The following is a 115,343-nucleotide window of genomic DNA, read 5'->3' as shown; positions in this document are numbered from 1 at the left end:
ACCTAAGCTATCGTTCACTTGTTTGAAACCATCTAGATCAATGAAAAGTAACGCAAGTGTATTTTCAAGGGCGCGGGTAGTGTCAATTAGGTTGTTTAAGTGCTTAAGAAAACCGTTGCGATTTAACAGGTTTGTGAGGGGGTCTTTATTTGAAAGACGGTATAAGTCGGCTGTCCTTCGCTCTACTTCAGCTTCCAAGTTAGCGTTAGACGCATCTAACTTTTCGTTTGATGCAATAAGCAACTTGTTCACTTTTTCGGTTTCTATACGCTCAATTTTCATCTGTTCCATAAGGCTGTTGTTCTTAGCCTTGAGATGAAGAGTACTCACAAAAAAACGGTGATAGCGAAATGCACTGATAAATATACCAAACCAAAACACTATGCCAAGTATTCCTAAAATGAAAAACTTTCCGCTGTTATCGGTTATTGCGCATAGCGACATGGGAACGAGTAGGGCTGTGCAGTAAAAACTGACTAGATGTTTATTGGGTGATAATACAGTACCTGCACCACCAGCCATTGCAGCTAGCACTATCATTGTTGCTGCTAGTTCGACGGTAGCCATCGATGAATAAAATAGCACAGCATACAACGCCCAAATACTTCCAGTGATATATAGCCCAGCAGAAAATCTTATCAGCGCGGGGCGAGGGTTGTAAGGCTTACCTGAGAGGTTTATGCGCCAATATAGAGCATCTACAAGCCGAATTAATGAAACGCAAACCATCGCAGCCCAAACTTGAAGCTTTAGTGTAAATGTTGAAGGGGTATCGTTTCCAAAGAAAAAAACAAGACCAGAAAAAGCGAAAACAGTCATCAAAAAGCCGACAAAACTGTTGCCGATTAGCATATCTGTTGTATCTCTTTCGACTTCTGTCTGTGATATCGATTCTTGTTGAATGTTCAAATGTACAAAGCCTATGTAACAGGTTCATTCAATAGCATTGAGCTGCTTAAAAACACTGCGGTAATCGTATTGGATTATGCATTTTTATATAAACATTAACGCACTAACTGATTGTAGTATAGGTTAAATACTGTACTTTTGATGCGAACGCCTCTAAAGCGCGAGAAAGGTCATGGTTTAAATGTATTTAATAATCAGTAAAACACCTTAGCGCATACTCATCGTGTAAGGCGTTGCATATGCCTTCTGTTACGTTTGGGCTATGGATAAACCCCTTGCTATGCAAAGCGGCTTGAAAGGTTTACCAAGCGTAAGAGGTTTAACCACTGTCACGCGCGTCGATATTGGAACTCTTCGCTTTTATTTATCCAATGAGCTTTGCAAGTTTAATTGCTTCGCGATTGCGGCAGACAAGCTCTGCATTAAGTAAGCATGTTTTTTATTGATAACGTGAACCAATCTATGTTCAACAAGTGGAACAACCTCTACTCCTGATTGCTTGAAAATTGATTCTTCGGAATGGTCACTGGGCAAAATGGCATAGTCGAAGCGGCCGCTTAGCAATAAATATACGACATGATGAAAATCATCAAACTCAAAGATATTGGCATTTAGCTCAGCGGGCTTGGCGCCCATGTTAAAAAAGAATCGCGTGGTAACCGCAATGGCTTTGTCAGGATTGTTGATAACTTCTCTACCACATTCTGCGCCTCTAATGCAAAGCAGGTATGAGGCCCCTTGTGACAGTGCGGGGGGCACAATAATTATATTGCTGCCGTCCTCGGCAACAACATCATAGCGAATAACGTCTGCGTCGGTCATTCCCTCGTTTAGCAATCGTAAACCTTTTTCACCGCCAACCGACTCAAATTTTATGTCTTTACCTATATCACGATACGCTCGCTCAATGAGTGGTCTATAGTAACTGATAACTCTGGGGTGATTAACATATCCGACAACGTAAAGGTCATTATTGCCAGCCTCGGCGATGTCTCCATCACACGCTTGAACAGAAAGAGAATAAAAAGAAATCAGAAAAAAGAGAAGCAAAGCGTTTTTTGTGAGTAAAACAGACGCTGTCTCCACAACATTAATCCTTGTTTAAGAAACCTTTGAAGTCCTAATGGTAGAGCACAATTTGAACAATGGGAAGAGGGTAGATGAACACAAATAAAAAAGCCCTGTCGCGATGAAGACAGGGCTTTTGGCACAACTTTGTAAAGCGTTGCGATTAATTAAGCAGCGCTTTGACCACCGTCGATTGCTTTAAGCGTTTGCGATGCTGGAACAAGTTCTAAATCGAACGTGTACTCGTCAACGCGAACGGCAAGCTTACGTTTTTCGTTGTAGTCGTGAAGCTTAGCTGCTTCATCCGCTGTTACCACACCTTTTTCTTGTAGCTTATTCAGTGCATGTTCAAAAGAGATGAACGGTACAACTGGCTCTTTGCGCAGCGCTTTTTGCACTTTGCCAAGTAGGTGAGCTACTGCGTGCTTCGCTTTAAACGCTTGCTCGTTAATGTCGTTACCGTCTCCTGGTGTAACACGAACAAGGTGAGTAAGCTGATCTTTCACGCTGTTGTCTTGCATAGACGCAATAGATAGCTCGCGTACTAGGTCGTCACTGATACCCGCAACACTGTTGGTGTAAGTGTTGGTAAGTAGGCGCATCAGACCACGAGTCGCTGTGTTCGGGAAATTGTTGATAAAGTTAACAATTGCCTGATCAGCTTGTTGTAGCGACCACTGCATTGCATACTCAAAGTATGGCAGTGCAAGCTTTCTGTCTTCAATACGCTGCTCGTAGAAACGAATGGCTGCCATTGCACCGTATAGATAGCTCATTACGTCGCCTAGACGTGCTGATAGAAGCTCAGCTTTCTTAAGGTCACCACCTAGTACCGCAAGCGACAAGTCAGCAAGTGGCGCTAGTTTTGCAGAGATGCTGTTTACACGCTTCTCATACTTACGAACTTCTGGCAATGCAGATTCGCTTTCACGTAGGAAAGGAAGGTAACCTTTACCTAAGCTGCGGAACGCATTCTTAACGCTGAAGCCAACTGTCTTACGAAGTACTTTGTTGAACTCAGCATCCGCAGAACTTTCGTTGCTGTGAATTAGGTCAACCATGTCTTTCAAGTAAGGGTGACAACGCATTGCACCTTGACCAAAGATCATAAGGTTACGAGTAAGAATGTTTGCACCTTCTACCGTAATTGCGATAGGAAGCGCAGCATAACCGCCCGCTAGTGTGTTCTGAGGACCGCGCTGAATCGCTTTACCTGCTTGGATATCCATAGCAGAGTTCATAACGTCGCGACCAAGTTCAGTCATATGGTACTTGGCAATTGCCGTTACTACCGATGGTTTAACACCTAAGCCTAAACCTTCAGTCGTAAGAACACGCATTGCTTCAAGTAAGAACGTCTTACCTGCGATGTCTGCCATCTTCTCTTGAATACCTTCGAAGCGGCCAATTGGAAGACCAAATTGCTCACGTACGAATGAATATTCTACTGTTCCTTTGAACGCAGACTGTGCTGTAGCCACACCCATTGCCGGAAGTGAAATACCACGACCCGCACCTAGGCAGCTAACTAGCATCTGCCAGCCGCGACCAATATTCTTTTGCCCACCAATGATGAAGTCCATTGGGATGAACACGTCTTGACCACGAGTAGTACCGTTGTAGAAACGAACGCCCATAGGGTCATGACGATTACCAAGCTCAACACCTGGGTGAGACTTAGGTAGTAGGGCACATGTGATGCCTAGCTCTAGCTTGTCGCCAAGAAGTTGGTCTGGATCGAATACTTTGAACGCAAGGCCAAGTACTGTCGCAATTGGTGCAAGCGTAATGTAGCGCTTATCCCAGCTTACACGTAGGCCAAGAACTTCTTCACCGTTGAATTCGCCTTTAGTCACAATTGCTGCATCAGGAATTGCGCCCGCGTCTGAACCCGCTTCTGGGCTAGTAAGTGCGAAACAAGGAATATCACGACCGTCGGCCAAGCGTGGCAGCCAGTAATCTTGCTGTTCGGTAGTGCCGTAGTGCATTAGAAGTTCACCTGGGCCTAACGAGTTAGGAACCATTACGGTTACTGCAATTGCGCCACTTTTCGCTGCAATCGTTGCAACAATAGTTGAGTTTGCATATGGGCTGAACTCAAGACCACCAAATTTCTTTGGAATGATCATAGAGAAGAAACGGTTTTTACCAAGGAAATCTAAGATTTCTTGTGGGATGTGTTTGCCATTGCCCAACTCAAAATCGTCAACCATGTTCAGTAACTCTGTTACTGGACCGTCCATAAATGCTTGTTCTTCCGCGCTCAGTTTTGCCTGAGGGATATCGCGTAGTGCCTGCATGTCAGGCTTACCCTGATAAATAGAAGATTCAATCCACACATCACCCGCATCTAGGGCTTCTTGTTCTGTGATTGAAATTGGGGGTAATACTTTCTTTAAGCTAGTTCTGATACTCATAATAACTCATCCGCTCATCTGACCAGTTGTATAGGTTAATACTACACCTTATTTTAAAAAGATCAAATTTTGTAAAAATACACTTATTTTCAAGTGTTTAAAGTGTGTTTTCCTACATATATATACGTATTTGATAAACAAATGATTAACATTGCGGATATTTAATGATTAAAAAGCGTTCGATTCGTCTGTTTTTATTTCGTTTGGTCCCGACTCAGCGGTATTACATTTACCTTATTTATCAAGTACGTTTAAATTAGGGGTAGGTTCTTTTATAGTTAGCGCTCTTTAACAAGGAGATGTAATTAAAATGCGCAGTCTTTCTGACACTTTCACTAAGTTTGTTATCGGCAGTACAGCCATTGCGGGTTTGTTATTTTCTGGGCTCGCGTCTGCCAACGGGTATGCAGTGGTTAATATCGGTTATGGAAATGTTGATACCGAAATAGATAATGAAGCGGATGTCAGTTATTCAGCTGCGTTGGCGTATCAATTTCATCGTCAATGGTATGTAGAAGGCGGATATATTTCTTTGATAGACACAGATACAGATCAGCAATCAGTGTCGAGCAAAGGGCCATATGTGGCATTACTAGGTAAGGCAAGCAGCCAAAAAGGCGAGCTTTATTACAAACTAGGTGTTGCAAACATCGATATTGAGCACGTAACAAACAATAGCGCCGTGTGTGGGCCTGACGTGCTTGTGTGTGGCTACGACGACGCGGTTATTGCAGGCATAGCAGGCTTAGGGTTTGACTACTATTTAGGATTAAAGTCGATGGTACGCGTGGAATATACCTACTTCGGCGGTAAAGATGATTTTTCAGCCCACATAGTAAATTTAGGTTTTCGATATAATTTCTAACCCCCTTGTGTTGTTGGTAATTACTAGGCTTACAGTGAATAAGTTATGGCCTTGAAGAAGAGATAAATCCAAATTTCGTTTGAGTATGTAAAAATAGGAAAATTCACAACAACGGATTTACAATGAAAAACGAATTAGACAGCAAGTTTTTACTTCAAGTTTTCGATAAGATTCGTCAACACGGGGCGAAAGAGAACGAGCAGTATAAATTGAATGGAATTACTGCGTTCACCGATCACGATGGTTATACGCTTTTTATTGAAGACGTAAACGTGAAGCTACAGTTCGGTTTTCACAATCAATATCACTTTGACTACGACTCAAAAGAACAATATGAGTCGTTTGAGAAAAAGTTAAAACAAATCGACAAAGACTATTAGTCGTTTACTCGAAGCCAATGTTCTAGGAGGGGTGTAACAACAGCACCTCTCGTTTCTTATAAATCTACCGGGGTAAGCAGTCGCAATTAGCCCCAGAAATAACCTTCTGTTACAATGCTGCCCACTTCATTTCAAAGGAAATAGACATTGGCGGCGGCAATTAAAGCTCCTAAGTTTAAACTGGCATTTTTAGGACCAAAGTTTTGGCCCGTGTGGCTGGGTGTTTTCGTACTTTATATTATTACTTGGTTGCCTCTTCCCGTGATTCGTGCAATAGGGGGCGGGGTTGGAAAACTTATCGCGGTTTTAGTACCTAAACGTGCGAAAGTAGCCAAACGTAACCTGGCATTGTGGAACCCATCGCTCTCAACATCTGAAATTGAAACGCTTTATAAGGAAAACGTGCGTCGAACAGGTATGGCGTTATTTGAAACCGCCATGGGATGGTGGTGGCCTAGCTGGCGAGTGAAGCGAGCAATTGAGATTGAAGGGACTGAACATGTTGAAGCAGCGCTTGCCAGTGGCAAGGGCGTGTTTGGCATGGCGCTTCACAATATGAACTTAGAGTTTGCCTGTAGAGGTATTGGCTTCTATCGACCTAGCATCGCGTTTTACCGAAAGCACAATAACCCGCTGGTGGATTATCTTCAGTATCATGGGCGTAATCGCTCCAACAAATACATGATTGATAAGCGCAACGCCAAGGCGCTGCTTGCGGCTTTGGATGACAAAGAGCTTTGCCTATACCTACCTGATCAAGATTATGGGCCTAAACAAAGTATATTTGTGCCGTTTGGTGGAGTAAAAGATACAGCCACCACAACAGCAACGCTCATGTTTATTAGACGTAGCCATTCAGAGCCAATGATAATTACTTCGCAATATACTAAACGCGGTTATAAGATAAAAATTTATCCACCCCTTTCCCAGTTAGGGGAAATGGACGATGCAGAGGCATTGACGTTATTAAACCAGCATGTAGACGCAGCTGTTAAAGAACAGCCAGAAAGTTATTTATGGATGCATAAGCGATTTAAAACTCGACCTGCGTATAACCCAGAGTCTCTGTACAAAACGCTGTAGACAAGGTCTTAACGGTGGTTGCTAAATGAAAAGCAATCGGGAATATTAGATAAATAGAATAATAGATTTCTAGAATTAAGGTAGTCTAAAATAATAGAGGTAGCGTTAGTAAAAATACCGTTGGGTTATTTTCTAAGTATTAGCTCACATAGGTTATTTCCGGCTAGATAGTGGTAGGTTATGGGACAAACGAGTTATTCAAGTACATCATTTTGGGCAAAGCAAATAGGTATAGCTGCTGTACTTGTAATTGTTGCTGGCGTGCTTATTTTCGTGCTTCAAACCCAAGAGCAAGAGCCCGTGCCGGAAGCGCAAACAGAAGAGAAGTCGGTGTCTCGCGGATTGAGCGAGTTCTACAGAGATTTTCGCATGTCTTCAACCGACCCGTTAGAAGAAGAGCAGGGCGACTTCGTGCTTGACGTTGCGGGTGTTGATCCGAATTTAGACAATAAGCTTGCTCAAATGTCGAGCCAAACCCGTCCGGTTGAAAAAAATTGGACGGGGGAACATAAGTTTCGCACTTTCAATGAAGGCAATACGTTACGAGAAGCTATATCTCAGTATGCCCAAGCGGAAGGAATGCAGCTTATCTGGAATCTAGAGCAAGACTTTGTGATTAAACATCAGTTTCAGTTAGATAACACCGTGTCTGGTTCGCTGGCAAAGATTGCCAGCGCTATTGACAGTAGCTTCGAAGGTGAAGTTAAAGCCTACTTATGTGCAGAACAACGTTCGCTAGTTGTCACTGCCGAAGAAACTGAGTTTCTCACCAATCGATGTCGCCTTGTAAGAGGGTAGGCGTTCTCACCTAGGCATCATTACTCGTTGGTCTCTTTTGATTACTTCATGAGTTGAAAAGCGCATTCCAGTGGCGCGTAACTTGCTCGCGTATGGCATCTAATTCCTCACTTTGGTCTGCGTATTTCGTATCGGCCAGCGTCAGGTGATGGTACTGCTCCCGAAGCCTTAAATAGGCTTTTTGTAATTTATGGGCGGTATCCGAGTTCATAATGTTGCCCTTCACAGCTGCGTCGAAGATACGAAGGTTGTCAGGGAATGTGGTCATCTCGGTAACATACTGCGCATTAGCAAGTACTAAGTATTGCGCCATAAACTCAATGTCTGTGATACCGCCTTCACACTGCTTCAGGTCGACCTTGTCGTTGTTTTTGGTAAGTAGATGCTCGCGCATTTTGACGCGCATTTTGCATACATCCTCAGCAAGCGAACCCACGTCCCTTGCTTTGCTTAAAATAGTATTTCTGACTTTCTCGAAGTTTTCTAAAAGTTGGGTGTCTCCGCAGATAGCGCGTGCACGCACAAGGGCTTGATGCTCCCACGTCCACGCTTCCTCTGTTTGGTATTTTTCAAAACCATCAATATGACAACAAAGTAAGCCTGCATTGCCTGACGGGCGAAGGCGTAGGTCTGTTTCGTAAAGCTGTCCAAACAACGTTTTTGTGTTGAGAAGATGCATAATGCGCTGTGCTAATTTAATGTAAAACTGCTGTGCTTCTATTACTTTCTTCCCGTCTGTGCTGATGCCGTGAGGCGCATTATGTAAGAACACTAAGTCTAAATCGGAACCATAGCCCAATTCATAGCCACCTAGTTTGCCATACCCAATGACAGCAAAGCCCTTGTCATCGCCCTCAAGATGTGAGGGTACGCCATAGCGTTGTTGCATTTGTACCCATGCCGCATTTACTACATCTTCAAGAATAACTTCTGCTAACACAGTGAGTTTGTCGCTCACGTTATTAATGGGTAAAGACTCACTAATATCACTTGCAGCAATGCGAAGTTGTTGGCATAGCTTAAATTGGCGCCACCCATCCATGACCATTTCTACATCATCTTGTTCAATTCGAAGCATGGCTTCACGAAGCTCTAGCTGATATCCCTGCTTACTGGTTTGAATATCGGTATTTTGCTGCCCCAAGTACAATGGCGTCAGTAGTTCATCTAATAAAAGCGGGAAGCGTCTAATTTCTTGAGCAATCCAATCACTACGCTCACATAACCTAACCAACTGTTTCAGAACATCGGGGTTTTCTAAAAGAAGGTCAAGGTAGGTTGTACGGCCGGTAATGGCTTCAATTACACCCAACAACCGCTCGAGTACCTGTGCGGTATGATTGGGGTGTTGATTGATTAGCACATACAGGATCTCGGGAAGCAATTTGTTTAATGTGTCTTCACCTTTTTGACCAATGCGATAATTGCGCTGCTTTTCCTTGAATGCAGTAAGAATGTTGTAAATACCTGCAATGTCACTAGATGACAGGTAATTTCTGAATGTATCGGCAAATTCATCACTTTGCAGCGGCAGACGCCAAGCATCTTGGCATGCAATGAAAAGCTGATCTTCGTCTGAGTGCGTATCGTGTGACTCTTCTACCAGTTCATTGAAATGAGCATGAATACGCGACATTACTTTTTCAAGGTGCTCTAGAAAGTCACTGTATGTTGCAAACCCCATCACATCAGCAAGTGCTGCTTGTTGCCACGGAAGGTCTGGTAGCGTTTGGGTTTGACGATCTTGGCTCTGTTGTAGTGTATGCTCTGTTTTTCGAAGAAAAAGGTAGTCTTGTTTTAGCTGTTGAGTCACATCAGCCTCAACAATATCCAATTCGGTAAGTGCATCTAATGTGCGAAGCAATGATTTACTTTGCAGTGCAGGTTCTCGTCCACCGTGGATCAGTTGAAAGCTTTGTGCAAAAAACTCGACCTCTCGAATGCCGCCTGCCCCTAACTTAATGTTGTTGCTTAATTGTCGTCGACGAATCTCGGTCGCAATTAGCTTTTTCATATTGCGAAGTGCATCTAATGTGGTGAAATCGAGGTAACGCCTGAACGTAAACGGATGTAGGACACTGGTAAGCCATTTCACATCTTGTGAGTTATCATTATTAATCACTCTCGCTTTGATCATTGCGAAACGCTCCCAGTGCCTACCTTGGTCTTGATAGTAGTCTTCCAGTGCTGCAAGGTGCATCACAAGCGGACCGGAGTCACCAAAGGGGCGTAGACGCATATCGACGCGATAAACTTGGCCATCGTTAGTAATTTTGTTTAATGCTTGAATGAGTTTTTGCGCAAGCTTCGTGAAGAACTGTTGATGTTCAACACTTTTTCTATCGCCTTGCGTTTCGCCTTTCTCAGGGTAAGTGAAAATTAAATCGATATCGGAAGAAAAGTTAAGCTCTTTCCCGCCCAATTTTCCCATGCCTAAAATATACATATGCATATCTTTGCCGCTGCTTTGCGGCCTGCCATAACGAGTGGCTAAATGTTGATAAATCCAATGATATGCACCAGTAATAAGTGCATCTGCCAGTGAGGAAACGCAAAGCAGGGAGGTTTCAATTGACTGTTTATTTAACACGTCGAGAAACGTGATTCGCGCCATTTCCTGGTTTCTGTATTCACGCAGCACTTTTAACAAATCATCTTCGCTTTTAACGCTGTCGAGTAGCTCAGATAACGACGCTTTATAATCTGAGAAGATATTTGTTGATTCATCATTGCCGCTTAGCTGAGGCTCAGCACCAGTGGATTTTGAGGAGAAAGCCTCCACAATTCTGGATACAAACGACGGTTTTTGAATAAGCGTTTCAGCTAAAAAACTAGAGCGCGCAAATGCCTTCATAAGCGCGTCGCGATGTTGCTCTATAATATGCTTCTCAGGTTCGGAAATTACCGATGCCGTTAACAACTGCTGCCAGTATTTTTCTGCTTGTTCTACGTTTGTCATGCTATTTTCGTCGTCTGTTGGCATAATGGTTGCTGATTTCATGATTTTAATTTTTCAAATAACCATAAAAGAACTTTGGGTGTTCAAGGAGCAAAGATAACGTGGAAGCCTTGGTAAAACTAGTACCTCTAACGCAAGAATTACTGATTTATCTCGCTATGGATGTGGCGATAGCGTTAGTGCTGCTAATGATTATGAAGTGGCTAACAGGCGCATTTAGGAAGTATTCGGTTGCAGAAGAATTAGGTGTTAAAGATAACTTTGCTTTCGGAATAAGTATTGCCGGGGGGATGTTATCTCTTTGCATTGTGTTGAGCTCGGTTGTTGGCCGCCACATAGGCGTTGGCTATGAAGAAGCGGCATTAGGCATGGTGACATTCGGCATAGTGGGTATTATTTTGGTGAAGTTTGGTCGCTTTGCTCACGATAAACTGGTACTCGACAAGGTAGATACCCACGCGATGATAGCCGAGCGCAGTGTAAGTGTGGCACTAGTGGACGCCGCCAGCCTGGTGGCGAGCGCTATTGTTTTACGTAACATCATGGTTTGGGTAGATGGTAGCGACATGAACGCACTGATTGCCATTGTGACAGGTTTTACGGTGGTGCTTACTATGCTGCTTGTGATGACTCGCATATTGGAATTTAGATACGCACGAGACAATCAAAACGACTCGTTTCAAGGTGCGCTAGAAAAAGGGCAGTTAGCACTCGCGATAGAGCACTCTGGCAACTTACTTGGTACTGCAATGATAGTGTCAGCGGCGAAAAACCTTCTTATTTATAACCCTTCTGGGTATGTAAGCAACGTGACTGGCTGGTTGATCGTGAGTGTGGGTCTAGCAATTGCGCTTCATTTACTTGTTCTTGCTAGTAAAAAAATTATATTGTTCGGCATGAACTTTCGACAAGAAGTTGATCAACAGCATAACGTGGGTGTGGCTGCATTAGGGTTTACGTTGAGTATTGGTAACGCTATGATTATTAACGGAATTCTGGGCGGTTAATGGGTTAAAGGCTAGATGTTCAATCTGCAAATTGCGCTTTAACGCATGTCATTGCATCAAGTTGCCCTTCAGAGATTATGCGGTCTTTTTGAGGGCGGCTCATTCTTTTAACAGCGTACTCAAGCTTTGCCGCGTTTGATTTGCAGTCGACCTCAAATATTGCCCTAAACCCTAATGGCGACTTTCCTTTAAGGGATTTTGCCCCGCCTTTAAGCTCTCCTCTATGCTGCGCAATACGTCGTTTTGGGTCGGTGGTAATTCCTGTGTAGATTTGGCCAAGCTTATTTTCAATCAAATAGAGGTACCAAGTCTTGGTGGTATCATTCTGATTTTGGGGACGTTGTTCGGCGGTAGTAAGCTCAGTCAAGGTTATCTGTTTCTGTTTTGTGTTGTGCTGTTCGAAATAGTTTATCAGATTTGTAACCGTAATTAGGGCTGAAATTATACGGCAAAACGTTTTGGGAGTTAGATAAGGACTAACTTAAAAGATAATACTTCGATAATGGCGTTTTGTTCGTTACCATAAGGGAAGTGTCTGTGCGCCGTTTCGAATACATTCTCAACTCTCGTATTCGAATGCACATTTTTCAATGGAACAACGGTAAATTGCATGTACGAAAGTTACTACGGACTTAACTCGAAACCGTTTCAGTTAACCCCAGACCCAGAATTTTTCTTTGCCAGTAAATGGCATAAACGCGCTATGTCTTATTTACAATATGGCCTTTCACAAGCAGAAGGCTTTATTGTTATTACCGGTGGGATAGGTACGGGAAAAACCACGGTCGCTAACAGTCTGTTAGAAGAGATTGAGGATGACATTGCCGCAGCTCAAATTGTAACGCCTAAACTGTCTCCAGACGAACTCGTGAAAATGGTTGCGTCGAAGTTTGATATTCCAACTGAAGGCCGCTCAAAAGCTGATATTCTCAAAGCCCTTGAGATTTTCCTATATGACCTTAATAAAGCCGGGCGACGAGCACTACTGCTTGTAGATGAAGCACAGAACCTTCCGCTCGAAACTATTGAAGAGCTTAGAATGCTAAGCAACTTTCAGTTAAACGGTAAGCCGCTAATTCAAAGCTTTCTTTTGGGTCAGGAAGAGCTTCAACCAATTCTACGTGCACCAAACATGGAGCAATTTCGACAGCGTATTGTCGCGTCGTGCCATTTGGCAGCGCTTAGCATTGAAGAGTGTAAAGAATACATTGAATATCGTTTGCACCATGCAGGCTGGAACGGCTCGCAGCTATTCAACGATGAAGCGTATGAGCGTATTCACATGTTTTCTCGCGGTATTCCTCGGAAAATTAACACCTTAATGGATAGGGTAATGCTTTACGGCTTCTTGGAAGAACTGGAAAGTTTTGACGCCAATGCTGTTAACGAAGTGATTGATGAAGTAAAAGCTGAAATGTTCGAGCCAGACAAGACAGGTGCTGAAGTTACAGAACACATGGGCTTTGCAGACCACCCAGAAAGCCAAACTATTATGACACCGAAAGGTAATGTTATTCGCGACACCAAATACTACTTGGACATGCTCGCTGAGTTGGTAGATGCGTTGGACGATGCGATATCTCAGAAAGTAAAAATGACGCAGTATGTAGATAAACTTATGAAGAAGAAGTTTAAGACCTACGTACGACTTAAGAGTGACGATAAGAAAGAGTGATGGCCTTCGTTAAAAAAACGCGCTTCAGTGTATTTGAAGCGCGTTTTTTTACGTTATTGCATTAGTGATAGCGTTTTTATTGGTACGTGTAAGTAATACCTAGTGAGACCTGCTTATCCGTGAAGTTTGCACCGAAAAAGCCGTTGCCGCCCCCACCGCCGTTAATTAGGTCTCCGCTTCTGTCGATATAGTTCAAATTAGCAGTGACCGTGAGTGTTCGCCCAAAAGTACGCTCTATCCCTAACTTAGCATTCCAGTTATCACTTTCGCCATCTTGAAATTGCTCAGAACGCTGTGTCACGTTCGCAAAATTTATACTTGTGTTAATGTTAGTGTAACTGCCAATACGATAAGACAGTGTTGAACCGATAGAGTAAGTGCGTGTAAGCCTATCTTGGTCAAGCGCGTCGTCTTCAAAATAACGCCAAGACATGCCAAGTGTAACTCTAGAAAAGTCGTATCCCATCTGAAAATTCGAGCTTTTACGTACAATAATGTCATCGTTAAACTCAACATTTTGTGTGGTAAATTGTACGAATTGCTCATCGGCACTTGGCACATAGTTTAAGCTATTAGGCTGGAAGCAATTGGCTATCGACCCTGCATTTACTGGACATACGAATACGCCCAAATTTTCAGGGTTAGATAATAACCTAGAAGTATTTGTTACGTCTTCCGAATACCCAAATGCCGTTCTAAAGTACTTTGAATTGTAACTGATATTTGCGCCTGCGGTTTCACCAAAGAAGCGCCTTCCATAGTTAGCACTGATACTTGTTCTCGTACTTAAAGCCCATTGCATGTCGAGCCCAATAAAAGACTCCCCATCATCGCTTTCTATATCAGAATCAGTTGTATTAGCAGTAATCGAGACATACCTATTTTCACCTTGTCGGTAGGTAAGGCCAGCGCCGTAAGAGTTGAATTTACGAACTAGGCTTGCAGTGTCGTTTCTGTTTGAAATTTGGTTGCCTTCATGCGCACCTGTTATGCGCACTGCCCAATTCTTAAGAAAGTGCATGTCGACATACCCAGACGCATTGCGTGAAATAAAGTCGCCCTGGTCCGCTTGCGCTCTTTCAGTGTTCTGAAATGAGCCCGTTAACTGCCAAATGAAGTATTCCGCTCTATCACCGTTGTAAACGCTCCCTGACATTTGATACGTATCATTGTCTAAGGCAAAGCCATTGTTAAGGGCATTACGTTCAGACGCAACATCGGAGTAAGATGCCTGTGCATTGCCCCGAATCCAGTCTCCTTGCGATAAGGTAGATGTCACACCAAGACGGTTTGAGCGGGTCTTTGCAAGGGCGTCAGCATTGGTAAAGAAGTCAGAAACCAAAAAGTTTCCAGCTTGAGCATTCTGGTAGGTAAGTGAACCTGCTGCTTGAAACCCAAGCGCTTCATCAAAGGGCGTCCAATTAGCTGAATAAGTGTATTCAGAGTAGGTATCCTCACGACTTAAATCGTCATTATCCCTCTCTAAATGCGTGAGCTTTCCCTGCCAAAGGCCATTAAATTTTCGCGACTGATAAGCAGCAGTAATACTTGGTGACAACGAAAGCGTGGTAAAAGAAAAATCTCCGTTTTCTTCAGAGTCAACGTCTTGGAAAATACTCTCAGCTTCTGCCTTTGCCGTAATATCCAAATTTGCATAGGCTACGTTGCTGCCGCTTAACAACATAGAGACTGCAATACAGAGTGGCTTCTTCGCGAAGCAATGCTTAGTTGCTTCTTTCTGAGTAATAGTAACCATAATATCCGCTTCCGTCGGTGTCATTATGTACAGATTTGTTCACCACAAATCCAATGGCCATGTCTGGATTGAGTCTTTCAACAGACATTTTTATGTCGCCTATTTTTGCTTTGCCTTCTTCAACAACAACTACCGCCTGACCGGCAAAATTTGCCAAGATAGCACTTTCATTTATACCGATAAGCGGCGGAGTATCGAAAATAACAATTCGGTCAGGATACCTATTCGCAAACTCATTTACCGTGTCATGCATCTTCTGGCTGGCAAGTAACTCGGTAGACAAATGGTGAGATTTGCCCGCAGGTATAATTTTTAACTTGTCGATATTCGTCGGGTACAACACTTCAGCAATGTCGTCTACGTCCCCTGTCAAATATTCCATTAACCCTTTGCGTCGTTCCAGCCCTAAGGTGTTGAGTACGTTAGGCTTTAACACGTCAGCATCTACAAGAAGCACTGTTTTATCTTGTTCAGAGGCAATACTCATTGCCAAGTTTGTTGCAGTAAATGTTTTACCTTCAGAAGGGCGGCTGCTAGTAACCATTATGATATTAGGATTGTGCAGTGTCTTTGAAAGCGAACCAAACGCATTGGCTAAAAGCTTACGCTTTATCTCTCGATACTCTTCATTGATTTGCTTTCGCTCACCGTTAAGTGAAATATGTCCATTCTTGTCTAGCCGCTCTAAATCAATTGTAAATTCATCAAGCTGCGATCTTGTGTTCTTGAATTCTTTTTCATTGGTAAACAACTTTGTCGCCGATGACGGAGTCGAAGGCGTTGCCTCAATAGCAACTTGTTGAGCATCATTTTCACGTTCAGTTTGCGATTTGCTCAACTGCTCGTTTGACGTGTCTTTTTGTTCAGCTGCTTTCGCTGCTTTTTGTTTTTGAAGCGCTTTCTCAATAGTGTTTTTCATTAAAGAAGGCCTCCAAACAAATCGATATTCATAATTTCAGCAGCAACTAACGAACCATACATAGCTAAAACAGTGCCGCTGGAAAGTAAAAACACTAAAAGACGTAGCCTATTTTTCTTGTTGATTTGCTCAATGTTTAAGTGTGTTACCGTACCCCATATTGGATAATCAGATACGTTAAGTAGTTGCTTTGGTCTAATGAGTATTGGGTTAAGTTGGCTAATTAAAAACGCAACTCCAATTCCTACCCCAAACCCTATAATTAAAACAACCGTGTAAAAAATAATCCTATTCGGTCCTGACGGACGCTTAGGCAACAGCGGTGGTTCAATTATTCTAAATTGAAGGTCTTCAGCTGAAACATCAGCGCGTCTTGAAAGGTCAGCCGATTCTTTTCTTGAAAGAAGCTCTTCATATTTACGTTGTGTGACATCATAGTCTCGGTTCAACGCTGAAGATTCTGCTTCTATTTGCGGAATAAGGTCAACTTTGCTTTCTAGTTCAGCAATTTTTCTTTGTAAATCGCTGTCCTTAACACGAAGTGAAGCAATTTGACTTTCTAGTCTGCTCGCTTCTAGCTTAATTTCACGGTTTAATTCTGACAACGGCTGAGAAGTATCTTCGGAATCTGCATTTAAGAATGCTTCTATCTCTTTGTCTCTTGAACTCTCTAGACTTTCTAATAACGCCTTCGTTTCAATAACATCAGGGTGAAGGTCAGTAAAGCGCAGTGAAAGGTTATCTAGCGTTTCCTCTAGAGATTTTATCCTAGCATCGTACCTGGTTTGCAAAACCGGCTCATCTTGATTTGTAACGCTAAAGCTATCGCTACGCTTTACGTTGCCTATTTGCTTATTGAGTGAGTCAACCTGTTGCTGTGTTTGCTTAATTTGCAATCGCGTTGCTTCTAACTCGTTGTTCAACGTTTGAAGGTTTGAATAGTACGTGCCAGCAAGCGGTAAAATATCGTTATACTGACGTTTGAAATTAGCGAGTCTTTGCTCTGCTTCTGAAAGCCTAGATTCGTATTCTGCAATTTGCTCATCCAAAAAGCGGCCAGCGGTATCAGTGTCTTTACGGTTATTGCCTAAAGCCCCTTCAACAAACAGGTCTAGTGTTTCCTGCACTACACGCTGAGCAGTGTTTGGTGACTGGTTTGAATACGAAATATTGTAGATATTATCTCGTCCAGTTTTTGTTAGTTTGATATTGCTTGAAAGCCTATTTACTAGGTCATCAAATTGGTCTTCATTTTGTGTAGTGATATCTAAATCGCTCTCTCGAGCGATTTTTTCAACATTACTTCTACTCAGCAAGGTTTTTGCCATCATCTGAATTTCTTGATCAGGATTAGTCTGAATTGCAAGCCCTTTCAATAGGGGCTGCAATACTGATCGAGTATCAACAAATACTTGTGCTTTAGATGAATAAATATCTGGAAGACTTGCTACATATAAAAAGCCAATTGGGCAAAGTAACCATGAAAAAATTATTACGTACCGCTTTTTAATCCAAACTCCTTTTACGTAATCAAGAATTTGGGTAAGCGTTTGCTGTAAGTCCTGCATTTTATTATTTGTTCCGTTTACTTCTTTATAACTAGAACCAAGCTTCTGGAATAATTACGATATCACCCGGTAGCATGTCGACGTTCTGTGAGATGTCACCATCTCGAATCAAATCGTCGATATTTATCTCGTAAGTTTTTTGTTTACCGTTTATAACCCGAACCAACTTTGCGTCGTTTCCATTAGCAAATTCAGTAAGGCCACCAACAGCAATCATCAGGTCAAGCAAAGTCATGTGCTCTGTATAATTGACGGCGCTTGGGTTAGTTGCTTCACCTATCACTCGCACTTGTTCACTAAGCGGACCAGTAAAGTTATTAACACTAACCGTTACTCTAGGGTTGTTGATGTAAGTAGACAGCTGTTCTTCTATCTGTCGTGCGAGCATAGTGGGAGTTCGACCCGCAACATCAATGTCTTCAACCAAAGATGTGGTGACTTTACCATCTGGACGAACAGTGAAGTTGCCCGATACTTCGGGGTTTCGCCAAACGAATATCGTCAGTGAATCTCCAGGACCTATGAGATATTGATAGTCGTTTACATCAGTTGTAAGTGAAGGTCGAGTGGTCGCCTCGGGCAGAGCCCCAGTGTTACTGCAACCGTTTAGACCTAAAAGCAAAAGTGGAGCACAGCAAGTTACTAGTGTTTTAAAGCGGAACATAAGAGATCATCCTACACTCATTATGGTTAATTTATGGCTTTTGACGTTTACCCTACGGGAAATGTCACTATAATGCCAATAACAATTGTAGTCTATTGGAATAAATCCCTTTATGATGGGAAAAACGCCGCAGTTTTAGGGGGCCAGGGGTGGCAGTAAACAAGCGCAATCAAAATAAACGCTCAAATATACTAGTAATAACAGAAGCGTTGCTCATTTCTTATATGGGCTATATTTCTCATTTTATCCTTACTCAAATTGGAATGTCGCCGAATGTCTCGGTTGAAAAACTGATAATAAACGTTGGGATGCTCACTGTTTCAATTTTACTTTGCTCATTGTCCGTTGGATTGTATGAAGCGAAACTTCGAGAAACATTTCGGGGAATAATACGCCGAATTTTTGTGAGTGTCGGATTAAGCTATTTTCTGGTTGAAGTGTTAAGCCGAGCTTTTTTCGACGATTTGGTGATGGACTCCTATTTCCTTCCAGCAGCAGTAAGTTCGACAATTATAACGCTGGTAGTGTTTAGATACTTCACAAACCGACTGGGCCTGTTAGGTTTGGGGAAAGTACGTATTTTAGTGCTAGGAGCCGGAGAAAGAGCATCTATTATTGAAAAGCGTATGCGCCGAGATGTAGACAGAATTGGGTTTGAACTTGTTGGGTTTATTCCTATTCCTGGCGATAATCGCGAAGACGGTATTAGAAAAGAAAAAATCATCCACCTTAAAGTCGACGAGAGTTTTCAACAGTTTATTGCTGATAACGAAATTGAGGAAATCGTCATAGCTTGCGACCAAAGACGTGGAACTTTACCTGTCGAGGTATTGTTTGATTGTAGGCTTCGAGGCATTGAAGTCACTGAACTTCTCGATTTTATGGAACGTGAGACAGGGCAAATTGTTGTAAACCTTATGTATCCAAGTTGGGTTATTTATTCCAACGGATTCCAAAGCCAGAATTATTTAAGAGACGCATTAGATTATACACTCAACGCGATATTAGCGTTTGTTATCTTTCTTTTTGTTTGGCCAATAATGCTCGCAACGGCCTTAATTATCTATATCGACGATGGTCGAAGAACTGGCGTGTCGGTTTTCTATAAACAAGAACGCGTGGGTCTTAACGGAAAACTTTTTAAAATAATCAAATTCAGAAGCATGCGACCTGACGCTGAAAAAGACGGGGCAAAATGGGCAAGTAAGAACGATGATCGCGTCACGCGTATTGGTCATTTTATTAGAAAGTATCGCGTAGATGAATTACCCCAGCTTTTAAACGTGTTTAAAGGTGAGATGGCTTTTATTGGGCCTCGTCCTGAGCGCCCACAATTTGTTGAGCAGTTGGTTAGAGAAGTGCCTTACTACAATCAACGACACAATGTGAAGCCTGGTTTAGCAGGTTGGGCGCAATTAAATTACCCTTATGGTGCAAGCGTTGAAGACTCAATGGAAAAACTTAAGTTTGATTTGTATTACGTCAAACACCAAAGCTTGCTTTTAGACATTCTGATTTTGATTCGTACAGTCGAAGTCGTATTGTTTGGCAAAGGGCGATAATAATGAAACTTGATAATCGCCTTAATGCAATGACAGTGGACGTAGAAGATTACTTTCAGGTATCGGCATTTGAGGATGTGGTAAAAAAAAGCGATTGGGATTCAATTGGCCTTAGAGTAGGCGATAACACTCATCGCCTTTTAGACTTGTTCGCTGAAAATAACGTTAAATCGACGTTTTTTACTCTTGGTTGGGTGGCGCAGCGTTGTCCAGACGTAATTAAACGAATTGTGAGCGAAGGGCATGAGTTAGCAAGTCATGGCTTAGCACATCAGCGCGCCACGACAATGAGCGAAAAAGAGCTTTACGACGACATTAAGCAAAGTAAAGATATTCTTGAAGATATCGGCGGTGTGGCTTTAAAAGGGTATAGAGCGCCTAGTTTCTCCATCAACGATTCGAACACGTGGGCTTACGATATCTTAAAAGATCTTGGCTTCGTTTATTCGTCTAGTACTTACCCAATCAATCACGATCTCTATGGAGTACCGGAATGGCCGCGCTTCAAGTACGAGCGTGACAATGGCCTTATAGAGATTCCTATTCCAACAGTCCGCAAAAAAGGTACAAACATTGGGATAGGTGGGGGCGGCTATTTCCGTCTTTATCCTTACTGGTTGTCTAGGCGTCGCATTACTGAATTCATGAAATCTGAAAATGCGCCATATAGCTTCTATTTTCACCCTTGGGAGATAGATGCGGAGCAACCTAAGTTTTCATCGGCACCATGGAAGTCGAAAGTTCGTCACTATATCAACCTGTCAAAAATGGAAGGTAAAGTGGAGAAACTGCTTAAAGACTTTAATTGGGTAAGCATGTGCGATGCTTACAACATAAAATAAGCCTGTAGCTATCAAAATAAGAATAAAAGGGCAGGGAAATGCATCTAGGAAATACTGACGCGAGAGACAATAATCAGCAGGAAGCGATAAACCTATCTTTTGCGAAGAACAAAGCGTTCTTTGTTTCAGGTTTTGCAATGCTTTGCTTGTGGATAATATTTTGTTGGCGCGGATTAAGTAGCGTAGTTCAAATATGGTATGGAAACGAAATATTTAACCACGGCTTTTTTATCGTTCCAGGTGCTGTCTACCTAATTTATTTGAAGCGCAATTCGCTATTTGCGCAACCGATAAAAACAACTCCTTTAGCATTAATCGTAATTGTTCCCGCAGTGCTACTTTATGTGGTGGGTATTGCAGGCGACATTCAATTGTTCTTGCATACAGCCACTTTTACATTATTACCGGCAATCATCTGGTTAATGGTGGGCACAAGGGCAGCTAAAACCATTTTATTTCCGCTGGTTTTCATGCTTTTTAGTATTCCAGTGGGCGAACAACTTATTCCTTATCTTCAAGAAATTGCAGCCGATGGTTCGGTTGCTCTACTGCGCTTAACTGGCGTGCCACTATTTCGAAGTGGTTTGTATATAGAAATTCCTCAAGGGCGCTTTTTAGTGGCAGAAGCTTGTTCTGGCGTGAGTTTTTTCATCGCAAGCTTCGTAATTGGTAGTCTTTATGCTTATTTGAATTTGGTATCTGCTAAGCGCAGACTGGCCTTTGTTGCAATATCGCTAATATTTCCCATTCTGGCTAATGTTGTTCGCGTGTATGGCATTATCCTTATCGCTTACTGGACAGACATGGAACATGCCGCCGGTGCCGACCACCTTATCTATGGTTGGTTCTTCTTTGCATTTGTTATTGTTTGCTTGTTAGGTATTGGGGAGCTGATCAGAGATAGCGAGGCCACGCCTTCCGATTATCAAGGTGCCGCTGTGCCAAAGCCTATTTTGTCTGTCGCAACCGTTGCCTCATGCTCTTTGGTATTGGTAATAGGTTACTTCGTGTATACCAACGTTGAAAAACACACTGCAATCGATTCAAGTAGTATGGTTGACCTTTCACCGTTCGCTGACAACTCGTGTGCGCCTTTTATTAAGTTTCCGGTTGTAGATAGTCCTAATTACGAAATGCAGGTAACGTTACACGGGACACAATGTAATGCCAGCGCGTTTATTGCCTTTTTCGACGAGGTTAATGGAGAGTTAGCAAGTTACCAAAATCGCGACTTCGATCCTTCCTACTTTTCGTTAGAGACGTCGCGTAATATCGAATTAAATGGTCACGATTTGTTGATGTCGGAGGTTGTGACTCCCTCGGGAGAGCAGCTGTTTATTTATAAATGGTATGTCATTGATTCAGAAGTTTATGCTTCCAAGGAAAACGTGAAAATTAACCAAGTCATAAATAAACTTCTTTCAAAACCTTATAGAGGGCACATTTGGTTGGTAGCGACCAAGCAACAAGAACTTGGGGTAAATAAGAAGCTGCGAGAGCTCGTAGAATTTTCGAAAGTTGAACCTGACTAGAATGGATGTTGTACGGAAGTTTGCGTTAGGTTTTAGGCGTCGAGCAATCTAAATTCGTTTTTCTCATAACTATGTTCTTGCTTTTCATAAGAAAATTAAAAGAAAGGTATATTATAGTTTCCCATTTTTTTAATTTGTTGCGGGCAGGAGAATACAAAACGAATGGGTTTTTGATCCACTTTTCTTCTAGAACAAATTTCATAGCTCTAATGTTTAAAAGCAGTGCTCAATATCGGGCAAGAGTAAAACACTTGCCCATTAGATTTTAAAAATGGAATCTCAACTTGATGCATTAATAGAGGTCATGTTTTTCAACAGTTTTTACTTAGATAATACAATGCTAACAATGCATAAAAAGGTTTGGCTAAAAAGTCTTTACACTCTCTACGACTCTGTCGAAGAGCTTGGGGGTAAATCAGTAAAGATTTTAGTTGTTTTTGATTTTAAGTGATGGGGTAAAAGGTTTATGGACATAGGTGTAGATTCAGGCGCTCTCCTTATACACGTATTTATAATTCTTTTCGTTATTAAAAGTTTTTTTGCGGACTCGGAAAACAACGAATGATAACAGATATATTTTATTCGTTTATTATTATTACTTTTATGGTGTTTGGATTTTCTAGGCCGTATGTCGCGTTAGCTGCAGTGCTCTGGATTGATACAGTTAAACCGCAAAATACCTCTTTTTCTTTTTTGTCAGGTAAGCCGTTATCGTTAATTTTAACCGCTTTTTTCTTATTAACTCTGTTGGTTAATGCTAAGAAGCTTAGAAAAGTAAATAATGGTGCGTTTTATTTTTTATTTTTTGGGTTTATGTTATGGATAACGCTTTCTCATTTAAACGCTGAATTTCCACTGTATTCTGCGATAAAATACGACACAGCAATAAAAACTCTGTTTATATTGTTTTTTATTCCATTTACTATTTCCACCAAAAAAGACTTTGATTTTGTCCTTTCAATTTTATACGCGGCATCTTCGCTGTTTATCACAATAGGCGGAATAAAGTCTGCCATGGGGGGTGGCGGATATGGTGTATCTCTAATTGGCCTCCAAGGCTCAGGCTTTATGTACTCAGAAGGTAGTATGCTGGCGACACTTGCTGTTTGCTTGATACCACTTTCGTTGTACTTGGCTCACTATAGCTTTCTCTCAAATAAAAAAATATTCAGGTATTATTGTTATTTGGTTGTTTTTTGTGCGCTAACAACTCAGGTCGGCACACAGGCCAGAACCGGGATAGTTGTTTTGGGCGTGTATGTTTTATTGCACCTTTATTACTCGAAGAAAAAGCTAAAAGGCGTTGCATTTTTAATGGTGCTTGCCGTGATTGGTAGCCAATTCGTCACAGATGGTTGGTTAAAAAGAATGGAAACAATAGACCAAGGAACAACAACAGAAAAGTCGGCAGTAGGAAGAATTGTTGTTTGGAGGTGGGCATTTGACTATGTTGCTGATCGACCTATCTTGGGCGGTGGATTTTATGCTTATCTAGCAAATGCAGGAAAACTAGACCAGTATGGTCAGGAAGGAGAGGTAGTCATATCTCAAGGTGGGGCAAAAGCATACCATAATATATATATAGAAGTGTTAGCCGAGACAGGCTATGGAGGGCTATTAATTTTCTTGGGCATTATAGTTCACACACTGTTATTAAATTCTAAAAAGCCGAATCCTAATGACCCTTGGAGTACAGAATCATCAAAAGCGATAAAAACTTTCACGCTATTATACTGTGCGGGCGGAATGTTTATTAATGTTGCCTTTTACCCTTGGATTTATATACTCTATACCCTCTCTGTCGCCAAAAACTCCATAAGTAGCAAGCAAGTTAATGAAGAAAAAGAAAGTCGCTATTGATGCTAGATTCGTATTGCGAAAACAAAGAGGAATGCCTCTATACACCTTCATGTTATGCAAGCTAATTCCGAAGATTCTGTCTCAGCATCAGTTTGTTTTGTTTATTAATAAAGGGTTTGAGCACAACGATTCAGCAGAAAAATATCAACCAAGACTCGATGAGCTCTGTAAGTTAGATAATGTCGAAATTGTAAATGCAGATGCTGAGGACGAAATTAGTTGGGAACAGTTAATTCTTCCGAAATTGTTGAAAATTCATAAAGTCGACCTTCTGCATATGCCGGGAAATAGAGTTTGTTTATTCACTCGAGTTAAACAAATAACAACAACCCATGATTTAATGGAGTGGCACTCACTCAAGATATTTCGGTATTATAAAAACCGCAGTTTAAAAGAGAATTTTTATTTCTTTAGACAAAAAGCTTATTTGTGGGCAGTATATCGACTTGGTCTTTCATTTTCAGACCACGTCTTAACAATATCGCAATATTCAAAGCGTGATATAACGCAGAGCTTTCCAAAATTAAAGCATAAGAGTTCGTACGTTTATCATGGTATCCCCCGGGGGTTTAAACCTCCGCTAAACAACACACCTAAACAAGGCGTTCTCATGCTTGGTGGCGACAGTCATCAGAAGAATCCAGAGAACATGTTGAAAGCATGGGCGCAGTTGCCTAAAGAGTTGAAGAAAGCACATCCTCTCACTATTTTAGGGTTTGTTGGAGGGGAAGACTCTATCATTTCCAAAACCATTCAAGCATTGGGAATTGAAAATGATATTGTTATAAAAGGCTGGGTTACCGAAGACGAGCTTATTCAAGCAATGCAAACCTCAAAGGTGTTTATTTTTGCATCGCGCGAAGAAGGCTTTGGGTTTCCTCTTGTGCAATCAATGGCTTCTGGAACACCAGTAGTAACTTCTGAAGCTGACGTGCTTATAGAAATTGGACAAGATGCGGTTTGCAGCGCAAAAGCTGAAGACTTTCTTGCGTTGAGTAGTGCTTTACGCAGCCTCCTTACAGACGAACAGCTCTACAATGAAAAAGTACAAAAAGGCCTAACGATTTCATCCAAGTTTACTTGGGAGCATACCGCCGAACATATTGCGTCTACATATTTGACACTATTGAAATGAAAATAAAAAAAGGAATGTATTTCTTGATTTCCAAGTTGGTGGAACCTTTGCGGTGGCGTTTTGAACTGTATTTTGCTGAAAAATTTGATCTTTATGGCTCACTTTCATTCTACTTAAAGCAAAAGTTCACAAGGAAAAAATACTTAAAAACCGCTCCTGTCGTTTACATTTATGCAAACAAAAGAAACGTTGGGGACTATATTTCCCATCTTGGTTTAAAAGAAATAGTGGGTAAAGACGGCCCCGACCTCTTTTGTTCTCCTGTATGGTTAAAGGAGTTCAAAGCGCACATTGACTACTTAAAACAGCATAATCCAAATGTGCTGCTGGTAATTGGCGGAGGAGGCCTTTTACAGCCAGTCTTTGAACCTTTTTGGCACGTTGTGCTTCAAAGTGGATTACGTTTCACCGCGCATGGTATTGGCATTAATAAGATGTCTGGAAGAGGGGAAATGAAAGGCGATTTGTTTCCTAAAATCGCGAAAGGCGCCGACCACTTAGGTGTGAGAGATGAATATACCTTTAACTTTTTAGAGCAATTTGCACCCAAAAAGCTAGCTCTTACCGCTTGCCCCTCAATAAACTATCTGGTTCCACGTTACTGGCAATCACAAGCACGCTCTTCAAATGTTCTTTTGCATCTAATCCATCCGTCAGATGTAAGGTTGGCAGGCGCTGACCTAGATACAATATCTAAAAATCTGATGGCTGTAGCTGAAGCTTTGGGGTTGGAATATCAAGAGCATACTAATATGGATTCTTCTCATGTTCGAATGTTGAAAAAGGTAAGTAATGCTCGCGTTATTGTGAGTAGTCGTCTGCACGGCTGTATAATGGGTTTCGGTATGGGGATTCCTTTCTTGCCGTTACTGTGCGATGACAAAATGAAGGCATTCTTGACATCACATACGGAAGTTGACGGGGTTGATGTTAAGCAAGCAGAAGACGCATCTGTTTTGAAACATAGAGTTGAGTTGCTTCTAGCGGAATATAGCAGCGATCGAAGTAAGCTTGATGTGAAGCTTGCCGAAAATGCAGAAGCGGGCAGTTACATAAAGAGCCTAGCGACAAACACCGCCAAAGATTAACCATAAATGCAATAAAGCAGCAAGCCATAGTGTTAATGCAAAAAAATAATTTGTGGAATTGCGCGCATTGAACAACATAAGGGATAGGTATGAATGTTACCTTTAGTGGCTTCTACGGCATGAAAAATACAGGCGACGATTGCTTTTGCAAAGTCGCAGAGTGGGGAGCGCAGCATTACTGGGGCGCTGATACCAGTTATTTCTTTTCTAAAAAAATTCCTAAGCTATCCAACAATGCAGAGCCGATTATGAAAACATTGCCATATCGTCTGCAGTTCATTAACGAGTTATTGTTAGATAGGCATTTTAAGAAAAATAAGCATCTTGTGTATTCTGGTGGTTCCATTTTCCACGGCAAAGACTGGTGGGAAATGGAATATGCCAATAAAAACTTTGAAAAATATGACTTAAAGATTGGGGCTATTGGGGTATCTGTAGGTCCCTTTGATTCGGTGGCTCATGAAAAGAAAGTTATCGAGTTTATGAAACGCATGTCTTTTCTTTGTGTTAGAGACCTTAAGTCTTATGAATTGGTGCAGAGTTACAATTTAGACTTACCTTGCACACATGCCTTCGATCTTGCTGGGCTGTTGCCAAAGGTTGACAAGTCAGATTTAAAAGCAAAGCAGGAGAGCACTAAATCAACCATCGGGTTAGCACTGTGTTCGTTCAGTGGGAAAACAGGAAAAGTGCGTCACGAAAATAGCGAACGACTGAAAATTCTGGCCTCCGCAATTAATACGTTGAATGCTAAAAGGGGCGGTGATGTTACGCTTAGACTCTTTGTGTTCAACGGCCATGAATTGCACGGTGACATGGCTGCAACGCAGGAATTTGTTCGACTTCTTGACCCGACTGTGAGCGTTGAGCTGTTCGACTATGTCACCGATCCTATGAGTATGTGGCATCAGATTGGCGAGTGTGACGCATTTTTAAGCTTTAGACTACATGGCGCGATTTACGCGTTTATGGCTCACGTTCCTTTTTTATTAGCCGAAGTGCATGAAAAAGCCAGCAACTTTCTTAAAGATATTGATTGGCCAGAGAAATTTCGGGTAGGGGATTTTGAGGTATCGCCTGATAGCTTGGTTGGTATTGTTGAGAAAATGCTGGAAGGGCACGACTTTTCACAAAGCGTAAAGCGTTGCGAGAATGACGCTGAAAAAAACTTCACGCATGCCGTGTTTGACTGAATATTTCACCGACTCAAGGAATGTTGATAAATGAAAACTGTTGTGCGTTCTACATCAAGGCTTCTTGATGTGTGCTTTGTGTGGAACACAGTCGATAAGGATTTAAAAGTTTGAACTTAGCGAGAAAAGTGGCCAGCAGTACGTCGCTGATCCTTATTGTTCGATTATTCCAACGCGGCATAGGTATTATTAGCCTGCTGATTCTTGCGCGTTTATTAACGCCCCAAGATTTTGGCGTAGTAGCAATAGCTACAATGCTTGTCTTTCTTTTCGATACATTGTCTGAGGGGGGCACTCAGCAATATATCATTCAGAAGAAGACACTGGATGATAGCGATATTGTAACGGCATGGACGATTTCAATATTGTCTAAACTCGTGCTGTTCGTTGCGCTGCTTGCACTTACGCCTGTATTGGCCAACTTTTTGAACGCACCAGAAGCTGAATCTGCGATACGCGCTATGGCACTTGTGTTACCAATCTCTGCCTTTGCGAGCCCCCAACTCTTTATGCATAGAAGAGATTTGGAATACGGCATCATTTCTAAAATACTTTTAATTGAGAGAGTTGTGAGTTTCTTGGTCACAGTGGTACTGGCTTTCATTTTAGAGAACTATTGGGCCATGATAATAGGCGTGCTGGCAGCATACACCAGCAAAACACTGCTCTCTCATTGGTATGCGCCTTATCCTTTGAAGTTTTCATTAAGCCGCATAAAGCAGCAAATGAGTTTTTCACTGTGGATGCTTATGCGTTCTATTTTGGGGTACGTACGCGCCGAGTTCGACGTGATCTTCATTAGTAAAATGTACGGTGCAGATCAGCTTGGTGGTTTTAGCTTAATGAGAAACCTTTCATTCTTACCAAGTAGAGAAATAATCGCGCCTGTATCTAATGTATTCCTAGCAAGCTTTTCTGAAATAAAAAGAAGAGGCGATCCAATTGGAGAGCACATAGTGGTAGTGCTTACCATATTGCTGTGTGCGATTTTTCCGGTTATTGGCTATTTACACGTTTTTAATCAGGAGCTTGTTTCGCTGTTTTTAGGACAGCAGTGGCTGCCCTTTGCGCACTTATTACCGCTATTAGCCGTGTTCACAATTACATTTGCCGTATCCACTTTTGTTCAGCAAGGGCTTATTGCAAATGGTGATGTAAAGCTATTGTCGGTTTATGAAATGGTAACGTTGAGCTTATTATTAGGCCTGTTTACGTTTTTCTTCTCAGGCAGTATGGAAGAATTTATTATCGCAAGGCTAGTATTCGCTTTCACTGTGCTGGGCATCTTGCTGGTGTTTTGTTCTATGCGGTTTGGGCTACCCGTAGTTAGCTTACTGTTTATGTGTGCGCTGTTGGCCACGGCGTGTTTTGGCGCTGTCTTATCTGCACAAATGTTGACGGGGCAGGGAATACTCTATCTTGTATTAGGGAGTGCTCTATACTTTGGAGTCTATCTTGTAGCGTGTTTATTTTTTCTGTTTTTATTTAAAAGGCACAGAATACTTGAAGAAGTTAGTTCGTTAGGCTTGCGCTTTATTCGCTCTAGGCGGGCAAGTTGATTTAATGAAGAGTTATTGAGTTGTTAAATCGAATGAGTTGCAGCGTTCCTATTGCTGAGCATACTTAAAGTATGGTCAGCAATAGATAGCTTAATGAATATTGCGCTTATTCTTTCCACACTACATTTGCGTATTTTCCTTTAAGTGAATACTCGTAAATAGCGCGTATTTTAAAGTAGTTATTACCGTATAGATTTACTTTTTTACCTAACTTGGCAGCCGCAATGGCTACGTGCAGCCTGTTGGTGTTCACCGTTTCAAAGGCGTTAATGTGAGATAAAAAACGAAATGTAGACAGCTTGGCGAGCTTAGGTTCGCATGAACTCAACTCATACAGTGCCGAAACATCAACGTTGTCTGAGGGAATGGGAATGTCGGTTTTTTCAACGTCTATTCTAAAAGCATTGAGTTCACCGCTTTGAGGTTTGCTCGGGTAGGGATGACCAAACAGTGATTTTAAAGTGTAGGCAAGGTAGTGCTTCAGCGATATACCAAAATCTTCATTTTTAAGAAGTACGCGGCGCTTCAATTCTGAACCAACACTATCCAACGCCGATTGGCTGGCAGGTTTTGATAGCATCTTTTCCACATCTGCGCTCAACACCATGTCATCGTGAAGGTATACGTTGGCTCTTGTTACCATTTTGCTAGCAAATTCAAAAGAAACTCGTTCACGGCAAAAGAGATGAACGGTTTCAGGAAGCGATTGCAATAACTCTTCTGCACCAAAAAGCGTGTGAGGTAACAATATAAAGGCTTTCACGCGAGAAGCGTATTTTTTGATGTAATAACCAACACGGCTATTTTCACCACCAAAATTGCCGCCTCCACCATAAACAAGAATATCATTGTCTGAGATATCTTTTTCTGACTGACAGCACTTGAACTCTATATTGTTTCTTTCAAAAAATTGATACGTTGCACATGCGATAAGTGAGTCGCCTGCATTGCCAGGATTGGGAAGGTAGTTTATCTTTCCACCAAGCTGTCGGATTAACACTACCAACTCATCATCTTTCTCTTTATTCATTTTAGTTTCTTTTCAATCCAGCTATAACAATCGTCAAATGCATTCTGCTCTTCATAAAGGTAATGCATGCCATGTAAGTCATTCACTTTTACTGCGAGGTTTGAGTGCCATTTTACGTCGCTATTTTGTTCTAACTCGTAGTCTCTTATCACGTCTTGCATCATTTGAGTGGCTACGTCGCAATTCCTATTGGTTAAAATATACTCTCTTGGAGAGAAGGTTCCCTCATTGTTTAATAAACTCAATACCTTAGATTCAAGATCTTGCTCGTTTGCAAAGTAACCTGTTTGTGCATTTATAAAATCGTATTTTTCACCGTAATTATGGTTTTCTCTCATTATTACCGGTGTATCACACAGCATTCCTTCAATAATCGCCCTGTTGTTACCCTCAAACTTTGACCATAAGACGTTTATTTTTGCCCGTTTATATAATTCAGCGACTTCTTGAGGTGTTATCCATTCGTAAATCTTAACATTATCAGCAAGTCCCATTTCCTCTGCATACGAGAGGATATCAGACTGTGATATATCGCCAGGGTATCCGACTAATACAATCTTGAAGTCAGGCTTTTTTGACACTACGCCCTTCAAAGCTTGGAAAAGTGCTCTGTGACGCTTGTACTTCGCCCATGCAGCGACAACAATTAAATCTATATCTCTTTCTTTATCTTTAAGAGGGGGAGCGAAATTCTTATAATTTATAAACCAGCTTGGGCCGACCTTAATTGGAATAAGATTTGAATTGAGTGCTTTAACGAAGTTGTAGTCTCTTTCTTCATAGGTTTGAATGAAAATTGGAAACTTTAGCTGCGTGTAAATAAGAATATTCGACTCGCAAAATCCTGCCCAACTAGGCTCTAGAATGAGATGATAATTTTCTAAAATTTCTTCTGCTTTGAAAAAGCGTAGGAACAAAGGGAAGTAGTAACTATAGTTAATAATAATTACGCCTTTCTCAGACCCATTTGGCTTTTTCAGTACGGTGATAATTCCATTTAGCATCTTTTCAGGTGCGGTAAAGAATTCCGCCGTATTTGATAGAGGCTCAACGGCATTAATAAATGCGTCCTGTATTTCGTTTTCATATTGCTGACCGTCAACGAAATACCGTTTAGCGTATTCTACACCTAGTGAGTAACTGCCAGACCACCCCGTTCTGAAAACTGCTGAAACCAGAGCGAACGCCTTACTCCTAGAACCAAGTTTCCATAGTACAAATGCACCTAATCTTACACACGCAACAAGTAGCCCTTTTTTGCTGTTGTGATCGAACTTAATAAATTCTATCAATCGATCCTTACTATGTCCCAACTTCATATTTATCACTTCTTTTTGGTGATTAAGTTAACAAAAGTTCGCAATATGCGCTTAACGCTCATAGCATTCCCTTTGCATAGAAAAAGATTTAACGAACATTGCAAAGAGAAAAGGTGATCGTTTTTCTCTTCAGCGATATAAGAAAAAATAAGATAAGCACGGCATTTAGCTTCTTTTTTTAACGTGCTGTTTCTCAATTCTTCGTCGTTGAAGGTTTCATCAAGAATTTCGAGATGTACAGGTAATAATGAGCGTGCATTGCGAGACGTAGATTGTGGTTGAACCCTATAATCTAAAAGCACTTCGTCACATAGAACAATTGGATGTTCTTTAGCAATTTGAAGCCATAGTTTCCAGTCTTCCAGCGCCACTAAAGACTCATCAAAGCCGTCGTATTTTTCATACACGCTTTTTCTGATTATTAAAGAAGACGTTGTGAGAAAGTTTTCAATCGCGAGCTGTTTGAATATTAAACCACTAAATAAACGGCTGTATGTAGAACGGTAAACGGTTTTATCGTCAAAGCCGATTCCTACGTAGCGAGAGTCGCAGTGAGACCAATCGGCCTCTCCAAGCGAAATGAGTTGCTTTTCTAGCTTTTTGGGATACCAGACGTCGTCCGAGTCACAAAAGGCTAATATCTCTCCTGTGGCTTTTGATATCGCTGTATTTCGCGCTGCCGAAACACCTTTGTTTTTCTGAGATAATACAACAATACGATTGTCTGTCTCAGCCCATTTTTTCGCAATACTGAGTGTTTCATCAGTCGAGCCATCATCAATTATAATAAGCTCAAGATTTTCAAACGTTTGATCCAAAATACTGCTAATAGATTCCTCTATAAAAGACGAAGAATTATAAGCGGGCATAATGACACTAACTTTTTTGTTATTTTGATTCAGCATTTTCTGTAGTTGCTTTGAGTTTATAAGTCAGAAAAAGAGGAGGCCTTGCATATTTCCCCAAAGTGTCCCCTTTTGTTAGTGAAATGTACAACTTTCTTTGTTCTTCATCGTAATCAGCTCCGCCAATTGCTAGCCCTTTGAAGCTTGTGGGCAACGGAAATTTACCATGTTCATATGGTTGCAGCGAATGAGGCAGTGCTAAACCGCGCTTCACCTTAAGTAGGTCTGCAATATCCCATGCCCAGTAATAGCTGTAGTAGTCGTCCGCGTCGAATGGGCAAGGTCCGCCGCATTGATGGCCATTGCTTTGCTTTATTTTATAGCCTATTCCGCTCTCGTGGCCTGCCGATTTCCCAAGCGTCAGGTAGGTACGCGTTCCAGGCACGATGAAACCAAATGAAGCTCCAGATGACAGGGTCCACATTTTGTTACGCCCATCGCTGTTGAGGCTCAAGGAGCGATAGTCAGGTTGAAGTTTATAAACACTGTGATCATAGAGAGGCTGTCTCATAGAAAAGTCTAGTAAGGCCTTAGTCTCCACCGAACCAGATGGACCATAAACGACGTTTTTTCTTGGGTTAAATGCAAACGCAGTGGGTCCAATGGATAGCCGAGAAGCTATCGAAGCATTTGATTGAGAGCCAGTTATGTGAGTAGCTTCAAAAAGTGCCTGTAACTCTTGCGGTATTTCACTTAACCACCCTGCAGCGTGAGCGGCGCCTTCCAATTGGTATGGGCCGTACATTTTGCTGCTCGCTAGGTTGTTTGCCTGCCAAATCATTATGCTGGTATCTGTTTCGGTGCCATTAGCGTCATACCAATTTATGTAGTTGACCATAAGAGCATCATCAATCTGCTTGATACCGGTAATGCGAAAGTAACCGGCAATTCCCGTCGAAACACGGGGCGTATTATTGATAGATTGAAAACCCTGTAAAACGGATGTTCCAACCTCAAAGTCTTCTATATCTTTGGAGGCAACTATTGGAGGGATTGATATTTCACCAATACCGCCAAACTGAGGGTGACTGGCGACAAATATTGACTTTTTCGAAGCGCTTAAACTAAATATACCAAGAGAGAAGTCGATCGTTGCTTTCGCGTTATCGCTCGTGGCTTTTGTTGTTAATCTGAATCCTCCTTCATATTCCCAGGCAGAAATAGGAATTCTAGGGGACTTGAGCATTGTGAAAGCGTCGCGTATCCAACTACAATCAAGCAATTGTGGTTTACTTTTGCTGTCCTTTAATCCAAGTTCTTGAAATACAATTCGCTTTTTTTCTGTACAGTCTTCTTCGGCAAAAGTTGGTGCGCCAAAAGACAACATAGCAATCAAAATGAATGAATTTAAAAAGCGATGTGATGAAGCCATTGTTAGTTTTCCATCGTCTCAAAATAAATTGAAGAGTAGTGCGAGACCATAGTGTTAGCGGAGAACTTCTCACAAAAAATATTATAGCCGTTTTCACCCATCGCCTTTAGTTTTGCGGGTGAAGAGCTCAGTGTTTCAATTGCATGTGAGAAAGAAGAGCAGCATCCGTTAGGCGTCACCAACCCATTCTGTTGGTCTATTATAATTTCAGGGTTGCCGCCTGCATCTGTAACAATACACGGTTTAGAGAGTGACATTGCCTCCAGCAGCGTCATCGATGTTCCCTCACTAAGCGAGGAAAGCAGAAAAACATCCATTAAATCTATAAATTGTGAAGGGTCTTTAATATAACCGGTAAATCGAACGTTGTTAGAAATGCCTTCTTCTTTAACGATTGTCTCAAGAGTAGGCCGTAACTCACCATCACCTACAAGTAAAAGTATCAGGTTGTTTCTTTCACGTAGCGTCTTTGAAAACGCTTTTATCATCATTTCCTGGTTTTTAATTGGATCAAAGCGCGCAACAGTGCCAAGAACGATACAGTCGTCTGGTAGTTTCAAACGCTCCTTCAAGGCGTTCTTCGCCTCATTATCCCTGTCCAAAGGCTTAATCCCGTTGTAAATCACCTTTACATCGTTTTTTGGAATAGCTTCAAATTCTTCAAGTGCACCTTTCGTTGCTTCTGAAATTGCCGTAACGGCTGACGTAAACTTATTTAGAACAGGATTTACTAGCTTTCGTTTCCAGCTTGAGGAATCTGGGTAAAACCTGCCATGCTCGGTGAATATGACCTTAGTTTTTGTAAATGCCGCGGCTAAGGTGCCATAAACCCAAGGCGTATACTGATGACAGTGTAAAATATCGATATCATTGTCTTTGATATGTTTTCTTATTTTGCTTATCAGCGATTTGTCAAAACCAGGTTGACGTTCTTCAACCGTTATCGGCGTGCCAGATGCTTTTAAGTCTTCGCCCCAAGGGCCCAATGGCGCTTCAATGCAATAAATCGACATTTCGATATTTACATCAGTGTTGCCCTCAATGATGTTTTTTATCACCATTTCAGTACCACCAATGCGCATGTCAAAAGTTACGTGCATGACTTTCATTGCTGCGTAACCTCTTGTGCTACTACATATCGATCAAACCACATTTGATACATCAACATACTCCACAGCACTATGCCGTGATCGGCTTTGCGCGTTTGATGCTCGTGCCAAAGTTTGTTTATAACAGGGCTCTCGAATACGTCGCTAAGCCCGCGCTGTGAACCAATAATTAGAGATTCAGACAGTGATTTCAATTCACCTCTAAACCACTCATCCAACGGCGTGCTGAAGCCCATTTTCTTTCTATACAGCAGTGAATCGGGAATAAAGGGCTTAAAGACCTCTTTGAGTAAGTATTTTTTCTCACCGTCGCGATATTTCTGTGAAGAGGGTAGGGTAGCGGCGAACTCTGCAACTTGGTAGTCGAGAATGGGCGCCCTTACTTCTAACGAATTTGCCATACTCATACGGTCGACTTTTACCAAGATGTCGCCTGTCATGTAGGTCTTAATATCAGTGTAAAGAATTTTGCTTAAATGGTCCGGGCCGTCGGCTTTGTTATACATGTCTAAGGTATATTGACTAGGGTGGTAATCGGCGAGCTGCTGTGCAACCTCAGGCTTAACTAAGCTTTGCCACATTTCGTCAGTCATCATACTGTTAGTGATGTAAAAGCCCATAGCAGGCTCGTGAGATAAGCTTGTGAGTAATGATTTCGCTTTTTTACCGACTGTGCCCGGCACTTTTCCAGCCATTTTAGCCAAATGCGGAAAAACAGACTTTCGAACCGTTTCGGGAAACTTACTTCTTAGTTTATTTTCAACGTCGTCAACTGAGTACTTTTCGTAGCCAGCAAACATTTCATCACCACCATCTCCCGCAAGGGCGACGGTTACCGCTTTCCTTGCCAGTTCCGAAACAAAGAAGGTCGGCACTAGCGAGGGGTCAGCAAAAGGCTCATCAAAAAAGCTCACGATATGTTCTAGTCTGTCGCTAACGTTTTGGTGAACGGTAAATTCATGATGTTCTGTTTCGTATTTTTCAGCTATTTCACGAGCGAAATCTGCTTCGTTAAATGCTTTATTATCAAACCCTATGGTACAGGTTTTTACGGGTGTTTCGCTGGCTTGCGCCATCATAGCCACAACGCCTGAGCTATCTACACCGCCACTTAAGAATGCACCAAGCGGTACATCACTAATCATTCTTTGTTTGGTTACTTTTTCAAGTAAGGTCTTTAACTGTGCTTTATTAGCATCTTCGCTGGCACTTGAGGTGTTTTTAAAGCTCAAATCCCAGTATTCGTGAATGCTGAAACCGTCATTATTAAGAATTAAATAGTGAGCAGGTGGTAACTTGTGAATGTGTTTAAAAATACTTTTTGGGTCGGGAACGTATTGGTACGCAAAGAAATCATAAACCGCATCTAAGCGAATTTCTCTTGGTATATTTTCCAATGCCAATATCGCTTTAATTTCAGAACCAAACGCAAATCGTTTATTGTCACTAAAGTAATAGAGTGGTTTTTTACCCAGCCGATCTCGCGCAATGAAAAGTTCTTGCTTATTTTTGTCCCACAGAGCAAAGGCAAACATACCGTTTAGTTTATTTAAACACTTGGTTCCTTCGCGCGCATACAGCTCTAAAATAACTTCGGTATCGGTATGGCTTTTAAATTTAACACCTTCGTTTTCGAGCTCGGCACGCAATTCAAGGAAGTTGTAAATCTCGCCATTAAATACAATAACCAAGTCACCATCTTTCGAATACATAGGCTGATTGCCCGCTTCGGAAAGGTCGAGAATACTCAGTCGCCTGTGACATAAACCGATATGTTCATCGATATAGATACCGCTGGCGTCTGGTCCTCTGTGATGAATAGCCTTGTGCATAGCCTCTAATGATGCTTCACCGCCTTCGTCGAAATTAAAAAGGCTAAATCCTGCAATGCCACACATGAATGGTTATCCCTACAAACTGATATAAGGTCGAAGAATTGACCCAGTTACTATGGTTAATTTTAAAGGAAGCTCGCGCCAAATGTTCTCGGCTAATTCTCTTACTTTGCTTGTGTCTGAGGCAGCGTCATTTTTTGCCTCAATAGGTTTATTATTGCAATCAAAACTTTGCCAATTAAGCAGCTGAGGCTCTGCCCCCCATTGCTTTTTAAATTTGTATGTACCTTCTTCGAACGTTGAACGACCAAAATCGAAGACGCTCACGCCATTGTCGGCACAATGGGAAAGCAGCGACCAATACAGCAGCATGTTAGGGGCAAGGCGATTGAATTCACGAAGTGTCGACGCCCATGGAATAGACGCCTTGTCTCCGGATTTAATGATAATGCCCCCGCCAATTGGCTTGCCTTCGTGATAAACAATACTGACCAAGCTATTAGGGCCGTAGCTTTTTACAATTGCTCTAAACCATTTTTTTGCATGAACGGGAGAACCGAGATCTCGCATGTTTTGAGCATATACGTCGTAAAAATCGCCTACTAAGTCGTTCGATGTGCCTAATTCAAATGTGAGCCCATTTTTCTCTGCCTTCCGTATCTGGCTTCGCAATTTAGATTTAAAACTTGATAACAGTGTTTCACTAGACTCAGGTAGAGGCAAAAGCATACGTACTTTCTTGTTCTCAAACTGCGCTTTGTCTAAAGGAGCTTGCTCTACACCTCTAATTTCTAGTTTTTTTCCTGTCACGTTTCGCATCTGCGCAGCAAGAAACTCACGCATCTCACTTAGCACTTTGTCGTTGTCGGCTAAGCCATAGCCTACGTCGCAATAAGGTAAAGAGCATATACGCTTGCCTAGCATAGGTATTTTCATTAGAACAGCGGGAAAAACACCTACAACTTGCCCCGAATCGGTACATCTGGCAAGCACACCAATCATGGTATGGCCGTAGGCTTCTTTTACTGCTTCTAGCCATGCAAATTGGTGATAAGCGGAAGCCTCGTCGTGCTGTAAAACATAGGCATCCCAAAGAGGCTTGTCGCTAGGAGATGCAATACTTAACGTTATTTTTTGTTGTGCCGTCATTAAGATTGCCTGCCTTTAATAATACCATTGTTGTCACCAAGATTACTCAAATGCACCTTAGCTTCCGAAATAGTGCAAAACTTTACATTGGCACTTTTGGCTAAGTGTTGAGTTACTACCTCGATGCGCTGGCAAATGGTCTTAAATGCATTTGGGGTGTCTAATAGTCCTGTCGCTCCATCAATTAAACTCGAGCTGTGTAAGTACATATGAATAACAGGCTGCTTTTTATGGATGCTTTGGTCGACTAGCGCAAGCATGTCTTCAGTTTCGGTAAGCTCTGGGCTTAGATAAATTTTCCTTAAAAGTTTACTGTGCCACAGTAAACCAACTGACTTAAACCAGTTAAAAGGCGGTCTAGATAGGCGATTGTGAATGCGTTCACCTAGCGAGAAGTTTTGAATGTTAAACCCTGCGGTAACAGGAATCTCAAGCAGTTGACGCTGTTCTCCAGGAGCCAGTGCGTTTTTAAACGAAGGCCAATAAGGCGATTCTGGCGCACCTAGGCAGCTAAAGTAGTCATTCTTATAAAAGGGATAAACGCTTGAATCAACGACATAGCCTTTTGATACGAGCAACCTAAGCATTTTGGCACTCACGCCCCATCGCCCGCTTCTGAAAGACTGCGGACGTATGCCTATTTCGTTGAATAGAAGCGCGTTCAATGCATCAAGTTTTTGTTCCACTTGCTCCAATGGGAGGTTGATTACATGTGATTCAGCTTCGGTTGTTTTACCGAAAAAAGGAGGATTACACCAGGGGTGTAAATGCGCGCCAATTTCGGCGCTATTAGCATTAGCAAAGGCGCGCAACGTTTCACTACCAGTTTTGTTACTGGCAACTGCATAATCAACAAAGTAGGTAGGACGTATTCCAAGACTTTCACAAAAATCTTGGAATTCAGGAAGTTTTTCAACATTTTCTACAGAGCAATCATGTTGTGGAAACTCTTCGTCCCACTGCCATTCTTCTTCTGTATCTATAGTTAAAACAAACAAGACATCCTGTTTAGGCATTTGCTCTCTCTTTTAGCATGTCATCAAACAGGGCAAGGTATTCGTCGGCCATGCGTTTGGCAGAGAAGTTTGCTTCTACAAACGACTTTGAATTTTTAGCTAACGACGAAGCGAGTTCTTTATCATCAAGCAGCTTCTCCCAATCTTGCTCAAGCTGTTTGATATCGTGAAGAGGGGCTAATAAACCCGACTCGTTGTGTGTAATTAACTGATCGATTCCAGCAATATCATAAGCAGACACTGGGATTTCCATAGCGCAAGCTTCCATTAAACAACGAGGGATGCCTTCTAAAGTAGAGGTCATCACAAACAAGTCAAAGTCGCGTAGCAGCTGTAACCTGTCATTCCTAAAGCCTAAAAAGTGAATTTCTTTAGCACTATTTAGCGTTTTTGAGTAGGCTTCTAAACTAGGTCGGTCCTCGCCGTCACCCAGCAATACCAATTCAATATCTTGACGCTTTTTATACAAAGACTCGAAGCAATCTAAAATAGCTTTTATATTTTTACGACTAATCATTTGACCTACAAAGCCAATGGTCTTTTTGTCTTTTTGCTTGTTGGTTTTTGTTTGCCTTACTGCCTCTACTTCAGACAAGTCTACGCCATTTTGAATATACTCAAGCTTTTCACGAGATATATTGAATTTCTCAACATCACTCATTAATTGCTTTGAAAGCGGCACGACTTTGTCGGCAAAGCGCATCGACTGACAGCCTAACCAAATGAAAAGGCGAAGCTTCAAGTCTGCAGCGTTTTCAAATCCATGTGGAGTTACAACACAGGGAATTCCCGCTTTTCTGGCAGCCATTACACCAAGAATATCTGATTTATAACCATGAGTATGGATGATATCGATATCTTGTTCTTGAATTAAATCTGCAAGTTTTGATACGGCACGTAAGTCAAAGCGGCCCTGCATAGGAATGTGGTGAGTTTTTCCAATCGCTTTGAACTGTTTTACAAGCTCTAGCTCTTCCGTACCTGGCTCTAAGGTAACAACAAGCTCACTAGAAACATTGTCTGGTAAATGTTTCGACAAGGCTAACACCCATCTTTCTGCACCGTAAAAGCCGGTTGAACAAATAAACTGTAAAACTTTCATTGTTATTTATGCGAGCTGGTACTTACAGCGCCGCGTACTCCTATTAGTGTTCCAATTGCTCTAGCCGGAAAATAAAGTAGATAAAAAAGTGAACAACGCCACCACGTTACTTGCTGCTTAACAAGTCTCTTTAATCGCAGTGTGTAGGCTGCAAAAGGCAGTAGAGCCCCTAGCAACATAACCATAGCAATAACAGGTTGCGAGAATATTATCGCGAGAACAGCAATTAAAAGACCGCCTGAAAATGCAAAAGGAACGATAAAACTTGGCCATTCCCTTAGTGGAATATGCCGACCTCTTAACGACGCAATATTAGACTGGCCGCGCCATATCTCTTTTTTATACATTGGCAAGTAAGCTTTATCTTCGCCAATGTGAACATACTGGGTTTGCGAGGTGTAAAATAACTCGCCTAATTTGTTTACCTTATCAGTAAAGAAATAGTCTTCACAAGTTAGAAGGTGTTCGGGAAACCTGCCTGCCGCTTCAAAGGTGCTCTTCAAAAGAAACAAGTTTCGTCCAGGCAGGAAGTTAACGGGGACATCAAGCTCAGCATTACTTAATGCCGTTCTAATTCTCTCTAGAGGGGGAGCGTTAGGGCTGTTAACCTGCATTGCACTCACTAAAACCGTGTTGTCACGAGTATTGATAGTATCAATCATCACGTTTAACCAATTTGAAGCAAGTGATATATCAGCGTCTAAAAACGCTAAGTATTTGCCCGCTGCCAAGTCAGCGCCTAAATTTCTTGAATGCGAAATTGTGTTGTTATCGTCGCTGTGAACAACTCGCAAATTTACTGTTTCTTTAAATTCACTAAGTGCTGTCGAAATTTCTTTGTTTTGGCTAACCAAGATAACTTCATATTGCTCTTGCGGTGTTTGAAGGTTCGCGATGCTCGTTAATGTCTCAATAAGCATGTCTTCACGCCCCTTATGAGGAATAATAAAAGACGTATTGATACTCATGGTTTACCCAACCATTTCTGAAGCTGAGGGAAACGTTTCACTAATTGTTGCTTCTCTCTAGAGGGCGACAATTCAGCAAGGTGTGATAAAAGATAGCTCAACGAACTGGATGGCTCAGTTGAGGCATAGGTTTTATGGCCACTATTTGCCAAAAGAGGGCTTGCTGCGCGCTGGAAACCAGAGTAATGAGCGTTCTGCATCATAAGACAGAGTATGCGTGTAGAACTTGTTTCATTACTTGTACTAAGGCGCTGATAAATTATTTCTGCTAGTTGCTCTACTTTTTGTAAAGCAAGTGTACGCTCTTCATCGGTTAGGTAGTTAGAAGCAAAGTTAAGCACGCACAGCTTTCTTAAGTCTTGTCCACTCCATGTTTGATTTGGAAACTCAAGGATCTCTGGTTTATCTAAATAGGCGTATTCGTTAGATGTCATCCAATTTGCATAATGAGTAAGTGAATCGACGGCATACTGATAGCCTGAATCGTATTCGCTGCGCTGTTCTTTTAATGAGATGAATCGGCAGACGGCTTGCAAAAAGACCGTGTAAAACCAAGTGGCTTCGACATTATCTAATTGCAATTGGCTGAAGTCATCAAAGGGAGAAACAGTATGCGCTATAACATAAGACACAGCGTCAATATCGCTCTCGCAACCTTGTAGTTCGTACCTATCTAGCCTAGCTTGCAAATAGTTGCCAGTTCCTCTGTCTAGTGGGTATTTTCCAGTTTTTACATTCTTTACCCCGGGAATTTCGCTATTTTTGAGCGCAAGCAACGCACCCACAAAGGTGTTGTCACCTTCATAGTAATTGGTTACCCATTGCGCGATAGATAGCGCAGCATCACGAGATGGAGCGTAGCCAGTCAGCAGGTAGTGCAAGGTAAGACCGTTAGTATAGCAATGTTGTCCACCCGGGCCGCCGCCACCAGCATGGTCATCATATACGCCGGTTGGTTGATGTTTAGAATACGTCCTATGAGAGGCGGTATATGCCTGAACATAATGATCGGTATGCCAGAACAACCCACCGCTATATTCGGGTTTATCTTCATTAGTATGATAAACGTCAATATCTGCAACGTGTTTAGCAAGATCATCAGCTAATTCAAACCAACGAGAATCGGCGCTTAATAACCATTGAGTTAGCATACCGAATATTGGGTCGTATTGATTGTTGTAGTGCGATACGAAAAACGGTTCGTCGGGGGCGAGTGCTTTTTCATGATCAGCATAAAGCTCACCAAAATGTCGCCATCCAAATTCGTCGATATCAAGTCGTTTTTGATAAAAGGAAGATGGCCCTTCGATACCACGCTTAATGAGCGTATCAAACTTACACGGAGCAGAGGGAAGAAAGGGCAGTACAGATGCGTTTCTTAACCAAGAGCTATCAATCACTACTTGTAGCGATTGTATTTCAAAAGGTGCGATTGAAATACTTCGTGTTTTTTGCTCTCCAGGTTGCAGCTCAGTTTTTTCACTATGCCTTGAACCTAGTATGCTAACGCTTAGCGTGTTGGCTTCTAGTTCTGCTGAAGATGGAAAGTTCTGCCAAAACTTATCAACCTGAACGCTGTAAGTGTTCTCACTGTCATAGAAGTTTATACGCGGCTCTGCTTGCTCTCCTGAAAGTAATAAGTGTTCTGATTGATAGAGCTTAAAGCCGCGAAAAGGTAGCGAATTAACATTGTCTTTAGTTACATGTACTGGGCTTTGCCAGTTTTCAAACCCGCTAGACGCTTGATGGAGTGTTAGCTCTGTATGTTCAGATGAACTAAAAACTTCAGAATTCAGCGAAAGCGACGACTCGAGCGTTTTACCTGTGAGCGAGATACAGCATTCATTTAAATAAATACTATTTGGATCACCTAAGTCCCACTTCCCATGAGGGTGTGATGCTGCGCTTGGATTACGCACAGTAACGTGGCCTGAGATTGCCCCATTACTGATAAAGATTGTAGCTTTAGCTTCAACGACGAGCTTTTTATCGTCATCAAGGTTTATCTTGTATTTTTGTTCAACAGTTGCGGCGGTGTACTCATCGTTACTGCAATGAAGGGTGTAAGAGAACCCAATGGGTGTTACTGATTGAGAGTTGATACCAAGGACATCGAAAGAACTGGAAAAGTGATTATCAGTTGCAAACGCAAAAGGCTTCGTCTTATTAATGGTGATCTGTTTACCATTATTCAGCGACAATGAAATGGTGTCACTGTTGTTGCTAATAGGGGATACGAGTGTTTTTGATGATGCACTGCTTTTAACAGCGTCTAGCGTGAGGACTATTTCATCACTTTCTGCATGACTTTGTAGATCAATCAAGCCTTCGCATAATAACCACTTAACAGAACCATCAGGCCATAACTGCGAGATTTGGTTAAAAGCATCAGACAACACTGTCCCGTTTGCGGCGAGCCGAAATTGAGTGACGGCGGGCCACATTCCTATAGGGCAGGGTATTCCAATTTTAAAATGTCCGCGCTTCTCTTTGACTAAAGAGGCAATCTGGATAGTTCCAACCGTTTGTGTCATTACTGCTTTCTTTGTTTCTTCCGTGAGCAATGTTCTTGATGAACATATGCATAATGGCTCTAGTATGCCAATGGAAGTGTCGCTTGTGTAGCCTTCATCACTAATTTGTTGCTTTGACCTTATATTTGCTTCGAAGTAGTATGACTGCAGGATAAATAAAAACACTAATATTAGCTTGGAAGGCACTGATGTCGAAAGTTTGCGTGCTGTCGCAACGAGTTCCGTATCCCCCGAATAAGGGCGAAAAACTTAGAACATATCATCAAATTGAATTTCTAAACCGCTTAGGATACGAAGTCGAAGTTTTTTCTCTGATAGAAACCGCAGAAGATAAAAAAAATGCTGAAGCGTTAGCCAAGCATCTTGATATTTCGGTTAACTCCTATCAGTTAGGTAGTAAATTTACGCGCTACGCTTCGGCTTTACTTAAAGGTCTGCCCATAAGTGTGGGGGCGTTCTACTCAAAAGCACTTCAACATGTCATAGATGAAAAATTGAAAGAGGGAAGCGTCGCACTGCTTTTAACCGCCTCTAGTTTAAGTTATTACATTTTCAATTCGCCGTATTTCAATAATACTCGTTGTCGTTTGTTTATGGACTTTATGGACGTCGACTCAGATAAGTGGGCGCAATATGCAGATTCTTCTTCATTGCCAATGCGCTACGTGTATAAGCGCGAGAGTAAGGGAATTAAAAAGCTAGAAGCCAAAACAAACCAGCGGTTTGACAAGTGCTTTTTAATAGCAGAGGAAGAGGCACAGCTATTTAGTACTTCAGTAGACACAACGAAACCTATAACGGTGCTTGGAAACGGATTAGACTTTAATGCGTTTTACCCAGCTAAAGTGCAGCCTTGTGCTACAACGATAAGCACGGCCCCACATTTCTTGTTCACAGGCGTTATGGATTACAAACCTAATGTGGATGCGGTCCTTTGGTTTGTTAGAAATTGCTGGCCACTCATTCGAGAGAAGGTACCGAATGCAAAATTCACTGTTGGCGGAATGAACCCAATTGAAGAAATAAAAGCGCTAGCGGGCAGTGACGGCATAGACGTCACAGGCTTTGTTGACGATATACTGCCTTATTTTCATCAAGCCCATGCTTTTGTAGCACCTTTTAGGTTGGCAAGAGGGGTGCAAAACAAGGTGCTTCAAGCGGCAGCATGCAAGCTTCCAATAATAACCACTTCAATGGGGGCTGAAGGGATCTCATTTGCCAACGCCGAGAGCATGTGGATAGTTGATGACGTAGACAGTTTTGTAACAGCATGCATTGAAAGTATTGAAAACTTTGAGCTATCACAGCGAAAGGCGGTACGCAGCTATCAAGCGATAGTTAGCGAATATAGCTGGGAACAACAACTCAGTCCGTTGAAAGAGGCTATGGCGAAAACATGAAATCAATAATCAAAAAAAGTTTTTTTGCCCTTTGTGCACTTGTGATGCTCCCTTTCACACTCACATATTTAGTGTTGTCTTTTGTTACGAACAAAGATTCGCTGTTCACCTCTTTTAGCCAGTTACTATCACTTATTCCCGGTAAGCTAGGGTGTTACCTGCGTTCAGGCTTTTATCGCTTCGTAATGACCTCATGTGCGCCCAACGCTCTCATTGGTTTTGCTACGTTGTTTTCGCAACAAGACACCGAAATTGAAGATGGGGTATACATAGGACCGCAATGTAATATTGGTAAGTGCGCTATTGGCAAAAATACCTTATTGGGCAGTGGTGTGCATATTATGAGTGGAAAAGGACAGCATAATTTTTCTGACCCAGAAAAGCCGATAAAAGACCAGGGTGGCGTTTTTACTAAAGTGTCTGTAGGAGAAAACTGTTGGTTAGGCAACGGTGCGCTGGTAATGGCAAATATTGGCAAAGGAAGCGTGGTAGCCGCAGGTTCGGTAGTTGTTAATGATGTGCCTGACGGGGTTATTGTGGGCGGGAATCCTGCGAAGGTTTTACGCGCTTTGAGAGAATAACTGCTACATTCGCCAAATAATTTTTCAAACGTGTAAGAACACCTTTGAATGTCATTGTTGGAATTTGTATCGAGTGAAATACAACGGTGTCATTGGATAAAGTTTGTTTGTATTGACTTGCGCCCCCCATAAAGTCGTACCAACTTAACCCACGTTGTGCGTAGTGTTCCATTAAAACAAGATGCAGAACGTAACCGGGCTTAATATGCTTCGACACAAATTCAAGGTTTACTCCAGAGCAGTAAAAAAAGACCGTGTCTTTTTGTATCAAATTCAACGTGTACCCTAGCAGGGCGTCTCCTGCTGTAACCTTTGCTATTTCACAAAGCTTGCCTTCACTTCTTAAAAGGCCCTTTAGCGTGCCTTTGAACACCTCGTTTTCAAACCCGCTGCCAAAATCAGAGTCTCCCCATCGCTTGATGTGAAGCTTTTCTAGTTGCTCTAGAAATGAAAGTTTTTGCTCCAAATCTTCAGCAATGGCCACTTTAATTGGGCCGAACTGAAGGTGCAGCTCTTTTATACTTCGTCTTAATTTGCTTCTACTATTTGCAGAAAGGCTAGAGATCAACTGATCGACAGAAAGCTCTTGTGACAAACTACGCCGAAAGCCGTGTGAAATATCGGCGTTGTTGCACAAACCGTTCAAATACTTTTTGGGGAAAAGAAACTCACATGTCATTGAGACATGCAGAATATCGAAATGTTGGCGCTCTAATTCTTTTAGAAGCAAAAAAAAGAAACGGTTTTGGTGTTCTTGGAAACCAAACGACGTGTTGTACTCTATCCACACTTGGTCGTTACGAGGGCAACCGGTTTGGTTAATATGAGCTAACTTAAAAGTCAGCCCATATTTCTTTTTAAAACTTTCACCAATAAACGCAAAGTGGCTAACAGTACCTTGTTTATAAAGTAAAAACAGATGAACTGGTAATGTCTTTTGGGAAAACCACGCTTCAAGAAACTCCTCATTCAAAAATGGCGAAAAGTTTTCACAGTTTAGTTCGTGTAAAACAGTGGAGAGCTGCTCCCAAGTTACATCTGTTAGCCATTGTGTTTCTTCCATGTACTAATTTTTTACGTCTTTTGAAACACGCTCGTACAAAGATAAATCTTCTTCACTCAAACTCGACTTTTCGACAGAAGCTAAAGCCTTTTGAGCTTGGGCTTGTTCGTCAAGATGCATGTGTGCGTTTGCTAATAAAAGCGTATTGGTGTCAGAACTCGCATTATTTGAAAACGCGGTTATCTCATTATAACGCTTTGAAGAAGTTAAAATGCGAAATAACGTATCTAAATAGTCTTGGTTTGACGCATTTAATTCGACCACTCGCTTAGCAATTTCAAAAGCTTTGTCGTTTTTACCTTCAAGGTGAAGTACCCATGCATAGTTGTTTAATACATCAGTGTTACCACTTGTTTGACTAACAATCTCTTCAAAAAGAGCTATCGACTGAGCATTGTCTTGTCCTATTAATGACTCAGCTAATAGTGCTTTTATTGATAGGTCGTTAGGATATTGCTCAAGGTGCGCTTTCAGAATGCCATTATCGACATTGCCACGCCTTAGGTTTAGTGCATGAAGTAATTTAAGCGTATGGGAATTACTCGACTCGCTATAAGCTTTTGTAAGTAATGATGCCGCTTCATCTAAATTATTTTGCTTAACAGCGTAGGTACCGTTTAGGTAATCTAATAGCCCTGGTGGAAGGTTAGACTTTTTCTCAAGCTGTCCAATTTTATACTTCGCTTTAGATAAGTTACCCTGATGAATGTAAAGTGACACTAGCTTTGAATCTAGCGCAAGGCTTTCTTTTGGTCGGTCAAGAGAGTGCGGGACTTGTTCTAGTACTGAAATCGCTTCTTTTAATTGGCCTGCGTTCTCAAGGTATGTTGCGAATGCAACATTTGGGCGTGTGCTGTCTGGGAACTGTTTATTCCATGCCTTGACTATATCTCTTGCTTGATTTGCGTTATTCGAACGGCTCGCTAGGTAAAATTGTAACTCCCAGTACTGATTGATTAGTTTTGCCTTTTCGGCATCTACAGTGTTTAGAACTCTTTGAGCAAGCTCATTTGCGCCTTGAGTAGCGAAAATACCCGCTTTCATTAATTTAAAAAGAACATTATCGTCAAATTCTGAAATAGCGTCATCAATATAGCTATGTAATTTCGATTCGTATTTTTCACTTTTAGAGAGCTTTTGGAAGGCAAGGTATAACTTTAATACAACAATATCGTTGAGATTGTTTTCTAGTATTTTATCAAGAGAATTCAGTGCACTCTCGTAATCTTTATTCTTTGCAGCAGACTGAGCCATGAACATGTGAGCGGCTCTATTTGTAGGCAAAAGCTCCAAAGATTCCTGATAAACTGACTTTGCGCTGTCTCGGTCACCTTTAGCAATAAGGATGGCTGCTTTATAGTTCATGACTTTTACTTTGTCATTTGTTCTTTCTAGCCACTTGTTTACATAATTTAGCGCATCGTCAAATTGAGCCTTGTTCATCATCATCGCAACTTGAATGAGATTATAAGTGCTATCTGAAGTGTCGCCTGGTTTACTTAATGTTTCAGAACTGCCTTCACGTGCTAACTCGATAAGCCCGCTAAGCACTCTTGCTCTAGGTGATTCGCTTTGAGCTAGCTTTGATTGAAGGGTAACCCACTCTCTGGCATGGCTTTCTGTGCCTATAAGTTGTCCAATGGTAGACACATCCAGCTCTGAGAAGCTTTCTTGAGTTGCTAGAGTTTCTAGTGCGTCGTCGGTAATACCCAGTTTGACTTTGGTAGCAACAAGCATGGTATTGGCCAGTTCATTGTCTGGGGCCATATTTGTTGCTTTTTCAAAGCTACTTAGTGCTGATTCATAATTTTGAGAATTGAACTCTAAAAGCCCTTTTGTTAACGAAACAGAAGGCATATCTATTCCGTAGGTATCAGCTAAAGATATAGCGTTATATGCTTCATCTTGTTTATTTTCGCTCAACAGAATTAAGCTGTTAAGATAATTAGCCATTGGGTTTTTAGCGAATTTTGCAAGGACAGGGTTAACAAGTTCTTTGGCTCTTTTAAAATCATCCTTAATCAGCATGGCTTGAGCCAACGGCAAATTAATATTCAATACGTTAGGATTATTTTTCTTATACGCATCATAAACCGTAATCATTCCGTCGAGATTATTCGACCGTCTTAATAAATCGCCCATAACAAGCAGTTCAATATCGGACGTAGAACTGTCAATTAATGATGAAATATCTAAACTTGAGAGAGTTTTGTTATCAAATGCCTCAAAAACTTTATATGCGACCGTGTCACTTTCTATTTTCTGTAAATCTACGGAATTTGACGACGCGACGCTAGACCACGCTTCCGCCAACCGACATGCTTGGCAATTGGTTTCGCTATCTAAAAGTCTTTGGTAGTTGCTATCAAAGCTAAGAATAGCTAATTGCGCATTTAAGCTCTCAGCTTTGCTCTGTTCAGGTGGGGTGAGCGTTTCAATATCTACTTTTTCGAGCTGCTGTGTGGCGCCAATAATGTTGCCGTTTAACAAGTAAACCTCTGTAAGCAATAATCTAAGGCTAGACGTTGGCTTCTCACTCATGGCTTGTTTAATTAATATTTCAGCCTCTCTTGTTTGCCCGTTTTCAAGCGCTGTTTTGGTTTCTTGAATATAATCCTGTTGAGCTTTTGGAGAGCATCCAACACAAGTTAATAAAGCTAGAGCAGCAGCAATTCGAATATTATTTTTTAGCATGTTAACACTTCTAACGTCCGTGAATTTACCTTAATAAAGGTATCGCGCTTTTTGTTTAGTCACAAGAAGTATTAACATTGAATAAACAAAAAAAGCCGGATTAAAATCCGGCTTTTTCAAAGTAAAGTAATGATTACTTCTGTTTTCTGCGACGAGCTGTTAAGCCTAAGCCTAGTAACCCGAATGCCGCCATTGCTAGCGTAGCTGGAGCAGGGACAAGCGTGGTTTGTACAGTTGAAGATTGAGTAATTGTCAACTGATAAGTACCAGCGGTAACGTTAGCCCAGCCAGACGTAAAGTCTACATCGTTGCCTGAACGAACAATCAAATTACCTAGTCCAGGCTGGTCAATAGCGATATCGTTGAATGTTACACCTGAATCACCATCAATATCTACAGTATCACCAGTGTCAAAGCTAACTAGCTCGATGCCAAACGTTGCTTTAGCAGTTGATGTAGCTCCACGAGTTCCATCAGCAGCGATGTCTGGTGAGATGAATGCATCAACCAAGTAATCCATCAAAGCACTGAATCGAACGTTGATGTCTGTCAACATACCAAGTGTAAAGGTAGTAAGAATATCGTTCGCGATGTTACTGTTCGCGCCCGCGCTTTCATCGTTACCAGCCGGGATGCCCGCATCTGCGTAGGTAAAACCTGTTGCGCCAGCACCAATCGCGCTACCTGTAACTTGTGCGTCAGCTACAGAGTAGTAGAAAGCGTCGCTTGCAACTAAATTTCCGCCGTCAACAGACTGGCCGTTGTTAGTAAGACCCAACACTCCGCAAGATGCACCAAGACAAAGTAAATCAGCGTCAGAATCTGCAGTTGCAGAAGGCTGTGAATCTAGGTCTGAGTCAGAAGCACCGTTGTTATCAACAAACGTACTTGTTGAACGAGTACCGCCTGGAAGAATGCTAATGAAGTCTAGAGGATTAACTGGATCAGGAATCAAGTCACCGTTTGTGTCAATTTCAACAACAAGATCATTTAATTCTAAATAAGCTGTTGCGGATACACCTGCAGTCGCATTCGAAGCTGTAACAAGAGCTCCCGCAATCGCTGCATATTTGATAGTTGTTGCTAATTTCATTTTCCACGCTCCGTTGGTTTGAACAGTAGGTCTGTTATACACTGTTAACATAAGCATGCAGCGTGCCATTTTTTAAATTGTTGAATTTATTGAATTTTCTAAATTAGTCATTATTGGTTGTAAAATTTTTAGACACTAAATCATATTTTGATGGAGAGATTACGTTGCACGGATCTAAATATAATTTTAGATTCAAAAGCGATTGCGGCATTGGTAAATGATGTTGATCGAAGAATTGATTGGAAAAGGTCGACATTCTGTATTGCAGAAAACCCATGTTAGCACATTTAAGCATGATTTCTTTATAACAAGCCAGCGCACGCTCGTCCTCATTTTCCTCTTCTCTATTCCAAGAAAGAGATAGCACGCACTCCATTGTTCTCTCATTTATTAAGGTTACTGAGATTGGGCTTTCGAATTTATACTTCTTACACGTATCATCCATGATAGAAGTAATTACGTTAAAGTCTTTGCTAGAAATCTCTGAGCAAGGAGCTCCCCACAACAGGCCAACCTTATCCTTACTTGGATTTGGAACTGAATCTGTCAATTTATGGAGGTTTCTCCAATAAATAGTTCGCAGAAATTCATTGCTAGGCGTTCCTTGCTTTATCTTACAAAGCTCAAGCAGGCTTTTTCTAAGGGCAAGTTTGGCGCCTATTTTTCTTAAAGCTCCGCTATCACTGGAAATCAGTTTTTTAACCAAAGCCTTGTTATATTTAGGGGGTAAAGACAAGGTTTTCTTTATAAAGCCAAGCTTTTTTTCATCAATGAATAAGGGCTTTACACCTAGCTTCTTCATTGCGGCCTTCAAATCTTTGATATGTGCTTTAACTTGATGTGGTGTTCCGTACATGCCCCCAGATAGCGTCCAGTCATCTAGGCTGAACATGTCGATTAACTTTTTTAATTCGTCAAAATCATAAGATGTAATTAACTCCGGAAACTGTACAGCCAGTAGCTGTAGCGTCTTCATATTGTTTCCTATGTGTGCAGCGCTGTGAATAGTATTTTGCTTTCTTAGCATTGCACAGGTGTCGATCACTTGTTCGGTATCTTCTTTCTTAAACGGGATGAAGTAGGCGACGAAACACTCAGGTTTTTTTAACAGCTTTATTGTGAGACTTGTTACTATTGAAATATTGTTTTGAATAATAAGCCCTGTCATATCAGGACCTATGCTGTAGGTTCTATGCACTTTTTTCTCGTCAATCTCAAATGCTGTTCCATCTGTCGACGTTACATGATGCGTTGGCAATTGGCCTTTACTATTGGGGACGATAAATTCCGCATGGAGTATATTTTTAGCATGCTCAGCTAAGGGGGTGTGACCAAAGCCGCGCTCAAGATAATTACCAACAACACTGGCAAACTTAGGCGCTCCTGTTGTGTCATGTATGTGAACATCGCCGTTTTGTTTCAGAAATGCACTAATTGCTTCTTGCGATACGCCAGGTTCAACAGTGATATGCCCACTCGTTTTATGATAGTTACTGATTCTATCAAATGCACTTAAATCCAGAGCTAAACAATTCGGGCCGTATGGCTCTTTTCCACCATATCCCAAATTAGCACCTTTACTGTAAGGGTGAATGGCAAAACCATTATCTTTCGCAAGTTGAATTAGTGTAACTACTTCATTATATCTTGAAGCTCCGCTCGATTGAGAAGGTGACGGTTTAACAACTAATAAAGCTGGGTTGCTGTCGGGGTACGTGATATTGGCATCGTTAGTGTCAACAGACGAAATTTGCGATGATTGAAAGCCAGATTCGAGTAAAAGGTCTCTCAGTTTTTCATAACCAAGGTCTAGTGTTCTCATAAAGGTTACCTAGTGCGCCTGAAATCAGATTGCGTAACTGAATTTTAGTGTATTTTGAGAAGAGCGATGAGGCTCGACTTAGCGATAAGCGTGATAAAAGTATATCTTTAGTCTCGAGGATACTTCTCAACTTGTTGCTGAATGTTTTTTAACATTAACTTGAAGCTGGGTCGCAAGTTCGCATAAAGTAAACTTGGATTAATATAGTAAGGCGCTCTCTTACCATGGTAGTCAATTACGGGGCCGACCTGCTCAAATTGAATGCCTACAAACCTCATACTGCGTGCTAGACGAGGCTCCATCATCACATAGGTGTGCTTGATTTCGTTGTGCATAACTAATGCAGCGGCAGAAAAATAAAGGCCTATCGCTATAAACGGAAAGCATCGCAGCTCATTTTCAGAGTACGTGTGCTCGTTAATGACACCGGTAGCAGCACCAGCAAAGCGGTCCATTTGACGTTTGCGGAATTCCAAAGGAACTGCAAGGCGTGAAATCTCACAGATATCTTTTCTCGCGAATTTGCTAGGGTTAAGTGTTTCGTGAGTAATGGAGTTGAGGCAGTATTTCTCTATGGGAAGCTGCTGCCCTTCAACCTGCGGCCTTACCAAGCGAACAGTACCTGCGTAGTGACCAGAACTTTTGTGTTTAATTAGACAAGGGCTTGAAAAAGTATCGAACTCATCGGTTTCTAAACTGTTATCCCGAAGAGGTTCAAAACCTAACTCCTCGCAATATACTTTGTGTCTTATGTTGTAGCTTTGCTGTCGAGATGTCGGAGACTGCGCAACCACAGGCTCTAGAAACTCAGAAAAGTGTTTAGAAATGAACTTAGCCTCTTGAAGTTTCTCTAACCCTCCAAGTGCTTTTCCTAATTTGCTATCACGGCCGACAATTGACTTCACTCGCCCTATTATTGTTTTTTTAGCCACTAATCTTTGATCCACACATAAAACGTCCTTTGAAACAGTCTAGCAAATCTTTTTCGAAATTTGCTTAATCCTTTTCTACTAATTTTCAAAAAATTGATATTTAGCTATTGCTAAGTATTCATAAAGTGCTCTTCTTGTCCTTTCTAGCGCGAGAATTGAAGGATAAGAGATGAAAGGGGTTAACTCTCCCGAACTTTGAAAATCTACGCTAATAATCACTGATTCGACTTCAGATTGGCTGAGCATTTGTTTAATGCGAATCCTATGAGTAGCACTTGTCACAGTGATTAATTTTTTCTTTCTATATAGTTTGCTGAGCGCTTCTACTTCTGACAGAGAGTCTGCACCTTCAGGTATCGATACAATATTTTCTGGTGCAATTCCGAGTAAAGTAAGAAAAGATTCGGCTTTTTCAGAATATTTAACGCTTTTATCAGATAAAAAATTACCGCCCGTGACAATAATGGGTAGCTTGTGTTCATCAGAGAGCATTTTGGCTTGAATAAGTCGCTGTAATGAACATTCGTGCCATCTAGAAATTTCCGGTAACTCAAAATTGGTTTGATAATAGCAGGCGGGAACAAAGATAGCGTCGTACTTTACGTCGTCCAGTGAATCTTGTGCATCGTGATTATATTCCAACGGATGGAGCAACGCATTTGCTACCCAAGGCTGTGAAAATACAAGTAAAACGAAAACGCTGGAGAATAGTAACCATTTTGCAGTCTTAGTTTTTTTTAATTTGTTTGCAATCACAGACAAAATAATCAAAAAAACACTTATTATAAGTGGAGAGATCAACAAAAGAATGATTTGTTTAAAAAGTAACATTATATTCTGCAGAATCTTAAAATTAGAATACTAAGCTAACGCGCTATTAATGGGAAATATATGAAAATTTCAATTGTTTGTTTTTTTCTCTCGCTTTGTTTCTTTACAGCACAGCTCAATGCAGCACCCGACACACAAAAAGACTTTACTTCAATTGTGAAATTGGTGTCTGAGGGAACAGTTGCTGTAGCGATAGATGCACCTATAAAACATTCAACACCAAGAGTGTTGGGAACCGGCTTTGTTGTTAAAGACGGTCGCTATGCTATTACAAACTACCATGTTGTTTCGGAAGAGCTCGATCCTACCATCGTTGAAAACTATGTAGTGCTTAGTGGAGAAGGCACTACAGTCAAAAAAGTGAAAGCAGAGGTTGTTAAAATAGACCCCAAACATGATTTAGCGTTATTACGATTAGATGCGTCGTTGCCAGCTCTTGAGTTGGGAGGTGAAGAGTTGTTGTTACCCGGTTCGGAAATAGCGCTAACTGGTTTCCCAATTGGCGCTATTTTGGGGTTATACCCTGCAACACATAGGGGCTATATCTCAGCCATTACGCCAGACGCAATCCCTGCTTTTAACAGTAACCAATTAACGAATGCTATGGTGACGCGCTTAAATAATGTTAGCCTTATATACCAACTTGACGCAATTGCATATCCTGGTAACAGTGGAAGCCCTCTATACGACCCTCGCACCGGAGAAGTGATAGGAGTCATTAATAAAGTGTTGGTAAAAGATACAAAGGAAAGCGCCTTGGCGTCACCCACTGGAATTTCTTACGCTATTCCAGTGAAATTCGTAAATAAACTATTGAAAAAGTTGTGACCAATAAAATAAGACAGAATTGCCTCACTACCCAGCTCTGTTGTGGCGTACTATTTGCTTGGTTTTTGCCTTGATAGTCGTGGAATAAGCACTACTGCATAACAACGGTTTTCGTACACTGGCAGTTTATAAAATCGCGCGCTTTGATGTGGCTATCGGTCAGGCCCTTTACATTTTTGTTTGTATATAGGTCAATTAACTAGGTACTCTATTTATGCAGTACGATTGATATCGCGAAAAATATGGAAATGCGCTAAGACCGCATAGGGCTTGAGCGCGTGAGTTAACTTTAATTGAATGCACGATACCCAAGGGATTTATAAATGAAAATCTTAGTCACCGGAGCAGCTGGTTTTATTGGTGCAGCTGTATCGAAATATCTCATCAATCGTGGTGACCAAGTTGTCGGCATTGACAACATTAACGATTATTACGATGTTAATCTAAAACATGCTCGTTTAAACGAGCTCACATCTTCATCTGCCGCTAACTTGTTTTCATTCGTTGAAATGGGCGTAGAAGAACGCGAAAAAATGGCTGCACTTTTTGAAGAGCATAAGTTCGACAGAGTGGTGCATTTGGCTGCTCAGGCTGGTGTGCGTTATTCACTAGAAAACCCAAATGCTTATGTCGACTCAAACATTGTCGGTTTTGTGAATATTCTTGAGGGGTGTCGCCATAATAAGGTTGAACATTTGGTTTATGCTTCCTCTAGTTCAGTCTATGGTGCAAACGAAACTATGCCGTTTTCAGAACAGCACAACGTAGACCATCAGGTTAGCTTGTATGCCGCCTCTAAAAAAGCTAACGAGTTAATGGCACATACCTATAGCCACCTATACAACTTGCCAACGACTGGGTTGCGATTCTTCACTGTTTACGGCCCGTGGGGGCGCCCTGACATGGCGCTATTTAAGTTCACGAAAGCCATTTTAGAAGGTAAAACAATTCAGGTTTACAACTACGGCAACCATCGTCGAGATTTCACTTACATAGACGACATTGTTGAAGGGGTAATTCGTTCACTAGATAACGTAGCGAAACCAAACGAAAGCTGGGATGGAAATAATCCTGACCCGAGCACAAGTAAAGCGCCTTATAAGGTTTATAATATTGGAGCCCAAACTCCAGTTCACTTGTTAAAGTTTATAGAAACGCTAGAAAGTGCTTTGGGAGTAGAAGCGAAGAAAGAGCTACTACCAATCCAGCCAGGGGATGTGCCAGACACATACGCAGACGTTTCATCTTTAGTTGCCGATACAGGCTATCAACCGTCTACTGACGTTGAAACGGGGGTTAAAGCATTTGTCGATTGGTACAGAGACTTTTACAGCGTGTAAAAAACTTTGTTGCCTTTGCCTATGACACTTCAAGCGCACTGCTTTTCATGAACCCCGCCCGCTTTTTGGGCATTTTCTTTTGGTTGTGGATAGCAAAGGTTATAAACCGTCTAGAAAGAAAATCGTATGATGCTTGCAATGTAGTTGCGCGTAATTACAGCAAGTCTTTGTGTTTATGGTGGGTTCAGATTGAATGATTGAGGTTCATGGTCGCTCGGCGTCTTTTGCTGCTTATTGATGGACCAATATGCACGTCAGGTATTAGAGTGCTGTTCGCTTGTTGACGTGCAAGACACTCGTAAGCTGACTTTTTACTCATTAAAAAGATGTGATATAAGCCCTTTTTAAATTTAGTGATTGGCGCAAAGGTGACTGAACAATGAGTTTCGTTCTCCAACCTACTAGGAAAGTATTAAGGTTAACCTGAGAGTGTTATAGCCTAGCACTTTAAGTAACAGATTCTTTGTATGAAGTAACCTGTCGATTTTTTTTACAACCTTCTGATCTTAAGTGATTGCTCGCACGCTAATAAATTGATATGTTGTAGGTTTTTTTGTGGCGCGGTTTAAGCATATATAGATAATGCACGGTTTTATTGGATAAGACCATGAGTAGCGGTTGTGGAATTCTATCAGAATAATGACGGAGAATAATAATGATAAGGTTCATCGTAATCATGAGTTTTTTAATGAGCTCAATTTCAGCTTCAGCAGCAACTATCGAATGCGACGGAAATTTAAGCGATATAGTAATTACATCTGCAGTTAATACGCAGACCAATATGGAAATGGTGCCCACGAATGAGAGCATCAACGCTTCGGCATGTGCAGGCTTTTTTGAAGGTAATGATCAACCTTTACCCACTTTTAATACGGGTATATGGGGAGATGGATTACTCAACGGAGAAAAACACAAAAAAGGTGCCACTTGGTTCGGAGCACCAGGAGCGTTTATTACTGAAGACGATCTTCAAGATCTTGATGGGGATGGTTTGGTAAATGATCCAGGTTGGATATTTTTAGGTAAGGACGACGGCAAAGGCTTTGAAACAACAAACCTTACACAATGGTTCATGGATGGTTCATCATTTGATTTAGACCGATATCTCAACATTAATTTTAGCTGTGCCGAAGAATGTAAAAGTGGCGATTGGTCGTTATTTTTTCCTGAGCCTGAGAGAATGCTGGCAGAGTTGGCATCATCAATTTTTGGCGACAGGTTTTTCGATCACCTTGCATTTAGCTTCAAGGTGGGAAAGAACACGATAATTTACGACTTTAATTTCAATATGATCAATGAAGGGTTGAATGACTCTTTTGATTTGGCCATTCCGCACAACTTTGAAGGTGAATTTGATCTTTCGGGTTTTGCACATGACATTTCTCATATTTCAGTTTGGGCAAGAGATCCTATAGGTGTCACGTCAGTTGATGAGCCTCTAAGCTTGTATTTATTCATTTGTAGCCTATTGGCGCTTGGATTAATTAGAGTTACAAGAAAGAAAGAAAGTAAGCTAGAGCTATGGCAGAGGTGGGGAGCGAGAAAGGCCGCTTTCAAAAGTTTTTTAATTAAAAACGGCCACGAGTGAACGGACTGTGATAGTACGCGTCACAGTAATCTCGCAGCATGATTAGCGGCCTCACTGCTTTTCATGAACCCCGCACACTTTTTGGGCAAGAATTCTTTAGTAGTAGAGTAACCAAGCTCAAAAAGTGTGTTCTTTATATCGGGCGTAAGTGAAAAGTCTACGGCGGATATTTCGCCTGTATTTACCACAACCGTATTGTGCCAATACTTTGCATTTACGTACTCACGCGAAATGGCGGTCATAAATGTTCGAATAAGCATGCTTACGTATTGAGGGAGCTGTAGCAGATTTTTCTTAATGGCTTTGCGCTTTTGCTCCGTACTTTGTAGACGGAAACAAACCGATGGAGTGCCGTCACCTCGCCAGTCTTCAAATAGCGCATCCTCAGATAAAATGGCACCATCGACTAGCAAATGTTCTTTAAAGGGCTTAAATGAAAAAATTAGAGGAATGGACATAGAATAGCGAATTGCTTCAGATACCTTCATTTCAGGCGCGGTTTTTTTGTTAAACAATACTGGCCCACCTCCATTTACGTCTGTAGCAAGTATGTTTAAATCAAGGGGTAAATCAGCAAACACTGCGCCCTCTAGTTGATTATCCATCCATTTTTGAAATACGTCCCCAGATGATAGCCCGCCCTCTCGTAACAGTCTTACCAATGAGAATTCAGTAAACTGTTTGAAGTCAGTAATTAAAGCGAGCTCCCGCATTTGTTCAATGCTGAATCCTTTCGCATAAAGCGAAGCCACAATAGAGCCCCCTGACACGCCCACCAAAGTGTCGAAACCAATACCCATATCCTGCAAGGCCTTAATAATGCCAATATGAGCGCTTAATCTCGTACCTCCTCCTGAAAAAATAGGAACAATTTGCGTTAAATTTGTTTCTGACAAATGGTTAGGCGTTGCTGCCGAAGCTATCTGCATATGCATACTCCATACTAGTGGGCTTTGCGCATGCTGCTCGACAATAAGGCGTGCAAGCGCAATCCCTTTTCTAAGAAGCTTAGTTGACACATACGAAGTCGGCAAAAAAGAGAGCGTTAAATAGGCGTTATCTTTAGTCTAGGTGTTACCTTTTGGGGACACAGTTTGTGCTATTAAGAAGGAAAACTAAAAAAAGCCCAACTTCCTGTAAGAGAAGATGAGCTTTTTTATGACTTATTTTGTCTGAAGGTTTAGCAAATCGCCTGAATCCATTGCTGATAGTAGTTCGCTTTACTTTGAAACCTTTTGAGACTCAAAAACTATTTGCCACTTAGCTTGGCTTTCATCTCTCGACGGCGGGCGTGCAAAAGAGGTTCAGTATAACCACTAGGTTGCTCTTTACCTTTGAAGATGAGATCGCTAGCAGCTAAAAAGCCAATTGAGCTTTCTATATCAGGTGTCATTGGAATATATTCAGGGTCGTCAGCATTTTGTTCGTCTACGAGAACCGCCATGCGTGCAAGCGACTCTTTCACTTGGTCAACGCTTACAATGCCATGCTCGAGCCAATTCGCAATATGCTGCGATGATATTCGAAGCGTAGCACGGTCCTCCATTAGGCCTACGTTATTGATGTCTGGAACCTTTGAACACCCCACGCCTTGATGGACCCAGCGTACTACGTAGCCTAAAATACCCTGAACATTGTTATCAATTTCACGTTTAATGCTTTCACGTGTGAGCGTAGAAGCTTCTTCTAGCAATGGAATAGTAAGGATATCAGCAAGGCCGTCAAAGCTATCATCGAGAGACTTCTGCACGTCAAATACATTCACATCGTGATAGTGCAATGCATGTAGCGTAGCGGCAGTAGGAGAGGGCACCCACGCAGTATTCGCACCTGATTTTGGGTGGCCTATTTTAGCGTCCATCATATTCTGCATTTCATCTGGTATTGGCCACATGCCCTTACCAATTTGCGCTTTGCCAGATAGACCGCAGCGAAGACCTATAGCAACGTTTGCCGTTTCATAAGCCTTAATCCACGGCATAGATTTAAGCTTGGCTTTTTCAGCAAATGGCCCTGCAAGCATAGACGTATGAATTTCATCACCCGTTCTGTCTAAAAACCCAGTGTTAATGAATACAACGCGTGAAGTCGCCTCAGCGATACAGGCCTGAAGGTTAATGCTGGTGCGACGTTCCTCATCCATAATACCCATTTTAAGCGTGTTTTGTGGTACATCGATGATGGTTTCGATTTCGCCAAATAGCGCGTTAGAAAAAGCAACTTCTTCAGGCCCGTGCATTTTGGGTTTAACAATATAAATGCTGCCTTTACGACTATTTTTAAATTTACTGTTTCCCGACAGGTCGTGTTTGGCTATAAGCGAGGTGACTAAGCCATCCATAATCCCTTCAGGCACTTCTTCCCCGTCGAAAAGCATGGCATTGTTGGTCATAAGGTGACCTACATTTCTTACAAACATTAGGCTTCGGCCAGAAAGTACAAGCTCGCCGTCTCTTAACGCCTCTTTCGAGGTGTGTTTAGAAGGCTGATATGCTCTGTCTTCATGCATGGCGCGAACAAGTTGCTTGCCGCCTTTGGTCATTTCAATACTTAGCGTGCCTTTCATAAGGCCTAGCCAATTGCTGTACACCAACGTTTTATCTTCAGCATCAACAGCGGCCACAGAGTCTTCGCAGTCCATAATGGTAGTAAGCGCGGCTTCAACGAGCACATCTTTTACATTTGCAGCGTCGCTCTCGCCAATAGGGTGAGTTGGGTCTAATTGAATTTCAAAGTGTAGGCCGTTATGTGAAAAAAGTAGGCTTGAGGGCGCGCTAACGTTGCCTTGGTATCCTTGCCATTGCTCGGTGTTTGCTAAGGTAGTTTCATCGCCATCGGCAAGGGTAATAGCCAATTTTCCAGATTCAATTTTGTATTCAGTTACTTCAGCGTGGTTGCCTTTAGCTAGCGGTATCATACTATCTAAGTATGCCTTGGCTTTCGCGACAACTTTTTCTCCGCGTACAGGGTTATAGCTTTTTCCCGCTTCTGCGCCGCCCTCATCACTTATTACGTCTGTGCCATAAAGTGCGTCGTAAAGGCTTCCCCAACGAGCATTAACAGCGTTCAGCGCGTAGCGTGCATTGTTAATAGGCACAACTAATTGTGGACCAGCCATTGTCGCAATTTCTTCATCGACATTTTGCGTTTCTGCACTCACTTGAGTCGGCTGCTCTACAAGGTAGCCAATGCTTTTTAGAAAGTCAGTGTATTCGTTTGTGTTTACTGGGTTTCCAGCTTTGTGGTAGTCATCGATAGCGCGTTGAAGCTGCTCACGCTTTTCCAACAATGCGCGGTTTTGAGGGATGAATTTTTCGAAGAGGGTTTCTGCACCTTGCCAAAAGGTGTCTTTATCTACGCTGGTACCAGGAAGTGCCTGTTCATTGATAAATTTATCGAGCTGTTCGGCAACCTGAAGTCGGCCTCTAGTAATATATCCTTGCATAACTACCTCTATACATTTATTTGTTAACCCAGTGTAGTGTGTATAGAGATAGTTTTTTAATTTATGGTTTGTATTTTTGCCATATATTTTGTGAATGTTTAGCCCGCATTCATCTCGCTGGCCACGTCACTGATCAATCTGCGTAACCAAATATGGCCTGCATCGTGGTGAAGAAGGGCACTCCACGCCATTTTTAATGCTATAGGCGGAATATCAAATGGGGGTTCTTTAATAACCACATCTGGATCGTGTTTGAATAAACGTGCCGCTTTGCTTGGTAAAGTAGCAATTAGCTTTTGCTTTTTGGCAATTTGGAGGGCTGCATGGTAATGGCGTGTAAACACGCGAATTGCGCGCTGTTTGCCAATTTTCGTTAACTCGGCGTCAACCCATCCCAGTTTCTGTACTTCGTTAGGGTCGATACCGACGCCTACGCCAAACCCAGTTTTACTTACCCAAATGTGTTGGGCGCTTAGGTAACCTTCTAAGTCGCATTTTTCCACTAGCGGATGGTCGGCACTCATCACACAGCTGAACGTGTCGTACCAAATAACTTTTTGGTGGAATGATAAAGGTAACTCATCAAAGCGGTTGACAGCCATGTCGACTTTTCCTTGCTCTACGTCGTGGAAGGTCACGTCGCTAGGGGTGATAAGGTCAAGCGTAATATTAGGCGCTAAATCAGCAAGTCTTCCAACTAATTCAAGTAATAAGGTACTCTCCGCATAATCACTGGTCATAATGCGAAACGTTCTATCGCTAGTTAGCGGATCAAAATCAGTTTCTGGTTGGATAGAGCTTTCTAACCGGCTAAGTACATCGCGAATTATAGGCTGTAATTCTAGTGCGCGTTTGGTTGGCGTCATGCCGTCGCTGGTGCGAACTAATAACGGGTCTTTGAATAAATCTCGAAGGCGTTTTAAGCCGTTGCTCATTGCGGGTTGGGTGATACTTAGTTGGTTTGCTGCTTTTGTTACACTGCCTTCGCGCAACAGCACGTCCAAATAAACCAGTAAATTCAGGTCGACCTTCGCTATATTCATTATTCTAATGCTCTTTTTAAACTTAATTAAACACAGCTATTATAAAGCTTTTTTATTTCAATGTCAGATAAGCGTTTAGTCTTAATATAATCAAATAAAATTACATAAATTATTGAAAATTAAGATTTATATGATGTTTTTATGGTTTCTGTAAAAATATTGGTGAGATTGTTTTTTCATAAAAGCATAAATTCAGTGAATGCGTAAAGCAAAAAAGGGCACCCGAAGGTGCCCTGCTGGAAAGGTTGGGATGCTTTCCGTTTAACTTATTACTCGTTTGCGTTATACGTCAAACTGATTCATGGTGTTGTCTTCACCAGAAGCTTTTAGTGCGCCCTCGCCAGAGAAGTACTCTTTGTGCGTGTCGCCTAGGTCTGAACCTGCCATGGCTTGGTGCTTAACACACGCAAGGCCTTGACGGATTTCCTGACGCTGTACACCGCGAACGTAAGCAAGCATACCTTCTTCACCAAAGTAACCTTTAGCAAGATTATCAGTAGACAATGCTGCAGTGTGGTACGTAGGTAGCGTGATAAGGTGGTGGAAAATACCCGCTTCACGCGCTGCATCAGCCTGGAAGCTCTTGATTTTCTCATCTGCAGCGGCCGCAAGTTCGCTGTCATCGTAGTCAGCTGACATAAGCTTCGCACGGTCGTAACCAGAAACGTCTTTACCTTCTTCAGTCCACGCATCGAATACTTGCTGACGGAAGTTAAGCGTCCAGTTAAACGATGGAGAGTTGTTGTATACCAGTTTAGCGTTAGGCACCTGCTCGCGGATAGCGTTAACCATCTCTGCAATTTGACCTACGTGAGGCTTCTCAGTCTCAATCCAAAGTAGGTCTGCACCGTGTTGAAGAGACGTTACGCAGTCTAGAACAACGCGGTCGAAGCCAGTATTGTCTTTAAAACGGAATAAACCATTAGGTAGACGCTCAGGTTTTACAAGTTTACCGCCTTGCTTAAGTACTAAATCACCCTCTGCTAGGTCGTCTGCGCCCGCTACTTCAGTAGTTTTAAGGAACGCGTTGTACTGAGCAGCCAAGTCGCTTTCTGATGTAGATACAGGGATCTTCTGAGTAAGGCCCGCACCTAGTGAGTCAGTACGCGCAACAATTACACCTTCCTCTACGCCAAGCTCAAGGAACGCATAGCGAACCGCGTTGATTTTCGCAAGGAAATCTTCGTGTGGAACCGTTACTTTACCATCTTGGTGACCACACTGCTTAGCGTCAGATACTTGGTTTTCAATTTGAATACAGCACGCACCAGCTTCAATCATTTGCTTTGCAAGTAGATACGTAGCTTCTTCGTTACCGAAACCAGCGTCGATATCAGCAATAATTGGCACTACATGAGTTTCGTAGTTGTCGATTTCTGCTTGAATTGCCGCTACGTCGCCGCCATTTTTCTTAGCGTCGTCTAGTTTGTGGAAAAGGTCGCCTAGTTCGCGAGCGTCTGCTTGACGTAGGAACGTGTAAAGCTCTTCTATAAGTGCTGATACAGACGTTTTCTCGTGCATTGATTGGTCAGGAAGTGGACCGAACTCTGAGCGAAGTGCTGCTACCATCCAACCTGAAAGGTATAGGTAGCTCTTGTTTGTAGTGCCTTGGTGCTTTTTAACAGACAACATTTTTTGTTGGCCTACAAAGCCATGCCAGCAACCTAATGATTGTGTGTACTGAGACGAGTCTGCGTCGTATTCAGCCATGTCTTTGCGCATGATACCTGCTGTATAACGAGCAATATCCAAACCTGTTTTAAAACGGTTTTGAACCTTCATGCGTGCAGCGAATTCTGGGTTGATACCTTCCCAAGTTCCGTTTTGTGCTGCCTTTAATGTGGCGAAGTTATCAATGTCTTGTTGATATTGCGACATGAGCGTCTCTCCCGACTATAATTAAAATACTTAACGTTGTTTATGTTTACGCTGTAGGGCGTTTCCGTTGATTCCATTTCATCCTAGTGTGGTAATCGGAATAAGAGAAATATATAATTCGCATTGCGGTCATTTATTTTGTGAATGCCAGTGCCCTGTGGTTTCGATTAAGTGTGATGCTAGAATTGAACTAAGGTTAGAATGTAGCTGTTATTGAGTTGGTTATTTCGCCAGTCTATTAGCTTAAAGGGTAATAGCTTTGCCGTGTTGGGCGAGGTAAATTTGCCACGAAAAGATCAGGCTAGAAAGTACGCGTTAAGCCATTTACAAATTTCTTCCTAGCGAATTGATTAATAAATTAAAAGTGGGTTTTATGAGTAGCAGTGTATTGTCGTCGGTCGATCAAAGAACCAAGCTTGTTGGTGAAAACAGGCTTGAACTTTTGATGTTTCAACTTGGAACGCGACACATCTTTGCGATGAATGTTTTTAAAATTAAAGAAGTAATTAATGTACCTAAGCTAAACATCATGCCGGGATCACATCAAAACTTGAAAGGTGTGATGAACTACAGAGGCAGTTCTATACCCATTATAGATCTGCGTCAAGCCATTAAAATGCGTAATGCGGCAACGGAAACAATAGCTAAAAACGTGATCATTACCGAATATAACAGAAGTGTTCAGGGCTTCATCATTGGGGAAGTGAAGAACATTGTGAATACGTCCTGGGGAACTATCCAACCCCCTCCAAGTGGTATAGGTAAATCAAACTATTTGACCGCTATAACTCAGGTGAATGTTGACGGTAAGCAAGAGCTTGTGGAGATTATTGATGTCGAAAAAGTGCTCGCAGAAATCATTGATTACGATACGTCTATTTCAGAAGAAGTGTTAGATAAAGAAATAGTGAATCACTTTTCAGGTAAAAAGGTACTAATCGTAGATGATTCAAGTACAGCACGAAAACAAATTAGAGACACGTTAGAGCAACTTGGCATTAGTATCATTGAGCGTAAAAATGGCGCTGAAGCATTAGCGTTGTTAAAAAAGTGGGCTGACGAGGGTAAAAAGCCAACTGACGAAATTCTGCTAATGTTTACCGATGCAGAAATGCCCGAAATGGATGGGTATAGGCTGACGTCTGAAGTTCGCAACGACCCAAGAATGAGCAACCTGTTTATTGCGTTAAATACCTCGCTAAGTGGGAGCTTTAATGACGCGATGGTAGAGAAAGTCGGCTGCGATAGGTTTATCTCTAAATTCCAACCAGACATGCTTGTTGATGTGGCTCAACAACGTATGCGCCAGTACCTCGCAACGCAAAGTAAGTAACTCTTTTCAATCTATATTAGCCTAGTTTAAATAGATGACCACTTGGTCATCTATTGGCGCTATTTTCTGCTCAAAAACTTTGAGCATATTGCCCGCCTGCTTTACACTAGTAGCCCTTATCGCAAACATACATCAATCAAACATTCGCGATAGTATCGATTTTTGTATCTGGCTGTGAGTATACAACGCAGGTACCACTACTTACTCAGGGAAGTTTAAATGATTAAACAACTTATTCGCACATCTTTGCTGAGCTGTGCGACTTTTGCAGTTCTTTCAGGGTGCAGTGTTACTGAGCCTGTATCAGAAACTGCTAACCTCAAAAGCAAACCGTCACAAAATGTGCCGAAAAATATCATAATGGTGGTCGCTGATGGAATGGGGCCCGCTTATACAACGGCATATCGTAACTTTATGGACAACCCGTCAACGCCAGAAATGGAGTCTGTTGTTTTCGACGACATCTTAGTGGGAAATGCTTCGACATACCCTGCTCAAGTGTCTGGTTATGTCACTGACTCTGCCGCTGCGGCAACTGCTTTGGCTACTGGCGTAAAATCTTACAATGGTGCAATTGGTGTTGATGTAGATAAGCAACCTGTCAACTCTGTCATGTACCACGCAAAACGCATGGGTATGCGTACCGGGTTGGCTGTGACCTCTCAAATTGTTCATGCTACGCCTGCCTCTTATATTGCGCATAATGAAAGTCGAAAAAACTACAACGAGATTGCTGAAGATTTTTTCGATATTCGTGTGAACGACAACTTCATTGCTGACGTTATGCTAGGCGGCGGAACGACGTATTTCAAACGCGAAGACAGAGACATATTGGCTCAGTTTGTTGAAGCTGGTTACGAATATGCCGATTCATACAGCGATTTGGATGCGATTCCAGTAGGCAGCAACGTGTTGGGACTATTTGCGCCAGTCGCACTTCCAGCGGTACTAGATGAACAACGTAAAAACCGCCTTGAATACTTAACTAAAAACGCAATCAAACATTTGGAAAACGAAAATGGTTTTTTCCTTTTGGTTGAAGCAAGCCAAGTGGACTGGGCAGGGCACGCTAACGATATCGGTTCAGCCATGGCTGAAATGCATGATTTAGCATTAACCATGACCTACTTGCGTGAATATGTAGAGGCAAATCCAGATACTTTAGTTGTGTTAACGGCTGATCATAGCACGGGCGGTCTAACCATAGGTGCGAATGGGGATTACCGCTGGAGCCCAGAGCATCTAAAAGCAATGTCAGCTTCTGTACTTACCATTGCGCTTGAAATGGCAAGTGAAGAAAACCCAGGTGAGTTTGTGGCAAGTAAGCTAGGTTTCTCGCTTAGCGAGGAAGAACTGGCTACATTGGATAGTGTTTCTAACCAAGATGACGAAACGCGTTTTAATGCAGTAAAGGCGTTCCTCGATACGAAAACCAATACAGGTTGGACAACTGGCGGACATACTGGAGTAGATGTTGAAGTGTTTGCATTTGGCGCCGGTTACCAGTCGTTTATTGGCCAAATTGACAATACAGACATTGCGAAAAAGATCTTTCAATTCATTGAAAAAAAAGAGTGAATGCAAATCGAATTATTGCTTAAGAAAGTATCCATGTATAACAAACTGACATTTGTTAATTATAAATACGTGTATTAAAACTTTTTTAAATCTGGTGCCGCTTTAGTGCACTAGCTTATGCGTAATTCGAATTCATGTTTTGCAACGCAAGTGTGAAGCCAACGAGCTATGAAAATGAGAGTAAAGCGCCAGCGTTTTGTCAAACAGGCGCTTTATTTTTTTCCGAATTAAATAAGGAATAGGGGACAATGAAAAGCGAAATGCTAGCGCTACTTCAGGATATTTATGATGAAGTTGAACCCATGTTAGGCATGGGGAAAGTTGCAGACTACATTCCTGCTCTGGCATCGGTTAACCCACGGCAATTCGGTATTTCAATATGTGACACTCAAGGGCAAATAACGTCTATTGGTGACGCCAGCGTTCCTTTTTCAATTCAAAGCATTTCAAAAGTCTTTAATTTGGTGCTGGCTATCAATCACTACGGTGAAACCATGTGGGAGCGAGTGGGTTGTGAACCCTCTGGCTTACCGTTCAACTCACTAGTCCAGCTTGAGTACGAAAATGGCATTCCCCGCAACCCCTTTATTAACGCTGGGGCGCTGGTGGTCAGTGACATGGTTCAATCTCGGTTTGCCTCGCCTCACATCGCAATGCGAGATTTTGTTAGGCGATTAAGTTGCAATGGCGAAATAGTCGTTAATAAAGTAGTGGCAGAGTCGGAATACGAGTATCGCTCTCGTAATGCTGCCATGGCTTATCTTATGAGGGCATACGGTAATTTTGAAAACGAAGTAGAAGATGTGCTTCGCAACTATTTTCATAACTGTGCGTTGGAAATGAGCTGTGAGGACTTGGCTCGCTGTACCAGCTTTCTCGCCAATGGGGGCTTTTCGACCTGCGCGAACGAGCAGGTGCTAACCGCTTATCAAACCAAACAAGTTAATGCGCTTTTAGCAACCAGTGGCATGTACGATGAAGCGGGAAGCTTTGCCTTTAAAGTGGGATTGCCTGGCAAAAGTGGAGTGGGTGGTGGCATTGTGGCTGTTGTGCCTGGCAGGTTTTCCATTTGTGTATTTTCACCAGCACTTAACAGTGTGGGCAACTCACAGTTAGGTGTAGCCGCGCTTACTTCTTTGAGCGAGAGGATAAACTGGTCTATTTATTAATAGCCTGTCAGCTCCATAAATCCATCTCCGTCGTGAGTGCCAGTTACCTTTACTCTTCCCTCGTAGTACGGGAATAGGCTTTCGTTCCACTGGCCCAATTTAAACGGCGAGATAGTCACGTCGATATTTTTTTCCGGTATTTGAATTTGCCAATGGGTTGGCACAATTAGTTTTGTTTCACCGTGCTCAATAACTTCATTTTTAAATGAGTTGATAGCAATATCGTCTTGTCCAAGGTTTTCCTTAACACCTTCTTCAGTAATATAGCTTGCGGTAGTAAAAATTTCGGTTGTCTCGTTACTATCGTCTTGCTGGGTGGCGTGCATACGAAACGCCATCAGCTTACTGCCATTATTTAAGTGCAGTGAAAACCAATCCCAACCCATGGCTTGATTATTCGCTAAGTGACTTGTCCATTCGTGATCGAACCAGCCTTTACCTTTAACCGCGAATTCATTTCCCTCGATGTTTATAGTGCCTTGCGTATCAATGAAGGGCTGGCTGTAATAGTACGAGCGCAACCGTCCGTCTTCAGTCTTTTTACTGAAGCCATTGTCACCTTGCTTTATAAAAGGGTTCACTGCATTAAGGTTAAGTGAAACGTTCACTGCACGGTCAACGGGAGTAGTTTTGTTTAAGGGAAGCGCATCTATATCGTCTGTTTCATTAACGCTTATCTCATCATTATCGCGCTTTTTCGGTTGCCCAAAAGACAGCGACAGCGAAGAAGGAAATATGCTCGCGAAGCTGTTACCAGCATGTTCATTGGAGTCACTTGTTAAGGCCTCGCTGTTACTCGCTCCATCTTCATTAATATCGTTATTTACTGTTTGCCAAACCCAATCGTCGATAACGGCTTTAAAGTTCAGTTGGTTATGAACAACTTGGGCATTACCCACTCCTCCTGCGGCAAAACGTTCCTCGAAGTAATGTTTACTTACCGTGTGTAGCGAGGCATGTACCATCCACTGCTGAGAGTCTGACCAATGACTGTCTATCGTTTGTCTGTCGTTTCTATTGTTAAAGCGAAACAGCGTATATTGCAGGCCAAATTCGTTGCCACGAGTGTCGGCTAAAACAAAGGTGAGATACCACCATTCTAATTGAAACTCTGGATGGCTTTTATGATCATAAGGCAGTGTTATAGGTGAGCCTATTTCAACTGAAGCGAAGTCTGCATTTGTTCTTATGTCGCCAAAAAAGCGGTTTGGTATAGCCTTTTTTTGTTCGTCATTGCTTTCAAAAGTGGACCCATCACAAGCGCTTATCATTCCACACACGAAAAGCAGCAACAGCAAATAGCGCATTGCATCTCTTAACGAAAAGCGGCTGGATTGATTTGCATATGACTTACTAAAGCCAAGCTTCATGCGTAAGCCTTTGTCATAACAATTTGCTCATTTGTCATAATTGAACTTCCTGCCTTAAATCTATCTTTGGCTTTAATTTTCCTAAGGGTAATAAGAGCACTACTGAGACAACGGCCAAAGAAAGCCCAACGCTAAAAAATATAACATGCGAACTAACCGTTAGCGGATACACCCAGCTAAACGCATACCTGTTAACCAAATTAATAAAAATGAATGCTAAGTAAATGCCGAAGGGGATTGCCAACAACGCGGCAAGAAAAAAAAGCAACATATACTGCATAAAAAGAACAAGCTTTACTTTGAACTGACTTACACCTAAAGCTCTAAGTACAGATAGCTGCGCAGAACTGCCTATAGTCAATACCGTTAACGACACGGCAAACGCGATTCCGGCAACCAGCAACGTAGTAATGTTTAACCCGTCAGTTAATACAAATGTGCGATCGAAGGTTTCCATTGATATGTCGAGAAGCTGCTGGCGTGTGTAAAACCGTGTGCTTGCATCACCGCTTGCCATTGCACTTAGTTCCTCTTCTATCTCGGCCAATGTGAGTGTGCTAGCGGTGGATGCGTTTGTAATAAAAGAGGTGTCAGAGCTCTTCGGATAAATAGCCATAACGCCAGAAAATAAGGCGTTTTGAATTGCGTCACTACGCTTGTTAAAAAACGTCAGAGGGACTAAAACTTGCCCCGTTAGATTGCCGTAATCAGGGTAGATCCCCAGCACTTTCCACGTTGGGGATGTAGTAAAAATAGCTGAGTTACTATTTGAAGAAGCGCTATGGGCCGATGAATTAGCCGAGCTTGTAACTTTAGTTTGTGCTTTCAAAATCGAAATATTCGCAATATCTAGCGTATCGCCTGGTGAAACATCATACTCAAACGCCAATTGTTGATTAATAAACACACCTTCACCCGCTGAAAACGCCTGCCACACCCGCTCGAAAGCTGTGTCTTCATCAAGTATTGAATCAAGGACTAATGCGGTTTTACCTCGTTGATGAGTGGGGTAGCTATTAATAAATACGGTTGATGTTGCGCTATTCTTTGTAGGCGCACTTTCTTCTGTGCTCAGAATGCCTACTACCTTGGCTTTAGCTTTTAGAAGGGGCGTGATAGACAATTGCGAGGACGCGGTAAATTGGGAAAGCGGTAAATCGGTATAAAGGTAATACGGTGCATAAAGCCTTTGAGTTAACCATTGCTCGGTTGCGTTTCTAAAGCTGTCGGTCATGGTATTCATGCCAATATTGGCCGTTAACGCTATAAAGAAAGCGCACACTGCAAGGCGTGTTTTGCTGGATAACAAATACATATTGGCTATCACATAATGAAACACAGGCCATTTTCGTGGAACTAAGCGCGCAAGCTGGTTTGATAAAATAGGGAGCCAAAGCAACACTAAGACGCAGCTAATAAGTAAAAGCAAGGCAACGAAAAGAAGCGCCGAAGCTGTAGAGATGACAAACAATTCAGTGGCGAAAAGTAGCGAGAGCAGTACCAGCGATATAATAAAGACGGCAATAAAAGAGAGGCTATTAGCTTTCTTAACGCTATTATCAGTAAGCGCGTTAGACAGTTTTGTTACTGGTACCAGACTAAAAAGCGCTAAAGATAAAAAGGTAACAAATAGCGCTAAACCAAAAAGCGAGAGCAAATTAACGTCAGGGTTGATAAATACGGCGTTAAATAATGATGTAAATGTGCCAGCAATAGCGGGCGATAACAGGGCCGCCGCCTTGAATCCGATGTCCATGCCAAGTGGAATGCTGACAAAGCAATATAGCAGTAGTTCGGCAAATAATGCGCTTACTAACGTTCGGCTAGGCACGCCTAATTGTCTTAGCCTGATGATATTCGGTAAGCGGGTACGGTACATTAAGTTAAGCGCATTGAGCACAATAAAAAGCGCGACTACGCCCATAAGCGCACTCATCGCCCACAAATTTAAGCGAAAGCTATCAGGCAATGAACCCGTGTCATTATCAGCGTTACTTTGAAGAAACGACACTTTCTGGCCAAGTAAATTCTCTATTTGAGCAAGCTCTAGCTGAGAGATAGGCGTCAACGACACTAATCCAGTTAATGGAAAGTGTGTAGTGGATGATTGGTTTTTGCTTTGCTTAGTTTTGAAAGTGCCATTAATTCGAACCTGGCCTTTGTAAAAGTCAGCAATTGAAATCACAAGGGTGTTTTGCGCAACGAGCGCACTGGTGTAGGTGTTTACTGTAGCCGGCCAGTGACGGAACGGTGGGCTGGTGTCACTAGATTTACCGCTAACTACTGTGTTGTTTTCACGCTCTACAAGGTTTGTGTGACAACTCAGCGTTTTGTTGGTTACCGGATGTATGAGGGCATTTACAGAAAATGAGCTAATGCCGACAGAGCGGAAAACGCGGCTAGTATTATCTTCACGATTAAGCTCAGTATTTGGCGAGAAAAATGCACTTGGCAGTGTTGTATTGTTAGCTGTGTTTGCGGCATATCTGTTACCCAAAAAAGGTTGTGTATCTATACCAACCAGCTTAATTTTTCGGGTGTTTTCTTCGCCGTTTTCACACGCTAAAAAGATGTCACGTTCGGTTACGGCAACAAGTTGCGTAAAGCCACTTTTTCGCAACAGCGCATACTGGCTTTTAGTGATAGGCGAGGAGGTATTGGCTGATGTGATGATATTGTTGAGTAGCCCTTGCTGTTGCTGCAGAAGCTCGCCTTGTGTAGCGCCTTCGTTGATTAACAGCACTGTAACGAGCCCTGCATTCGCCAACACAATTGCGGCCATGATGAGCAGTGGCTCCCAAGGCCTTCGTTTCGCCATGGCAATCAGGCTAGAAGTGGTAAGTAGAAAAGTACGAAGCAAACTATTTCCTCACTTAAGCCTTAAGCCATATCGGCATTAGTACTTTCAAGCACGCCTTTGTGTAGCTTAAGGGCACGGTCTGCTTTTGTTGCTACATCACTGCTGTGTGTAACTACAACAAGCGCAGTCTTCGCCTGCTTGCAGGTTTCATACAGTAAACGAGAAACATTATCGCTGCTGGCTTCATCTAAGTTACCAGTAGGTTCATCGGCAAGAATGAGAGAAGGGCGATGCACGAGTGCCCGCGCAATGGCGCAGCGCTGCTGCTCCCCCCCTGACAATTGGCTTAAGGGCTTTTCTGCTAAATGAAGAATACCCAATTGGTCCATTAACGCTACCTGATAGGCTTTATCTGCATTACCCTTAAGCCGTGCAGTAAATGCAATGTTGTCCCACGCATTAAAGCAATCAAACAGGTTAAAGCTTTGAAAAACGATCCCAAGATGCTGCTTACGAAATGAATCGATGTCGCTAGCGATCGATTTTGTGTTTTCCTCGTTGATAGATGCAATGGGTAAATTATTAATAACGATATTACCGCTATCTGGGCGCTCAAACCCGGCAATAAGTGAAAGAAGCGTGGATTTACCACAACCAGAAGCACCTTGGATGCTTACTGATTCACCGGCTTTTACCGCTAGGTTGAGATTGTTGATAAGCGGTTTATCAGAGCCCGAAAAGGATTTACGCAAGTCTTTAATAATTAGCATAGCTCGTTTTTATATTGGTGTCAGGCTAAGAAGGTAGCGCTTAGATTGAGAGTGTAAAAGCTAAGTACATTTATAATAACTATACGTAAACCAGAGAAGTTTTGGTTAAAAAAGCGAAAGTCTTTTTCGACTCTGTGAGCCCGTTCAAAGTAAAAGCTAATGATAAATGAGGCTGCGTGTACTTAGGTTTTTGGTGTTGCCCTAGAGAAGGCCTAGTAATGACAATGTTTTTCGGGACTGGGCAGGACAGATGTAAAACGATAAAGGAATTAAAAATACTCGTTGCCAAATCAGTTAAGATTTATAACGAAATGATACCGCACCTGAGTTTAGACATGAAAAACGCCCAATCAGGCGCACAATAGAAAAGGCCAGCTACTGGAGCTGGCCTAAAAATAAACACTGTCAACCTATCTTAGGATAGGTCACATTACTGATTAATAAAGTTGTCGAGTTCTTCGCCCGTAATTTTTTTAATCTGCGCAAATAAATACCAAAGTGCAGCAATCAATAAAATGGTACTTGGAATAACGATAACCGGGTAGCTTAGGGCTGTCATTCGACCTAGCTCTTCAGTGTAGGCAGTGGTACCGGGCTCACTAACTAGAATTACCTTAGCCAAAATATAATTTAGCGCCGACGAAAGAAAGAATGAGCAAGCAACGATGTATGAACTAATTGCCACCTTTCTTCTGAACTCGTCTTGTTTTCCTTGTGCATCCAATACTTGATTTAGGTGCGGCCAGTTAATAATTTGGTCGTTCAAAATAAGCATCTTTACCAGAGGTTTATTCGAGTATTGGGTAACGAGTACCGCGATGCCGATAATACCAGGAATAGCGGCTTCTTTAATTGCAATGTATTCTGCCGGAAGCTTTAGCAAGCTAAATCCGCCAGTAAGAAGCACGCTGATGATACCTAAAATGGAAAAGCCATTCACTTTCCCAGACTCTTTCAAATCCCAAAGCCCATAGCCAATTGGGAAGCTAAGCGCTGCCACAATGCTCCATGCTGGGCCTAGGTAATCTTCGGAGCTTGCATAACTCATTAGTACCACGGGAATAACAATGTTAAACGCGAGGTTGCCGAGAAAGCCTTGGTTCTTTTGTGTGGGTTCTTGTACTGCTGACATATCTATTTAAAACGTCTCATCGTGCAACTAATTATACGTAAACTAATTAGCGTGCCCAGTGCCATGCGGCAAATAAGCCACCAATAAAGCCAAATAGATGATATTCAAAGGAAATAAATTTCGATGTGGGAAGCACGCCAACCAGCATTCCTCCATATAGCGCCGCAACCACTAGCGAGATAAGTAAATACCGCACTTTATTACTTCTAAAGCCGGCCAACACAAGAAAACCGAAATAACCATATACCATACCGCTTGCGCCAATATGTGTAGCGCTTCTTCCAAAAAGCCAAACGCCTATACCGCCTATAAGTAGTGCGCTTATCGTGGCGATTAAAAATGTACGCTTTCCCCATTGCATGGTTAACCACATGAAAAGCAACAGCGGCACCAAGTTTGCCATTAAGTGTGTAGGTGTACCGTGCAAGAATGGTGCGGTGAAAATATAGGGCAGGTGTTGCAAGCTGCGCGGTACCACGCCAAATTGATTCAATGTATTGCCAGTCAGTAAATTGGCGACTTCTATTACAATGAGTAATGCGCCCAACGTTAGCAATACGCGTATTTGAAAAGAAAGCGGCTTCATATTTTTGCCCCTTGAAGAAATTAAAGAATAATGTGGGGAAGGTAGCGAGAAAGGTCTTGTGTTATGGCTGACGCGTCCTCTCTCACCGATATACCAGCAGGCATATCGTCAACTAACCAACTGCCTATAAGGGTATGGTTACCCTCGAACACGGGTAAAGGTTCAAAGGCTTGAACAATAAAGCCTTCTTCGCCGTAAGGGCCGTCGCTAAGCAAACTTTCAGTCCCATTTTCAATAACAGATACATTCGCACCTTCGCGAGAAAACAGCGGTTTTTTAATCCACTTTCCCGATAAGTGCTTAGCGTTAATCTCATCTGAAAAAAATGAAGGGAGAAGGTTGGGGTGACCCTCGAATTTCTTCCAAAGCTGAGGTAACAATGCTTTGTTAGAAATCACCGATTTCCATGGTGGCTCAATCCAGTTAACTTGCGCATCGTGTAACACATCACCAAATTCTTCGCGCAGCATAAACTCCCACGGGTACAACTTAAAACAGTCGGTGATGGGGGAATCTTGCAGATCGGTAAATACGCCGGTATCAGCCAGTCCGACATCTTCAATGAATACAAAATCGGCCTGAAGGCCTGCTTCTTTGGCGCAATCTTGAAGATACTGCACTGTGCCTCGGTCTTCTACCGTGTCTTTGCAACATGCCATGTGCATCTGGTTTATATTGTAGTGCAGCGCTATTTCACGAAACCTGTGAACCAGCTTCTCTTGCAAGCTATTAAATTGGTCGGCATGTATTGCAAGCTTTCCTGCATCTACATTTTGAGAAAGCCATAGCCACTGCCAAAAACCAGATTCGTACAAACTGGTGGGGGTATCTGCATTGTTTTCTAGTAGTTTGGCAGGCCCTTTGCCGCTGTAGACAAGGTCAAGGCGTGAATACAAACTGGGGGCTCTTTGCTGCCAGCTGTTTCTTACTAAGTCCCAATGTTGCTCTGGGATTCGGAAGCGAGTAAGTAACTCCTCACTATTAACCACATCTTCAACAACCGCCAAGCACATTTGATGAAGCTCGGCTGTGGGATCTTCAATGTCGTTTTCAATTTGTGCTAGCGTGAATTGATAGTAGGCTGTTTCGTCCCAATAGGGCTCGCCATACATGGTGTGAAAATGGAAACCAAACTCGTTGGCCAATTGCTGCCAGCCTTTTCGAGGCTGGCATGGCATTCTAAACATATTTAACCGCCCCAACCGCCTTTACGGCTACTGCTTCCCCATGACGATTTGGCACGTACACTGCTGCCGAATCCGCCTCGCTTCATGGTGCGATTTACCGTTGGTTTAGGCTTATAAACGTCTTTACTTACCCGATATTTTCGTTTTCGAATATCACCATCGAAGACATAGCCATCGGCAGTTATCCAGCGTGAGCGAAACGGTGAGTTATACGAATAAGAGGTATATAAGGGTTGCGAGTAATAGCGATTTGGCGATAGCAACGAGCTCACCATATAGCCCGCCATAAAGGGCATAAAGAAACTGCCGCTATTGTCGTTTACCTGTTGGCACTGGTTAGGGCCAAATTCGTGTTCACAGTCATACTCTGAACTAAAACGAGGGCTAGTGCGCATGGCCTCGTCCATGGCCGTTTGATAGGCAGCTTCACAGCGCTCAACGGCATCAGGGTAGTCTTGTTTACAGTCTTCTAGCGATGTGTAAATTGTGGCATCTTCTTTCTCACCACCACAGCCACTAAGAATGACACTGGCTACCCCCAAAGCCAAAGGCTTAACGCTAAAGCCTTTGCGCATGCTGCTAAGGTCAATGTGTTTAGTGCGCTTTAACGCTGGCTTTTCGTCTTGTATGTTTTCATGAACATCAAGCTGTGTATTTCGTTTATCAGTCATCGCTGCCCCCTTAATAGGTCATGCAAGCGGCATTTAATAAGCCAACGGCAATTGACATACTGGCAAGCATGACACCTGCTGAGACTTCATTGTTGTTAATGCGCTCTGCAATTTTTGGCATAAAACTAAAGCGTAAAATAGCAAAGGCTAAAGACTGTGCGATAACAGCAACCAATGCCCAAATGGCAAAATCTACTACAGCCACTGAGTTTGATGCGGCGCTGCCAAGAGCAATGGCAAAGCCGACAATGGCGCCACCAAAGCCAATAGCGGCAGCTACGTTCTTATCTTCTTTAACTAGTTTCCACTCATCGTGAGGTGTCACTAATGCGTAAACCAATTTGAAGATAAACAAAAAGACAATCGACAAACCGAAATAAAGCGCGAAGTTATCTAGGCCAGCCAAAGATTGCATGATCGTATCCATTATTATTCCCTTTATTCTTAACCGTTAATAGTAATGTCTGCGGGCTCAACATCAAACCCAGTTGAAATTACCAAGCATCTGTCTAAATTATTACCCACTTGTTTTTCCTCACCGACAACAAGCAAGGTCTCAACTCTTTCGTTACCAATTGGGCGTTCGTACAGCATCATAAATTGGTCGGTGGTACTTACATCACCATCTTCTTCATACGTGGTTTCAGTTACGGCAACAGGCGGAGACTCGTCTCCCATTGCTCCCCAAACGCGGGTAAACACCTTGCCGTCTAGCTCGTAAGTTGGTTGGCTTATAACGTTTTTTAAGCACTCGTTCCACTGTGCAGTGTTGCCAATGGTTTTGGTCTCATAAAAATGCCACAGCTTCACATCAGTGATATGGTTTTCAGAAAGGCCGCCATCGGTGACCACCTGTAAAAAACCATCATCATCGGTATAAAAGCGAAGCAGAGTGCCGCCGGTATCTAATGGTGCTTCTCCAACCGTTTGAATAAGCTGAGAGCGAGCAGCGCCTTCAATAGTCAGTTCTGGCTCTAACAGCGACAATTTCAGATTGTCTAGTTCGAAAGAACCACCCAAATATAACCCCATAATTTCGGGTGATTTTGGCTTTTTAGGCTCTGATTTTTTAAATAGCTTACTAAACATAATTACCGCCTCTTAGTCTGCGTCAAGGGACGACCAGTCAATCGCATTAATGCGGCGCTCAGCAATATAAAACAAGGTGTCGCCCGGGTTTAATGTGGCATCTAATGGTGGGTTAACTATCATTTCTTTAACCAGCCCGTTAGGGGCAAAACCAATAAAAATAGCGTCGTGTTTGCGCTTTAAATTCGTGAACAGCTTTTCAACAGAAATGGTTGGGCTACTTTCAGGGATCTTCACAGAGAATTGTGCCTGACCTTCATCTATGCTGAGCAAATCGTGGTGTAGCATACTTGAGCCTGGATCAAAGGCCGCTTTAACCAGCATTTCCACCGCCACGCTAGGCGTGCACTCCACCTTAGGGCAGTGGTCTTGAAGAAGGCTTACTAAACTGTCGTCATCGAAATAAGCGACTTGATGTGCGTCTGGATTACGCTTCGAGCAATAAAGCGCAGTGGTCATAGTGACATCATCTTGCGGGTTATCAATTAAGATAGTTCTGGCTGTGCCAACACAGGCCCGATCCATATCTTCATCTTTATTGAACGAGTCGACCTTTACAAACTCAATGACACCTGGCATGGGGTTGGTAATATCAGCTTTAACACATAAAACAATGTCTGGGCGTTCTGGCATGGCGTCGCGTTCTTGAAGAATTAAATCCAACAAAAGCATTGTTCGCTGCCCGTTCCAACCAATTAGCAAAATGTGTTCGTTTAGCATTAAGCTATTCATACCCAACAATCCTCTTTTCCATGTTAATGAAACCCACGCAGCTATTCGGCCAATGACCATGGCGAATATACTCAAGCCAACGGGAATAACATACAGCGCTACCACGAATTTGCCCGCTGGTGTAACGGGGGAGAGATCGCCGTATCCCACTGTGGACGCTGTTACTGCTAGCCAGTAAACAAAGCTGGTATGCGCGATGAGTTCGTGTTCGTCGGCCGCGTAAAGCAACCAGTAACTGGTGATCGCGTAAAACACCGTTATCGCGACAATGATATACCAGCGCGACTCTGCAAAATGCTGCAGCATGATTTTTCGCAGTTTAATCCATGGAGACATAAAAGAAACAGCCCTTGTTATGCGTGCCCTTACTCTGCCTTGAAGTGCTTGATTTGTCTAGGGTTACCATTCTGCAATATTTGCAGGGAATTATGTATTGATAATTAAAAATGGGAGCATGTGGCTCCCATTTTAATAACTTACTTGCCTAGAATTCGCGCTAGCTCGTCGTCGGCTGATGTTTTACCACCTTTAATGCCCGCTTCAGCTAAACGCTTTTCAAGGTCGCTACTCGACTCGTTATTAGCTAACTCTTCTGCGGCTTGAAGTTCTGCGTTACGCATCTTTTGCTTATCTTGAATACGAGATAAAGATTCCGTTGCAGTCTTCATTTTACTGTTCGCGCCCATGTGGCGTGAAGACACCGCGACCTGCGCTTTTTGAACGCTTTCCGTCGCTTTTACCATATCCACTTGTTGCTCTAAACGACGTAAATTCGCTTTTGCCTGCTGGATATTTTGTGCCAGCTGCTTTTCTGACTGCTGGAACTGATCAAGATATGTTTGCTCCTGATCGCGCTCTTCTTTAAGCTCAGAGACTTTCTGCGCACAATCAAGCGCAAGTTGACGGTCGCTATCAATTGCTTTGCGAGCGTGCGCTTCGTATTCCGCTATCGATGAATTGTAGCTATCTACTTTTTGCTGAGAAAGCTTACACTTCGCCAATATTTGTGTGCGCGCATGATCAGACTTACGTAATTCTTCTTTGGCTTCTCTAATTTCTTGTTCCAGAATTCGAATAGCCTGGCTGTCTACAACAGACTGAGCAGCTTCGGTAGCACCACCTTTTACTGCAGTTACTAATTTTTTCCACACTGACATTCGCTTCTCCTTAGAAGTAAATTTTAGTTAAGGTGTGTTTCGTAAGCATCTAAGAAAGACGCCACATTCTGAAACAGTGTTTCTACTTCAATAACAATACTTTCGGCTTTCGATTGTGCGCTTAGTGCGCCAAATGCAGTGTAATATTCTTCACCGCCAATCGTTGAAATTCCTACGGTCGTGAGAGGAAACACCATATGAGAAGATAGTATCTCGTGGTCTAACGCTGGCTTATCTTTTACTTCAGACGCTGCAAACAAAAGACTCTCAACCAAGATTTGCTCTCCGCTGATAGCAAGCCATGCGTCAATGCCGTCTTGATTAGCGATAAGTAAGCAATTTTCCTCACGTGTTACCACAAAGTCATCGTGCTCTTTAAATAGGGCTTCGATGCTTTCCAGTTCCCAGCTCATACCTTTCTCCTTTAATTATTGAAGCGATAGTTTTGAAAATGAATGTCGTGTAAGTCGTGTTGTTCCGTGATTATCTTAAGTGTTTAACTTTCGATGTTAGGAAAGCTCAAACATTTCTACTGTAACGACTATTTTCATCTTCGCCAATATCTTGACTTGCAGTGTAGACCTGTTGTGCCATAATCGTCAACATTAAAAACATGCCATAAGTGTAAAAAAGTGTGTTTTTGTAAAATATACATCACATTTGAGTGGTTTTTGGGGGCTGTGTGGACACAAGAAATGCACAAAATGTGCAAAATGCTAAGAATGCGTGGCGACAAACAGTGGCAAGGGTTGTGAAATCTGAAATGTCAGTGCGCGGCGTGAAATATCAAGCGTTAAGCCAAAGGCTTGAAGAGATTGGTGTTGAACAAAGTGCTGATAACCTTAGGAATAAGGTCAATAAGGGAATTATGGGCGCCGACTTACTTTTACAAATAATCTACGTATTAAAAGCGCGCCCGCTGGATGCTGCGCTTTTAGAAGAAATCTTAACTGATCTTCAAGAATAAAAAGCGTAAAATACGCCTCATTAAATACTTGCTGCAAAAGAAAGGCTTAAAACAGTCGTTTAGTGTGTAGCAGGTAAAATAACATTCAGATAAAAAAATACCCAGCAGGAGCTGGGTATGAATGATAAGGAATGTTTATGGGAGAACATCATCACTATCTGGATGTATCTTAACCGTTTAAGGGGTTGGGTGCTATTTAATAAGGAAATGTTCGCGTATGTCGTTAAATAAATAGTTGTCTTAATTAATACTTTTTCTTTTAAGTTTTTGAAAAAAATGGTTTTGTTGCTATAGCTTCTAATGCTTTACGTAAACTTTTGGCGCTTCTATTAATCTTTAGTTGTAACTTAAAAGAAACTTAACCTCGTACTTTGGTCTAACTTTATCACTGCAGTTTTGTTTTACATATGAAATTATCAGATTTTAGCTTCGAACTACCCGAAAAACTTATTGCCAAATACCCAACTCAACAGCGAACAGCTAGCCGCCTTTTACACCTAAATGGCAAAAGCGGCGAGGTTGAGCACACCATGTTCGCAGATATGCTGAAATTTGTGGAGCCTGGTGACCTGTTGGTTTTTAATAATACGCGAGTGATACCCGCCCGATTATTAGGAAAGAAAAAAACGGGGGGGCAAGTTGAAGTACTTATCGAGCGTATCACTTCTGATAATACTGCACTTGCGCATGTAAGAGCCAGTAAAGCACCGAAGGCTGGCACTAAGCTCATTCTTGAAGAAAAAGTAAACGTTACCGTTACCGGTAGAGATGAAGCGCTGTTTATTTTACAGTTTGAGCACAGCGAAACAGTGCTTTCTTTATTAGAAACCCATGGTCATATGCCGCTGCCTCCTTATATTGACCGACCCGATGAAAACTCAGACAAAGAGCGTTATCAAACGGTTTACAACGAAAAACCGGGTGCTGTTGCTGCGCCTACTGCGGGCCTTCACTTCGACGACACTATATTGAATGCGCTAAAAGAAAAGGGCGTGAATTTAGCGTTCGTTACTCTTCACGTTGGGGCGGGTACATTCCAACCGGTTCGCGTTGATAATATTCATGAGCATAAGATGCACGCAGAATTTGCTGATGTACCCCAAGAGGTTGTAGATGCGGTATTAGCAACAAAAGCTAAAGGAAAGCGAGTTATTGCTGTAGGAACAACGTCTGTACGGTCGCTAGAGTCTGCTGCGAAGGCAAGCGCTGAACAGGGTAATGAAGACGTTATTGCTCCGTTTAACGACGATACCGAAATATTCATTTATCCAGGTTTCGAGTTTAAAGTGGTTGACGCCATGTTCACCAACTTCCACTTGCCAGAATCCACGCTGATGATGCTAATTAGCGCATTCGCAGGCAAAGATAATGTGATGAAAGCCTATCAAGAAGCTATCGATGAAGAGTACCGATTCTTCAGTTATGGTGATTCGATGTTTATTGAGCGTGCCTAAGTTCAACGGGGGGCTTTTGCCCATTGGTTCTAGTTTAGTTACAGATAAACATAGATACGGGGCATGATCTCAGCCAAATTACTGGTATAATCGCCGCCAATTTATTTTTATACCCAGCGCAAAAGCGCACCAAAGTGGGAATGCTTTCACATGCAATTTGAGTTGTTAAAAACCGAAGGCCGAGCACGACGCGGCCGTTTGGTCTTCGAGCGCGGTGTTGTTGAAACCCCAGCGTTCATGCCAGTTGGTACGTACGGTACCGTTAAGGGAATGACCCCTGAAGAATTGAAAGACAGCGGTGCACACATCTGTCTTGGCAATACGTTTCACCTAATGCTGCGCCCTGGCACTGGCATTATTCGCCAGCACGGCGACTTGCACGATTTTATGAATTGGGATAAACCAATTCTTACCGACTCGGGCGGTTTCCAAGTGTTTAGCCTTGGCGATTTACGCAAAATTACCGAAGAAGGTGTAACATTTCGCTCGCCAATAAATGGCGAAAAAATTCTTCTTACGCCAGAAAAGTCGATGGAAGTTCAGCGTGACTTGGGCTCTGACATCGTGATGATTTTCGATGAGTGTACGCCGTATCCTGCTACCGAGCAGGAAGCCCGTGTTTCAATGGAAATGTCATTGCGTTGGGCTAAGCGCAGTAAAGAAGCGCATGGCGATAATCCTGCGGCACTGTTCGGTATCATTCAAGGCGGTATGTACGAAGGATTGCGCGATGTATCGCTTGCTGGTCTTGAGGCTATTGGCTTTGACGGTTATGCCATTGGTGGCCTTTCAGTGGGCGAGCCAAAAGAAGACATGATCCGCATTATCGACCACACTGCACCTAAAATTCCAGAAGATAAGCCTCGCTACCTAATGGGCGTGGGTAAACCTGAAGATTTGGTTGAAGCGGTGCGTCGTGGCATTGATATGTTTGACTGTGTTATGCCTACTCGTAACGCGCGAAACGGCCATCTATTTGTTACGGAAGGCGTGGTGAAAATTCGAAACGCAAAGCACAGAAACGACACTTCACCTTTAGACGAGAAATGTGATTGTTACACTTGTAAAAATTATTCTCGCTCTTATCTACATCATTTGGACAAGTGTAACGAGATTTTGGGTGCGCGCTTAAACACCATCCACAACCTTCGTTATTATCAACGTGTAATGCAGGGCCTTCGCGATGCGATAGATGCAGGTACACTTGATGAATTTGTACAAGAATTTTATGAACAAAAAGGGTTGCCGGTTCCGGCACTATAACAACGATAATATCTGGGGAATTTTATGAGCCTATTTATCTCAAACGCTCACGCACAAGCGGCTGGCGGTGCACAGCAAGGTGGTGGTATGGAAATGATCATCATGCTTGCAGTATTCGGTTTAATCTTTTACTTCTTGCTTTATCGCCCACAGGCAAAGCGCGTGAAAGAGCATAAAAACTTGGTATCTTCGCTTAGTAAAGGCGACGAAGTGCTAACGCAAGGCGGTTTAGTTGGGAAAATTACTAAAGTGTCAGAAGAAAAGGACTTCATTGAAGTTGCACTTAACGATTCAAACAATATCGTTGTTCAGAAGTCTTCAGTAACTGCAGTGCTGCCTAAAGGCACGATGAAGTCACTGTAAGTAACAATCGCCGGGGCCGGGATGCTTCCCGGTACTGGCACGAAAGGATTATCCAGTGCTAAACAAAAACTCTATCTGGAAAGTGCTGAGTGCCCTCATTGTGGTTGCAATGTGTGCACTTTATGCGCTTCCTAACATTTACGGCGAAGATCACGCCGTACAAATCTCAGCAGGCCGCGACGCTGTTGTTACCCAAACAACCGTTGAACAAGTTAAAGCCGCGCTGAGCGAAAAAAACATTTCTCCAAAACGCGTAGAATTTGAAAACGAGCAAATATTGGTTCGTGTGTCTGATTCAGATACGCAGCTAGTCACCCGTGAAACGCTTGAAAAAGCGCTAGGCGATGAATACTTCGTAGCGATGAACCTTGCCCCAGATACGCCAGAATGGCTAGAAGGGTTAGGGGGCACACCTATGAAGTTAGGTCTTGACCTTCGTGGTGGCGTTCACTTCTTAATGGAAGTGGATATGACTGAAGTGATTACTAAGTCACTAGAAGACGCTGAAAGTGGTTTCCGTACCTCTTTACGTGAAGAAGGCATTCGTTATCGCGGCGTTAAGCAAGTTGACAACCATATCGACATTACCTTCCGTGACGAAGATGCGCTAGATAAGGCAGAGTTCTTTTTACGCAATCAAAGTCGTGACCTTACGTTTAATCAAGTTGATGACTTAACCCTTCGCGCTATTTTTGCTGAAAGCAAGCTTCAGGAAATTCGCGATAACGCGGTTAAGCAAAACATCACCATCATTCGTAATCGTGTGAACCAGTTAGGTGTGGCAGAGCCACTTGTGCAAAAGCAAGGCGCAGATCGCATTGTTGTGCAGCTTCCTGGTATTCAAGATACTGCCCGTGCGAAAGAAATTCTTAACGCAACGGCAACGCTTGAGTTTCGCATGGTTGATCAGAAAAATGATATTCGTGATGCACTAAATGGTCGCGTGCCTCCTGGCTCACAAGTTATCGAAGATCAACAGGGCATTCCTCAGCTACTTGAAAAACGCATTATGCTTACTGGTAGCCACATTATTGATGCCAACAGTGGTGTTGATGAATATGGTCTTCCAAATGTAAATATCTCGCTAGATTCTGAGGGTGGCAATAAAATGTCGCGTTCAACTCGTGGCAATATCGGTAAGCCAATGGCTACCGTTTTTATCGAGTACAAGTCTACGGGTGAGCGAAATAATGACGGAAAACTTATCTTCGAGAAGCAAGAGCAGGTAATTTCGGTAGCGACTATTCGTGCTCAACTTGGCAGTAAGTTCCAAATCACTGGCCTTGATTCACCAAAAGAAGCCCGCGATTTAGCGTTACTACTTCGTGCCGGTGCGCTTATTGCGCCAATCCAAATTGTTGAAGAGCGCACAGTTGGACCAAGCTTGGGTAAAGAAAACATCGAGCTAGGTATGCAGGCCATTATTTATGGTTTAGCTGCGGTTCTAGTATTCATGCTAATTTATTACAAGGCGTTTGGTGTAGTAGCAAACATCGCACTAGTGACAAACCTAGTTATGATTGTTGGCATTATGTCGATGATACCGGGGGCAACACTTACGCTGCCTGGTATGGCTGGTATCGTGCTTACTGTTGGTATGGCTGTCGATGCGAATGTACTTATTTTCGAGCGTATCCGCGAAGAGTTACGAGAAGGGCGCAGCCCTCAACAAGCCATTCATCATGGTTACGACAGTGCATTTTCAACTATTCTAGATGCAAACATTACTACGTTTATTGCAGGTTTGATTCTGTTCGCAGTGGGTACAGGGCCAATTAAAGGTTTCTCTATTACGCTGATGATTGGTATTGCAACCTCGATGTTTACTGCAATCCTTGTTACACGCGTTATTGTTAACGCAGTGTGGGGCGGCAAGCGCGTAGAAAAATTGGCGATTTAAGGACGTAACATGCAATTATTAAAACTATCCGATACCGTCAATTTCATGCGCCTTCGCATTCCTGCGATGGTGCTATCAGCGGTACTTATTTTAGGCTCGTTCGTCTCGCTTGGTGTAAATAGCCTTAATTGGGGGTTAGATTTTACCGGTGGTACCCTAATTGAAGTGGGTTACCAAGACGCCGCTGACCTTGAAGGCATTCGTGTGCTTCTAAATGAAGCAGACTTCGAAGATGCGGTAGTGCAGAACTTTGGTAGCAGCCAAGATGTACTCATTCGCATTGCGCCACGAGATGGCGTGAAAGCCGTTACGATAGGCGAACAAGTGCTTGCAGCGCTTCGTGCTGATGGCACTGAAGTAGACATGCGACGCATTGAATTCGTTGGTCCAAACGTAGGTGAAGAATTAACAGAGCAGGGCGGTTTAGCGATGCTAGTAGCATTGTTGTGTATTCTTGTTTATGTTGCCATGCGCTTTGAGTGGCGTTTTGCGCTAGGATCAGTTTCTGCACTAGCACACGATGTTATTCTTACACTAGGTCTGTTCTCGGTACTTCAAATTGAATTTGACTTAACCGTGCTTGCAGCGGTACTAGCGGTAATTGGTTACTCGTTGAATGACACCATTGTTGTATCTGACCGTATTCGCGAGAATTTCCGAAAAATTCGTAAAGGTGAGCCGGTAGAGATTATCAACATCTCGCTAACGCAAACCCTTAACCGTACCATCATCACTTCATTAACCACAGTGTTGGTATTAGTGGCGTTATTCTACAAAGGCGGCGCGCTTATTCACGGGTTCGCAACCGCGCTTCTTTTTGGTGTAGTGGTAGGTACATACTCATCGGTGTATATCGCAAGCTCAGTGGCGCTAGCATTAGGTATCAGTAAAGAAGACCTAATGCCTCCGCAGGTGGAGAAAGAAGGCGCAGACTTAGATCCTATGCCTTAGTGTTATCCGCTTCAAACTTATAAAAAACCGCATTTGTTATGCGGTTTTTTTATGCTTTGCCTTTAGTGAAATTCACTGTTGATTAGGGGCTAGCGCCTGTTTCAGGTCATCTTTATATCGCCTTGAAAGCGTCACTGTTTGGCCGTTATTGAGCATTATCGACCCATCTCCTGTTTCTTCATAACTTATAGATACAATGGCAGGTATTCGCACTGCGTGCGATCGATGCACTCGCACAAAGCCTTGTTGTACCCCTTCTTCACAGAAACGGCTAAGGGTATAGCGCAAGGGGTAAACACCCACGTGAGTATGAAGGTTAATGTAGTTTCCCGATGCCTCTACTCGCTGTATGTCAGTTACTTGAACCAAAAATTCCTTATTGAGTTTCTTCACTAGCAAATAGTCAGGCAAGGTACTGGCAGTTTTGTTACTTGAAACCTGTGTTGTGTCGCCTGTAATAAGTGATGCTTCACCTATTAAGCGCTGATAGCCAAACCGTGCAATATAATAAAAAGTAACAAGAGTAATGTAGCCCCATACGTCTTTTCGGTATTCGTAGATGAATTCATTGAGCCATATCCCAAAGTCATAATTGCGCTCAGAAAATAAATAGACAAGCTTTCGAAATGCCACCATTAATAATACATGGGCTATGGAAAATAAACTGGCAAAAGCAAAGTGCCACCCTAGCCATGTCGCTCCTATTTTTACTCTCTGATCGAGTGTACGAATCGCGATGATTAACGGAATTACGAGCAATGCGGTACTCAATGCACTGGAGTATTCCCAAACATACGGTTCCCAAAGAGCCACGCTGTTATTGTCGCTTCTGGAAAATTCAGTCCAACTAGACGCAGCATTGATCGAGTTGTTTATAAATAAATAGGCAGCAAGTAAAGCAAACGCCGCGTATTTATGTTTTGATTCAGTATCCCTAAGAAACTGACTCCATTTTTCATCCCAATTATTCACCGCTTAACCCTTTTTTCCTTACTTTCCGTCACTTAGGTGTTTGCTGCCGAACGTCTATCACATTAGATGCAACACGTTAGTTAAGCACTATTGAATAGGAGCAAAGACTTTGACGCAAGCATATGTTGGTCAAGAAGCACCATTTGTTAATCGAACTTCAAATGGAGAAACGAGAGAGAAGGTCGTGATTGATAGCCCTTCTACACAGCGCTATTTTGAGTTGGATGCACTGCGCGTTATTGCCTTTGGTGTACTTATTTTTTACCACATTGGAATGTATTACGTACTTGAGTGGGGCTGGCATATCAAAAGCGATGTGCAGTTTCCATTGTTGCAAGATGTGATGATATTAACCAATCAATGGCGTATGTCTTTATTATTCTTGATTTCTGCCATGGTGTTTACTGTTGTGCTGCGCCGAGCTTACGACAATCCGAAGTCCCGCTGGCGTGAATCTTTTTTACTATTGTGGCAGAGGGCGTTACGGATATTAATTCCTCTTCTCTTCGGTATGTTCGTTATCGTTGCGCCACAAGTTTATGTAGAGTGGACGGCAAGCGGAGCGCTAACGATGCCGTTTAGCGAATTTTACATAGCCTATATCAATCCAAATACCGGCTTGTTTATCGATAAACAGTCGGTAATAGGATTACTGACGTGGAACCACCTTTGGTTTTTGCCTTACCTTTTTGTGTACAGCGCTATCATACTGCTGCTTTTCCCGCTTATCAGATTTGTGGAAGTGAAGGAGTTGAGAGTACTCGATAGCTTGGCGGTGTTTAGCATATTAGCGGTTTTTATTATGACTGCTATATGGTTAGAGCTACGCGCAGTATACCCCACATCTCACGACTTGCTTAACGATTGGTATAGCCACGCAAAGTACTTTTTTGTGATGTTAGTAGGTATTGTAGTTATGCTTAGACCTGCGTTGTACGCTGAAATTATGAATCGTCGGTACGTAAGCCTAACAATTGCAATACTGCTCTACAGTGTCATTATTTTAGACCGACACAACATGCTTGGCCCTACAGGGGAGTTAATGGCGTCGTCCCGCGGGTTTCGTATTTTGGTAGGCGTCATCGTTGTACTTAACCACTGGGCATGGTTAGCAGCAATTTTGGGGTTCGGTCGAAAATATTTGTCTAGTCCAAGTAGGGTAGTGAACTACTTGAACAAAGGGATATTACCTTATTATATAGTGCACCAAACGATCATAGTGATGGCGGCGTTTTACTTAAGCTCTCGTGTTTCATCTACACTCTGGGAGTTCATTTCAATATCGTTACTAACCGTTGCTGGGTGTGCACTAACATACGAAATCGCAAAGCGTTTTTTAGTACTAAGGTTTTTGTTCGGTCTTAGGTTACACGAAAATAAAAAGTGAGAAAAAGAAAAAAGGCGCTATTTATAAATAGCGCCTTCTTTTTCTAACTGAGCTTATAAGCGGCTTATTTAAGGTGCTTAACTAGACCTTGAACAACCTTCACGCTACCTGCAACAATTTCGCCTTTGTGAAGCGGGTCGTTTCCGCCTTTAAAGTCTGTTACCAAGCCACCAGCTTCACGAACAATCAGCTCACCTGCTGCGATATCCCAAGATTTGATGCCACGCTCCCAGTAACCGTCGTGACGGCCTGCTGCAACATAAGCAAGGTCTAGTGCAGCGCTACCGCCGCGGCGAATATCGCCCACTTCGTGGAAAATTTTGTTGAGGCTTAGTGCATATTCACCAAACTGAGATTTGTTTTTGAAAGGTAAACCGGTTGCAATAATTGTCTCTGTTAGGTCACGAGGCTTAGACGCGCGAATACGGTAACCGTTAAGCTGTGCACCTTGACCACGGCTAGCGGTAAATAATTCGCTGCGGATTGGGTCGAAAACGACCGCTTGGTCTAAACGACCTTTATGAAGAAGTGCAATTGAAACGGCAAAGTGTGGAATGCCTTTTACAAAATTAGTGGTGCCATCTAACGGGTCGATTATCCACTGATAATCTGTCTCTTTACCGTGGACTTCACCCAATTCTTCTCCTAAGAAGCAATGCTCTGGGTAAGACTGCTGAATTTTGGCAATAATTGCTTGTTCTGCTTCTTTATCAACTTGTGTAACGAAGTCGTTCAAACCTTTCGACTCTGTCGCTACTTCATTATGTTTTTCAAAACCGCGAACAATAACTGTTCCAGCCGCACGCGCAGCGCGCACCGCAATATTCAGCATAGGATGCATAGATAAACCACCAATTGTAAAAGACCAATGAAACGAACCAGCGGTACAAAAAATAGCTAGTCGTTTTCGAAAACGGGCGGAGTCTACCAGAATCCATGAGTGATGCAAATGAAATCACGTAATCGATTCTACTTATGCCGTTGCTTAATAGGGCGAACGGCTAGGTGGAGCCCACTGAAAATGGCGGCAAACAATGCAGTGAAGGCAACGGTTGTAGCTAAAGTAGGAAATAGCCATCTATACCGCTGCTGTGTTAAACTTTAGGTTATCGAAGTTAGAAAGATTACGCACAATAAACGCGTATCATCTGTTAAAAAGTACGTAGGTATCACAGGCATGCTCGAAAATATTCGCATCATTTTGGTTAACACTTCTCATACTGGAAATATTGGTTCAACGGCAAGAGCTATGAAGACCATGGGGTTGAGTAGTTTATATCTTGTCGATCCAGTGAACGAGCCAGATGGTCAAGCGAGCGCACTCGCAGCGGGAGCGGGTGACGTACTTGCCAATGCTAAGATTGTAAATACGCTAGAAGAAGCGGTAAAAGACTGCGGTTTAGTTGTGGGTACTTCTGCCCGCTCGCGCACGCACTCTTGGCCAATGCTTGGCCCACGTGACTGTGGCGAAAAACTAGTACAAGAAGTAGAAAAGTACCCTGTAGCGCTTGTTTTCGGTCGTGAAAATAGTGGATTGACTAATGAAGAACTGCAGCAGTGCCATTTCCACATGTGCATTCCAGCTAACCCTGAATATAGCTCGCTTAATCTTGCGGCGGCTGTACAAACACTCTGCTATGAAATTCGAATGGCTTACCTCAACCGTGAAACGTACCCAAGTGTAGAGGAAGAATACCCTTTAAATGAAGATTTAGAGCGCTTTTATGCCCATTTAGAAACGACCTTAGAAGGGACGTCGTTTATTCGCAAAAGCCACCCCGGCGTGGTCATGACCAAACTTCGCCGTTTGTTCAACCGTGCGCGTCCTGAGTCTCAAGAGCTAAATATTTTGCGCGGTATTTTGGCATCTATCGATAAATCGGTTAAGTCTGCTAGCGCAAGTAACGCACAGCTTAACGATGAGCAAACTGAGACTCTGCAAAAAGAAGAGAAAGAGTAAACGTTATGTTTGCCCGCATAAAAGATGATATCCAAGGTGTTTTTCATCGCGATCCTGCTGCGCGAAACACCTTTGAGGTTTTAACTAATTATCCAGGCCTTCATGCTGTGTGGCTACACCGAATCAGTCATAAACTTTGGAAAGCCCAATGGAAATGGTTAGCACGAACGTTATCAACATTTAGCCGTTGGCTTACGGGCATTGAAATTCATCCAGGTGCAACCCTCGGTCGACGTGTGTTCATCGACCACGGAATGGGTGTTGTCATAGGGGAAACCGCCGAAGTTGGCGACGATGTCACGCTTTATCATGGCGTGACATTAGGTGGAACAAGCTGGAAAGCGGGCAAGCGTCATCCAACGCTGAAAAAAGGTGCGGTTGTAGGAGCGGGTGCCAAGGTTTTAGGCCCCATCATAATTGGTGAAAACGCTAAGGTTGGCTCTAATTCGGTGGTGGTAAAAGACATACCAGCGGGCGCAACGGCAGTTGGTATTCCCGGCCGCATCATTATTTCAAAACAACAAGATGTGATGGTAAACCCTCAGCGCGATAGAATTGCACAAAAATATGGTTTCGACGCTTATGCGGTCGCCCCAGACAATCCCGATCCTGTCGCCAATGCAATGGGAATTATGCTAGAGCACATGCATCAGATGGACATTAAAGTTGAGGAGATGTGTAAAGTCATTCAGTCGCTAGGTGGCGATGTGTGTACAGATAACCTCCACAATATCAGCGCTGAAGATTTTGCCGATACCGGATTGGAAATATCTGACAGTCATCAGCGTGATAAAAGTAACCACTCCTTCGATCCAAGCATTTAACAATGCCATTCGCACGGAAGCGAAGCCAGCCAAGCGATAACCTAGTACCCCCAATACTGTCAGGTTTCTTTACTAGCGAGAAACTAAGTTTTTTAAAATTTTGTTAATTCAATATGTTACTCAATGGTCTGCTTTATGCAAACTAGCCAGTACTTCTCTTAATGAAGTCCATATCAATAAATTCTCTTTAACAAGGGTATACATATGAAATTTCTCAGAGGCAGTAAAGCACTACTGGGCATGGCAATAATCTCATCCTTCATGGGTGCATCTATTGCAAATGCTTCAGCAATTATAAGATACGGTGATACCTACTTAGGTGTTAACAACGAAGGGCACTTAAATGTGTTTCCTTCCGATGTTGACGGTATTTCAGACGAATTCTTAGCCGAGTTCGGTGGAGAACCTGTTGGTCTTTGGCGTGACGGTTTAGGTGACGCTACAGCTCCAGGTTGTCTGTGCGAAGGTTGGGGAGTTGCTGCTACCACTTTTGATAATAGAGTGTCAGGGTGGGCGAGTGTTGATAATGGTGGGATTGGAGGCATAACGGGCGGCACGTTTGGTTCAAATGAGTTCTCCATAACATCGAATGTCGATTTAAGCGATGCCGCAATCAGTGTGCAACACGCATATGGGCGCTCTCTTGCTGACGGGGTATTTCAGGCGTCAATAACGATAGAGAACAACACAGGTAGCGTTTTAAGCGATGTAGTCTATCGCCGGGCAATGGACTGGGATATCCCGCCTACTGAGTTTAATGAGTTTGTAACCCATGTTGGTGTTGAAGCAAACTCAGAGGCAAATGGCGGTAACGTTAGGTATGCGAGCGATAATGGTTTCGCTAACGTCAACCCGTTAATTTCTGCGGGTGCAGTAGACCCAAGCACAATAAACGTTGACTTTGAAGATAATGGACCCAACGATCACGGTTCTGTATTTGATTTTGCGTTTGGTGAAATTGAAGCTAATGGTACGCGTACATTCAATATCTTCTATGGCAGCGCTGCTGGCGAAGAAGCAGCAATAGAGGCGCTTGAACTGCTAAATGCTGATGTATATTCTTTAGGTCAGCAGGCTGGCTCTCCGGATGAAGGCTTACCCGCTACGTTTTTATTTGGCTTTGGTGGTGTGGGCGGTACCGAACCAGGCTCGAGTGAAGATAACCCTGTATTGCCTTTCGTTCCAGCCCCTGGAGAGTTTGTATTTACCTCGCCTGAACCTGGCCGTTGGTTCGATCCACCGTTTGCTTTTGGCTTCGAGTATGAATTGACGGGTGGTGCAGTATTTAGTGAGCTTATCACACCTAGCGCTGCACTTGGATTTGGTGATATTGAGCTTGTAGTGGGTGGCACTGTTGTAGAAATATTGAGTCCAGGCGAACTGTTTGATTTTTCTACTCTTGGTTTTGATGTGACCGAATTTAGGCTAGTTGGTTTAGACCGCCTTTTAGACATAGAAGACCCTGGCTTTGCGACAGCATTTCCACTGTTTTTAGATTGGACGGGTTCTGCAACAGAATTGTTGATGACAGCGTTAACTGTTGATTCGTTGCCTCCAACTGGTGTAGATGAGCCCCAAGTGCTTGTGCTGTTCTTAATCTCGGGATTATTTTTAATTCGTAGGATGACGAAAAAATCGCAACACAGAGTAATGTAATTTTGTAAAAGGCCACCGACTATTAGCGGTGGCCTTAGTATATAAGGGATTTTCTATGAAATATTATATGATGATTTTGCTGTTTGTTTTATTTCACAGTGAAACTTATGCTATCGATAAAAATGGAAAGTTCGCGGTTAAAGGGGTAGGCAATACTTCTTGTGTTAAATTTCGAAGCGCAATTACAACAAACGACTCACAAAAATATTTGTACGCTGGCTGGTTAAACGGCTATATCACAGCGCAAAACCAACACTGGCCTGAAACGTTTGATGTCTCATCGTGGGAAACGGTTGAAACCTTATCAAACTACGTTTATCACTATTGCGAAAAAAATCCAAACCTGAGCTATTTTCAAGCGTCAACGCAGATGCTCAATGAACTCTTTGATGATCGCGTTAGAGAGTATGTAGGTGCACAAGAAGTGCCTTTAAATGGCACGTCGATTAACGTTTATAAGCAAGTGGTTGTGAATGTGCAAAAAGCTCTCTCTGAGCGCGGTTTGTACACCGGACCTGTAGATGGAAACTTATCGAATGAATTGCATCAGGCTATTTTAGCATTCAATAAAACCAACAATATTGATTCAAAAGATTACTTTGATCAAAGAATGCTACATGCATTGTTTCGTAAGTAGACAAAGCACTATTTTACGCCCTATTTATAATACCTGACTAATTTACTAGGTTATATACTTGACCATTTTAGTCGGGTATGTGAAAATTCCCGCATTATAAGACGGCGGGAGATATTGATGAAACTCACTTCTAAAGGGCGCTATGCGGTAACCGCAATGCTTGACGTCGCTTTGCATTCAAAGCGGGGTCCAGTGCCTCTTGCCGACATTTCAGAACGACAAGAAATTTCCCTTTCATATTTAGAACAGCTTTTTTCACGATTGCGCAAAGAGCAGCTTGTAGACAGTGTTCGCGGGCCTGGCGGCGGCTATTTATTGGGCCGAGATGCTAGCAAGATTGCAATAGGTGAAGTTATTCGCGCTGTGGACGAGTCGATAGATGCCACTCGATGCCAAGGGCAAGCAGACTGCCAAGGCGGCGATCGTTGTTTAACTCACAGTTTGTGGCAAGACTTAAGCGACCGCATTTCAGTCTTTTTAAATTCAATTACGTTGGGTGAGCTCATGGCTAAACGCGATGTGCAGGAAGTTGCAGGTCGACAAGACAATGCAGCGTCACTACGCAATATTGCCAACGACATTGAAGTAAGCATTCAACTTTAAATAGGTATTGAGTAACGCATGGCTTTATCAACACCCATTTACTTAGATTACGCTGCGACTACGCCAGTAGATCCTAAAGTAGCAGAGGCAATGGCGAAGTGTCTAACGCTTGATGGTAACTTTGGCAATCCTGCTTCTCGCAGTTACCGCTTTGGCTGGATGGCTGAAGAAGCGGTAGATGTAGCTAGAAACCAAATTAGTGACGCGCTTAACTGTGACCCAAGAGAAATCGTATTTACGTCGGGTGCTACAGAGTCTAATAACCTTGCCATTAAAGGTATTGCAGAAGGCTACGGTAAAGGGCCAGAAGCAAAAGGTAAGCACATCATCACCGTGGAAACCGAGCACAAAGCGGTGTTAGACACCTGCGAGCATCTTGAGAGTCAAGGTTTCGAGGTAACGTACTTAAGCGTACAGCAAGACGGTTTAATTGATATTGATTCGCTCAAAAAAGCGATGCGAGACGATACAATTTTAGTGTCAGTAATGCATGTAAATAATGAACTTGGGGTGATTCAAGATATCCAAGCTATAGGGGAACTGTGCCGTGAAAAGGGCATTTTTTTCCACGTAGATGGGGCGCAAAGCGTTGGTAAGATTGCTATCGACCTTGCCGAGTTGCCCGTCGATTTACTTTCTATTTCGGCGCATAAAATATATGGGCCGAAAGGCATGGGGGCGTTATATGTACGCCGCCGTCCTAAAATTAACTTAGTGGCACAGATTCACGGCGGCGGTCACGAGCGCGGCATGCGTTCGGGCACGTTAGCCACCCATCAAATTGTTGGAATGGGTGAGGCTATCGCGCTGGCTTCTTCAAAAATGGAAGACGATAGTGCGCGCATATTAGCGCTGCGTGAGTCACTGTGGGAAAGCCTTCAAAAGCTTGATGATGTCTATTTAAACGGCCACGCAACGCAGCGTATTCCTGGCATTTTAAATGTAAGTTTTGCAGGTGTAGACGGCGAAAGTTTGATGATGGGTTTAAATGACATTGCGGTATCTTCAGGATCAGCGTGTACATCAGCAAGTTTAGAGCCATCTTATGTACTTAAAGCAATTGGTCGCAGTAACGAATTAGCACATGCGGGCATTCGTTTTAGCGTTGGGCGCTTCACAACCCAAGATGACATTGATTACGTGGTTAAAAAAGTAGTGGACGTAACGACCCGACTACGACAGGCCGTTTCAGTATAGTAAGCGCTAGTAAGTTTGAAAGTGACGCTACGCAAATTAGAGACAGTCGAAGCAGTCAAATCAACGTGAACGAAACTTAATGCATGTACGGCGTTTACTAGACGCTAAGCGGCGTATAAAAAGCATCAAGAGCCACAAATTAGTGGCTGAATATTTGAGTGAAATAGTCGGGTATTATATACTACGGCACCAAAATTTTAGGCTGCCCTCAATGTAGCTGGCTGTTTTAGCGATTTTTGCGATGAAGCTGACCAAAATGGGTCAGCTTCATCGCAGCGCTAAATACAAGTTGAACACAATGAGTAACGTAAATCACCAAGACCGTGGGGTGATTTATCGGTCAGAGATGCAAAGTGGCAGCAAATGCAGGCAAACAAGTGAGATCCCAACATGAGTGAACAGATCGAACAGGCGTTAGAAAGAAAGTACGAAGCCGGTTTCTACTCAGAAATCGAGTCGGAAACGTTTGAAAGCGGCCTGGACGAGTCGGTTATCCGCCGCATATCAGCAATGAAGAACGAGCCTGAATGGATGCTTGAATGGCGTTTGAAGTCTTATCATGCATGGCTAGAAATGGAAGAGCCAGACTGGGCGCACGTCGACTATCCGAAGATTGATTATCAGGCCATCTCTTACTACTCTGCTCCGAAGAGTATGAAAGATAAGCCAAAGTCGTTAGATGAGGTAGATCCAGAGCTTCTTCGTACCTATGAAAAACTGGGTATTCCGCTACACGAGCAAGAAATGCTGGCGGGCGTTGCGGTAGATGCGGTTTTCGACTCGGTATCTGTTGTTACTACATTCCGCGAAAAGCTTGAAGAGGCTGGCGTTATTTTCTGCCCTATTTCTGAAGCGCTGCAAAAGTATCCTGACCTTGTTAAGAAATACATCGGTTCGGTAGTTCCGCGCACAGATAACTACTTTGCTGCTCTAAACAGCGCGGTATTTACAGACGGTTCATTCGTTTATATTCCAAAAGGCACACGTTGCCCAATGGAACTATCGACTTATTTCCGTATTAACGAAATGAACACGGGCCAGTTCGAGCGAACGCTTATTGTTGCTGATGAAGGCAGCTATGTAAGCTACCTCGAAGGCTGTACAGCACCGCAGCGTGATGAAAACCAGCTGCATGCGGCTGTGGTTGAGTTAGTTGCGATGGACGATGCGCAAATCAAATATTCGACGGTACAAAACTGGTATCCGGGTGATGAAAACGGTAAAGGCGGTATCTACAATTTCGTTACTAAGCGTGGCATAGCGCATACCAATGCCAAGATCTCTTGGACACAGGTTGAAACGGGCTCTGCGGTAACGTGGAAGTACCCAAGTTGTGTACTGAAGGGCGACAACAGTGTAGGCGAGTTTTACTCAGTGGCGTTAACACGTGGTCGTCAGCAAGCGGATACCGGCACTAAGATGATTCACGTAGGTAAAAATACCAAGTCGACTATCATCTCTAAAGGTATCTCAGCGGGTAACAGTAATAATGCGTATCGTGGTCTGGTTCAAATGGGCCCCCGAGCCGATGGTGCACGTAACTTCACCGAGTGCGACTCGCTACTTATCGGTGACAAGTGCGGTGCGCACACGTTCCCGTATATCGAAAGCCGCAATCCTTCGGCCATTGTTGAGCACGAAGCAACAACATCGAAGGTGAGCGACGAACAATTATTCCTGTGTCAACAGCGTGGCTTAGACACAGAAAAGGCCGTTTCTATGATTGTTAACGGTTTCTGTAAAGAAGTATTCAAAGAGCTGCCAATGGAATTTGCCGTAGAAGCCGGCAAGCTGCTCGAAATTAGTCTTGAAGGTTCAGTGGGGTAATCAATGCTTAGTATCAAGAATTTACATGCCAGCGTGGAAGAAAAGAACATCATTAAAGGTCTTAATCTTGAAGTTAAACCTGGTGAAGTACACGCTATCATGGGCCCCAACGGTGCCGGTAAGAGTACTCTAGGTTACGTGCTATCTGGTCGCGACGGTTATGAAGTAAACGAGGGTGAAGCCACGCTTAACGGTAAAGACCTACTAGAGCTTGAAGTAGAAGAGCGTGCCCGCGAAGGCCTTTTCCTTGCATTCCAATACCCAGTTGAAATTCCTGGCGTAAGCAATATGGAATTTATGAAAGAGTCGGTTAACGCCATGCGCGAACAGCGCGGCGAAAAGCCATTAACCGCCGCTGAGTTTTTAAAGAAAGCCAAAGAAGCGTGTAAACAAGTACAGCTTCCATTGGATTTCTTAAAGCGCGGTGTAAACGAAGGTTTCTCTGGTGGTGAGAAGAAGCGTAACGAAATCATGCAGATGATTTTACTTGAGCCAAAGCTTTGCATTCTTGACGAATCAGACTCTGGCCTTGACGTTGACGCACTACAGGTAGTTGCAGATGGCGTTAACAGCCAGCGCGACGGAGAGCGCAGCTTCATCGTTGTAACCCACTACCAGCGTCTTCTTGACTATATTAAGCCTGACTTTGTTCACATTCTTGCCGACGGCAAAATTGTGAAAAGCGGCGACGCGTCACTTGCTCTTGAAGTAGAGAAGAGCGGCTACGCATTTCTAGGTAAAGCGTACGAGGAGGCTGAGGCATGAGTCAATGGCTAGAACAGGTCATTGATGCGGCGCAAATCTCCGATTACTTAGCGCCCGTGCGTCAGCAGGCCTTAGAAAAATTAAAAGCCGATGGTTGGCCAGCGCGTAGAAACGAGAGCTGGCGGTTTACGCCGCTTACGCCACTTGAAAAGCGTGAGGCGAAGCAAGCCGTTCAGGCAGACAATTTGCCAGTACCGGCAATTGATAATTTAAATGCTATCGACCTTGTGTTTGTCGATGGTGTCTTGGTAACGCAAGTAAATACCCTAGACGTTCCAGCGGGCATGACCATTACATCACTAAACAGCGATGATGCGGCTACCCAGCAAGCTATTAGCAGCGTTTACGGTCAGGTTAAGCCTACGCGTCACATATTTGGTTTAGTAAACGATGCCCTATGCCAACACGGTATATTTATCAATGTTGAAGCGGGCGCGAAAATTGACACGCCAGTGCGCATTGTGAACATGGCATCGCAAAATGTTGACGCACATACACGTGTTGTAGTGAAAGTGGCAGAAGGCGCAAGTGCGACGGTTATCGAGCAAGGTTTTGGTGATACCGGAAGCTTAACGACGGCCTTTGCCGAATATGACTTGGCAGACGATGCGCACCTTGAGCACTACCGTTTTGCCATGTTTACTGGCAAAGCAAAGCAGGTAGGTGGAAGTCACTTTAAGCTTCATAACCGCACTACGCTTAATAGCACTATGGTAGGTTATGGCAGTGAGCTTTCACGTTTAGACGTAGATATTCACCACGCCGGCGAATTTGCTGATGCGAAAATGAATGCTATTTATCTTCTGGCAGAAGGCGAACTATTCGACCTTCACTCAACCATTGAGCACGCCATGCCTAATGGCACGACAGAAGAAAACGCCCGCGGTATTGTTGGTGACAAAGCACGTGCTGTATTCAACGGTCGTATCCACATTCATCGCGATGCACAGAAAACACTGGCAGAGCTTAACAATCGTAACTTGTTGCTTTCTCGCCGCGGCGTTATCAATACTAAGCCTGAGCTTGAAATTTACGCCGATGACGTAAAATGCGCCCACGGTGCAACGGTTGCGGAAATTGAAGAAGAAGCCTTGTATTACATGCTTACCCGCGGTGTTTCTCGCAGTAAAGCACTGGTAATGTTGAACTTTGGCTTTATTCAAGAGCTTATCAACGACGTACCAAATACAGCGGTACGTGAATGGTTAGCGCCTATATTGAGCGAGCGTTTCGCCCACATGGAGGTGAAATGAGCTTAGACGTTGCAGCACTTCGTGCCCAGTTTCCTATTTTGTCTAAAACGGTAGACGGCAAGCCGCTTGTTTACTTAGATAATGCGGCAACCACGCAAAAGCCTCAGGCTGTAATTGACGCGTTAATAGATTTTTACACGGGTACGAACGCAAACGTGCACCGCGGTGCGCACCATTTATCTGACGAGGCGACGCGCCGCTACGAAAATGCACGAAGCAGCGTTGCACGATTCATTAACGCGAGCACCCGTGAAGAAGTCATCTGGACATCAGGCACAACGGAAGCTATCAACATTGTAGCAAACGGCCTTGGTCAGCTTTTAAGTGAAGGCGACGAGGTAATGGTGACTGAGCTTGAGCATCACGCAAACTTGGTGACGTGGCAGCAAGCGTGTCGCCGCTCTGGTGCAACGCTGAATGTTGTACCTATTTTTGATAACGGTGAACTTGACGTTGAAGCTTTCGACAGACTGCTGTCTGAAAACACCAAACTGGTGGCGTTTCCGCACGTATCTAATGCATTGGGCACGGTAAACCCAATTAAGCAGCTTACGCAAAAGGCAAAAGCTGTTGGGTCATTGGTGCTCGTGGATGGCGCGCAAGGCATTGCTCACGGTGGCGTTGACGTTCAAGACATCGGCTGCGATTTTTATGCGTTCTCGGGCCATAAGCTCTTCGGCCCTACTGGCATTGGTTGCTTGTGGGGTAAAAAGGAAGTGCTAGAGACATGGCCTGTATGGCAGGTAGGTGGCGAGATGATTAAAGACGTTACTTATCATGAAGCCACATGGGGGGCATTGCCAAACCGCCTAGAAGCCGGTACGCCGAATATTGCAGGCGCTATAGGTATAGGTGCCGCGGTAGACTGGTTTAGTGCGCTTGATGTAAACGCATTGCAAGCACACGAGCAAAAATTACTTGCGTATGCTACCGAGCAAGCTGAAGCCCTAGATGGTATGCGTATTATAGGCACGGCGCCTGACAAAGTAGGGGTGTTGAGCTTCTTACTTGATGGCGCGCATCCTGCCGATGTCGGATTTATTTTAGACCGACAAGGTGTAGCAATTCGCACCGGTGACAACTGTGCACAGCCTTTGATGAAGCGCTTTGGTATTCCGGGCACGGCGCGTGCTTCGTTCTCAATTTACAATACGCTTGAAGAAGTGGACAGCTTGTTTGCTGCACTTAAGAAAGCAAAAATGATGTTGGCCTAAGGAGGCATTATGAGTGTTGAAACGTTCGTACCAAGTACAAAACTCATTTCGCTAACTGACAGTGCCGTTAAGCATTTCGAAAGTAAGCTTAAAGAAAAGCCTGGTCAGTTAATTCGTTTATCAACAAAAGTTAGCGGCTGTACGGGTTATGCTTACGTGCTTGATTTCGCCGATAGCGCACAAGCAGATGATGAAATTGTAGAGATTTCACCTGTGCTTCATGTAGCTGTGGCTGCTGATGCGACAGACCTGTTACGCAATACAGAAATTGATTATGTAACAGAAGGCGTAAACGGCATTATTAAATACAACAACCCCAACGTTGTAGATGAATGCGGATGTGGAGAGAGCTTCAACGTAGGGTAATTCCTGCGATGGAGCTGCCAGTTGTAAAGCAAAGAGTACTTAGTAGTTTATGAAGCAGAAAATGGTGACCACCGAGCGTGACTGTAAAGCGCGTTTGGTTCCAGCGGGAAATCCAACTGTGATCCCTGAAGGCGAGTTTGTCAATATCACCCAAGAACTCGGTGGTAACTATACCGTGACATGGCGCGGAAACATGTATCGTATTGACGGTACAGACGCAGGCGCTATCGGCCGTAAAGCCATGACGTTAAGCTTTGATGCGCCGGAAGATGGAAAAATCAGTGAGCAGCAAGTGTGGGACGCACTGGAAACCATTTATGACCCTGAAATTCCAATCAATTTAGTATCGCTTGGCCTTATTTACAAAGTAGATATCGACCAAGCTTCAGGTGATGTGAACATTGACATGACGCTAACTGCACCAGGCTGCGGTATGGGTCCAGTACTTGTAGGCGATGTTGAATATCGCGTAGCCATGGTTCCACATGTCAAGAAGGTGAATGTAGAGTTGGTCTTCGACCCAGCTTGGTCACGCGATATGATGAGCGAAGAAGCGCAGCTTGAAGCTGGCTTGTTTTTCTAGTTCCTCTTTTTTTAGATAATCCCTTTTTAAACAATAAACGGAAATGGCTATGCAACTACCTAGCAGTGAAGAAATTATTGATGATTTAGCGTTCTTTGACGATTGGGAACAGCGCTATCAATACATCATTGATTTGGGTAAATCTATTCCAGGTTTACCTGAGGATGCCAAAACACCAGAGCGCTTAGTAAAAGGGTGTCAAAGCAGCGTGTGGCTAGTCGAGTCGTATGACGGCAATAAAATAAACTTCGACGTGGACAGCGATGCGGTTATTGTACAAGGCCTATTGGCATTGGTTCTTGCTGCTTATAACGACAAGACCCCAAAAGATATTCTAGCGTTTAACATCGATGGCTATTTCGAGGCACTAGATTTAGAACGTCATATAACACCTACTCGCGGCAACGGTTTGCGCGCTATCGTAGGCAAGATACAAGAGCTGGCTAAAGCCAACGCTTAGGCTACAATTAAGCAGGGCAGATATTGTTGCCTTACAATATCTGCCAGCACAAAATAATTTGTGCACTGTCATCATATTGTCATACCCATTAGGCTAATCTGCCCTAATATTTATACATAAAAACAGTACTTTAAGCCTGATTTAATAAAGGCTCTGGTCAAGCTACGATTTATTGCCTATAATTCGCGGCCAAAATTTTAAAGATACATACACTATTATTTGTTTGGAGAGAGAACATGGCTCTTGAGCGTACTTTTTCGATTATCAAGCCTGATGCGGTTGCTAAAAACGTAATCGGTGCAATTTACAACCGTTTCGAATCTGCAGGTCTTCGCATCGTGGCATCTAAGATGATCCACATGAGCAAAGAGCAAGCAGAAGGCTTCTATGCAGAACACAAAGAGCGTCCTTTCTTCGGCGCACTTGTAGACTTCATGACGTCTGGTCCAGTTATGGTTCAAGTACTAGAAGGCGAAAACGCAGTTCTAGCTAACCGTGAAATCATGGGCGCAACTAACCCAGCTGATGCAGCTGCAGGTACACTACGTTCAGACTACGCTGCGTCAATCGACGAAAACGCAGTTCACGGTTCTGATGCACCTGAGTCAGCAGCTCGCGAAATCGCTTACTTCTTCTCTGAAGAAGAAATCTGCCCACGTACTCGCTAAGCGAAGACGGGTAGATGAAAAACGGGGCCTTTTGGCCCCGTTTTTTTTGTTTCTTAGTCCCTCTTAGCGCCTGAGCACGCTTTATGCTGCTTTGCTCGGTGCCCACTTAGGCAAGCTAAACCACGCTTCTCGCGCATTGCCAAACTTAACCTTTCTCTGTGTTAAATCGACTTTTTCTCGCATCTCATTTGTGGTAAAATCCGCGCAAATTTTAATCAGTGCTTTTCTTTGTCTTAGATGTCGCTTAAGACATAGTCGAATCGCTGGTTTTTACACCATATTCAGCAGTTAGAGGGGCATCCCTCGAAGGTAAAAGGGTCATCTTATTCATGGCAAAAACTAACTTATTAAACCTAAATCGCGAAGGCTTGCGCAATTTCTTTAAGGAAATGGGCGAGAAACCGTTTCGTGCCGACCAGGTAATGAAATGGATTTACCAGCATGGTGTTAGCGATTTCGAGGAAATGAGTAACCTCAACAAAAACCTTCGCGCGATGCTTATTGAAAACTGTGAAATTAAAGCGCCTGAAATCGCGTATTTCCAAGAAGCAAGCGACGGTACTATCAAGTTTGCGCTAACCCTTGAAGGTGGTCAGGAAGTTGAATCTGTTTGGATCCCAGAAACTGACCGCGCAACCCTTTGTGTGTCATCACAGGTAGGGTGTGCGCTTGAGTGTACGTTCTGTTCAACAGCGCAGCAGGGCTTCAACCGAAACCTAAGCGTTAGCGAAATTATCGGTCAGGTATGGCGCGTAGCGACATTCTTAGGCTTGTCGAAAGATTCGAGCAAGCGCCCAATTACCAACGTTGTAATGATGGGGATGGGTGAACCGTTGCTTAATCTTAAAAACGTTGTGCCTGCAATGGACATCATGCTTGATGACTTTGGCTTTGGTCTGTCAAAGCGCCGCGTTACTCTAAGTACCTCTGGCGTCGTTCCAGCGCTTGATATGCTTGGCGACCAAATTGACGTTGCGTTAGCTATCTCACTTCACGCGCCAACCGATGAGCTTCGCAACGAGATTGTACCTATCAATAAGAAATACAATATTGAAGCGTTCTTGGCCGGTGTTCGTCGCTATTTGGCTAAGTCTAAAGCCAACCAAGGCCGCGTGACCGTTGAATACGTTATGCTTTCGAATATCAATGACAGCACTGAACAAGCGCATCAATTGGCAAAGGTATTGAAAGACACACCTAGTAAAATAAACTTAATACCATTTAACCCTTACCCGGGTTCTCCATACACTTGTTCAAGCAATTCGCGTATTGATAGATTCGCAAAAGTGCTTATGGAATATGGGTTTACTACCGTTGTTCGCAAAACACGAGGCGACGATATTGACGCTGCATGCGGACAATTAGTAGGTGATGTGGTAGACCGAACTAAAAGATTATTAAAAAAACAGATGAAGGGCGAGGCAATTTCGGTAAAAATGGCCCAATAATCATTAAGATATTAGGGTAAGACCATGGTTGCAGGATTGCGAACTTCACTTCAAATTGGTTTATTGAGCGCGGTTATTTTAACGTCAGGCTGTGTTAGCAATAGCCAGTCAGGACTATATGGTGGCAACTTCGATCACGAGGAAGCCGCCAAAACACGCATGTCTTTGGGTCTTACCTATCTTCAAAACAACAACTACACACAGGCGAAAAAGAACCTCGACAAGGCACTTGAGTTCAATCCACGTTCTGCTGATGTTCAATACGCAATGGCTTACTATTATCAACTGGTCGGTGACAATTATCGCGCTGAAGAATTTTATGAAACAGCTATCGACTTAGCACCAAACAATGGTGATATAGCGAATAGCTATGGCGCTTTTAAATGTCAAAACGGTGATTATGAAAAAGCCAAAACCTATTTTTTTGATGCGATAAATAATCGGCTTTATGCCAATGCGGCGCAAACCTATGAGAATTTGGCCTTGTGTGCGCAAAGTCAGGGCGAAATTGACGAAGCGATCAATTATTTTCAAGAAGCACTAAAGCATCAGCCCGCACGAGGGAAAAGTCTATTTCTACTTAGCGAACTTTACACAGTGTCACAGCAGTGGGCGCTCGCCGAATCTACATTACGCAAGTACGAACGTGTTGCCAAGGTCACGCCAGACTCATTGTGGTTAGCCTATGAAATCGCCAAGGGGAAAGGTGATTTAGAGACAGCCAAGGGGTATGGTGAAATGATGATGTCTTTGTTCCCTGAGAGTGAGCTAACAAAGCGTTATGTAATTCAGCGCGAAAGTATGCAAAGTAGAGTGGTTAAAACCGTGAAATCTGCACAACCTCAAGAAGCTGCAAACAAAAGCGCAATGAAAGAGGCTGAAAAAGACGGACTAGATCACAGTAATCCAAATACAGAAACCAGCGTTAACGACGATGGTGCTGAGTTTCAAAAAGCATCGAGTGACAAAGGCAGTAGTGGCAACCTGGTTACGGCAAAGGGTAATACAGTAGATAAAGAGCAAAATACTGAAATATCTGCCCAAAGCGACAAATTCCATGTAGTAAAAGAGGGTGAAAACTTATATCGTATTTCTTTATTGCATAATATCAAAATAGCAACACTGCGAGAGTGGAACAACTTGAATAATACTGGCGCTATTATTGCTGGTCAGACTATTTGGTTGGTACCACCAAGTATGCAGGAGGAATAAGGTTTAATGGTGTCAGAAGAAAAAGCGAATCAAGAAGTTACTTCGCAACAACAAGAAAATACGCCAAGTCCAGGGGCAATGCTTAAAGCGCGCCGTGAAACGCTCGGTTTGTCCCAACAAGATATTGCAGATAAGTTGTTTTTAAAAGCTCATCAAATCAACGAATTAGAGAACGATATTATCGATGAGAAATCTTCGGTAACATTTACCAAAGGATACGTGAGAAACTATGCCAAGCAGCTAGGCATGAATTCTGAAGAAGTTATTGAAGCGTTTGAGCGTTATCATAACCAAACATCAGTGCCATCTTCTGAGAAACTTCAAAGCTTCTCTAAGCGTGTCGCAAAACAGACACACGACGACAGATGGATGATGGTTACTTATATCATCTTACTTCTTATTATTGCTGGTGTAGTCGTGTGGTGGTACCAACAGCCAAGTGACGACGCCGTTTCTGACGTTTCTGAGTTGCCGCTCACTGAAGCCGTTAAAAGGGAAGCCTCTGAAACATCTATTTCATCAGGTAATAGTACGAACGGTAGTGCGCAACTAGATGGCCGCATGACTATGGGTTCAAGCCCTTCTCAGCCGTCACTGAATGATGGCAATGCAAAAGATGCAAACCCAAACACACCACTTGGCGAAGAATCAGGCGGACAATTTAACGCTGAAGATAACGGCTTTACTCAAGATGGTAATTTGGATGATGGAGCAATATCTGCTCCTGATACAGCCATAAATGATAGCAACAACTTAACAGCACTTGTTAGTTATGCAAATGATGAAAACGAATCTCAGCCTAGTTTAAATATAACGCCACAAAGCAATGCCGCTCCAATCTCAATGGTTTTTAGTTTTGAGGACGACTGTTGGGTTAATATTAAAGATGCGTCTGGTGAAGCGATAGCCTACGGGGTAAAGCAAAAGGGACGGGTTATGGAAATTCAAGGCGTTCCTCCTGTTGAAGTTACGCTCGGTGCACCGGATAATGTGCGCATAACAGTTAACGGCGAGTCTGTTGATATTTCTTCATATCAAAACGGTAAAACAGCTCGGTTCGTACTTCCTTTATAGGTAATTAGATGTTTGCAGAAAGCCCTATTAAACGCAGAAAGTCTACGCGTATTAATGTAGGTAACGTTCCTATTGGCGATGGCGCTCCCATTGCTGTTCAATCTATGACAAATACTCGCACTACAGATGTAGCTGCGACGGTTGACCAAATAAATCGTATTGTTGCTGTAGGCGGAGAGATCGTACGTGTATCTGTTCCTACCATGGAAGCGGCAGAAGCATTTAAAGAAATTAAAAAGCAAGTTAGCGTGCCTTTAGTCGCAGATATTCATTTTGATTATCGCATAGCGCTTAAAGTGGCTGAGTACGGTGTTGACTGTTTGCGAATTAATCCCGGGAACATCGGTAACATGGAGCGCGTTCGCTCTGTTGTAGACTGTGCAAAAGATAAGAATATTCCAATTCGAATTGGTGTTAACGGCGGTTCGCTTGAAAAAGATTTACAGGAAAAATATGGTGAGCCAACGCCAGAGGCACTCGTAGAGTCTGCAATGCGTCACGTCGACATTTTAGACAAACTCAATTTTGACCAATTCAAAGTGAGTGTGAAAGCGTCAGATGTGTTCCTTGCCGTAGGTGCTTACCGCTTATTAGCGCAAAAAATTGACCAACCTCTTCACTTAGGCATTACCGAAGCTGGCGGTCAGCGCGCAGGCGCTGTGAAAAGTGCAGTAGGGCTAGGTATGTTATTGGCTGAAGGTATCGGTGATACATTGCGCGTTTCATTGGCCGCTGACCCAGTGGAAGAAATTAAAGTGGGCTTTGATATTCTGAAGTCACTTCGCATTCGCTCGCGCGGTATCAACTTTATTGCTTGCCCAAGTTGTTCAAGACAAGAGTTTGATGTCATCGGTACCGTTAATGCCTTAGAGCAAAGATTGGAAGATATTCTTACGCCTATGGATGTATCGATTATTGGCTGTGTGGTCAACGGCCCAGGTGAAGCGGAAGTGTCTGATTTAGGTCTTACTGGTGCACGTAACATGAGCGGCCTTTATGAAGACGGTAAACGCGTAAAAGAGCGTCTTCCTAATGACGACCTTGTGGACAAACTTGAAGCGAGAATCCGCGCAAAAGCATCGCGAATGAGTGAACAAAATAAAATTCAGGTATCAGTGAAAGACTAAGAGATTTTTTGTTCATTGTTGTTTATTCCCAAAGCCCCTATAATGCGGGGCTTTTCACTATTTAGCAGTATGAGAACTTCACGTGGCTAAGACTATTCAGGCAATTCGAGGCATGAATGATTGCCTGCCGGAGATTTCCGGCACATGGCAAAAGGTAGAATCTGTACTACGTCAGGTTGTGGCGAGTTACGGTTACCAAGAAATACGCACTCCTATCGTTGAAAGCACCGATTTGTTTAAGCGTTCTATCGGCGAAGTGACTGACATCGTTGAAAAAGAGATGTACACCTTCGAAGATAGAAATGGCGACAGCTTGACTCTTCGCCCAGAAGGTACGGCAAGCTGCGTGCGTGCTGGCAACGAGCACGGCTTATTGTACAACCAACAGCAGCGTTTGTGGTACATGGGTCCAATGTTTCGCCATGAACGTCCGCAAAAAGGTCGCTACCGCCAATTCCACCAGTTTGGTGTAGAAACCTATGGAATAGACGGCCCTGACATCGACTTAGAAGTTATTCTTCTTAGCGCTCGTCTTTGGAAAGAATTTGGTATCCAGCAGCATGTAAAACTGCAAATAAATACGCTAGGTTCAAACGAAGCCCGCGCTGCTTACCGCGATACATTGGTTGAGTTTTTAAAAGAGCGCGCCGACCAGTTAGATGAAGATTCGCTGCGTCGTCTTGAAACCAATCCGCTTCGCGTGCTCGATTCTAAGAATCCAGAGGTTCAAGCTGCCATTGCTGATGCTCCAGCACTTATCGATCATTTAGACGAAGAGTCTAAAGTGCATTTCGACAATTTGTGCGCACGATTAACGCAGGCAGGCATTGAGTTTGAAATTAACCCTCGCTTGGTTCGTGGTTTAGATTATTACAATCGTACCGTTTTCGAGTGGGTAACCGACAGCTTAGGTGCACAGGGCACCGTATGCGCGGGTGGCCGTTACGATGGCTTAGTAGAGCAGTTAGGTGGCAAAGCCACACCTGCCGTCGGTTTTGCTATGGGTATTGAACGTTTGGTACTGTTGCTAACTACCCTAACTGAAGAAGGTCAGGATACGAGCTTTGCAGACGTTTATGTAACAGCAATGGGCGATGAAGCGCAGTCTTACGCTATTGAAGTAGCAGAACACCTTCGAAATACACTTCCTGACACACGCATAATGATGCACTGTGGCGGCGGCAACTTTAAAAAACAATTAAAGCGTGCAGATAAAACGGGGGCACGCTTGGCGCTGCTTTTAGGTAGTGACGAAATGCAGTCTCGTGTAGTAGGTGTTAAGCCACTGCGCGATTCTCAAGAACAAGTTACAGTTAGCTTTGATGCCTTATCTGATAAGGTTTCTGAGATGCTGAGCGCAAAATAAAAAGAGGACATCATGGAACAGTTCGCAACAGAAGAACAACAAGTAGAAGCGATAAAGCGATTTTGGAAAGAGCATGGCACTGCTATCATCGTAGGTGCAGCTTTGGGTCTAGGTGGTCTATGGGGCTGGCGATACTATTCAGAGACACAAATTGAAAGTAAAGAAGCTGCATCTGTCGCTTATCAAGACGCTGTTGAAACATTCGGTACTGAAGGTAGCGATGTAAAGATTAAAGCGTTTATCGAAGAGAATAAAGACAGCGGCTATGCAAGTATTGCTAGTCTGCTTGCCGCAAAACAGGCGGTTGATGCTGGTGATTTAGACGCTGCTGCTTCTCATTTAAATAGCGTTGTAACTTTTGCTGAAAACGATGAGCTTAAAGTGCTAGCTTCTCTTCGTTTGTCTCGAGTGCAAATTGAAATGAACCAGCTGGACGGGGCGTTGTCTACGCTTAGCAACATAACAAACGACGCATTTTCAGCAGAAGTTTCTGAATTAAAAGGCGATGTGTATCAAAAACAAGGCAATTTTGATGATGCCCGTTTAGCTTATTCAAATGCGTTAGAAAAAAATGCCAACAATCCGCTTTTGCAAATGAAGCTAGATAACCTGTCGGTGTCTGCTGCTCAGTAAGCGATGGCCCTTGGGCTGGTATAAATAATAAAGAGGTACGCAATTTGTTTCACAACACGTGTGGCCGTAAAGGTCGATTTGCTCGCACGATAGGTATGGCGCTAGCAGTGTCTATCACAATGTCTGGTTGCTCAACAATTTCAGACTGGTTTGCTGACGAAGAAGAACTAGAGATACGCCGTCTAAAGCCGATTGACGCTAAGTTTTCGCCAAAAATTGTTTGGGAACGCGATATTGGTGATGGTGTAAATCACTACTTTTCACGCCTTCGCCCTGTTTACTCGTACGATAAACTTTATGCAGCAGATCGCCACGGTGCAGTTGTAGCGATGGATCCAGGTACGGGAAAAGTGTTGTGGGAAAAAGACTTCGCACAGTTTCGTTCTGAGGGTATGTTAAGTTCTGTATCTAAACTATGGCAAAGTGGTGAGACAGCGCGTATTGGCGGTATCGCTGTTGCGGACAGACATGTTTTTATTGGTACTGAAAATGGCTATGTAGCAGCCTTGGATGCAGAAACCGGTGAGCTTGCGTGGGATGCATCAATTCCTGGCGAAATTCTTGCTGCCCCGGCTGCTGATGAAGGTATTCTGGTTGTGAATACTGGTGCTGGTAGTTTGTTTGGTTTCAATACTCGTACCGGCGAGCAGTTGTGGAGACACGAAGGTGATACGCCTCCGTTAACGCTACGTGGAATTTCTGGTCCTATTGCATCAAACGGTGGTGCCATTGTGGGTACACCTACGGGCAAGATTCAGGTTAACCTTCTCGATACTGGCGTACTTGCATGGGAAACGGTAATCGCCACGCCTTCTGGCGCAACAGAACTAGAGCGAATCGTTGATATCGATACAACGCCTATTTTGTTTGGCGGTACAATTTACACAGTTTCTTATAACGGTACATTAGCTGCTGTTGAGTTACGTTCAGGTCGTGTTATCTGGAAGCGTGAGTATGCATCGTTTCGAAATTTAAACATCGACGGTAACAAAATTTTTGTTGTTGATAACAACTCCAACGTATACGCCCTTGATAGAAGAAATGGTGTTGAGCTTTGGTCTCAAGGTGCGCTAAAGCAGCGTTCACTTACGGCGGCAACGCCGGCGGGTGATTACGTGGTGGTTGGCGATAACTGGGGCTTCCTGCACTGGATAGAGCAAGACTCGGGCGCAGTGGTTGCGCGAATAGATGTCGGTGGCGATGACGAAGAAGACGCTATCTATGCAGCACCTCTTAAAGTCGACGATCGTATTGTTGCAGTAACACGAAATGGCGTCGTAGCCTCGGTGCGTACTCCAGAGTAATTGCTAAAACTTTACGCTGTAAATATAAAAAAGGCGCCTTGAGGTAACTTAAGGCGCCTTTTTTGATTTTTGGAAGCTGCTAGCCGTAAACCAGCGGCACGCTCTGTACGTGACAGGATTTTTTTTCTGGGCGAATTAACTGCATTGGTATTAGATAGTGAACAAGGTATAATGCGCCCAATTCTCAAAAGCCTCATGATAAATCACCTATCGTTAGAGACAATATCTCCCAAGCGTAAGATGTAATACTTGGTGTATGTGGCTTGTGCTTTTTTAGCTTTCATGACCCTTAGGATCTGATAAATGTTACCCGTTGTTGCTTTGGTTGGCCGCCCTAATGTTGGTAAGTCAACCTTGTTTAATCGCCTTACAAATACCCGTGATGCACTAGTTGCTGACTACCCGGGCTTAACTCGCGACCGTAAGTACGGCCAAGCGAAATTTGAAAAGCGCCAGTTTATAGTAGTAGATACCGGCGGTATTACAGGCGATGAAGAGGGCATTGATGCTGAAATGGCACAGCAGTCTTTATTGGCTATTGAAGAAGCCGATGTTGTTTTATTTTTGGTTGATGCGAGAGCTGGGCTGTTACCCGCTGACCAAGGCATTGCTGATCACCTTCGTCGTATCAACAAAAAAGTACTTGTTGTGGCGAACAAAGTTGATGGCATCGATGGCGACAGCGAAAGTGCTGAATTCTACTCCCTGGGCCTAGGTGAAATAAAGCAAATTGCAGCTGCCCATGGTCGTGGGATAAGCCAGCTACTGCAAGATGCGCTTAAGCCACTTGAGCCAGATTTTCCCGATATGGAAATTATCGAAGAAGCGCCTGAGGAAGAAGAAGATGCTGAAACTCAGCGTCAGCGTTTACAAGAGCTACCAATCAAACTAGCCATTGTGGGTAAGCCCAACGTTGGAAAGTCTACGCTTACAAACCGTATTCTAGGTGAAGAGCGTGTTGTAGTTTTTGATATGCCAGGCACAACGCGAGACAGTGTATACATTCCAATGGAAAGAGATGAGCGAGAATATATCCTTATCGATACCGCGGGAGTGAGAAAGCGCAAGAAGATCAGCGAAGCTGTTGAGAAATTCTCTATAGTAAAAACACTACAGGCCATAGAAGAAGCGAATGTGGTGTTGTTAGTGATTGATGCAAGAGAAGGTATCACTGACCAAGACCTGAGTTTATTAGGCTTTGTCCTTAATTCAGGTCGATCGCTGGTTGTTGCTGTAAACAAATGGGATGGACTGAGCACAGACGTTAAAGATGATATCAAACGTGAAATGGACCGCCGTTTAGGTTTTATCGACTTTGCACGTATTCACTTTATTTCAGCGCTTCATGGCTCTGGTGTTGGCAACTTATTTGAGTCTGTACAAGAAGCGTACATGAGCGCAACCAAGCGTATCAACACTGCGCTACTCACCCAGATTATGGAAATGGCGCAAGACGATCATCAGCCACCACTTGTACGTGGCCGTCGCGTGAAAATGAAATATGCTCACGCTGGTGGTTATAACCCTCCAGTTATCGTCATTCATGGCAACCAAGTGGACGACTTACCAAGCTCTTACAAGCGATTCCTAATGAATTACTTCAGAAAAGCGCTAGAGATAATGGGAACACCTATCAAGATAGAATTCAGGGAAGGTAATAACCCGTTTGAAGGTAAAAAAGCCAACTTAACCTTGGCTCAGCAGCGCAAACGCCGCCGTATGATGTCTTACTACAAAGACAAAAAATAGTTCTTTCATTTAAAGGCACCACTCCATTTGGAATGGTGCTACTCATTCCCTTTGTGTATTTTCTGTCATTCATGATTTTTACAGTTCATACATTTCTTAGTCATTTTACAGAACGTCGATTTAGTATCAGCCACTCAACTTTGCATATCTGAATCAATTAAACCTCTTGTGTAAGTGTAAGCGTCATTTCAGTTTTTTGTGCACTACAAGCATTTTACTACTGCATAAAGCATCAGCTATGCCAAATTTTAGTTACCCAGTCATAATTACAACTAAAGTGTAATATTTTCTTAAATTAAAAAAATTTTAGTTTTTCGCAAATTATCACTTCATCGTTAAAGCCAATAGAAATGCTACGCTGACCATTAAATAATCACTGGTTCTTTTTTTGCAGTTCATCTATGCCCTTTCGTTCGAAAAGGGTAATTCTAACTATTTGATCAGGATGAATTTATGAAAAAGCGAATTATTGCCGCTGCTCTCGTTGCAGCGACTACAATGCCAATAAAAGCTGCAATTATTACGCAAGAAGTATCCTTTGGTGTACAAGGAAGTCCTTTCGATGTTGCGGATGTTTCTCCGCTGTCGGAAAGTCTATTTATAGACGCATTTGACCAAACACTGGGTACATTAAACGCCGTTAACATAACTGTTTCCGGGCAAATTGACAGTGAAGGAAGGTCGATTAATGAAAGTACGGAAGCAGGCCGAGCCGATGTTAATATTTTCTTAGCATCTGATTGGCAAGTTTCAAGTAGTGTCGCTGACACTTTTATTTTTGAACGAGCGAATTTCATCGATCCTCTTGTTTCAGCTCAAAGCTCGCCTGAGGGAAGCTTTACAATGATTCCTGGCGAAGCATCAGAAGTATTTGAGTTTGATGTAAGCACGGGAGAGCGAGGTGGAACATTGACAAACGTAGACCTCACCGCCTTTTTAAGCGGTACCCCTATAGAATTCTTGTTTTCAACGGATGCAAGGACGAATGTTTTTAACCAAGTCGATGGAGGAAGCGGTCGTTTTACTAATGACTTTTCAACAGGCTCTTGGGGAAGGATATTCGTAGAGTTCGATTACTCTCCTGCTGCCGTTAGCGTTTCAGAGCCTGCTGCATTCAGTCTCTTTGGCGCAGGTCTATTATTTCTGTTTTCAAATAGGAAAAAAGCGCTAAAACGTTGAGTGTTTCTGTTTAATTTTACTGAAAGGTATTTTTTTAAACCCACGAAAAGGAGTCGTGATGTCAGTGGAAAAACTACACTCAATGGAGCAACCGCTTCGAAAAGATCAGGTTTACAACTGGTATGATAGATATAAACCTAAGGAACAGGCCAAAGTGCACATACTAAGTAATAATGTTCAAAGAAGGCCTATAAACCTTATTAAGCGTTTTATCGAAAAATAAATGTCTAAATGGTTCGCTCTCTTTTATAAATGGCAAAGTGCATTCAGCTGTCTCACTATACTGTCAGTGAGTGCTTTCTAAAAGTAAGGAGCGAACCTTTTTCATCATTTCAGACTCGTGAGGTACTTTTATTGCAACTATAAGTTGGTTGACGATATTGTCTGAAAATTCTGGTGGAAACGTAGTTGAAATTTTGACAATTTTATCTTGCAGTTTAAATACATAAGTCGTGGCGTAAATGGTAGGAGATGTTTCAGAAGCCGCGCTTAATCCCAACCGCCAACCGGCAAGGTTGCTGTTCACCTCATAACGCGAAGCGGGGCTAACCTGAGATAATTTTAGTCGTTGCATATCGGCAGTGGCGGTCGCCTTTTGCAAGTCACTTTCTAACTGTTGGGGAAGTAACTCGTTCTCTGCTAGTGTGAGCTGCCCTAAAAATGGGTAAACGGTAACGTCTACTAGCGCGTCTTCAAACGCAGCATGTGTATAGCGAGTAATAGCGCCACTGAAGGGATCTGCAAAAAGCTGCGTGTCGAGTTTAGTAAATTCGCCAACTGCGCTGGGCACCATCAAACCTTTGTCGTAGTTACTTGCCTCTAGTGCAGCAAACAAAAACTGACTGGTAAACAGACCCGAATGCTCAGCGTACTCGAGCCAACGTGTAACTAAGACATGTGCTTCGTTATCCATGGTAATCAACTGAGTACCATCTTTTGTGGACAAATCTGGCGAGGCATCAAAAGAAGATGAGTCTATTTCAATCCCGCGCCACTGCAAAGTAAACTCGGCGAATTGTTTTGCGTGTTGTTTGTGTTCGCTTGGCGTTGTACCCACGTTTGCAATGAGTAATTCGTAGTCGCTTCCTTCGCCATACGGAAAAAGTTGACGAAAGACACCAGAGTTACCCAATAGCGTGATAAAACTTTCCGGTGATATTGAATCTTCGAAGCATAAGTGACTTCTACTGTTTTTCTCGGGCACTGAGCGGTGCGGTTCTGCGTGTAATTTACAAGACTGTAAAAGCGACTCACTAGGATAAGTAGAGAAAACAGAAACAGGTTGGTTTACCGCGCTTGCGAGAGCGAGGTTAGGTAAAAAAAGTAATGCGATAAAAGCGAGTAACGGCATAAGCCCATGTCTTACATGTGCAAAACCAAATGCCCGTTGGTACAACGTGAATAAAGAGAACGCTTTTACTTGAACGGGCATAAAAATGATGGCTACCTATTGCCGCTGAATGTTGCTCACTGTACTTGTTATTTCGCCGTCAGTCACTCGCGTTTTTATCTCATCACCAATATTTACTTGATCAATTCGATTCACTGTAGCGCTTTCAGTAAGGGTGATGCTGTAACCACGCGCAAGAGTTGAAAGCGGGCTGACAGACTGTAAGAGGGTCACTTTACTGCCAAGTTCATTTTTTTTGCTCTTAATAAACGCATTCATGCTTGAGACAAGTTTTGCATTG

98 protein-coding genes and 1 pseudogene (2 of these 99 cut by a window edge) are annotated in these 115,343 nt (G+C 42.9%); 53 read left to right on the top strand and 46 right to left on the bottom strand.

The genetic code is table 11. The features are described 5' to 3' along the window. The 3 genes from ACHUFN_RS05140 to ACHUFN_RS05130 all read right to left on the bottom strand — a co-directional run. Positions 1-909, bottom strand: partial view of a putative bifunctional diguanylate cyclase/phosphodiesterase gene (locus ACHUFN_RS05140; protein WP_394221231.1) — the start only. Its footprint begins 1,113 nt before the window's first position; 909 of the gene's 2,022 nt are visible here — the first part of the coding sequence; its start codon is at positions 907-909; its stop codon lies beyond the left edge, outside the window. A 360-nt stretch (positions 910-1,269) separates the two neighbouring features. Continuing rightward, positions 1,270-1,995 (bottom strand): hypothetical protein, encoded by a 726-nt coding sequence (locus ACHUFN_RS05135; RefSeq protein ID WP_394221230.1) that lies wholly within the window; start codon positions 1,993-1,995, stop codon positions 1,270-1,272. A 149-nt stretch (positions 1,996-2,144) separates the two neighbouring features. Next, positions 2,145-4,394 carry an acyl-CoA dehydrogenase gene (locus ACHUFN_RS05130; RefSeq protein WP_394221229.1) on the bottom strand — a complete coding sequence of 750 codons (2,250 nt, stop codon included), beginning with the start codon at positions 4,392-4,394 and terminating at the stop codon, positions 2,145-2,147. 310 nt (positions 4,395-4,704) lie between these two features. Between ACHUFN_RS05130 and ACHUFN_RS05125 the strand changes: the two genes are divergently transcribed. From ACHUFN_RS05125 to ACHUFN_RS05110, 4 genes are all read left to right on the top strand, one after another. Further along, on the top strand, positions 4,705-5,259 hold the full coding sequence (locus ACHUFN_RS05125; protein ID WP_394221228.1) for a hypothetical protein: 555 nt from the start codon (positions 4,705-4,707) through the stop codon (positions 5,257-5,259). Between the two features lie 122 nt (positions 5,260-5,381). Next, positions 5,382-5,639 carry a DUF3081 domain-containing protein gene (locus ACHUFN_RS05120; protein WP_394221227.1) on the top strand — a complete coding sequence of 86 codons (258 nt, stop codon included), beginning with the start codon at positions 5,382-5,384 and terminating at the stop codon, positions 5,637-5,639. 147 nt (positions 5,640-5,786) lie between these two features. Beyond that, positions 5,787-6,722 carry an LpxL/LpxP family Kdo(2)-lipid IV(A) lauroyl/palmitoleoyl acyltransferase gene (gene lpxL / locus ACHUFN_RS05115; RefSeq protein ID WP_394221226.1) on the top strand — a complete coding sequence of 312 codons (936 nt, stop codon included), beginning with the start codon at positions 5,787-5,789 and terminating at the stop codon, positions 6,720-6,722. 180 nt (positions 6,723-6,902) lie between these two features. Then, the gene (locus tag ACHUFN_RS05110) at positions 6,903-7,520 is read left to right on the top strand and encodes a TcpQ domain-containing protein (protein WP_394221225.1); all 618 of its coding nucleotides are present in this window, start codon (positions 6,903-6,905) and stop codon (positions 7,518-7,520) included. 46 nt (positions 7,521-7,566) lie between these two features. Here the strand turns inward: ACHUFN_RS05110 and glnE are convergent, their stop codons facing one another. Further along, a complete protein-coding gene (gene glnE / locus ACHUFN_RS05105) occupies positions 7,567-10,503 on the bottom strand; it encodes a bifunctional [glutamate--ammonia ligase]-adenylyl-L-tyrosine phosphorylase/[glutamate--ammonia-ligase] adenylyltransferase (RefSeq protein ID WP_394221599.1) in 2,937 nt (978 codons plus the stop codon). A 77-nt stretch (positions 10,504-10,580) separates the two neighbouring features. On the opposite strand from glnE, the gene ACHUFN_RS05100 reads away from it, so the two are divergent. Then, entirely contained in the window at positions 10,581-11,486 is a 906-nt protein-coding gene (locus ACHUFN_RS05100; protein ID WP_394221224.1) for a DUF350 domain-containing protein, read from the top strand. Positions 11,487-11,505: 19 nt separating this feature from the next. On the opposite strand, the gene ACHUFN_RS05095 is transcribed toward ACHUFN_RS05100, so the two are convergent. Beyond that, on the bottom strand, positions 11,506-11,853 hold the full coding sequence (locus ACHUFN_RS05095) for a GIY-YIG nuclease family protein (RefSeq protein ID WP_394221223.1): 348 nt from the start codon (positions 11,851-11,853) through the stop codon (positions 11,506-11,508). Between the two features lie 243 nt (positions 11,854-12,096). Between ACHUFN_RS05095 and ACHUFN_RS05090 the strand changes: the two genes are divergently transcribed. Further along, positions 12,097-13,161, top strand: a complete 1,065-nt coding sequence (locus ACHUFN_RS05090; protein WP_394221222.1) for an XrtA/PEP-CTERM system-associated ATPase — start codon at positions 12,097-12,099, stop codon at positions 13,159-13,161. Positions 13,162-13,237: 76 nt separating this feature from the next. Here ACHUFN_RS05090 and ACHUFN_RS05085 read toward each other — a convergent pair whose 3' ends face one another. From ACHUFN_RS05085 to ACHUFN_RS05070, 4 genes are read right to left on the bottom strand one after another with little or no spacing between them, the layout of a single operon-like run. After that, positions 13,238-14,917: a porin family protein gene (locus tag ACHUFN_RS05085; protein WP_394221221.1), complete on the bottom strand. Its 1,680-nt coding sequence runs from the start codon at positions 14,915-14,917 to the stop codon at positions 13,238-13,240. Continuing rightward, positions 14,886-15,836 carry an XrtA-associated tyrosine autokinase gene (locus ACHUFN_RS05080; protein WP_394221220.1) on the bottom strand — a complete coding sequence of 317 codons (951 nt, stop codon included), beginning with the start codon at positions 15,834-15,836 and terminating at the stop codon, positions 14,886-14,888. The genes ACHUFN_RS05085 and ACHUFN_RS05080 overlap by 32 nt, the downstream gene beginning before the upstream one ends. After that, positions 15,836-17,404 carry an XrtA system polysaccharide chain length determinant gene (locus ACHUFN_RS05075; RefSeq protein ID WP_394221219.1) on the bottom strand — a complete coding sequence of 523 codons (1,569 nt, stop codon included), beginning with the start codon at positions 17,402-17,404 and terminating at the stop codon, positions 15,836-15,838. Before ACHUFN_RS05075 ends, ACHUFN_RS05080 begins: the two co-directional genes overlap by 1 nt. A gap of 31 nt (positions 17,405-17,435) precedes the next feature. After that, complete coding sequence (locus ACHUFN_RS05070) at positions 17,436-18,068, bottom strand: XrtA/PEP-CTERM system exopolysaccharide export protein (protein ID WP_394221218.1); 633 nt, start codon at positions 18,066-18,068, stop codon at positions 17,436-17,438. Between the two features lie 149 nt (positions 18,069-18,217). Here ACHUFN_RS05070 and ACHUFN_RS05065 point away from each other — a divergent pair, with 149 nt between their 5' ends. From ACHUFN_RS05065 to ACHUFN_RS05030, 8 genes are all read left to right on the top strand, one after another. After that, positions 18,218-19,630 (top strand): TIGR03013 family XrtA/PEP-CTERM system glycosyltransferase, encoded by a 1,413-nt coding sequence (locus ACHUFN_RS05065; RefSeq protein ID WP_394221217.1) that lies wholly within the window; start codon positions 18,218-18,220, stop codon positions 19,628-19,630. Positions 19,631-19,632: 2 nt separating this feature from the next. Further along, positions 19,633-20,472 (top strand): XrtA system polysaccharide deacetylase, encoded by an 840-nt coding sequence (locus tag ACHUFN_RS05060; RefSeq protein WP_394221216.1) that lies wholly within the window; start codon positions 19,633-19,635, stop codon positions 20,470-20,472. Between the two features lie 38 nt (positions 20,473-20,510). After that, entirely contained in the window at positions 20,511-22,004 is a 1,494-nt protein-coding gene (gene xrtA, locus ACHUFN_RS05055) for an exosortase A (RefSeq protein ID WP_394221215.1), read from the top strand. A 561-nt stretch (positions 22,005-22,565) separates the two neighbouring features. Then, positions 22,566-23,864, top strand: coding sequence for a DUF5935 domain-containing protein (locus ACHUFN_RS05050; RefSeq protein WP_394221214.1), 1,299 nt, complete (start codon positions 22,566-22,568; stop codon positions 23,862-23,864). Further along, on the top strand, positions 23,839-24,999 hold the full coding sequence (locus ACHUFN_RS05045) for a glycosyltransferase family 4 protein (RefSeq protein WP_394221213.1): 1,161 nt from the start codon (positions 23,839-23,841) through the stop codon (positions 24,997-24,999). The genes ACHUFN_RS05050 and ACHUFN_RS05045 overlap by 26 nt, the downstream gene beginning before the upstream one ends. Further along, complete coding sequence (locus ACHUFN_RS05040) at positions 24,996-26,087, top strand: polysaccharide pyruvyl transferase family protein (RefSeq protein ID WP_394221212.1); 1,092 nt, start codon at positions 24,996-24,998, stop codon at positions 26,085-26,087. The genes ACHUFN_RS05045 and ACHUFN_RS05040 overlap by 4 nt, the downstream gene beginning before the upstream one ends. A gap of 89 nt (positions 26,088-26,176) precedes the next feature. Next, on the top strand, positions 26,177-27,280 hold the full coding sequence (locus ACHUFN_RS05035) for a polysaccharide pyruvyl transferase family protein (protein WP_394221211.1): 1,104 nt from the start codon (positions 26,177-26,179) through the stop codon (positions 27,278-27,280). A gap of 110 nt (positions 27,281-27,390) precedes the next feature. Further along, on the top strand, positions 27,391-28,839 hold the full coding sequence (locus ACHUFN_RS05030; protein WP_394221210.1) for an oligosaccharide flippase family protein: 1,449 nt from the start codon (positions 27,391-27,393) through the stop codon (positions 28,837-28,839). A gap of 106 nt (positions 28,840-28,945) precedes the next feature. Here the strand turns inward: ACHUFN_RS05030 and ACHUFN_RS05025 are convergent, their stop codons facing one another. The 11 genes from ACHUFN_RS05025 to ACHUFN_RS04975 are packed head-to-tail and all read right to left on the bottom strand — an operon-like array spanning position 28,946 to position 43,178. Then, the gene (locus tag ACHUFN_RS05025; RefSeq protein ID WP_394221209.1) at positions 28,946-29,869 is read right to left on the bottom strand and encodes a polysaccharide pyruvyl transferase family protein; all 924 of its coding nucleotides are present in this window, start codon (positions 29,867-29,869) and stop codon (positions 28,946-28,948) included. Continuing rightward, complete coding sequence (locus ACHUFN_RS05020; RefSeq protein WP_394221208.1) at positions 29,866-31,188, bottom strand: glycosyltransferase family 4 protein; 1,323 nt, start codon at positions 31,186-31,188, stop codon at positions 29,866-29,868. The genes ACHUFN_RS05025 and ACHUFN_RS05020 overlap by 4 nt, the downstream gene beginning before the upstream one ends. A 5-nt stretch (positions 31,189-31,193) precedes the next feature. Further along, positions 31,194-32,057: a glycosyltransferase family 2 protein gene (locus ACHUFN_RS05015; RefSeq protein WP_394221207.1), complete on the bottom strand. Its 864-nt coding sequence runs from the start codon at positions 32,055-32,057 to the stop codon at positions 31,194-31,196. 19 nt (positions 32,058-32,076) lie between these two features. Continuing rightward, positions 32,077-33,465, bottom strand: a complete 1,389-nt coding sequence (locus ACHUFN_RS05010) for a hypothetical protein (RefSeq protein WP_394221206.1) — start codon at positions 33,463-33,465, stop codon at positions 32,077-32,079. A gap of 2 nt (positions 33,466-33,467) precedes the next feature. After that, positions 33,468-34,565: a glycosyltransferase gene (locus tag ACHUFN_RS05005; RefSeq protein ID WP_394221205.1), complete on the bottom strand. Its 1,098-nt coding sequence runs from the start codon at positions 34,563-34,565 to the stop codon at positions 33,468-33,470. Between the two features lie 5 nt (positions 34,566-34,570). Next, complete coding sequence (gene asnB / locus ACHUFN_RS05000; RefSeq protein WP_394221204.1) at positions 34,571-36,472, bottom strand: asparagine synthase (glutamine-hydrolyzing); 1,902 nt, start codon at positions 36,470-36,472, stop codon at positions 34,571-34,573. A 12-nt stretch (positions 36,473-36,484) separates the two neighbouring features. Continuing rightward, on the bottom strand, positions 36,485-37,558 hold the full coding sequence (locus tag ACHUFN_RS04995) for a GNAT family N-acetyltransferase (RefSeq protein ID WP_394221203.1): 1,074 nt from the start codon (positions 37,556-37,558) through the stop codon (positions 36,485-36,487). Next, positions 37,558-38,574 carry a polysaccharide deacetylase family protein gene (locus tag ACHUFN_RS04990; RefSeq protein WP_394221202.1) on the bottom strand — a complete coding sequence of 339 codons (1,017 nt, stop codon included), beginning with the start codon at positions 38,572-38,574 and terminating at the stop codon, positions 37,558-37,560. Before ACHUFN_RS04990 ends, ACHUFN_RS04995 begins: the two co-directional genes overlap by 1 nt. Next, entirely contained in the window at positions 38,567-39,676 is a 1,110-nt protein-coding gene (locus tag ACHUFN_RS04985; RefSeq protein WP_394221201.1) for a glycosyltransferase, read from the bottom strand. Before ACHUFN_RS04985 ends, ACHUFN_RS04990 begins: the two co-directional genes overlap by 8 nt. A gap of 2 nt (positions 39,677-39,678) precedes the next feature. After that, positions 39,679-40,644, bottom strand: coding sequence for a glycosyltransferase family 2 protein (locus ACHUFN_RS04980; RefSeq protein WP_394221200.1), 966 nt, complete (start codon positions 40,642-40,644; stop codon positions 39,679-39,681). Then, the gene (locus ACHUFN_RS04975) at positions 40,641-43,178 is read right to left on the bottom strand and encodes a hypothetical protein (RefSeq protein WP_394221199.1); all 2,538 of its coding nucleotides are present in this window, start codon (positions 43,176-43,178) and stop codon (positions 40,641-40,643) included. The genes ACHUFN_RS04980 and ACHUFN_RS04975 overlap by 4 nt, the downstream gene beginning before the upstream one ends. A 188-nt stretch (positions 43,179-43,366) precedes the next feature. Here ACHUFN_RS04975 and ACHUFN_RS04970 point away from each other — a divergent pair, with 188 nt between their 5' ends. Further along, complete coding sequence (locus ACHUFN_RS04970) at positions 43,367-44,578, top strand: TIGR03087 family PEP-CTERM/XrtA system glycosyltransferase (protein WP_394221198.1); 1,212 nt, start codon at positions 43,367-43,369, stop codon at positions 44,576-44,578. Further along, the gene (locus ACHUFN_RS04965; protein ID WP_394221197.1) at positions 44,575-45,159 is read left to right on the top strand and encodes an acyltransferase; all 585 of its coding nucleotides are present in this window, start codon (positions 44,575-44,577) and stop codon (positions 45,157-45,159) included. Before ACHUFN_RS04970 ends, ACHUFN_RS04965 begins: the two co-directional genes overlap by 4 nt. Here ACHUFN_RS04965 and ACHUFN_RS04960 read toward each other — a convergent pair. The 6 genes from ACHUFN_RS04960 to ACHUFN_RS04935 all read right to left on the bottom strand — a co-directional run bounded on the left by ACHUFN_RS04960 (position 45,110) and on the right by ACHUFN_RS04935 (position 53,534). Continuing rightward, positions 45,110-46,222, bottom strand: coding sequence for a GNAT family N-acetyltransferase (locus ACHUFN_RS04960; protein WP_394221196.1), 1,113 nt, complete (start codon positions 46,220-46,222; stop codon positions 45,110-45,112). The two genes, ACHUFN_RS04965 and ACHUFN_RS04960, sit on opposite strands and share 50 nt — an antisense overlap. Positions 46,223-46,225: 3 nt before the next feature. Further along, positions 46,226-48,916: a tetratricopeptide repeat protein gene (locus tag ACHUFN_RS04955; RefSeq protein WP_394221195.1), complete on the bottom strand. Its 2,691-nt coding sequence runs from the start codon at positions 48,914-48,916 to the stop codon at positions 46,226-46,228. 133 nt (positions 48,917-49,049) lie between these two features. After that, on the bottom strand, positions 49,050-50,009 hold the full coding sequence (locus ACHUFN_RS04950; protein ID WP_394221194.1) for an EDSAP-1 family PEP-CTERM protein: 960 nt from the start codon (positions 50,007-50,009) through the stop codon (positions 49,050-49,052). 103 nt (positions 50,010-50,112) lie between these two features. Next, the gene (locus ACHUFN_RS04945) at positions 50,113-51,831 is read right to left on the bottom strand and encodes an FAD-binding protein (protein ID WP_394221193.1); all 1,719 of its coding nucleotides are present in this window, start codon (positions 51,829-51,831) and stop codon (positions 50,113-50,115) included. A gap of 107 nt (positions 51,832-51,938) precedes the next feature. After that, the gene (locus ACHUFN_RS04940; RefSeq protein WP_394221192.1) at positions 51,939-52,778 is read right to left on the bottom strand and encodes a PEP-CTERM/exosortase system-associated acyltransferase; all 840 of its coding nucleotides are present in this window, start codon (positions 52,776-52,778) and stop codon (positions 51,939-51,941) included. A gap of 63 nt (positions 52,779-52,841) precedes the next feature. Next, on the bottom strand, positions 52,842-53,534 hold the full coding sequence (locus ACHUFN_RS04935) for a YdcF family protein (RefSeq protein ID WP_394221191.1): 693 nt from the start codon (positions 53,532-53,534) through the stop codon (positions 52,842-52,844). Between the two features lie 120 nt (positions 53,535-53,654). On the opposite strand from ACHUFN_RS04935, the gene ACHUFN_RS04930 reads away from it, so the two are divergent. The 3 genes from ACHUFN_RS04930 to ACHUFN_RS04920 all read left to right on the top strand — a co-directional run bounded on the left by ACHUFN_RS04930 (position 53,655) and on the right by ACHUFN_RS04920 (position 57,350). Next, a complete protein-coding gene (locus ACHUFN_RS04930; RefSeq protein ID WP_394221190.1) occupies positions 53,655-54,422 on the top strand; it encodes a S1 family peptidase in 768 nt (255 codons plus the stop codon). A 323-nt stretch (positions 54,423-54,745) separates the two neighbouring features. Beyond that, entirely contained in the window at positions 54,746-55,762 is a 1,017-nt protein-coding gene (locus ACHUFN_RS04925) for an NAD-dependent epimerase (RefSeq protein ID WP_394221189.1), read from the top strand. A 688-nt stretch (positions 55,763-56,450) separates the two neighbouring features. Then, positions 56,451-57,350, top strand: a complete 900-nt coding sequence (locus ACHUFN_RS04920; protein ID WP_394221188.1) for a hypothetical protein — start codon at positions 56,451-56,453, stop codon at positions 57,348-57,350. 20 nt (positions 57,351-57,370) lie between these two features. Here the strand turns inward: ACHUFN_RS04920 and ACHUFN_RS04915 are convergent, their stop codons facing one another. The 4 genes from ACHUFN_RS04915 to ACHUFN_RS04900 all read right to left on the bottom strand — a co-directional run bounded on the left by ACHUFN_RS04915 (position 57,371) and on the right by ACHUFN_RS04900 (position 63,716). After that, positions 57,371-58,279 carry a patatin-like phospholipase family protein gene (locus ACHUFN_RS04915; RefSeq protein ID WP_394221187.1) on the bottom strand — a complete coding sequence of 303 codons (909 nt, stop codon included), beginning with the start codon at positions 58,277-58,279 and terminating at the stop codon, positions 57,371-57,373. Between the two features lie 320 nt (positions 58,280-58,599). Further along, positions 58,600-60,795 (bottom strand): malate synthase G, encoded by a 2,196-nt coding sequence (locus ACHUFN_RS04910; RefSeq protein ID WP_394221186.1) that lies wholly within the window; start codon positions 60,793-60,795, stop codon positions 58,600-58,602. A gap of 98 nt (positions 60,796-60,893) precedes the next feature. Continuing rightward, entirely contained in the window at positions 60,894-61,838 is a 945-nt protein-coding gene (locus ACHUFN_RS04905) for a LysR family transcriptional regulator (protein WP_394221185.1), read from the bottom strand. Between the two features lie 282 nt (positions 61,839-62,120). Beyond that, complete coding sequence (locus tag ACHUFN_RS04900; protein ID WP_394221184.1) at positions 62,121-63,716, bottom strand: isocitrate lyase; 1,596 nt, start codon at positions 63,714-63,716, stop codon at positions 62,121-62,123. Between the two features lie 373 nt (positions 63,717-64,089). On the opposite strand from ACHUFN_RS04900, the gene ACHUFN_RS04895 reads away from it, so the two are divergent. From ACHUFN_RS04895 to glsB, 3 genes are all read left to right on the top strand, one after another. Further along, positions 64,090-65,049: a chemotaxis protein CheV gene (locus ACHUFN_RS04895; RefSeq protein WP_394221183.1), complete on the top strand. Its 960-nt coding sequence runs from the start codon at positions 64,090-64,092 to the stop codon at positions 65,047-65,049. 219 nt (positions 65,050-65,268) lie between these two features. Further along, on the top strand, positions 65,269-66,627 hold the full coding sequence (locus tag ACHUFN_RS04890; RefSeq protein WP_394221182.1) for an alkaline phosphatase: 1,359 nt from the start codon (positions 65,269-65,271) through the stop codon (positions 66,625-66,627). Between the two features lie 260 nt (positions 66,628-66,887). Further along, positions 66,888-67,796, top strand: coding sequence for a glutaminase B (gene glsB, locus ACHUFN_RS04885; RefSeq protein ID WP_394221598.1), 909 nt, complete (start codon positions 66,888-66,890; stop codon positions 67,794-67,796). On the opposite strand, the gene ACHUFN_RS04880 is transcribed toward glsB, so the two are convergent. Genes ACHUFN_RS04880 through ACHUFN_RS04870 form a run of 3 tightly spaced genes read right to left on the bottom strand, consistent with a single transcriptional unit; the run spans position 67,793 to position 72,736 of the window. Then, a complete protein-coding gene (locus tag ACHUFN_RS04880) occupies positions 67,793-69,166 on the bottom strand; it encodes a lipocalin-like domain-containing protein (protein ID WP_394221181.1) in 1,374 nt (457 codons plus the stop codon). The two genes, glsB and ACHUFN_RS04880, sit on opposite strands and share 4 nt — an antisense overlap. 34 nt (positions 69,167-69,200) lie before the next feature. Further along, positions 69,201-72,026, bottom strand: a complete 2,826-nt coding sequence (locus ACHUFN_RS04875) for an FtsX-like permease family protein (RefSeq protein ID WP_394221180.1) — start codon at positions 72,024-72,026, stop codon at positions 69,201-69,203. Between the two features lie 20 nt (positions 72,027-72,046). Continuing rightward, a complete protein-coding gene (locus tag ACHUFN_RS04870; protein WP_394221179.1) occupies positions 72,047-72,736 on the bottom strand; it encodes an ABC transporter ATP-binding protein in 690 nt (229 codons plus the stop codon). A 248-nt stretch (positions 72,737-72,984) separates the two neighbouring features. On the opposite strand from ACHUFN_RS04870, the pseudogene ACHUFN_RS04865 reads away from it, so the two are divergent. Then, a pseudogene (locus ACHUFN_RS04865) lies at positions 72,985-73,129 on the top strand (IS3 family transposase); the annotation flags it as partial. Between the two features lie 37 nt (positions 73,130-73,166). Here ACHUFN_RS04865 and ACHUFN_RS04860 read toward each other — a convergent pair. The 9 genes from ACHUFN_RS04860 to ACHUFN_RS04820 all read right to left on the bottom strand — a co-directional run bounded on the left by ACHUFN_RS04860 (position 73,167) and on the right by ACHUFN_RS04820 (position 79,703). Continuing rightward, positions 73,167-73,868, bottom strand: coding sequence for a VC0807 family protein (locus ACHUFN_RS04860; RefSeq protein WP_394221178.1), 702 nt, complete (start codon positions 73,866-73,868; stop codon positions 73,167-73,169). Positions 73,869-73,914: 46 nt separating this feature from the next. Beyond that, entirely contained in the window at positions 73,915-74,454 is a 540-nt protein-coding gene (locus tag ACHUFN_RS04855; RefSeq protein WP_394221177.1) for a rhomboid family intramembrane serine protease, read from the bottom strand. Between the two features lie 20 nt (positions 74,455-74,474). Further along, the gene (locus tag ACHUFN_RS04850) at positions 74,475-75,641 is read right to left on the bottom strand and encodes a glutathionylspermidine synthase family protein (protein ID WP_394221176.1); all 1,167 of its coding nucleotides are present in this window, start codon (positions 75,639-75,641) and stop codon (positions 74,475-74,477) included. Between the two features lie 2 nt (positions 75,642-75,643). Continuing rightward, a complete protein-coding gene (locus tag ACHUFN_RS04845) occupies positions 75,644-76,312 on the bottom strand; it encodes a DUF1190 family protein (RefSeq protein WP_394221175.1) in 669 nt (222 codons plus the stop codon). A gap of 10 nt (positions 76,313-76,322) precedes the next feature. Further along, a complete protein-coding gene (locus tag ACHUFN_RS04840) occupies positions 76,323-76,739 on the bottom strand; it encodes a DUF350 domain-containing protein (RefSeq protein ID WP_394221174.1) in 417 nt (138 codons plus the stop codon). Positions 76,740-76,756: 17 nt separating this feature from the next. Further along, a complete protein-coding gene (locus ACHUFN_RS04835; RefSeq protein ID WP_394221173.1) occupies positions 76,757-77,401 on the bottom strand; it encodes a YjfK family protein in 645 nt (214 codons plus the stop codon). Between the two features lie 12 nt (positions 77,402-77,413). After that, on the bottom strand, positions 77,414-78,469 hold the full coding sequence (locus ACHUFN_RS04830) for a potassium channel family protein (protein ID WP_394221172.1): 1,056 nt from the start codon (positions 78,467-78,469) through the stop codon (positions 77,414-77,416). 140 nt (positions 78,470-78,609) lie between these two features. Continuing rightward, positions 78,610-79,290, bottom strand: a complete 681-nt coding sequence (locus ACHUFN_RS04825; protein ID WP_394221171.1) for a PspA/IM30 family protein — start codon at positions 79,288-79,290, stop codon at positions 78,610-78,612. 23 nt (positions 79,291-79,313) lie between these two features. Continuing rightward, the gene (locus ACHUFN_RS04820) at positions 79,314-79,703 is read right to left on the bottom strand and encodes a DUF2170 family protein (protein ID WP_394221170.1); all 390 of its coding nucleotides are present in this window, start codon (positions 79,701-79,703) and stop codon (positions 79,314-79,316) included. A gap of 350 nt (positions 79,704-80,053) precedes the next feature. On the opposite strand from ACHUFN_RS04820, the gene ACHUFN_RS04815 reads away from it, so the two are divergent. The 6 genes from ACHUFN_RS04815 (at position 80,054) to secF (ending at position 86,188) form a co-directional block, all read left to right on the top strand. Continuing rightward, positions 80,054-80,257 (top strand): DUF6471 domain-containing protein, encoded by a 204-nt coding sequence (locus ACHUFN_RS04815; RefSeq protein WP_394221597.1) that lies wholly within the window; start codon positions 80,054-80,056, stop codon positions 80,255-80,257. Between the two features lie 407 nt (positions 80,258-80,664). Then, positions 80,665-81,711: a tRNA preQ1(34) S-adenosylmethionine ribosyltransferase-isomerase QueA gene (queA, locus tag ACHUFN_RS04810; protein ID WP_394221169.1), complete on the top strand. Its 1,047-nt coding sequence runs from the start codon at positions 80,665-80,667 to the stop codon at positions 81,709-81,711. Positions 81,712-81,861: 150 nt separating this feature from the next. Next, complete coding sequence (tgt, locus tag ACHUFN_RS04805; RefSeq protein ID WP_394221168.1) at positions 81,862-82,974, top strand: tRNA guanosine(34) transglycosylase Tgt; 1,113 nt, start codon at positions 81,862-81,864, stop codon at positions 82,972-82,974. A 24-nt stretch (positions 82,975-82,998) separates the two neighbouring features. After that, positions 82,999-83,337 (top strand): preprotein translocase subunit YajC, encoded by a 339-nt coding sequence (gene yajC / locus ACHUFN_RS04800; RefSeq protein WP_394221167.1) that lies wholly within the window; start codon positions 82,999-83,001, stop codon positions 83,335-83,337. A gap of 55 nt (positions 83,338-83,392) precedes the next feature. Beyond that, positions 83,393-85,237, top strand: coding sequence for a protein translocase subunit SecD (gene secD / locus ACHUFN_RS04795; RefSeq protein ID WP_394221166.1), 1,845 nt, complete (start codon positions 83,393-83,395; stop codon positions 85,235-85,237). Positions 85,238-85,246: 9 nt separating this feature from the next. Then, a complete protein-coding gene (gene secF, locus ACHUFN_RS04790) occupies positions 85,247-86,188 on the top strand; it encodes a protein translocase subunit SecF (protein ID WP_394221165.1) in 942 nt (313 codons plus the stop codon). 72 nt (positions 86,189-86,260) lie between these two features. On the opposite strand, the gene ACHUFN_RS04785 is transcribed toward secF, so the two are convergent. Further along, positions 86,261-87,160 (bottom strand): LytR/AlgR family response regulator transcription factor, encoded by a 900-nt coding sequence (locus tag ACHUFN_RS04785; protein ID WP_394221164.1) that lies wholly within the window; start codon positions 87,158-87,160, stop codon positions 86,261-86,263. Between the two features lie 109 nt (positions 87,161-87,269). On the opposite strand from ACHUFN_RS04785, the gene ACHUFN_RS04780 reads away from it, so the two are divergent. Further along, entirely contained in the window at positions 87,270-88,547 is a 1,278-nt protein-coding gene (locus ACHUFN_RS04780; RefSeq protein WP_394221163.1) for an acyltransferase family protein, read from the top strand. Positions 88,548-88,611: 64 nt separating this feature from the next. On the opposite strand, the gene suhB is transcribed toward ACHUFN_RS04780, so the two are convergent. Beyond that, positions 88,612-89,388, bottom strand: a complete 777-nt coding sequence (gene suhB / locus ACHUFN_RS04775; protein WP_394221162.1) for an inositol-1-monophosphatase — start codon at positions 89,386-89,388, stop codon at positions 88,612-88,614. 336 nt (positions 89,389-89,724) lie between these two features. Here suhB and trmJ point away from each other — a divergent pair, with 336 nt between their 5' ends. The 23 genes from trmJ to ACHUFN_RS04660 all read left to right on the top strand — a co-directional run bounded on the left by trmJ (position 89,725) and on the right by ACHUFN_RS04660 (position 113,652). Beyond that, positions 89,725-90,507 carry a tRNA (cytosine(32)/uridine(32)-2'-O)-methyltransferase TrmJ gene (gene trmJ, locus ACHUFN_RS04770; RefSeq protein ID WP_394221161.1) on the top strand — a complete coding sequence of 261 codons (783 nt, stop codon included), beginning with the start codon at positions 89,725-89,727 and terminating at the stop codon, positions 90,505-90,507. A gap of 5 nt (positions 90,508-90,512) precedes the next feature. Beyond that, positions 90,513-91,331 carry a serine O-acetyltransferase gene (gene cysE, locus ACHUFN_RS04765; protein ID WP_394221160.1) on the top strand — a complete coding sequence of 273 codons (819 nt, stop codon included), beginning with the start codon at positions 90,513-90,515 and terminating at the stop codon, positions 91,329-91,331. A gap of 204 nt (positions 91,332-91,535) precedes the next feature. Next, a complete protein-coding gene (locus tag ACHUFN_RS04760; protein ID WP_394221159.1) occupies positions 91,536-92,987 on the top strand; it encodes a hypothetical protein in 1,452 nt (483 codons plus the stop codon). A 55-nt stretch (positions 92,988-93,042) separates the two neighbouring features. After that, complete coding sequence (locus tag ACHUFN_RS04755) at positions 93,043-93,624, top strand: HdeA/HdeB family chaperone (protein WP_394221158.1); 582 nt, start codon at positions 93,043-93,045, stop codon at positions 93,622-93,624. Positions 93,625-93,741: 117 nt separating this feature from the next. Continuing rightward, positions 93,742-94,227: a Fe-S cluster assembly transcriptional regulator IscR gene (gene iscR / locus ACHUFN_RS04750; RefSeq protein WP_394221157.1), complete on the top strand. Its 486-nt coding sequence runs from the start codon at positions 93,742-93,744 to the stop codon at positions 94,225-94,227. Between the two features lie 18 nt (positions 94,228-94,245). Further along, positions 94,246-95,424: an IscS subfamily cysteine desulfurase gene (locus tag ACHUFN_RS04745; protein WP_394221156.1), complete on the top strand. Its 1,179-nt coding sequence runs from the start codon at positions 94,246-94,248 to the stop codon at positions 95,422-95,424. Positions 95,425-95,814: 390 nt separating this feature from the next. Next, the gene (sufB, locus tag ACHUFN_RS04740; protein ID WP_394221155.1) at positions 95,815-97,251 is read left to right on the top strand and encodes a Fe-S cluster assembly protein SufB; all 1,437 of its coding nucleotides are present in this window, start codon (positions 95,815-95,817) and stop codon (positions 97,249-97,251) included. 3 nt (positions 97,252-97,254) lie between these two features. Next, the gene (sufC, locus tag ACHUFN_RS04735) at positions 97,255-98,016 is read left to right on the top strand and encodes a Fe-S cluster assembly ATPase SufC (protein WP_394221154.1); all 762 of its coding nucleotides are present in this window, start codon (positions 97,255-97,257) and stop codon (positions 98,014-98,016) included. Beyond that, positions 98,013-99,269, top strand: a complete 1,257-nt coding sequence (gene sufD, locus ACHUFN_RS04730) for a Fe-S cluster assembly protein SufD (RefSeq protein ID WP_394221153.1) — start codon at positions 98,013-98,015, stop codon at positions 99,267-99,269. Before sufC ends, sufD begins: the two co-directional genes overlap by 4 nt. Further along, the gene (locus ACHUFN_RS04725) at positions 99,266-100,483 is read left to right on the top strand and encodes an aminotransferase class V-fold PLP-dependent enzyme (RefSeq protein WP_394221152.1); all 1,218 of its coding nucleotides are present in this window, start codon (positions 99,266-99,268) and stop codon (positions 100,481-100,483) included. Before sufD ends, ACHUFN_RS04725 begins: the two co-directional genes overlap by 4 nt. A gap of 9 nt (positions 100,484-100,492) precedes the next feature. Continuing rightward, complete coding sequence (locus ACHUFN_RS04720) at positions 100,493-100,849, top strand: HesB/IscA family protein (protein WP_394221151.1); 357 nt, start codon at positions 100,493-100,495, stop codon at positions 100,847-100,849. A gap of 49 nt (positions 100,850-100,898) precedes the next feature. After that, complete coding sequence (gene sufT / locus ACHUFN_RS04715; protein WP_394221150.1) at positions 100,899-101,432, top strand: putative Fe-S cluster assembly protein SufT; 534 nt, start codon at positions 100,899-100,901, stop codon at positions 101,430-101,432. Between the two features lie 49 nt (positions 101,433-101,481). After that, the gene (locus ACHUFN_RS04710; protein ID WP_394221149.1) at positions 101,482-101,892 is read left to right on the top strand and encodes a SufE family protein; all 411 of its coding nucleotides are present in this window, start codon (positions 101,482-101,484) and stop codon (positions 101,890-101,892) included. A 236-nt stretch (positions 101,893-102,128) separates the two neighbouring features. Beyond that, the gene (gene ndk, locus ACHUFN_RS04705; protein ID WP_012519000.1) at positions 102,129-102,560 is read left to right on the top strand and encodes a nucleoside-diphosphate kinase; all 432 of its coding nucleotides are present in this window, start codon (positions 102,129-102,131) and stop codon (positions 102,558-102,560) included. Between the two features lie 329 nt (positions 102,561-102,889). Next, entirely contained in the window at positions 102,890-104,008 is a 1,119-nt protein-coding gene (rlmN, locus tag ACHUFN_RS04700; protein WP_394221148.1) for a dual-specificity RNA methyltransferase RlmN, read from the top strand. A gap of 24 nt (positions 104,009-104,032) precedes the next feature. Continuing rightward, positions 104,033-105,220 (top strand): type IV pilus biogenesis/stability protein PilW, encoded by a 1,188-nt coding sequence (gene pilW, locus ACHUFN_RS04695; protein WP_394221147.1) that lies wholly within the window; start codon positions 104,033-104,035, stop codon positions 105,218-105,220. Positions 105,221-105,226: 6 nt separating this feature from the next. After that, positions 105,227-106,294 (top strand): RodZ domain-containing protein, encoded by a 1,068-nt coding sequence (locus ACHUFN_RS04690; RefSeq protein WP_394221146.1) that lies wholly within the window; start codon positions 105,227-105,229, stop codon positions 106,292-106,294. 8 nt (positions 106,295-106,302) lie between these two features. Further along, entirely contained in the window at positions 106,303-107,421 is a 1,119-nt protein-coding gene (gene ispG, locus ACHUFN_RS04685) for a flavodoxin-dependent (E)-4-hydroxy-3-methylbut-2-enyl-diphosphate synthase (RefSeq protein ID WP_394221145.1), read from the top strand. 82 nt (positions 107,422-107,503) lie between these two features. Next, complete coding sequence (gene hisS / locus ACHUFN_RS04680) at positions 107,504-108,787, top strand: histidine--tRNA ligase (RefSeq protein WP_394221144.1); 1,284 nt, start codon at positions 107,504-107,506, stop codon at positions 108,785-108,787. A gap of 12 nt (positions 108,788-108,799) precedes the next feature. Continuing rightward, the gene (locus tag ACHUFN_RS04675) at positions 108,800-109,420 is read left to right on the top strand and encodes a YfgM family protein (RefSeq protein ID WP_394221143.1); all 621 of its coding nucleotides are present in this window, start codon (positions 108,800-108,802) and stop codon (positions 109,418-109,420) included. A 44-nt stretch (positions 109,421-109,464) separates the two neighbouring features. Beyond that, complete coding sequence (gene bamB, locus ACHUFN_RS04670; RefSeq protein ID WP_394221142.1) at positions 109,465-110,724, top strand: outer membrane protein assembly factor BamB; 1,260 nt, start codon at positions 109,465-109,467, stop codon at positions 110,722-110,724. A 303-nt stretch (positions 110,725-111,027) separates the two neighbouring features. Continuing rightward, positions 111,028-112,473: a ribosome biogenesis GTPase Der gene (gene der / locus ACHUFN_RS04665; RefSeq protein WP_394221141.1), complete on the top strand. Its 1,446-nt coding sequence runs from the start codon at positions 111,028-111,030 to the stop codon at positions 112,471-112,473. A 453-nt stretch (positions 112,474-112,926) separates the two neighbouring features. Further along, positions 112,927-113,652, top strand: coding sequence for a choice-of-anchor E domain-containing protein (locus ACHUFN_RS04660; RefSeq protein WP_394221140.1), 726 nt, complete (start codon positions 112,927-112,929; stop codon positions 113,650-113,652). A 286-nt stretch (positions 113,653-113,938) separates the two neighbouring features. Here ACHUFN_RS04660 and ACHUFN_RS04655 read toward each other — a convergent pair whose 3' ends face one another. After that, positions 113,939-115,084 (bottom strand): hypothetical protein, encoded by a 1,146-nt coding sequence (locus tag ACHUFN_RS04655; RefSeq protein ID WP_394221139.1) that lies wholly within the window; start codon positions 115,082-115,084, stop codon positions 113,939-113,941. 15 nt (positions 115,085-115,099) lie between these two features. Beyond that, positions 115,100-115,343: the final stretch of an exodeoxyribonuclease VII large subunit gene (gene xseA / locus ACHUFN_RS04650; RefSeq protein ID WP_394221138.1), read on the bottom strand. Its footprint extends 1,109 nt past the window's final position; 244 of the gene's 1,353 nt are visible here — the last part of the coding sequence; its start codon lies beyond the right edge, outside the window; the stop codon is at positions 115,100-115,102.

Source organism: Alteromonas gracilis, from assembly GCF_043642145.1.
In the GTDB taxonomy this organism is placed as follows: domain Bacteria; phylum Pseudomonadota; class Gammaproteobacteria; order Enterobacterales; family Alteromonadaceae; genus Alteromonas; species Alteromonas gracilis_B.
Note: the sequence above shows the minus strand (reverse complement) of the source record. Positions and strands in the feature narration are given on the sequence as shown.

Bases quoted from the DNA above. Each gene is read 5' to 3' on its own strand.
- ACHUFN_RS05130 (WP_394221229.1), bottom strand. From the start codon at position 4,394: ATGAGTATCAGAACTAGCTTAAAGAAAGTATTACCCCCAATTTCAATC.
- ACHUFN_RS05125 (WP_394221228.1), top strand. From the start codon at position 4,705: ATGCGCAGTCTTTCTGACACTTTCACTAAGTTTGTTATCGGCAGTACA.
- ACHUFN_RS05120 (WP_394221227.1), top strand. From the start codon at position 5,382: ATGAAAAACGAATTAGACAGCAAGTTTTTACTTCAAGTTTTCGATAAG.
- ACHUFN_RS05110 (WP_394221225.1), top strand. From the start codon at position 6,903: ATGGGACAAACGAGTTATTCAAGTACATCATTTTGGGCAAAGCAAATA.
- glnE (WP_394221599.1), bottom strand. From the start codon at position 10,503: ATGCCAACAGACGACGAAAATAGCATGACAAACGTAGAACAAGCAGAA.
- ACHUFN_RS05090 (WP_394221222.1), top strand. From the start codon at position 12,097: ATGTACGAAAGTTACTACGGACTTAACTCGAAACCGTTTCAGTTAACC.
- ACHUFN_RS05085 (WP_394221221.1), bottom strand. From the start codon at position 14,917: ATGGTTACTATTACTCAGAAAGAAGCAACTAAGCATTGCTTCGCGAAG.
- ACHUFN_RS05080 (WP_394221220.1), bottom strand. From the start codon at position 15,836: ATGAAAAACACTATTGAGAAAGCGCTTCAAAAACAAAAAGCAGCGAAA.
- ACHUFN_RS05075 (WP_394221219.1), bottom strand. From the start codon at position 17,404: ATGCAGGACTTACAGCAAACGCTTACCCAAATTCTTGATTACGTAAAA.
- ACHUFN_RS05070 (WP_394221218.1), bottom strand. From the start codon at position 18,068: ATGTTCCGCTTTAAAACACTAGTAACTTGCTGTGCTCCACTTTTGCTT.
- ACHUFN_RS05060 (WP_394221216.1), top strand. From the start codon at position 19,633: ATGAAACTTGATAATCGCCTTAATGCAATGACAGTGGACGTAGAAGAT.
- xrtA (WP_394221215.1), top strand. From the start codon at position 20,511: ATGCATCTAGGAAATACTGACGCGAGAGACAATAATCAGCAGGAAGCG.
- ACHUFN_RS05050 (WP_394221214.1), top strand. From the start codon at position 22,566: ATGATAACAGATATATTTTATTCGTTTATTATTATTACTTTTATGGTG.
- ACHUFN_RS05045 (WP_394221213.1), top strand. From the start codon at position 23,839: ATGAAGAAAAAGAAAGTCGCTATTGATGCTAGATTCGTATTGCGAAAA.
- ACHUFN_RS05040 (WP_394221212.1), top strand. From the start codon at position 24,996: ATGAAAATAAAAAAAGGAATGTATTTCTTGATTTCCAAGTTGGTGGAA.
- ACHUFN_RS05035 (WP_394221211.1), top strand. From the start codon at position 26,177: ATGAATGTTACCTTTAGTGGCTTCTACGGCATGAAAAATACAGGCGAC.
- ACHUFN_RS05025 (WP_394221209.1), bottom strand. From the start codon at position 29,869: ATGAATAAAGAGAAAGATGATGAGTTGGTAGTGTTAATCCGACAGCTT.
- ACHUFN_RS05020 (WP_394221208.1), bottom strand. From the start codon at position 31,188: ATGAAGTTGGGACATAGTAAGGATCGATTGATAGAATTTATTAAGTTC.
- ACHUFN_RS05015 (WP_394221207.1), bottom strand. From the start codon at position 32,057: ATGCCCGCTTATAATTCTTCGTCTTTTATAGAGGAATCTATTAGCAGT.
- ACHUFN_RS05010 (WP_394221206.1), bottom strand. From the start codon at position 33,465: ATGGCTTCATCACATCGCTTTTTAAATTCATTCATTTTGATTGCTATG.
- ACHUFN_RS05005 (WP_394221205.1), bottom strand. From the start codon at position 34,565: ATGCACGTAACTTTTGACATGCGCATTGGTGGTACTGAAATGGTGATA.
- asnB (WP_394221204.1), bottom strand. From the start codon at position 36,472: ATGTGTGGCATTGCAGGATTTAGCCTTTTTAATTTCGACGAAGGCGGT.
- ACHUFN_RS04995 (WP_394221203.1), bottom strand. From the start codon at position 37,558: ATGACGGCACAACAAAAAATAACGTTAAGTATTGCATCTCCTAGCGAC.
- ACHUFN_RS04990 (WP_394221202.1), bottom strand. From the start codon at position 38,574: ATGCCTAAACAGGATGTCTTGTTTGTTTTAACTATAGATACAGAAGAA.
- ACHUFN_RS04985 (WP_394221201.1), bottom strand. From the start codon at position 39,676: ATGAAAGTTTTACAGTTTATTTGTTCAACCGGCTTTTACGGTGCAGAA.
- ACHUFN_RS04980 (WP_394221200.1), bottom strand. From the start codon at position 40,644: ATGAGTATCAATACGTCTTTTATTATTCCTCATAAGGGGCGTGAAGAC.
- ACHUFN_RS04975 (WP_394221199.1), bottom strand. From the start codon at position 43,178: ATGACACAAACGGTTGGAACTATCCAGATTGCCTCTTTAGTCAAAGAG.
- ACHUFN_RS04970 (WP_394221198.1), top strand. From the start codon at position 43,367: ATGTCGAAAGTTTGCGTGCTGTCGCAACGAGTTCCGTATCCCCCGAAT.
- ACHUFN_RS04965 (WP_394221197.1), top strand. From the start codon at position 44,575: ATGAAATCAATAATCAAAAAAAGTTTTTTTGCCCTTTGTGCACTTGTG.
- ACHUFN_RS04960 (WP_394221196.1), bottom strand. From the start codon at position 46,222: ATGGAAGAAACACAATGGCTAACAGATGTAACTTGGGAGCAGCTCTCC.
- ACHUFN_RS04955 (WP_394221195.1), bottom strand. From the start codon at position 48,916: ATGCTAAAAAATAATATTCGAATTGCTGCTGCTCTAGCTTTATTAACT.
- ACHUFN_RS04950 (WP_394221194.1), bottom strand. From the start codon at position 50,009: ATGAAATTAGCAACAACTATCAAATATGCAGCGATTGCGGGAGCTCTT.
- ACHUFN_RS04945 (WP_394221193.1), bottom strand. From the start codon at position 51,831: ATGAGAACACTAGACCTTGGTTATGAAAAACTGAGAGACCTTTTACTC.
- ACHUFN_RS04930 (WP_394221190.1), top strand. From the start codon at position 53,655: ATGAAAATTTCAATTGTTTGTTTTTTTCTCTCGCTTTGTTTCTTTACA.
- ACHUFN_RS04925 (WP_394221189.1), top strand. From the start codon at position 54,746: ATGAAAATCTTAGTCACCGGAGCAGCTGGTTTTATTGGTGCAGCTGTA.
- ACHUFN_RS04920 (WP_394221188.1), top strand. From the start codon at position 56,451: ATGAGCTCAATTTCAGCTTCAGCAGCAACTATCGAATGCGACGGAAAT.
- ACHUFN_RS04915 (WP_394221187.1), bottom strand. From the start codon at position 58,279: ATGCAGATAGCTTCGGCAGCAACGCCTAACCATTTGTCAGAAACAAAT.
- ACHUFN_RS04910 (WP_394221186.1), bottom strand. From the start codon at position 60,795: ATGCAAGGATATATTACTAGAGGCCGACTTCAGGTTGCCGAACAGCTC.
- ACHUFN_RS04905 (WP_394221185.1), bottom strand. From the start codon at position 61,838: ATGAATATAGCGAAGGTCGACCTGAATTTACTGGTTTATTTGGACGTG.
- ACHUFN_RS04900 (WP_394221184.1), bottom strand. From the start codon at position 63,716: ATGTCGCAATATCAACAAGACATTGATAACTTCGCCACATTAAAGGCA.
- ACHUFN_RS04895 (WP_394221183.1), top strand. From the start codon at position 64,090: ATGAGTAGCAGTGTATTGTCGTCGGTCGATCAAAGAACCAAGCTTGTT.
- ACHUFN_RS04890 (WP_394221182.1), top strand. From the start codon at position 65,269: ATGATTAAACAACTTATTCGCACATCTTTGCTGAGCTGTGCGACTTTT.
- glsB (WP_394221598.1), top strand. From the start codon at position 66,888: ATGCTAGCGCTACTTCAGGATATTTATGATGAAGTTGAACCCATGTTA.
- ACHUFN_RS04880 (WP_394221181.1), bottom strand. From the start codon at position 69,166: ATGAAGCTTGGCTTTAGTAAGTCATATGCAAATCAATCCAGCCGCTTT.
- ACHUFN_RS04870 (WP_394221179.1), bottom strand. From the start codon at position 72,736: ATGCTAATTATTAAAGACTTGCGTAAATCCTTTTCGGGCTCTGATAAA.
- ACHUFN_RS04860 (WP_394221178.1), bottom strand. From the start codon at position 73,868: ATGTCAGCAGTACAAGAACCCACACAAAAGAACCAAGGCTTTCTCGGC.
- ACHUFN_RS04855 (WP_394221177.1), bottom strand. From the start codon at position 74,454: ATGAAGCCGCTTTCTTTTCAAATACGCGTATTGCTAACGTTGGGCGCA.
- ACHUFN_RS04850 (WP_394221176.1), bottom strand. From the start codon at position 75,641: ATGTTTAGAATGCCATGCCAGCCTCGAAAAGGCTGGCAGCAATTGGCC.
- ACHUFN_RS04845 (WP_394221175.1), bottom strand. From the start codon at position 76,312: ATGACTGATAAACGAAATACACAGCTTGATGTTCATGAAAACATACAA.
- ACHUFN_RS04840 (WP_394221174.1), bottom strand. From the start codon at position 76,739: ATGGATACGATCATGCAATCTTTGGCTGGCCTAGATAACTTCGCGCTT.
- ACHUFN_RS04835 (WP_394221173.1), bottom strand. From the start codon at position 77,401: ATGTTTAGTAAGCTATTTAAAAAATCAGAGCCTAAAAAGCCAAAATCA.
- ACHUFN_RS04830 (WP_394221172.1), bottom strand. From the start codon at position 78,469: ATGTCTCCATGGATTAAACTGCGAAAAATCATGCTGCAGCATTTTGCA.
- ACHUFN_RS04825 (WP_394221171.1), bottom strand. From the start codon at position 79,290: ATGTCAGTGTGGAAAAAATTAGTAACTGCAGTAAAAGGTGGTGCTACC.
- ACHUFN_RS04820 (WP_394221170.1), bottom strand. From the start codon at position 79,703: ATGAGCTGGGAACTGGAAAGCATCGAAGCCCTATTTAAAGAGCACGAT.
- ACHUFN_RS04815 (WP_394221597.1), top strand. From the start codon at position 80,054: ATGTCAGTGCGCGGCGTGAAATATCAAGCGTTAAGCCAAAGGCTTGAA.
- queA (WP_394221169.1), top strand. From the start codon at position 80,665: ATGAAATTATCAGATTTTAGCTTCGAACTACCCGAAAAACTTATTGCC.
- tgt (WP_394221168.1), top strand. From the start codon at position 81,862: ATGCAATTTGAGTTGTTAAAAACCGAAGGCCGAGCACGACGCGGCCGT.
- yajC (WP_394221167.1), top strand. From the start codon at position 82,999: ATGAGCCTATTTATCTCAAACGCTCACGCACAAGCGGCTGGCGGTGCA.
- secF (WP_394221165.1), top strand. From the start codon at position 85,247: ATGCAATTATTAAAACTATCCGATACCGTCAATTTCATGCGCCTTCGC.
- suhB (WP_394221162.1), bottom strand. From the start codon at position 89,388: ATGCATCCTATGCTGAATATTGCGGTGCGCGCTGCGCGTGCGGCTGGA.
- trmJ (WP_394221161.1), top strand. From the start codon at position 89,725: ATGCTCGAAAATATTCGCATCATTTTGGTTAACACTTCTCATACTGGA.
- cysE (WP_394221160.1), top strand. From the start codon at position 90,513: ATGTTTGCCCGCATAAAAGATGATATCCAAGGTGTTTTTCATCGCGAT.
- ACHUFN_RS04760 (WP_394221159.1), top strand. From the start codon at position 91,536: ATGAAATTTCTCAGAGGCAGTAAAGCACTACTGGGCATGGCAATAATC.
- ACHUFN_RS04755 (WP_394221158.1), top strand. From the start codon at position 93,043: ATGAAATATTATATGATGATTTTGCTGTTTGTTTTATTTCACAGTGAA.
- iscR (WP_394221157.1), top strand. From the start codon at position 93,742: ATGAAACTCACTTCTAAAGGGCGCTATGCGGTAACCGCAATGCTTGAC.
- ACHUFN_RS04745 (WP_394221156.1), top strand. From the start codon at position 94,246: ATGGCTTTATCAACACCCATTTACTTAGATTACGCTGCGACTACGCCA.
- sufB (WP_394221155.1), top strand. From the start codon at position 95,815: ATGAGTGAACAGATCGAACAGGCGTTAGAAAGAAAGTACGAAGCCGGT.
- sufC (WP_394221154.1), top strand. From the start codon at position 97,255: ATGCTTAGTATCAAGAATTTACATGCCAGCGTGGAAGAAAAGAACATC.
- sufD (WP_394221153.1), top strand. From the start codon at position 98,013: ATGAGTCAATGGCTAGAACAGGTCATTGATGCGGCGCAAATCTCCGAT.
- ACHUFN_RS04725 (WP_394221152.1), top strand. From the start codon at position 99,266: ATGAGCTTAGACGTTGCAGCACTTCGTGCCCAGTTTCCTATTTTGTCT.
- ACHUFN_RS04720 (WP_394221151.1), top strand. From the start codon at position 100,493: ATGAGTGTTGAAACGTTCGTACCAAGTACAAAACTCATTTCGCTAACT.
- sufT (WP_394221150.1), top strand. From the start codon at position 100,899: ATGAAGCAGAAAATGGTGACCACCGAGCGTGACTGTAAAGCGCGTTTG.
- ACHUFN_RS04710 (WP_394221149.1), top strand. From the start codon at position 101,482: ATGCAACTACCTAGCAGTGAAGAAATTATTGATGATTTAGCGTTCTTT.
- ndk (WP_012519000.1), top strand. From the start codon at position 102,129: ATGGCTCTTGAGCGTACTTTTTCGATTATCAAGCCTGATGCGGTTGCT.
- rlmN (WP_394221148.1), top strand. From the start codon at position 102,890: ATGGCAAAAACTAACTTATTAAACCTAAATCGCGAAGGCTTGCGCAAT.
- pilW (WP_394221147.1), top strand. From the start codon at position 104,033: ATGGTTGCAGGATTGCGAACTTCACTTCAAATTGGTTTATTGAGCGCG.
- ACHUFN_RS04690 (WP_394221146.1), top strand. From the start codon at position 105,227: ATGGTGTCAGAAGAAAAAGCGAATCAAGAAGTTACTTCGCAACAACAA.
- ispG (WP_394221145.1), top strand. From the start codon at position 106,303: ATGTTTGCAGAAAGCCCTATTAAACGCAGAAAGTCTACGCGTATTAAT.
- ACHUFN_RS04675 (WP_394221143.1), top strand. From the start codon at position 108,800: ATGGAACAGTTCGCAACAGAAGAACAACAAGTAGAAGCGATAAAGCGA.
- der (WP_394221141.1), top strand. From the start codon at position 111,028: ATGTTACCCGTTGTTGCTTTGGTTGGCCGCCCTAATGTTGGTAAGTCA.
- ACHUFN_RS04660 (WP_394221140.1), top strand. From the start codon at position 112,927: ATGAAAAAGCGAATTATTGCCGCTGCTCTCGTTGCAGCGACTACAATG.
- ACHUFN_RS04655 (WP_394221139.1), bottom strand. From the start codon at position 115,084: ATGCCCGTTCAAGTAAAAGCGTTCTCTTTATTCACGTTGTACCAACGG.